The sequence below is a fragment of the Thalassospira profundimaris WP0211 genome, assembly GCF_000300275.1.
GTDB classification, from domain to species: Bacteria; Pseudomonadota; Alphaproteobacteria; order Rhodospirillales; family Thalassospiraceae; genus Thalassospira; species Thalassospira profundimaris.
This window is the reverse complement of record NZ_AMRN01000004.1, coordinates 115,343-230,685: the sequence shown is the minus strand read 5'-3', so window position 1 is coordinate 230,685 and position 115,343 is coordinate 115,343. Positions and strand designations below refer to the sequence as shown.

The 115,343-nt window shown below is 55.4% G+C and carries 109 protein-coding genes (2 of these 109 running past the window's edge); 50 read left to right on the top strand and 59 right to left on the bottom strand.

The features are described from left to right. Positions 1–642, top strand: partial view of a methyltransferase family protein gene (locus TH2_RS09985; RefSeq protein WP_008890301.1) — the 3' portion only. The gene continues 30 nt to the left of window position 1, outside the view; 642 of the gene's 672 nt are visible here — the last part of the coding sequence; the start codon falls outside the window, past its left edge; it ends in the stop codon at positions 640–642. Between the two features lie 101 nt (positions 643–743). Here the strand turns inward: TH2_RS09985 and TH2_RS09980 are convergent, their stop codons facing one another. The 7 genes from TH2_RS09980 to TH2_RS09945 form a co-directional block, all read right to left on the bottom strand. After that, positions 744–1,076 (bottom strand): hypothetical protein, encoded by a 333-nt coding sequence (locus TH2_RS09980; RefSeq protein WP_008890300.1) that lies wholly within the window; start codon positions 1,074–1,076, stop codon positions 744–746. 331 nt (positions 1,077–1,407) lie between these two features. Continuing rightward, positions 1,408–1,674 (bottom strand): hypothetical protein, encoded by a 267-nt coding sequence (locus TH2_RS09975; protein WP_008890299.1) that lies wholly within the window; start codon positions 1,672–1,674, stop codon positions 1,408–1,410. Positions 1,675–2,138: 464 nt separating this feature from the next. Continuing rightward, positions 2,139–2,921 carry a 7-carboxy-7-deazaguanine synthase QueE gene (queE, locus tag TH2_RS09965; RefSeq protein WP_008890297.1) on the bottom strand — a complete coding sequence of 261 codons (783 nt, stop codon included), beginning with the start codon at positions 2,919–2,921 and terminating at the stop codon, positions 2,139–2,141. Then, entirely contained in the window at positions 2,918–3,274 is a 357-nt protein-coding gene (queD, locus tag TH2_RS09960) for a 6-carboxytetrahydropterin synthase QueD (protein WP_008890296.1), read from the bottom strand. The genes queE and queD overlap by 4 nt, the downstream gene beginning before the upstream one ends. A 159-nt stretch (positions 3,275–3,433) precedes the next feature. Next, positions 3,434–4,177 carry a 7-cyano-7-deazaguanine synthase QueC gene (gene queC / locus TH2_RS09955; RefSeq protein WP_008890295.1) on the bottom strand — a complete coding sequence of 248 codons (744 nt, stop codon included), beginning with the start codon at positions 4,175–4,177 and terminating at the stop codon, positions 3,434–3,436. A 183-nt stretch (positions 4,178–4,360) separates the two neighbouring features. Then, positions 4,361–5,275 (bottom strand): class I SAM-dependent methyltransferase, encoded by a 915-nt coding sequence (locus TH2_RS09950; protein ID WP_008890294.1) that lies wholly within the window; start codon positions 5,273–5,275, stop codon positions 4,361–4,363. A gap of 142 nt (positions 5,276–5,417) precedes the next feature. Continuing rightward, complete coding sequence (locus TH2_RS09945) at positions 5,418–6,755, bottom strand: flagellin N-terminal helical domain-containing protein (RefSeq protein ID WP_008890293.1); 1,338 nt, start codon at positions 6,753–6,755, stop codon at positions 5,418–5,420. Between the two features lie 303 nt (positions 6,756–7,058). On the opposite strand from TH2_RS09945, the gene TH2_RS09940 reads away from it, so the two are divergent. The 5 genes from TH2_RS09940 to TH2_RS09920 all read left to right on the top strand — a co-directional run bounded on the left by TH2_RS09940 (position 7,059) and on the right by TH2_RS09920 (position 11,924). After that, the gene (locus TH2_RS09940; protein WP_008890292.1) at positions 7,059–8,522 is read left to right on the top strand and encodes a hypothetical protein; all 1,464 of its coding nucleotides are present in this window, start codon (positions 7,059–7,061) and stop codon (positions 8,520–8,522) included. A gap of 372 nt (positions 8,523–8,894) precedes the next feature. Beyond that, positions 8,895–9,290 carry a hypothetical protein gene (locus TH2_RS09935; RefSeq protein ID WP_008890291.1) on the top strand — a complete coding sequence of 132 codons (396 nt, stop codon included), beginning with the start codon at positions 8,895–8,897 and terminating at the stop codon, positions 9,288–9,290. Between the two features lie 4 nt (positions 9,291–9,294). Beyond that, entirely contained in the window at positions 9,295–9,894 is a 600-nt protein-coding gene (locus TH2_RS09930) for an Nmad2 family putative nucleotide modification protein (RefSeq protein ID WP_040823370.1), read from the top strand. Between the two features lie 24 nt (positions 9,895–9,918). After that, a complete protein-coding gene (locus TH2_RS09925; protein WP_008890290.1) occupies positions 9,919–11,202 on the top strand; it encodes a hypothetical protein in 1,284 nt (427 codons plus the stop codon). Positions 11,203–11,213: 11 nt separating this feature from the next. Further along, a complete protein-coding gene (locus tag TH2_RS09920; RefSeq protein WP_008890289.1) occupies positions 11,214–11,924 on the top strand; it encodes a uracil-DNA glycosylase in 711 nt (236 codons plus the stop codon). 158 nt (positions 11,925–12,082) lie between these two features. Here the strand turns inward: TH2_RS09920 and TH2_RS09915 are convergent, their stop codons facing one another. Continuing rightward, the gene (locus TH2_RS09915; RefSeq protein ID WP_008890288.1) at positions 12,083–12,757 is read right to left on the bottom strand and encodes a DUF5610 domain-containing protein; all 675 of its coding nucleotides are present in this window, start codon (positions 12,755–12,757) and stop codon (positions 12,083–12,085) included. Between the two features lie 424 nt (positions 12,758–13,181). On the opposite strand from TH2_RS09915, the gene TH2_RS09910 reads away from it, so the two are divergent. From TH2_RS09910 to TH2_RS09900, 3 genes are all read left to right on the top strand, one after another. After that, positions 13,182–16,184, top strand: coding sequence for a leucine--tRNA ligase (locus tag TH2_RS09910; protein ID WP_008890287.1), 3,003 nt, complete (start codon positions 13,182–13,184; stop codon positions 16,182–16,184). 269 nt (positions 16,185–16,453) lie between these two features. Next, positions 16,454–18,316: a PHA/PHB synthase family protein gene (locus TH2_RS09905; RefSeq protein WP_008890286.1), complete on the top strand. Its 1,863-nt coding sequence runs from the start codon at positions 16,454–16,456 to the stop codon at positions 18,314–18,316. A gap of 354 nt (positions 18,317–18,670) precedes the next feature. Then, a complete protein-coding gene (locus TH2_RS09900; protein WP_008890285.1) occupies positions 18,671–19,960 on the top strand; it encodes a nucleotide sugar dehydrogenase in 1,290 nt (429 codons plus the stop codon). A 10-nt stretch (positions 19,961–19,970) separates the two neighbouring features. Here the strand turns inward: TH2_RS09900 and TH2_RS09895 are convergent, their stop codons facing one another. The 7 genes from TH2_RS09895 to TH2_RS09860 form a co-directional block, all read right to left on the bottom strand. Further along, a complete protein-coding gene (locus TH2_RS09895) occupies positions 19,971–20,339 on the bottom strand; it encodes an MmcQ/YjbR family DNA-binding protein (RefSeq protein WP_008890284.1) in 369 nt (122 codons plus the stop codon). Positions 20,340–20,401: 62 nt separating this feature from the next. Then, on the bottom strand, positions 20,402–21,502 hold the full coding sequence (locus TH2_RS09890; protein ID WP_008890283.1) for a glycosyltransferase family 4 protein: 1,101 nt from the start codon (positions 21,500–21,502) through the stop codon (positions 20,402–20,404). Then, positions 21,499–22,251 (bottom strand): glycosyltransferase family 2 protein, encoded by a 753-nt coding sequence (locus tag TH2_RS09885; protein WP_008890282.1) that lies wholly within the window; start codon positions 22,249–22,251, stop codon positions 21,499–21,501. Before TH2_RS09885 ends, TH2_RS09890 begins: the two co-directional genes overlap by 4 nt. 1,494 nt (positions 22,252–23,745) lie before the next feature. Further along, positions 23,746–24,489, bottom strand: coding sequence for a hypothetical protein (locus TH2_RS09875; RefSeq protein ID WP_008890280.1), 744 nt, complete (start codon positions 24,487–24,489; stop codon positions 23,746–23,748). Beyond that, positions 24,486–25,589: a hypothetical protein gene (locus tag TH2_RS09870; RefSeq protein WP_008890279.1), complete on the bottom strand. Its 1,104-nt coding sequence runs from the start codon at positions 25,587–25,589 to the stop codon at positions 24,486–24,488. Before TH2_RS09870 ends, TH2_RS09875 begins: the two co-directional genes overlap by 4 nt. 43 nt (positions 25,590–25,632) lie before the next feature. Then, the gene (locus TH2_RS09865; RefSeq protein WP_008890278.1) at positions 25,633–26,841 is read right to left on the bottom strand and encodes a glycosyltransferase family 4 protein; all 1,209 of its coding nucleotides are present in this window, start codon (positions 26,839–26,841) and stop codon (positions 25,633–25,635) included. Further along, a complete protein-coding gene (locus tag TH2_RS09860; RefSeq protein ID WP_157194004.1) occupies positions 26,838–27,962 on the bottom strand; it encodes a glycosyltransferase family 4 protein in 1,125 nt (374 codons plus the stop codon). The genes TH2_RS09865 and TH2_RS09860 overlap by 4 nt, the downstream gene beginning before the upstream one ends. 176 nt (positions 27,963–28,138) lie before the next feature. On the opposite strand from TH2_RS09860, the gene TH2_RS20545 reads away from it, so the two are divergent. After that, positions 28,139–29,602 carry a WecB/TagA/CpsF family glycosyltransferase gene (locus TH2_RS20545; RefSeq protein ID WP_008890276.1) on the top strand — a complete coding sequence of 488 codons (1,464 nt, stop codon included), beginning with the start codon at positions 28,139–28,141 and terminating at the stop codon, positions 29,600–29,602. Beyond that, positions 29,599–31,719: a GumC family protein gene (locus TH2_RS09850; protein WP_008890275.1), complete on the top strand. Its 2,121-nt coding sequence runs from the start codon at positions 29,599–29,601 to the stop codon at positions 31,717–31,719. Before TH2_RS20545 ends, TH2_RS09850 begins: the two co-directional genes overlap by 4 nt. 261 nt (positions 31,720–31,980) lie before the next feature. On the opposite strand, the gene TH2_RS09845 is transcribed toward TH2_RS09850, so the two are convergent. After that, on the bottom strand, positions 31,981–33,303 hold the full coding sequence (locus TH2_RS09845) for an O-antigen ligase family protein (RefSeq protein ID WP_008890274.1): 1,323 nt from the start codon (positions 33,301–33,303) through the stop codon (positions 31,981–31,983). An 89-nt stretch (positions 33,304–33,392) separates the two neighbouring features. On the opposite strand from TH2_RS09845, the gene TH2_RS09840 reads away from it, so the two are divergent. Both TH2_RS09840 and TH2_RS09835 read left to right on the top strand, forming a co-directional pair. Next, on the top strand, positions 33,393–34,478 hold the full coding sequence (locus tag TH2_RS09840; protein WP_008890273.1) for an O-antigen ligase family protein: 1,086 nt from the start codon (positions 33,393–33,395) through the stop codon (positions 34,476–34,478). Further along, on the top strand, positions 34,471–35,817 hold the full coding sequence (locus TH2_RS09835; RefSeq protein ID WP_008890272.1) for a prenyltransferase/squalene oxidase repeat-containing protein: 1,347 nt from the start codon (positions 34,471–34,473) through the stop codon (positions 35,815–35,817). The genes TH2_RS09840 and TH2_RS09835 overlap by 8 nt, the downstream gene beginning before the upstream one ends. Before the next feature lie 9 nt (positions 35,818–35,826). On the opposite strand, the gene TH2_RS21875 is transcribed toward TH2_RS09835, so the two are convergent. Then, the gene (locus TH2_RS21875) at positions 35,827–36,243 is read right to left on the bottom strand and encodes an EF-hand domain-containing protein (protein WP_008890271.1); all 417 of its coding nucleotides are present in this window, start codon (positions 36,241–36,243) and stop codon (positions 35,827–35,829) included. Positions 36,244–36,507: 264 nt separating this feature from the next. Between TH2_RS21875 and hrpB the strand changes: the two genes are divergently transcribed. Then, entirely contained in the window at positions 36,508–39,015 is a 2,508-nt protein-coding gene (gene hrpB / locus TH2_RS09825; RefSeq protein ID WP_008890270.1) for an ATP-dependent helicase HrpB, read from the top strand. Between the two features lie 11 nt (positions 39,016–39,026). Here hrpB and TH2_RS09820 read toward each other — a convergent pair whose 3' ends face one another. The 6 genes from TH2_RS09820 to TH2_RS09795 all read right to left on the bottom strand — a co-directional run bounded on the left by TH2_RS09820 (position 39,027) and on the right by TH2_RS09795 (position 44,165). Beyond that, the gene (locus TH2_RS09820) at positions 39,027–39,650 is read right to left on the bottom strand and encodes a class I SAM-dependent DNA methyltransferase (RefSeq protein WP_008890269.1); all 624 of its coding nucleotides are present in this window, start codon (positions 39,648–39,650) and stop codon (positions 39,027–39,029) included. 103 nt (positions 39,651–39,753) lie between these two features. Next, positions 39,754–40,233, bottom strand: a complete 480-nt coding sequence (gene greB, locus TH2_RS09815; protein ID WP_008890268.1) for a transcription elongation factor GreB — start codon at positions 40,231–40,233, stop codon at positions 39,754–39,756. Positions 40,234–40,336: 103 nt separating this feature from the next. Further along, a complete protein-coding gene (locus TH2_RS09810; RefSeq protein ID WP_238538683.1) occupies positions 40,337–41,599 on the bottom strand; it encodes an MFS transporter in 1,263 nt (420 codons plus the stop codon). A 76-nt stretch (positions 41,600–41,675) separates the two neighbouring features. Then, positions 41,676–42,623, bottom strand: a complete 948-nt coding sequence (locus TH2_RS09805; protein WP_008890266.1) for a LysR family transcriptional regulator — start codon at positions 42,621–42,623, stop codon at positions 41,676–41,678. 92 nt (positions 42,624–42,715) lie between these two features. Further along, a complete protein-coding gene (locus tag TH2_RS09800) occupies positions 42,716–43,891 on the bottom strand; it encodes a DUF3095 domain-containing protein (protein WP_008890265.1) in 1,176 nt (391 codons plus the stop codon). 55 nt (positions 43,892–43,946) lie between these two features. Beyond that, complete coding sequence (locus TH2_RS09795; protein ID WP_008890264.1) at positions 43,947–44,165, bottom strand: SlyX family protein; 219 nt, start codon at positions 44,163–44,165, stop codon at positions 43,947–43,949. A 111-nt stretch (positions 44,166–44,276) separates the two neighbouring features. Here TH2_RS09795 and TH2_RS09790 point away from each other — a divergent pair, with 111 nt between their 5' ends. Then, positions 44,277–44,822, top strand: a complete 546-nt coding sequence (locus TH2_RS09790; RefSeq protein ID WP_008890263.1) for a class I SAM-dependent methyltransferase — start codon at positions 44,277–44,279, stop codon at positions 44,820–44,822. Positions 44,823–44,851: 29 nt separating this feature from the next. On the opposite strand, the gene TH2_RS09785 is transcribed toward TH2_RS09790, so the two are convergent. From TH2_RS09785 to TH2_RS09775, 3 genes are all read right to left on the bottom strand, one after another. Further along, entirely contained in the window at positions 44,852–45,103 is a 252-nt protein-coding gene (locus TH2_RS09785; RefSeq protein ID WP_008890262.1) for a GDCCVxC domain-containing (seleno)protein, read from the bottom strand. After that, positions 45,090–45,974, bottom strand: a complete 885-nt coding sequence (locus TH2_RS09780) for an NAD(P)-dependent oxidoreductase (RefSeq protein ID WP_040823474.1) — start codon at positions 45,972–45,974, stop codon at positions 45,090–45,092. The genes TH2_RS09785 and TH2_RS09780 overlap by 14 nt, the downstream gene beginning before the upstream one ends. 274 nt (positions 45,975–46,248) lie before the next feature. After that, positions 46,249–46,662, bottom strand: coding sequence for a tellurite resistance TerB family protein (locus tag TH2_RS09775; protein ID WP_008890260.1), 414 nt, complete (start codon positions 46,660–46,662; stop codon positions 46,249–46,251). A gap of 483 nt (positions 46,663–47,145) precedes the next feature. On the opposite strand from TH2_RS09775, the gene TH2_RS09770 reads away from it, so the two are divergent. After that, entirely contained in the window at positions 47,146–50,157 is a 3,012-nt protein-coding gene (locus tag TH2_RS09770; protein ID WP_238538682.1) for a sensor domain-containing protein, read from the top strand. 81 nt (positions 50,158–50,238) lie between these two features. On the opposite strand, the gene TH2_RS09765 is transcribed toward TH2_RS09770, so the two are convergent. Together TH2_RS09765 and TH2_RS09760 are read right to left on the bottom strand one after the other, a co-directional pair. Further along, positions 50,239–50,883 (bottom strand): Crp/Fnr family transcriptional regulator, encoded by a 645-nt coding sequence (locus TH2_RS09765; protein ID WP_008890258.1) that lies wholly within the window; start codon positions 50,881–50,883, stop codon positions 50,239–50,241. 200 nt (positions 50,884–51,083) lie between these two features. After that, positions 51,084–51,530, bottom strand: coding sequence for a DUF2946 family protein (locus TH2_RS09760; RefSeq protein WP_008890257.1), 447 nt, complete (start codon positions 51,528–51,530; stop codon positions 51,084–51,086). 437 nt (positions 51,531–51,967) lie between these two features. Here TH2_RS09760 and TH2_RS09750 point away from each other — a divergent pair, with 437 nt between their 5' ends. Together TH2_RS09750 and TH2_RS09745 are read left to right on the top strand one after the other, a co-directional pair. Further along, complete coding sequence (locus TH2_RS09750; protein ID WP_040823471.1) at positions 51,968–52,537, top strand: HdeD family acid-resistance protein; 570 nt, start codon at positions 51,968–51,970, stop codon at positions 52,535–52,537. A gap of 27 nt (positions 52,538–52,564) precedes the next feature. Then, on the top strand, positions 52,565–54,490 hold the full coding sequence (locus TH2_RS09745; RefSeq protein ID WP_008890255.1) for a heavy metal translocating P-type ATPase: 1,926 nt from the start codon (positions 52,565–52,567) through the stop codon (positions 54,488–54,490). Positions 54,491–54,545: 55 nt separating this feature from the next. Here the strand turns inward: TH2_RS09745 and TH2_RS09740 are convergent, their stop codons facing one another. From TH2_RS09740 to TH2_RS09720, 5 genes are all read right to left on the bottom strand, one after another. After that, on the bottom strand, positions 54,546–55,922 hold the full coding sequence (locus TH2_RS09740) for a PepSY-associated TM helix domain-containing protein (RefSeq protein ID WP_008890254.1): 1,377 nt from the start codon (positions 55,920–55,922) through the stop codon (positions 54,546–54,548). 144 nt (positions 55,923–56,066) lie between these two features. After that, positions 56,067–56,510 (bottom strand): DUF2946 domain-containing protein, encoded by a 444-nt coding sequence (locus tag TH2_RS09735; RefSeq protein ID WP_008890253.1) that lies wholly within the window; start codon positions 56,508–56,510, stop codon positions 56,067–56,069. Between the two features lie 57 nt (positions 56,511–56,567). Next, positions 56,568–57,887, bottom strand: coding sequence for a glycosyltransferase (locus TH2_RS09730; RefSeq protein ID WP_008890252.1), 1,320 nt, complete (start codon positions 57,885–57,887; stop codon positions 56,568–56,570). Between the two features lie 43 nt (positions 57,888–57,930). Further along, positions 57,931–60,714 carry an ATP-dependent DNA helicase gene (locus TH2_RS09725; RefSeq protein WP_008890251.1) on the bottom strand — a complete coding sequence of 928 codons (2,784 nt, stop codon included), beginning with the start codon at positions 60,712–60,714 and terminating at the stop codon, positions 57,931–57,933. Between the two features lie 79 nt (positions 60,715–60,793). Then, entirely contained in the window at positions 60,794–63,079 is a 2,286-nt protein-coding gene (locus tag TH2_RS09720) for an AAA family ATPase (RefSeq protein ID WP_008890250.1), read from the bottom strand. Between the two features lie 111 nt (positions 63,080–63,190). On the opposite strand from TH2_RS09720, the gene TH2_RS09715 reads away from it, so the two are divergent. Beyond that, a complete protein-coding gene (locus TH2_RS09715; RefSeq protein WP_008890249.1) occupies positions 63,191–64,054 on the top strand; it encodes an AraC family transcriptional regulator in 864 nt (287 codons plus the stop codon). Positions 64,055–64,160: 106 nt separating this feature from the next. On the opposite strand, the gene TH2_RS09710 is transcribed toward TH2_RS09715, so the two are convergent. The 6 genes from TH2_RS09710 to TH2_RS09680 form a co-directional block, all read right to left on the bottom strand. After that, on the bottom strand, positions 64,161–64,769 hold the full coding sequence (locus tag TH2_RS09710) for a LysE family translocator (RefSeq protein WP_008890248.1): 609 nt from the start codon (positions 64,767–64,769) through the stop codon (positions 64,161–64,163). Positions 64,770–64,966: 197 nt separating this feature from the next. Then, a complete protein-coding gene (locus TH2_RS09700; protein ID WP_008890246.1) occupies positions 64,967–65,335 on the bottom strand; it encodes a hypothetical protein in 369 nt (122 codons plus the stop codon). Between the two features lie 178 nt (positions 65,336–65,513). Next, on the bottom strand, positions 65,514–65,951 hold the full coding sequence (locus TH2_RS09695; RefSeq protein ID WP_008890245.1) for a YqaA family protein: 438 nt from the start codon (positions 65,949–65,951) through the stop codon (positions 65,514–65,516). A gap of 30 nt (positions 65,952–65,981) precedes the next feature. Continuing rightward, positions 65,982–66,278: a putative quinol monooxygenase gene (locus TH2_RS09690; protein ID WP_008890244.1), complete on the bottom strand. Its 297-nt coding sequence runs from the start codon at positions 66,276–66,278 to the stop codon at positions 65,982–65,984. A gap of 447 nt (positions 66,279–66,725) precedes the next feature. Next, positions 66,726–67,151 carry an organic hydroperoxide resistance protein gene (locus TH2_RS09685; RefSeq protein ID WP_008890243.1) on the bottom strand — a complete coding sequence of 142 codons (426 nt, stop codon included), beginning with the start codon at positions 67,149–67,151 and terminating at the stop codon, positions 66,726–66,728. A 154-nt stretch (positions 67,152–67,305) separates the two neighbouring features. Beyond that, complete coding sequence (locus tag TH2_RS09680) at positions 67,306–68,364, bottom strand: alpha/beta hydrolase (protein ID WP_008890242.1); 1,059 nt, start codon at positions 68,362–68,364, stop codon at positions 67,306–67,308. Between the two features lie 283 nt (positions 68,365–68,647). On the opposite strand from TH2_RS09680, the gene TH2_RS09675 reads away from it, so the two are divergent. Further along, positions 68,648–69,106: a MarR family winged helix-turn-helix transcriptional regulator gene (locus tag TH2_RS09675; RefSeq protein ID WP_008890241.1), complete on the top strand. Its 459-nt coding sequence runs from the start codon at positions 68,648–68,650 to the stop codon at positions 69,104–69,106. Positions 69,107–69,112: 6 nt separating this feature from the next. Here TH2_RS09675 and TH2_RS09670 read toward each other — a convergent pair whose 3' ends face one another. The 4 genes from TH2_RS09670 to TH2_RS09655 form a co-directional block, all read right to left on the bottom strand. Next, entirely contained in the window at positions 69,113–69,550 is a 438-nt protein-coding gene (locus TH2_RS09670) for a DUF1801 domain-containing protein (protein ID WP_008890240.1), read from the bottom strand. Beyond that, positions 69,550–69,957, bottom strand: a complete 408-nt coding sequence (locus TH2_RS09665; RefSeq protein ID WP_008890239.1) for an MAPEG family protein — start codon at positions 69,955–69,957, stop codon at positions 69,550–69,552. Before TH2_RS09665 ends, TH2_RS09670 begins: the two co-directional genes overlap by 1 nt. Before the next feature lie 202 nt (positions 69,958–70,159). Continuing rightward, a complete protein-coding gene (locus tag TH2_RS09660; RefSeq protein WP_008890238.1) occupies positions 70,160–72,598 on the bottom strand; it encodes a two-component system response regulator in 2,439 nt (812 codons plus the stop codon). Positions 72,599–72,603: 5 nt separating this feature from the next. Then, positions 72,604–73,662: a sensor histidine kinase gene (locus TH2_RS09655; protein WP_008890237.1), complete on the bottom strand. Its 1,059-nt coding sequence runs from the start codon at positions 73,660–73,662 to the stop codon at positions 72,604–72,606. A 405-nt stretch (positions 73,663–74,067) separates the two neighbouring features. Here TH2_RS09655 and TH2_RS09650 point away from each other — a divergent pair, with 405 nt between their 5' ends. Beyond that, entirely contained in the window at positions 74,068–75,660 is a 1,593-nt protein-coding gene (locus tag TH2_RS09650; RefSeq protein ID WP_008890236.1) for a lysine--tRNA ligase, read from the top strand. A gap of 74 nt (positions 75,661–75,734) precedes the next feature. Here the strand turns inward: TH2_RS09650 and TH2_RS09645 are convergent, their stop codons facing one another. After that, positions 75,735–76,910, bottom strand: coding sequence for a toll/interleukin-1 receptor domain-containing protein (locus TH2_RS09645; protein ID WP_008890235.1), 1,176 nt, complete (start codon positions 76,908–76,910; stop codon positions 75,735–75,737). A gap of 274 nt (positions 76,911–77,184) precedes the next feature. On the opposite strand from TH2_RS09645, the gene TH2_RS09640 reads away from it, so the two are divergent. Then, a complete protein-coding gene (locus TH2_RS09640) occupies positions 77,185–78,141 on the top strand; it encodes a proline dehydrogenase family protein (RefSeq protein WP_008890234.1) in 957 nt (318 codons plus the stop codon). A gap of 50 nt (positions 78,142–78,191) precedes the next feature. On the opposite strand, the gene TH2_RS09635 is transcribed toward TH2_RS09640, so the two are convergent. Beyond that, positions 78,192–79,247, bottom strand: a complete 1,056-nt coding sequence (locus TH2_RS09635; protein ID WP_008890233.1) for a hypothetical protein — start codon at positions 79,245–79,247, stop codon at positions 78,192–78,194. A 207-nt stretch (positions 79,248–79,454) separates the two neighbouring features. Here TH2_RS09635 and TH2_RS09630 point away from each other — a divergent pair, with 207 nt between their 5' ends. Beyond that, on the top strand, positions 79,455–80,039 hold the full coding sequence (locus TH2_RS09630; RefSeq protein WP_008890232.1) for a TetR/AcrR family transcriptional regulator: 585 nt from the start codon (positions 79,455–79,457) through the stop codon (positions 80,037–80,039). Positions 80,040–80,175: 136 nt separating this feature from the next. Continuing rightward, entirely contained in the window at positions 80,176–80,763 is a 588-nt protein-coding gene (locus TH2_RS09625) for a DUF4136 domain-containing protein (RefSeq protein ID WP_040823457.1), read from the top strand. A gap of 104 nt (positions 80,764–80,867) precedes the next feature. Here TH2_RS09625 and TH2_RS09620 read toward each other — a convergent pair whose 3' ends face one another. Then, positions 80,868–81,743 carry a branched-chain amino acid aminotransferase gene (locus tag TH2_RS09620; RefSeq protein ID WP_008890230.1) on the bottom strand — a complete coding sequence of 292 codons (876 nt, stop codon included), beginning with the start codon at positions 81,741–81,743 and terminating at the stop codon, positions 80,868–80,870. Between the two features lie 186 nt (positions 81,744–81,929). On the opposite strand from TH2_RS09620, the gene TH2_RS09615 reads away from it, so the two are divergent. Beyond that, entirely contained in the window at positions 81,930–82,739 is an 810-nt protein-coding gene (locus TH2_RS09615; RefSeq protein WP_008890229.1) for an inositol monophosphatase family protein, read from the top strand. A gap of 12 nt (positions 82,740–82,751) precedes the next feature. Here the strand turns inward: TH2_RS09615 and TH2_RS09610 are convergent, their stop codons facing one another. Then, positions 82,752–85,997, bottom strand: coding sequence for a CHASE domain-containing protein (locus TH2_RS09610; protein ID WP_008890228.1), 3,246 nt, complete (start codon positions 85,995–85,997; stop codon positions 82,752–82,754). Between the two features lie 102 nt (positions 85,998–86,099). Continuing rightward, entirely contained in the window at positions 86,100–86,720 is a 621-nt protein-coding gene (locus tag TH2_RS09605; RefSeq protein WP_008890227.1) for a S24 family peptidase, read from the bottom strand. 557 nt (positions 86,721–87,277) lie between these two features. Between TH2_RS09605 and TH2_RS09600 the strand changes: the two genes are divergently transcribed. The 6 genes from TH2_RS09600 to TH2_RS20540 all read left to right on the top strand — a co-directional run bounded on the left by TH2_RS09600 (position 87,278) and on the right by TH2_RS20540 (position 90,961). Further along, positions 87,278–87,718, top strand: coding sequence for a hypothetical protein (locus tag TH2_RS09600; RefSeq protein WP_008890226.1), 441 nt, complete (start codon positions 87,278–87,280; stop codon positions 87,716–87,718). Next, positions 87,706–88,230 carry a hypothetical protein gene (locus TH2_RS09595; RefSeq protein WP_008890225.1) on the top strand — a complete coding sequence of 175 codons (525 nt, stop codon included), beginning with the start codon at positions 87,706–87,708 and terminating at the stop codon, positions 88,228–88,230. Before TH2_RS09600 ends, TH2_RS09595 begins: the two co-directional genes overlap by 13 nt. Before the next feature lie 110 nt (positions 88,231–88,340). Beyond that, a complete protein-coding gene (locus tag TH2_RS09590) occupies positions 88,341–88,577 on the top strand; it encodes a hypothetical protein (RefSeq protein ID WP_008890224.1) in 237 nt (78 codons plus the stop codon). Positions 88,578–88,579: 2 nt separating this feature from the next. After that, entirely contained in the window at positions 88,580–90,103 is a 1,524-nt protein-coding gene (locus TH2_RS09585) for a portal protein (protein ID WP_008890223.1), read from the top strand. After that, positions 90,103–90,348, top strand: a complete 246-nt coding sequence (locus TH2_RS09580) for a Bbp19 family protein (RefSeq protein ID WP_008890222.1) — start codon at positions 90,103–90,105, stop codon at positions 90,346–90,348. Before TH2_RS09585 ends, TH2_RS09580 begins: the two co-directional genes overlap by 1 nt. Positions 90,349–90,475: 127 nt before the next feature. Further along, positions 90,476–90,961 (top strand): hypothetical protein, encoded by a 486-nt coding sequence (locus TH2_RS20540; protein ID WP_008890221.1) that lies wholly within the window; start codon positions 90,476–90,478, stop codon positions 90,959–90,961. Position 90,962: 1 nt separating this feature from the next. Here TH2_RS20540 and TH2_RS21870 read toward each other — a convergent pair whose 3' ends face one another. Next, positions 90,963–91,091: a hypothetical protein gene (locus TH2_RS21870; RefSeq protein WP_255356183.1), complete on the bottom strand. Its 129-nt coding sequence runs from the start codon at positions 91,089–91,091 to the stop codon at positions 90,963–90,965. Between the two features lie 279 nt (positions 91,092–91,370). On the opposite strand from TH2_RS21870, the gene TH2_RS09570 reads away from it, so the two are divergent. From TH2_RS09570 to TH2_RS09525, 10 genes are all read left to right on the top strand, one after another. Beyond that, positions 91,371–92,186 carry a phage capsid protein gene (locus TH2_RS09570; RefSeq protein WP_008890220.1) on the top strand — a complete coding sequence of 272 codons (816 nt, stop codon included), beginning with the start codon at positions 91,371–91,373 and terminating at the stop codon, positions 92,184–92,186. 38 nt (positions 92,187–92,224) lie between these two features. Next, a complete protein-coding gene (locus TH2_RS09565; RefSeq protein ID WP_008890219.1) occupies positions 92,225–92,500 on the top strand; it encodes a hypothetical protein in 276 nt (91 codons plus the stop codon). Between the two features lie 95 nt (positions 92,501–92,595). Continuing rightward, positions 92,596–93,108, top strand: coding sequence for a tail fiber protein (locus tag TH2_RS09560; protein WP_008890218.1), 513 nt, complete (start codon positions 92,596–92,598; stop codon positions 93,106–93,108). An 88-nt stretch (positions 93,109–93,196) separates the two neighbouring features. After that, positions 93,197–93,784, top strand: a complete 588-nt coding sequence (locus tag TH2_RS09555; protein ID WP_008890217.1) for a phage tail protein — start codon at positions 93,197–93,199, stop codon at positions 93,782–93,784. Between the two features lie 64 nt (positions 93,785–93,848). Further along, positions 93,849–94,433, top strand: coding sequence for a phage connector family protein (locus tag TH2_RS09550; RefSeq protein ID WP_008890216.1), 585 nt, complete (start codon positions 93,849–93,851; stop codon positions 94,431–94,433). A gap of 4 nt (positions 94,434–94,437) precedes the next feature. Continuing rightward, the gene (locus tag TH2_RS09545) at positions 94,438–96,360 is read left to right on the top strand and encodes a phage tail protein (protein WP_008890215.1); all 1,923 of its coding nucleotides are present in this window, start codon (positions 94,438–94,440) and stop codon (positions 96,358–96,360) included. Further along, on the top strand, positions 96,360–96,806 hold the full coding sequence (locus TH2_RS09540; RefSeq protein ID WP_008890214.1) for a hypothetical protein: 447 nt from the start codon (positions 96,360–96,362) through the stop codon (positions 96,804–96,806). Before TH2_RS09545 ends, TH2_RS09540 begins: the two co-directional genes overlap by 1 nt. 36 nt (positions 96,807–96,842) lie before the next feature. Beyond that, a complete protein-coding gene (locus TH2_RS09535; protein WP_008890213.1) occupies positions 96,843–98,246 on the top strand; it encodes a hypothetical protein in 1,404 nt (467 codons plus the stop codon). Between the two features lie 47 nt (positions 98,247–98,293). Beyond that, positions 98,294–99,400: a phage head spike fiber domain-containing protein gene (locus TH2_RS09530; RefSeq protein WP_008890212.1), complete on the top strand. Its 1,107-nt coding sequence runs from the start codon at positions 98,294–98,296 to the stop codon at positions 99,398–99,400. Between the two features lie 5 nt (positions 99,401–99,405). Next, positions 99,406–99,717: a hypothetical protein gene (locus TH2_RS09525; RefSeq protein ID WP_008890211.1), complete on the top strand. Its 312-nt coding sequence runs from the start codon at positions 99,406–99,408 to the stop codon at positions 99,715–99,717. Positions 99,718–99,762: 45 nt separating this feature from the next. Here TH2_RS09525 and TH2_RS09520 read toward each other — a convergent pair whose 3' ends face one another. Next, positions 99,763–100,209 (bottom strand): hypothetical protein, encoded by a 447-nt coding sequence (locus TH2_RS09520; RefSeq protein WP_008890210.1) that lies wholly within the window; start codon positions 100,207–100,209, stop codon positions 99,763–99,765. Between the two features lie 108 nt (positions 100,210–100,317). Here TH2_RS09520 and terL point away from each other — a divergent pair, with 108 nt between their 5' ends. The 5 genes from terL to TH2_RS09495 all read left to right on the top strand — a co-directional run bounded on the left by terL (position 100,318) and on the right by TH2_RS09495 (position 103,873). Beyond that, entirely contained in the window at positions 100,318–101,832 is a 1,515-nt protein-coding gene (gene terL, locus TH2_RS09515; protein WP_008890209.1) for a phage terminase large subunit, read from the top strand. Positions 101,833–102,139: 307 nt separating this feature from the next. Then, positions 102,140–102,445, top strand: coding sequence for a hypothetical protein (locus TH2_RS09510; RefSeq protein WP_008890208.1), 306 nt, complete (start codon positions 102,140–102,142; stop codon positions 102,443–102,445). 137 nt (positions 102,446–102,582) lie between these two features. Further along, a complete protein-coding gene (locus TH2_RS09505; protein ID WP_040823358.1) occupies positions 102,583–102,906 on the top strand; it encodes a hypothetical protein in 324 nt (107 codons plus the stop codon). After that, positions 102,903–103,373, top strand: coding sequence for a cell wall hydrolase (locus tag TH2_RS09500; RefSeq protein ID WP_008890206.1), 471 nt, complete (start codon positions 102,903–102,905; stop codon positions 103,371–103,373). The genes TH2_RS09505 and TH2_RS09500 overlap by 4 nt, the downstream gene beginning before the upstream one ends. Before the next feature lie 11 nt (positions 103,374–103,384). Further along, a complete protein-coding gene (locus TH2_RS09495; RefSeq protein ID WP_008890205.1) occupies positions 103,385–103,873 on the top strand; it encodes a 3TM-type holin in 489 nt (162 codons plus the stop codon). Between the two features lie 129 nt (positions 103,874–104,002). Here TH2_RS09495 and TH2_RS20535 read toward each other — a convergent pair whose 3' ends face one another. From TH2_RS20535 to TH2_RS09470, 5 genes are all read right to left on the bottom strand, one after another. Beyond that, on the bottom strand, positions 104,003–106,714 hold the full coding sequence (locus tag TH2_RS20535; protein WP_008890204.1) for a tetratricopeptide repeat protein: 2,712 nt from the start codon (positions 106,712–106,714) through the stop codon (positions 104,003–104,005). 90 nt (positions 106,715–106,804) lie between these two features. Continuing rightward, positions 106,805–107,221 carry a hypothetical protein gene (locus TH2_RS09485; RefSeq protein ID WP_008890203.1) on the bottom strand — a complete coding sequence of 139 codons (417 nt, stop codon included), beginning with the start codon at positions 107,219–107,221 and terminating at the stop codon, positions 106,805–106,807. A gap of 4 nt (positions 107,222–107,225) precedes the next feature. After that, a complete protein-coding gene (locus tag TH2_RS09480; RefSeq protein WP_008890202.1) occupies positions 107,226–108,542 on the bottom strand; it encodes a type II toxin-antitoxin system HipA family toxin in 1,317 nt (438 codons plus the stop codon). Further along, on the bottom strand, positions 108,539–108,799 hold the full coding sequence (locus TH2_RS09475; RefSeq protein ID WP_198155623.1) for a helix-turn-helix domain-containing protein: 261 nt from the start codon (positions 108,797–108,799) through the stop codon (positions 108,539–108,541). Before TH2_RS09475 ends, TH2_RS09480 begins: the two co-directional genes overlap by 4 nt. Positions 108,800–108,986: 187 nt before the next feature. Next, the gene (locus TH2_RS09470; protein WP_008890200.1) at positions 108,987–109,907 is read right to left on the bottom strand and encodes a PhzF family phenazine biosynthesis protein; all 921 of its coding nucleotides are present in this window, start codon (positions 109,905–109,907) and stop codon (positions 108,987–108,989) included. Positions 109,908–109,980: 73 nt separating this feature from the next. Between TH2_RS09470 and TH2_RS09465 the strand changes: the two genes are divergently transcribed. Together TH2_RS09465 and TH2_RS09460 are read left to right on the top strand one after the other, a co-directional pair. Further along, a complete protein-coding gene (locus TH2_RS09465; RefSeq protein WP_202949003.1) occupies positions 109,981–110,898 on the top strand; it encodes a LysR family transcriptional regulator in 918 nt (305 codons plus the stop codon). 37 nt (positions 110,899–110,935) lie between these two features. Further along, positions 110,936–111,295, top strand: coding sequence for a DUF952 domain-containing protein (locus TH2_RS09460; RefSeq protein WP_008890198.1), 360 nt, complete (start codon positions 110,936–110,938; stop codon positions 111,293–111,295). 15 nt (positions 111,296–111,310) lie between these two features. Here TH2_RS09460 and TH2_RS09455 read toward each other — a convergent pair whose 3' ends face one another. The 3 genes from TH2_RS09455 to TH2_RS21260 form a co-directional block, all read right to left on the bottom strand. Next, positions 111,311–111,634: a type II toxin-antitoxin system RelE/ParE family toxin gene (locus TH2_RS09455; protein WP_040823356.1), complete on the bottom strand. Its 324-nt coding sequence runs from the start codon at positions 111,632–111,634 to the stop codon at positions 111,311–111,313. A 6-nt stretch (positions 111,635–111,640) separates the two neighbouring features. Beyond that, on the bottom strand, positions 111,641–111,919 hold the full coding sequence (locus TH2_RS09450) for a type II toxin-antitoxin system Phd/YefM family antitoxin (protein ID WP_008890196.1): 279 nt from the start codon (positions 111,917–111,919) through the stop codon (positions 111,641–111,643). Between the two features lie 407 nt (positions 111,920–112,326). Next, positions 112,327–112,494 carry a hypothetical protein gene (locus TH2_RS21260; RefSeq protein ID WP_157193999.1) on the bottom strand — a complete coding sequence of 56 codons (168 nt, stop codon included), beginning with the start codon at positions 112,492–112,494 and terminating at the stop codon, positions 112,327–112,329. Between the two features lie 127 nt (positions 112,495–112,621). Here TH2_RS21260 and TH2_RS09440 point away from each other — a divergent pair, with 127 nt between their 5' ends. Continuing rightward, entirely contained in the window at positions 112,622–113,206 is a 585-nt protein-coding gene (locus TH2_RS09440; protein WP_008890194.1) for an exopolysaccharide biosynthesis protein, read from the top strand. 21 nt (positions 113,207–113,227) lie between these two features. Then, positions 113,228–114,274: a UDP-glucose 4-epimerase family protein gene (locus TH2_RS09435; RefSeq protein WP_238538681.1), complete on the top strand. Its 1,047-nt coding sequence runs from the start codon at positions 113,228–113,230 to the stop codon at positions 114,272–114,274. 62 nt (positions 114,275–114,336) lie between these two features. On the opposite strand, the gene TH2_RS09430 is transcribed toward TH2_RS09435, so the two are convergent. Beyond that, positions 114,337–115,343: the 3' portion of an NADH:flavin oxidoreductase gene (locus tag TH2_RS09430; RefSeq protein WP_008890192.1), read on the bottom strand. It continues 106 nt past the right edge of the window; 1,007 of the gene's 1,113 nt are visible here — the last part of the coding sequence; its start codon lies off the right edge, out of view — the gene reads right to left on this strand; its stop codon occupies positions 114,337–114,339.

The following is a 115,343-nucleotide window of genomic DNA, read 5'->3' as shown; positions in this document are numbered from 1 at the left end:
AGTTTAAATTCTGCAACAGACGCGCACGCGGCGAAAGATTTACAGCGCATTCAGCGCTATCGAAAATGGACGCTTCGCGTCGGTGTTGTGCTGCTTTTGGCACTGGTTTGTTTTACCCGCGCAGGATTTGATCGTAGCAGTGTATCGCACCACACCATCCAGGTTATCGGGATGATGGCGATCATGGTCTGCATCGTGGGGCGGGGTTGGTGTTCGCTTTATATTGGCGGGCGCAAAAAGACCGAACTGGTGACGTCCGGTCCTTATTCGATGTGTCGAAACCCGCTTTATGTTTTCAGCTTCATCGGTGCATTTGGTGCCGGTGCCCAGACCGGCAGTATTGCCATCGGGCTGGTCTCGGCTGTTTTGTGCTGGGCGGTGTTCCGGCATGTGGTGCTGCGTGAAGAAGCCATGCTGGCGGAGCGGTTTGGCCGGGCATTCAAACGCTATGTGAATACGGTTCCGCGTTTTCGCCCGACATGGTTCCGCTGGCGTGACGAGAAAGAGATTTTGTGCCGACCGGCCCTGTTTTTGGCGACCACCCGCGATGCGATGTGGTTCTGGATGGCCATTCCTGTGTTGGAAGGTGTCAAAATTTTGCAAGATCACGGGTGGCTGAAACCAGTATTCTGGTTGCTATAAATCCATGATCATATGCAGGGCGGAGATGTTGGGACGCGATCAGTTGATAACGTTCTCTGCCCGGGGTGCTTTATGCTGCGCCCTTTCGGCTTGGCATGCCGTCAGGCGGCGGCGTTATCCGTTGGCCTGCCGCCAAAGGATTTGATCATCTGATTGCGTTCATCTTCACGCAACGGATCGGAATCAAGGGCAAGGGCAGCTTCAAGCACCTGCGGTTCGACCATCAGGACGTCGATGCCGTCCTTCATGTCCTCCTTCGCCCAGAGATGGACATGACATTCCAGCTTGATGTAGCTGCGCATTGCTGCATCGGGATCAAGCTTTTCAATGGTGTCGACTTCATACTCGCCAGGCGAAAGCAGCCCGGGATGACCGGGCAAGTGGAACGGATGAAAGAACGTCACCGTACGATGGGTTGTGCGGGTTATGCTCATGATCATGGCTCCTTCGAGCATCCGGAAGATGACCTTGAAGGTGCGGATCTGATTTTGTTTTGAGTGTTCACCCCTTTGGGGCGGCTTAAAATCCGCAATCCCCGATCTCTTCGGGTCATTCGGTAAGGCGCCGATACCTGTGTCATATGCTCGGGACGCACAGGCATCATTGGTCAGGCGCCAAGTGTGTCACCCTGCCTGCGAACAGGCACGGTGTATACATTATATATGGGGGGGGTCGGCCAAAACACAACGTTTCGCACAAATACGTGCGCCATCCACGTTTGAAAAACGCGGGATAAAATGCGGCGGATTTCAAAGGATGGCTGGCTCAATGATGTTCAGGGCGGTCCGGATCTGCATCGCGTGTCAGGGCGATATCAAGATCAACCGGTTTGATGGAAAGAATTCGATCAACCATCATGCCGTTATGTTTGTATTTCAGATGCAAATCGGTCGACACCCTGCGATAGGCCGTAATCGAAACACCTTCGATCAGTTCTTCGGTGGTATCGACGACATAGCTTCCCGGTGGAAACAGATCGCTATGTCCGCGCAAGTGAAACGGATGAGCAAAGGTCACGGTTTTGTGCGTCATCCTGCTGTGCTGCATGGCACCAGCCCTTTATGAAGCGGGAAACGGGCGTTTCCTGCTTGTTCATGATTTTTGGAAAAGTTCGGCCAGAAAAGGCGATGGCGGAGGATAACCTCCGCCAGCACGGTATCAGTCATTCGCGCCTTGATGCGCGGTCGGTTTGGTTTCGGCAGGGGAATTTTCGGGCTTTGGCTTTGCGGCAGGGGCCGACGCGCTATCTGACGATTTTGCATCCGGCTTCGAGCCCGCTTTTCCCTGGCTTGTCGAAAAACTGCGAAATGACATGATGTGATCTTTCTATTTGCCGGCGCAAAGCGCGCCCGCTAATGGGGAAGTGGTGCGCGTGCGGGCAAATAGCAAACATGCCAAACGGCCTGTAACGGGTCATCTGTCGCAATCGTGCGGGAAAGGCTCGCTTATTTCGGATAAAATATATTTTGTCATCACTGGCAAAGTGGGAAGCGGGTTCAAACCCCGCGCAGATTGCCCCACACATGCACATGCCACTGCGGCAGCACGCGCACATCAAACCATTTGCGCTTTGCCACTTCATCGACCAGCCAGCGATACCGTTCGGTCAGGCCATCAATATCAACACCGTCTGCACCATCCGGATGGGGTTCGGCGGGCGTTGTGTTGACCGGCTGCAAACAGACCGGAATGCCAATGTGAAGGTTCCTCACATAATCGGCAAACATCAGGTCGGCGGCATCGCGCACCGGGAATTTCAAGGTAATGGCCGGACCATTCAGAATGCCATCGGATTGCGCTGCTTCGATACAGGCCTGCAATGCATCCTTATCAAAACTGGTTGAAGAGCTTGGCGGCTTTGGGCTGATCGTCAGGAAATTGAGGTCGGCAAACCAGTCCTTGGCGATGCTGCCCTGGGTTTCAATCGCAAAGGTAAAACCTTCGTCCTTGCCCATGGCGATCAGCTCCCCCAACGGCTGGATGGCCGGGTTGCCACCCGACAGCGTAATCAGGATCGGCTTGCCACCGGAAAACTTTTTGACCGCATCCAGAACCTCGGCAGCCGACATCGGTTTCCAGTCCGCCCGAAACGCCGGATCAACCGCATAAAGCGTGTCGCACCACGAACAGCGGAAATCACAGCCGCCCGTTCGGACAAACACCGTCGGCATGCCAATCAGGGCACCTTCGCCCTGCACGGTCGGGCCAAAGATTTCCGAAATGCGGATTTTACCACGTCCCTCGGAAATATCGGCAAGGTTGGGATCGTGCACCGTCATGGACGATATTCCGCCCAGGTTTTCGGCGTTTCGGAGACGCGCACCGCCGAAACTTCCGGCCAGCGACCCTGCGCCCATTCGTAAAAGAACAGCGCAAGCCGTTCGGCGGTCGGATGATCGTGACCAAGAACCTCGTTGAGGTGACGGTGATCAAACTCGTCATCAATCAGCCGTTTGAGCGGCCCCAGTTCGCGGTAATCACGCACAAAGCCGCGCTCATCAAGGTCGGCACCCTTAAGCTCCACCTCGACGATATAGTTGTGGCCATGCAGGCGGGCACACGGGTGATCTTCTTCAAGGCCGCTGAGTTGGTGGCTTGCGGAAAAGGCGAATTGTTTTGTGATGGTGAACATCGGTTTTCTTTCGGTGTCGTCCATTTCTGCCACCATGAGCATGCGGATCGAGGTCCCCGCCTTCGCGGGGATGACGGTGCCAAATCAAGCAGGTCTGCGGTCGATCCGTCATGCCCGCGCAGGCGGGCATCCATGGTGCAAATTTTAATTGTATGAGGATTAATTTGCTGCGCTATCGGGGGTGGGCAAGGGGCCGAATTTGCGCGCCATATGATCGGCACGGGCCTGTTTCCAGTAATCGCGATCGACATAAACGGTCGGATCCTTGACGCGCGCCAGTTCAAGCGCCTCGCGCCGCTCGACACAGGTGCCGCACCGTCCGCAATGGGTTTCCCCGCCCTTGTAACATGACCATGTCAGATCGACCGGCACACCCAGACGCCCTGCCTCAAGCGCGATGTCGGCCTTGGAGACATTGACGAACGGGGTATAAAGCTTGACGTCCTTGACCCCTTCAAGGGCTTGGTCCTGCATGGTCTGGAACGATTTGATGAAATCGGGACGGCAATCGGGATAGATGAAATGATCCCCGCCATGTACGGCCGCGGCAACCGCATCGGCCCCGGCACTGGCCGCCGCACCAAAGGCCACAGCCAGCATGATCGCATTGCGGTTCGGGACCACGGTGATGCGCATGGTTTCTTCGGCGTAATGGCCATCGGGCACGTCGATATCATCACTGGTCAGCGACGATCCGGTCAAAAGGGCACCGACCGGGGTCAGGTCAACGATGTGATGTTTGACGCCAAGATTACGCGCCGCACGGGCGGCGAAATCGAGTTCCTTTTTATGGCGCTGGCCATAATCAAACGAAATCAGGGAATGGAGCTTGTGCTCGGTCGCGACCTTATAGGCCAGCGTGACGGAATCCAGCCCGCCAGAGCAGACGACAATCGTCTTCATAATGATCAGTCTTTCGTGTTTTTAACCTGGTGCTACGACAGGGGAAGGATCATCCTTCCAAGGGGGCGGGGTTTGCCATGCCGGTTGCCAAAACGCAAGCACAAATCCACGCATGCGGCCATGCGTGATGCGCGGGAATGCTTGGGTTTTACACGAAATCAGCGATCAGACAGGGTGGCCCGATCAGGCGCGCTTTGCGCTAAGTACATGAAAACAAATCGGGACCTGAAAATGGCCGTCTTCGATATAGGGGGCCAATGTTTCAAACATTGCGGCATTGATCGCGCCGACTTCCATATCCGATGATTTGCGCAAGACATTGCCAAACAGCATGTCCATTTGCGGTTTCCAGAACGGGGCATTTTCGGGAATACGGCCAGCCGGGCTGTGGGTTGTCGCTTCAATCCCGGTAAAGCCTGCTTTCTCAAAGCGCATCATGGATTGATCGGCATCGCCAAAGCAGAACGGGTCCAGCCCGGCGGCATCAAACCCGATGCCAAGGATGTTGCCAAGAACCGCGTCCATTGCGGCAAACAAGGGATTATCGACCAATGGCGCCCAGACCATAAACACCGCCTTGCCACCGGGGCGTAGAACGCGGAATGCCTCACGCAGTGCCTTGTCCGGATCTTCGCAAAACATCACGCCGAAACGGCATGACACCACGTCAAAGCTCTGATCCTCGAATGGCAGTTTTTCCATACTGGCCGGAACGGCCTTGATGTTGGAAATTTCTTCCTCGGCGGCGCGTTCCATCAGGGCATCGCACATATCAGAAACGATATCGGAGGCGGTCACGTGCCCCGCAATTCCAGGGATGTTAGCGCTATCATCTGTGCCGCCGCCCAAGGCACGGGCAAAGGAAAAGGCAGGTTCACCCACCCCGGATGCCAGATCAAGCACATCAAGCGGCGCGCCATCGCGCAAAGCTGCAAGCCCCGGAAGGTCAGCCGCCTCGATCATGTGGCGATTGATCTTTTCGGCCGCCGGTGCCAGGCGTTCGGCCCAGGTGATCCAGTCGGTCGAAAGGTTTTGCCAGGTTTGGGATGATTTGTCGGCGGCGGTGTCGGATGTGTTGTCGGATGTCGGGGTGGTCATGGCCGATCTGTCTTTCTTTGGGTGTTTAGACGACCATAGACGTAAAAGCCCCACCGGTTAAAGGATGTTTTGCAGCGCAATGAGGGTCAGAAGCCCCGCGCCGGGCGCGCGGGGCTTCCTACACTCGCTGAGAGGTGGCTCTTCAACCTGCCAGCAAGCGTATCAGGTTCTGGCGCATTTCACTGACGCGGGCCAACATCGCGACACTTGATTTGATCAGGATTTGTTTCGACGCGTAGTTGGTCAGTTCCATCGCAACGTCGAGATCAAGCAGGCTTGAGCGCGCTTCTTTGACGTTTTCAAGCGTCGAGGCAAGGCTTTCGCTGGCAGCATCCAGACGGTTCTGGTTGGTGCCGATATTGGCCCGTGCGCGTTGCAGATCATCAATCGCGCGCGTCACGGCCTCGATCGCACTTTGGGCCTTGGCGGATGTGGCAATCGCATTGCTGCCCAGCTCATCAAGGCTTGTCTCCGTGCCGTTTTTGCCCGAGCCAAGGGCGGCACCATCAACCGCGGTCGTCGGGATCGAAAGCTGCGCACCGCCGGTATTGCCGCCGCCAAGCTGGAAATAGATCTTATCAGGTAGTTTGTTGCCCTGATCCTCAAGAACCGAGAAAACCGGGCTGGCGCCAAAAATCTGCGCTGTGGTTGATCCATCGGCACCGGCACCATCGGAGCCTTGGGCCAGGGCGTTGGTGATGGTGGTTGCGATATTGAAGTTCAGGTTCACTTTTACACCGACATCCCCGAAATCGAGTGTCTGTGTTTGACCGGCATTAAGCGCCTTGCTGCCACCGGACGCATAATCGGTGACATCGATGCTGTGGGTCCGGTGCGGGCTGGTGCCATCAATTTCGGATATGGCACTCAGCAAAATGCGATCCCCGGTCTTGAGCACATCAAAGCGAAGCTGATTATCCGCCGATCCGTTTTCGTTGGTATCACGCGCCCAGTAATTGTCATCGGTGATGGTGAAATTTGAAAAGCCATTGGCAACCGAAAGAACCTCGGCGGAGCCACCAGCATTCAAATCACTGTAGTCAAGGGACACATCACTGCCATCGCCGAGCAACTGGATGCCGTTGAAATTGGTTGCGGCCGCAATGCGATTGATCTCGGTGCGCAGTGCGACGAATTCGTCATTGAGAAACCCGCGTTCCGTGTCCGACAGGTTTTCCGATGCGGCCTGAACGGCCAGTGTGTTCATGCGTACCAGCACATCGTCGATGGTGGCCATGGCCCCGTCGGCAATCTGCAGCATGGAATTGCCCTGACCGATATTGACAATCCCTGATGTCAAAGCAGAGGCCGTCGAGTTCAGCCGCGACCCGATGGCCATTGATGCGGCATCATCGCGGGCAGAGACGACACGCTTCCCCGATGACAGCTTGGCAAGCGATCTGTTCGCGGCCTCCTCGGCACGCGCCAGATTGCGGTGCGCCAGATTGGCCGCGTGGTCGGATATGATATTTAACGCCATAACGCAGTTCCTACCTGAACAAGCAAAGATAAAGGGTGGCGGCGTGGACGACCTCCTCCTGATATCGGCTGAAGGCAATGTTAATTAGATAAAACTTAAATGGCAATATCTAATATTAGAATCTTCTTAATAGTAACTATCTGAGAAATATAAGAAATATGCCATCCTACGCGAAAGAGGGGGGCTCTCATACGGATGGAAATCAGCCGTTTTGCGGCTGTTAACTTAAACCCGCGATATCACGCGCCCTCACAGGCATTTTCGCTCCACGTCGACAGGGGACGTAACCCATGAAGGTGCCCGATGGAGCAAGAAACACAAGAAGGCCTGAACATCTGGCGGTTGGCGGGGTCATCCATCTTGGCCGGATTGACCTGTGTGCTTTACTTCGGGTTTGTGATTACGCTGTTCGCCGGATTTACCGCCGATATTCAGCGCGATTCCCTGCTGCGCGAACTCGGTGTTTCATCGCCTGGCATGTTGGAACGACTGGTCCTGCAAGCCTTCCATGAGGCCGCCTTGCGCGAAGAAGCTGGCATTTTGCGCGATGATATGCGCGCGATTGATACCAGATCCCTCGAAGAGACCCGCAATGGATTGGCCTTGCGCAAGGATGCGATTGCCGCCTGGTGGGACGCGTTTGGCAGCTATTCACAACTTGGCGCAACCGTTGCCAGCAATCGCGATGCATTTGACCCCGAATTTGCAGGCGCGTTCTTAAGCGCCCTCAATGCGGCGCATCAATTCGTGACAAGCCAGCAAACCGCCATGCCGACCGACGGGCTGTTTGATCCGCCAACCGGCATGGTGGGCGGCGGTGGTACAACCCTTGGCCGCGCCGGATCGCCAATGCTTGATGTTCCGTTCGGGGAAAGCGATGCGGACAGGAAACGTCGCGCCGACGGCATCGAAATCATGACCCGGCTTCACGCCCTGCTTGATCACCCGAAATTCACCGACAAAGCCCCGGAAACCCTGATGGATCGCGCCGGCCAGCAAGTCGATGCCATCCGAAGTTCCATGATCCGGTTTGACGAGAAAAACGCCCGCGCCCAGATCGAATGGGCCAATATCCGCGCCGAAAACCAGCACGCCGCAAAGCTCAGAACGAGCTTGCAAAATGAGCTGGCCGAGATCGAGGCAGAGATCAGGCGTCAGGACGAAGAGTTTGGTCAGGACACGGTTTCGCTGGTTGCCCTGTTTCAACACCCCGTAGGCCATATGCTTTCCTATTTGATCCAGTTGCCCACCATCATGCTGACCTTGCTGGTCACAGTCGCCGCGGGCGGATTGGGCGCGGTGGTTGCCTTTACCAGACAGAATTTCGGTCAGCCGCCAACGCCCCAAACGCCGCCCCAAATGCCGCCAAAAACACCACCCGATGAAAATGCCACGGATCACAACGCCGCAGATCACAATGTCATGGATCAAAGTGCGCCGGAGGCTGTGCCAGCACCGCAGGCCGAAACACTGCCGCGGCTTCAGGGATGGGCACAGCTTGGTAAAAGCCTGAAGCCCGCCGCAAGACTGCTCGTCATGACGGGGGAGGGGATCGCCGCCGCCATGGCCATCTTCCTGTGTACAGAGGCAGGGGTACTGATGGTCAGCCAGGGCGGACCCGACGGATCAGGACAAATCGATATCAGCCCGTTTCTCGTGACCTTCATGGCTTTTGTCTCGGGCTTTATGGCGGAAGACGCCTTTGCCCGCATTCAAGCGGCCGGGCAAAGGCTGTTTCGGGTTACTGATCGTGATGAGGTCAGTTAGGGCATGGATGTTGTCAGAGCATTGCTTAAGAAGATGAAGGCTCAAGGCAGTATAAGGCGAAATACAATGCACAGCACGTAGTGTGAGCCTCAGTATGAGCACAAATAAAGCGAGATTTGCCGTCTCCGCCAGATGAATAGCAGCTTTTTCAAAAGTTGATCTCAACAGATAACCGTCGCTGCAAGCTCAAGGAAATCCGAACCTCAATCATTAGGGGTGAGGTTTTGGGGAAGGGTGGCTCTTCTCTCTGCGCCGGTGTGCAAGGGGGAGGGAGCAGAGTTGTAGTGGGATCATTCTTGATATCTTTAACTAAAGACAATTATAATTTATAATTCTACTGAGAGTTGATTTTTGATTGGTAAGGGTTGTTGGATGAAGGTCGATGTGTATACCGAAGGTTGCCAAAAAAACAGTGTCGAGGAGTTGTTTGAGGCGTTGGATGAGGCAGGTTGCGAGTTGGACGAGGGACAGGATGATGAGGATCTGCCTTTGATCGTGTTGATTTGTCCGGAGCTTGACCAAGATGAGGATTTGGAGGCTCTGCTTGTGCGCGCCGTCGCAATTGGCCGTACTGTCATTGCTGTTTGGCCAAAGACTTCAGAGAATGAAGGTGTACCAAAATCCATAGAAAAGTACAGTTCTCACCAAGTGGCCTGTGATCCTCTAGTGATCAAGCGTGTACTTACTTCTGATGACCAAGAGCCGATCTATCAAAATGCTGATGGGCAGACTCGTCCAGCGCCACACTTAGATAGAAATAAGTGCTAAGCCGGTGAAGGTTTTTTCTTATGTGGTTGAGCATGATTTGGGTTTTGCTCCAAATCCATTTTTTGGATTTTGCACACTTGCTGCTTGTAAGCCTCGTATCCGCAAACATGCAAGTGTAGGCGATTTGGTCGTCGGAACAGGTGCAACAAAACCTGGGCTGGTTGGTTCTTTGGTGTACTGGATGAGAGTTGAGGATATTATTTCATTTGATGAATATTGGATGGATCCGAGATTTATTTGTAAGAGGCCAAAGCTGATTGGAAGTTACGTTCAACGTTATGGCGATAATATTTATCATAGGGATTTTGTGAGTGGTGAATACTTGCAAGAGGACTCTTTCCACAGCGAGCCTAACGGGGTTCTAAGTAGAGGGAACTTAGAGCGGGATACAGGAGCAACTGATAATGTTTTGATATCAAAGGATTATGCTTACTGGGGGAAGTGCGGTCCTGTGGTGCCCGATAATCTCAAGGGCTTTGTGAAAAAGGGGGTCGGGCATAAATCAAAATTCACATCGAAAGATGTGGCGTTGTTTTGTGATTGGGTCTTTTCTCTCTCAGGAAGAGGCTATGTAGGTGAGCCATCTCATTGGCAATATTTGTAGTAATTTTTCTTGAAGGGGTGGGGGATGCTGGTTTCTGACTATAATAACTTCGTCCATTGTACTGAGGAGTATCAAAACAAAGACACTAAGTCCCGACGGGACATTGCACTATATGGATTGATTGGTGAAATTGGTTCGATCGTATCGGCGCTCAAAAAGAATATCTTGTCAGATCACGACAATCTAACTTCGATCAATGATGAAATAATTGAAGAGATTGGTGATGCTGTTTGGTATTGTTTTTCTTTGGTTTCAATTGAAAATCAGGGAAAATCAGTAAATATCCTTTCCAATAGCATACGAAAACTCCGTGTTGAGTTGATGTCAAAATCCGAGAGGTCTGAAAAGTTTCGAAAAAAAATAGGAGAAGAAAAGTACAAAGAATTTATGGATAATTCGAAGAAGATTCCTAGTACTTCGAATATGAAATTTTCTGACTACCAGAAATTGTCTATACTGACTGCCCGTGTTTCCGGTGACGAGCTTCTTAGGGTCTGTCTTGCTGTTTTATGGCAAAATGGAGCAGAACTTCTTAGAAAGGAGCTAAATAAAGATGAGTTATACTTCAATTCGTCAATTAATAAGCAGAAAATCAATGATATTCTAATGAGCGTTGCTTGGCATCTTTCAGCCATAGCCAGCGTTTTCAATGCGTCATTGGATGACATTGCAAAGTTCAATGTCGCAAAAATTTCGTCAAGGCGAGACGGTTTGTCGCCCACGTCTTTACATGACGAAGGCTTGCCCGATTTGGAGCAGTTTCCAAGGCAATTCAGCGTTGAATTTGTAGCTTCTGGCTGCGGTAGGTCGCAAATGTGGTTTGACGGTGAAAAACTGGGAGATGAACTCACTGATAATGCATATGAGGGAGACGGTTACCGTTTTCACGATGTTTTGCACTTAGCAAATGTTGCTCATCTCGGCTGGTCACCGGTAATGAGAGCGTTGATGGGGAGAAAGCGAAAAAGTTTACCTACTGTTGATGAGGTTGAGGACGGTGCGCGTGCAAGAATTGTTGAAGAGGCAATAGTCAAGTTCATTCACGCTGAGGGGGTCATGATCTCGGAGAGGCGAGGGCATTCTGATGAGTCGAAGCCAATGTTTTCGTCACGAGATGACATATCGTATGATTTTTTGAAAGTTATCAAGCGGTTGGTTAAGGGGCTTGAGGTGGAAAATAACTCTTATTGGGAGTGGGAGCGCGCAATTTTGAATGGATATAAAATTTTCCATGAGCTGAAAACGTTTAATCAAGGTGTAGTAAAGGTGGACTTGGATGAACGGACTATAAGTTTCTGCCAAAGCTAGATACCTTAGATATGTATTATCTAAAGGGAAATAAATCGTCTAATAGTTTAGAGGTTGAAATGGCACCTGGAATTGAAATGCAAAAATCGCCTTCAGTTGTCGTTGACGCCCTACGGTCCCTTCGATTTGATAATACTTTCAATCCATATATAGATATTTGTCCTTTGTATGATCAAGATGTGTCACCTGATGTGAGGAGCCAGATCCTGATTGATATGCTCAAGGCAGCGGAACGGGTGGAAGTGGATGCAATCTGGATTGGACGTGATTTAGGTTATAGGGGGGGGCGGCGAACCGGACTTGCATTGACTGATGATTTGCATTTTTCGGAACACTTGGCGAGGTGGCGTGTGCTGCGTCAACGACCTGCGTCAGGGCATCTCGTCGCAGAGCGGACGGCGGCTGTTATTTGGCAGATGTTGCGACAGATTGATAGCAACGTATTTCTGTGGAACGTGTTCCCTTTACATCCGTATCAGTCAGGTTCCGAGTTCTCTAATCGCGCCCATAATGCAAAGGAGCGCAAAGCTGGAGAAGCGATCCTTAAATTGATTTGCGAGCTAGTTCGACCAAAACGGCTAATAGGTGTGGGAAACGACGCTGCCCAAGCCGCTAAGAAGGTTGCTTGTGGCAAAGTTGAAGTATTTCACGTTCGACATCCAAGTTACGGTGGCCAAACAGCGTTTTGTAACCAAATCAAAGAGATTTACAGTTTAATCTAGCAGGTCGACTGAACTCGGTGCTTCTAGTCAATGTATTCAAGCTCAACTTAGCTTCTAACATGCTCAAAATTGCTTAGATGTATCTCGTTTATATTGGTACACAAAAACCGGCCCCAAGGGGGCCGGTTTTAATCTGTGTGAACGAGATGTTTGGGGCGTTAGCCGTTGGTGCCGTAGCGCGGCGCGTTGCGCTGGGCATTGCTGCCAGCTTCGGCGTAGGCTTGGCTTGCCTGTGCGGTCTGGGTAACCTGCGACTGCAGGACCTGTTCATCGCGTTCCGGCGTTGCGGCTTCGGCGGCTTCTTCTGACGCGCTGCTGTTAAACAGTTCGGTCAGGCGCTGCTCGATGCTTTGCAGGCCTTCATTGAGGCGTTCTTCGGTCTCGTTGATATTGCCGTTGATTTCGTCATTGAGCGCGCCCAATCCATCAAGGATGGCGCGGGCATCTTCAAGACCGGCTTGAATGCCTTCGCTTGCCTGATCGAAAATCTCGCGGGCTTCGGCCTCGGAACTTGCGTTCGATGCAATCAGATCGCCAACGCGGGCGAGAATGCGGTCAGCAACACCTTCCGGCGTGTAATCGTCGGGATTGACACCCTGGATCGACAGGCCGGTGGATTGCAGGCTTTCATTGATGGCGGCAACGATATTGTCCGCCGACAGGCGGGTGGCCGATTCAGAAGATAGCGAAACAGACGTCGCAGCGGCAAAGGCGGACGTGCCATTATTGTTGCCAGCTTTTTCAGTATCGCCTTGGCCCGGCAAATAGGATTGTGCCGAACGCGTAGACGCGCCGGATTGTTGGGATGACAGACCACCAATGGTGATATCCATAATCGTCCTCCCTGGACGGAGAGCTTTGAGAGCTGTGCTGACAATCAGCACTTTTCCAAGCAAGCTTGCGCGACAGTTTCGCGCGCGAACAAAGACTTGGCAAATTTCACCTTTTAATATGGCATGGATGGCCGGGAAAATCCAGTGTTGTTGTATCAGGGCTGATGTGCAAGTTCGGGTTGATGGGGTGGCGCGGGCGTATGCATTCTGCCCGGTTGGCGCGGGCGGTTGGTGGCGTGTGGCGAATGTTTGGCAAAATCGTCGGGTTTTCGCCAGAAATCTCGTTATCTGATGTTGCACGTCGATCAAAGCGCGCTTATGAACACTGCTTAAGAATATTTTGGAACCCGATCCGGGGGAGGCGCGCCATTTGGGCGGCGCCGGATGCCAGGGTCGGAGTTGGACAGGCAGGAGTTGATTGAGCGTGGCGAACTATCAGGAAAGTGCGCGGGAATTTGAAAAGCGCTGGCAGGAGTATTGGCGGGAAAACGATACCTATCGCACGCCAAATCCCGGCGATGCCGATTTCGACGCAAGCAAGAAGAAAAGCGTCATCCTGGACATGTTCCCCTATCCAAGCGGGGTTGGCCTGCATATCGGCCATCCGCTGGGCTATATCGCGACGGATGTAAAGGCGCGCTTTGAGCGCATGCGCGGCAAAAACGTTCTGCATTCCATGGGCTTTGATGCCTTTGGCCTGCCGGCAGAACAGTTCGCCATCCAGACGGGGCAGCATCCGCGCATTACGACCGAAGCCAATATCGAAAACATGTTGCGTCAATTGCAGGTGATTGGCCTTGGTCATGACCCGCATCGCCGTTTCGCCACGACCGATGTCGATTATTACAAATGGACGCAGTGGATCTTCCTGCAGCTGTTTAACAGCTTCTATGACCCGACCGTGGAATGGAAAGGCCCGCAGGGGCAGGTGATCAATGGTCGCGCGCGCCCGATTGCCGAGCTGCGCCCGCTGCTTGAGAGCGGTGATTGGTTGCTTGATGAAGATGGCGTGCCGCAGCCGAAATCCGTGATTGGCGAAGGCACCAAAGCCGAAGGCAAAGAGATTGATCGTGCAATTGATCGCGGGCGTCTGGCCTATGTCGATGAAGTGCCGGTCAACTGGTGCCCGATGCTGGGTACGGTTCTGTCGAACGAGGAAGTCACCAACGAAGGCAAGTCCGAACGTGGCGATTACCCGGTGTATAAACGTCCGCTGAAACAGTGGATGTTGCGCATTACCGATTATGCCGACCGTCTGGTGGCCGACCTTGAAGGGCTTGATTGGCCAAATGGCGTGGTCGAGATGCAGAAGGGCTGGATTGGCCGTTCTGTCGGGGCGCGGGTGAACTTCCCGGTCAAGACCGTCGATGGTTCGGATGAAAAAATCGCGGTTTACACCACCCGTCCCGACACGATCTTTGGTGCGACCTATATGGTTCTCGCACCTGAGCATCCGCTGGTGGATAAGCTTTGCGCAGCTGACAAGAAATCTGACGTTGCGGCATACCGCGCGCAGGCGTCCGAGCTTAAGGCCGTGTCGGCCAAGGATGATGCCGAGCGTGAAAAGACCGGCGTGTTTATTGGCGCGCATGCGACCAACCCGGTGACGGGTGAAGAAATCCCGGTCTGGATTGCCGACTATGTCCTTATGGGCTATGGCACGGGTGCCATCATGGCGGTTCCGGCCGGTGATCAGCGCGACTTTGAATTTGCCCATAAATTCGATCTGCCGATCAAGGCGACCACCAAGCCGTCCGAAGCTTGGCTTAAGGAAAACGCACCGGCGGATGCGGCGGAATCTGATGCCACAACGCTTCTGGCGCGCTATGAGGCAGAGCCAGGCGCATTCAAGGTCGCCCAGGCCGAAGTTGGCGAGACGATCAATTCCGCCAATGACGAGGTTTCAATCAACGGACTTTCGACCCCGGATGCCAAGTCCAAGATCATCGAATGGATGGAAGCCAAGGGCATTGGGCGCGGTCGCGTGCAGTATAAACTGCGTGACTGGCTGTTCTCGCGTCAGCGTTATTGGGGCGAGCCGTTCCCGGTTCTGTTCGATAAGGAAACCGATCAGGTTCACGGCATTGCCGAGGCGGCGCTTCCGGTCGTTTTGCCGGAAATGACCGATTTCAAACCGAAATCAAACGAAGACCCGAATTCCGAGCCGGAGCCGCCGTTGGCACGCGCCAAGGACTGGATGGAAGTCACAGGCATTGTCCTTTCCGATGGTTCGGTTCTGCCGGTTGATGCGGCGGTTGGGTCGAAACACACCCATGAGGGTGCGGAATATGAAGTGCGCGCGTTCAAACGCGATGCCAACTCCATGCCGAACTGGGCGGGGTCGTGCTGGTATTATCTGCGCTATTTCGATGCCAAGAATGATGCCAAGTTTGCATCTGATGATGCGGCGGCCTATTGGGCAAACAGCACGGACAAGGACGGCAATGCCCTTCCGGGGGCGGTTGACCTTTATGTTGGTGGTGCGGAGCATGCGGTGCTGCATTTGCTCTATTCGCGTTTCTGGCACAAGGTTCTGTTTGATCTTGGTTATGTCGCAACACCCGAGCCGTTCCAGAAGCTGTTTAACCAGGGCATGATTACGGCCGATGCCTATACCGATGCGCGCGGCGTTTATGTCGACATCCATGATGTTGAAATGCGCGATGTCGATGGCAAGAAGGTGCCGTTCAACGCTAAAACCGATGAACAGCTGATTACCGTTCCGGGCAAGATGGGCAAACGTTACAAAAACGGTATCCCGCCCGAGGAAATCTGCGATCAGTACACCATCGATACGTTCAGAACGTACGAGATGTATATGGGGCCGCTCGATAGCTCCAAACCTTGGCAGTCGGATGCGATTGTCGGCATGATGCGCTTCCTGTCCAACGTCTGGAAGGTCACGACCCAGATGGAGCGGACCGATAGTGTGGATGGCAAGATCGAAACGCTTCTGCACAAGACGATTGCCAAGGTAACCGGCGACATTGCCGATCTGCGCCTCAACACGGCGATTGCGGCCCTCATTGAGCTCACCAATGCGCTGACCAAGCAGAATGCCGTGCATGATGATCATGCCAAGGCCTTGGCATTGATGGTCGCCCCGTTTGCTCCGCATCTGGGTGAAGAGCTGATGAGCCGGATGGCTTCTGATGAATTCGGTGCCAAGAAATCAGTCATCAAGTTCGACTGGCCGGAGTTCGATGCCGAAAAGGCCAAGGATGACGAGTTCGAAGTGCCGGTTCAGGTCAATGGCAAGAAGCGTGGCTCTGTCATGGTGGCGGCCGATGCTGATCAGGCGACGGTCGAAGCACTTGCCAAGGCCGATGAAAACGTTGCCCGCCATCTTGAGGGCAAGGACATCGTCAAGGTGATCTATGTCGCCAAGCCGACGCCGAAACTGGTCAATATCGTGGTGAAGGGTTGATTGCCTCAACCCTCGTTTGACGACGGAAAAAGGGACACCTTATTGTTTTGGTGTTCCTTTTTTTTTTCGCACTTGCGAAAAGCAGGCGTATATTGTACATGTTAATTTTGGTAAATAAGCGGGATGGTTGCTGTCGCTGTGCAAGGACTTGCCCGAATTTGATTTCCTGTAATCGTTGCCGTGCCGAAATGTTGCTTGCGATTGTGGTGCGCCCTTGATCGTTCCGAATTTTGAATGTGATCGCCATTGGTGGCCAACAGGAGTGGATCATGGAAGAAACCGTCAAAAAGACCGACAAAAACGGGACCGTAAAATCGGCTGCTAAGACGACGAAACAGCGGGCGCAAGAACGGCCAAATACCAAGGTTTCCAGCAATGACAATGGCGGCAAAACAGTGTTTGATCCACCTGCGCCGGGGCAATATGTCGCCAAGGCGATTGACCGTGCTTTCAAGGCCTACATGGCACGCCTGACCTTTGGTCTCAGCCCGGCAGGGATGGCAAATATGACCAACCGTTGGCTTAGCCATCTTGCCATGTCACCGGGCAAACAGATGGAACTGGTTGAAAAAGCCCAGCGCAAAATGATGAAATTTGGCGTTCACGCGATGCATGGCGGGTTTTTCGGCGGGTGCTGTATTGAGCCTCTACCGATCGACAAGCGTCATAAAAGCGAAGGTTGGCAGCGTTGGCCGTTTAACATGATGTACCAGTCGTTTCTACTGACTCAGCAATGGTGGCACAATGCAACGACCGACATTGACGGTTTGTCGCAACTTGAGGAAGACCGCATATCCTTTACCGTTCGTCAGATCCTTGACCGGTTTGCCCCGGCTAACTTTATTCTGACCAATCCAGATGTCCTGAAAGTCACCCTCGAACAGGGGGGCACAAACCTGATTGCCGGGATGGAGCATTTCATTGAGGATATCCAGCGCACGCTTGCCGGACAAAAGCCGGCTGGAACCGAAGATTTTCAGGTTGGTCGTGACGTCGCAGTAACCAAAGGCAAGGTTATCTTCCGCAATCATCTGATTGAGCTGATTCAGTATAGCCCGACTACGCAAACCGTTGCGAGTGAACCGGTACTGATCATCCCGGCCTGGATCATGAAATATTATATCCTCGACCTGTCGCCGGAAAATTCACTGGTAAAATATCTGGTCGATCAGGGACATACCGTCTTCATGGTGTCCTGGCGCAATCCGACGTCTGAGGACCGTGACCTTGGGATGGAGGATTATCGAAAGGCTGGTGTCATGGCAGCGATTGATGCCGTATCAGACATTATCCCGGATCAGAAAATCCACGCTGTCGGCTATTGTCTGGGCGGGACGTTGCTATCGATTGCGGCAGCCGCGATGGCGCGTGACGCAGATGACCGTCTGGCCAGCATGACCAATTTCGCCACCCAGATTGATTTTACCGAAGCGGGCGAATTGATGCTGTTTATCCATGAAAGCGAGGTGGATTACCTTGAAAGCATGATGTGGGATCAGGGTTTTCTTGATGGTTATCAAATGGCGGGAGCATTTCAGATTTTACGATCCAGCGATTTGATATGGTCGCGGATGACTACGGAATATCTGATGGGGGAACGCCAGCCGATGAATGATCTTATGGCGTGGAACGCTGATCTGACGCGTATGCCCTATCGGATGCATTCAGAGTATTTGCGCGGTCTGTTTTTGAATAATGATTTGTCGGGTGGGCGCTATCTGGCGGATGGCTATCCGGTCAATATTGCGGATATCCGGGTGCCGATTTTCAGCGTTGGCACGGTGCGTGATCATGTTGCCCCTTGGCAGTCAGTCTACAAGATTTCCTTTAATCCGGCAACAGATGTGACCTTTGTACTGACCAGTGGCGGGCACAATGCCGGGATCGTCAGTGAACCCGGACATCCTCACCGTACCTACCAGATTGCAACAAAAATGGCAGGTGATCGCTATATTGATCCAGATACATGGCAGCAATCAACTCCATACCATGATGGGTCCTGGTGGCTTGCTTGGCTGAACTGGCTTACGGAACATTCTGGCGAGCAGGTATCCGCACGAACACCGGGGAACACCACGGCCAGATATCCGGCCTTGTGTGATGCGCCGGGAACTTACGTTTTGCAATGCTGATCCTGTCGCCTGAAGTATGAAATCTATGACGTTAGATTGATGCTATCGCTGTTGATTGCAGCGATGGCAGGTTAGGCTCGCGCAGGACACGGACCATTCTGCATCAAAAAGCATATTATTTCCTTGTCCAAGTCGGACGTAATCCTTGCTTTCGGCCTTCAAAGGGATAAAGAGGAAAACTACCCGTATTGGTGGCATTGCTGGTCTTGACTGGTGAATAGCAGCAAGACAGCCAAAGGCTAGGAAGACAAAGTGCACAAGGGCTGTCTCCTTCGCAATAAAGAGCTTAGCAATTGACGGGGCATGGTCGGCTGTCTACTAATCGGCAACCACGTTGTTTGCAAGGTTTTTCCAATGAGCCACGGGCGCAAGATTTCAGTTATCGGGTTGGGCTATGTCGGATTGCCGGTGGCGGTTGCATTTGGCGCATCGTGTGGTCGCACTGTTGCCTTTGATATCAATCAGGCGCGCATTGCCCAGCTTAAAGCGGGACATGACGCGACCGGCGAAGTCGATGACCATGAACTTGCCGCAGCCGATCTTTTGTTGACAGCTGACGCCGAGGATCTTGCGCAAGCCGATTTCCATATCGTAACCGTGCCGACACCGATCGACAGTTCCAACCGTCCGGATCTGTCGCCGCTGCGCTCCGCGTCGAAAACCGTTGGCGCCATCCTTAAAAAGGGCGACATCGTTGTTTACGAAAGCACGGTTTATCCGGGGGCGACCGAAGAGGAATGTGTTCCGATCCTAGAAGAACTTTCGGGTCTGAAATCGGGCAGTGATTTTACGGTGGGTTATTCTCCGGAACGTATTAACCCGGGTGATCGCGAACATCGCTTTACCACCATTACCAAGGTTGTTTCGGGTCAGGATCAAGCGACCTTGGATATTGTCGCTGATATCTACGGCAGTGTGGTGACCGCTGGCATTCACAAGGCGCCAACCATCAAGGCAGCCGAGGCGGCGAAAGTGATTGAAAACACCCAGCGCGATTTGAACATTGCACTGATGAACGAATTGTCGCTGATCTTTGACCGTGCAGGCATCGACACCCGTGACGTGCTTGAAGCTGCCGGAACCAAATGGAACTTCCTGAAATTCACGCCGGGCCTTGTCGGCGGTCATTGCATCGGTGTTGACCCCTATTACCTGACCCATAAGTCCGAAGAGCTTGGCTATTACCCGCAAGTGGTCCTGGCCGGTCGTCGGGTTAATGACGGCATGGGCGATGTGGTGGCCAACAAGGTCATCCGGGCATTGCTGCGTGAAGGCGCAACCAAGAACCCGACCGTGACGGTGCTAGGACTGACGTTTAAGGAAGACGTCCCTGATATTCGCAATACGCGTGTGATTGATATCGTTCGGTCGCTCGAAGAGGCCGGTGTCACTGTGCAGGTCCATGACGTGCACGCCGATGCGGGCGAAGTGGCACACGAATTTGATGGCTTGAAGCTTTGCTCGGACAGTTGCTTGGAACCCGCCGATGCGGTTGTTTTGGCCGTGTCGCACAAGGAATATGTTGCCAAGGGTTGGCCGCTCGTCAGCGGCTTGCTTAAGGATGGCAAGGGCTTTGTTGCCGATGTACGTGCGGTTTTGCCGCGTGATGCTGTGCCGACCGGTATTGACCTTTGGCGTCTTTAAGCCTGCAAAACTATTCGTCCTGATAAAGATCAAGCTCGCGTTGCCGCTTTTTCGTCAAACCCTTGGCGACAATGCGGTGCGAGCTTTTTAAGTGGTCCTTCAGGTCATCATCGCTCAAGCCCGGCGTATCGTAGTGCTGAATCCACTTCATGCCACGCGATGCCAGATAGGGCGCAGGACGCAGACCGGGCATGTCTTTCAAGACTTCATAGCCGATCTCGGATGTCTTGAATGTGACACCCAATGTCTCATTTGTGGCCCAGCCACCAATCGCGAACACCTTGCCGCCGACTTTCCAGACATCCGCGCCACCCCACTGAACAACGTGGGTTGTCTGCGGCAGGGACTTGCAAAAGGCGTTGAATTCGTCCCGATCCATTCTGGCCATCCTGTTCATGCGTTTGCCGTTGGTGTTGATGGTACGCAATCACCCACGGCACGTCAGTGATTTTCGACAATGCTGTGAACCCGTTGGCGCAGTTTTTCGGCAAACCTGTCTTGACGGAAGTTCTGTCGGCACATCTGATAGGCTGCATCGCGGATTGCGGTTGTTGTCTCCGGCGCACCGATCGCTTTGATAATCGCATTTGCCAATTGTTCCGGGGCTTTTGGCGGGCAAAGTCGCCCGGTTTCACCGTCCCGGACAAACTCGGGCAGGGTTGCGATGTTACTTGTGATCACCGGCACATTGGCCGCCATCGCTTCGAGTACGACAAGCGGTTGGGCTTCGTTGGGATAGTGGCTGGGAAAGATGAAGAGGTCGGAGTTTTCAAATGCATCGTGCCGTTCAGGATCGGAAACTGGTCCCAAATAAGTCGTTGCTGAGTGCATGTGATATTTTTCAAGTAATGTGGCGAGTTCGGCTTTGCCGATGTCGCCTTCGGCCCCGGCAATCGTCAAATCGCAAGCGACACCTTGCGCGCGCAGGATCTCACAGGCAGCAAGCAGGGTTTCGATGCCTTTGGCCCGAAACAGGTTGGACAGCCATAAAAGCCGGATCGGATCATGGGGCACCCATTGTTTGGTGGCTGGGCCGATGAAGGCACTATCATCGAGGCAGTTGGAGATGATGGCAGACTTGCAATCAAGGCCTTCGATTTCTGTGCGCAAGCTCTCGCCGAGCAGGATGACGGTCTGCCCTTTAAAAACCGTCTTCTGAAGCAATTCAGACCATTTTGATCTTCGCATTTCGGGAAGACCGCGACCATGCAGGTGCAGGATTGAATGCACATGAAAAAGCTTGGCCAGAAGCACATACAGGCAATCGCGGTAATAGGCGAAACCACTTGGCGCAAAGCAGATGTAAAGCGCCTTGACGCGTGGCAATGCCCGGATCAGGCGCAGCAACAAGCAAACCGCCAACCCGATCTTGCGCAGCGAAAATCGATTTACCTCGGACAATGTCCGGGCAAAGCGCATTTCAATGACATGCAAATCAAAGTCTTTTGCCAAGGCGTCGATGGCAATCCGGTTCATTTGGGCCGCCCCGTGCATGGGCGGCGGCAAGTGAACCATGGCGATGACTTTCGGGTGGCTGGTCATCGAACGTCCTTTGCCGAAAACAATTGCAACTCGCGGAGTTTGGCAGTTGCCAGCCAGATAGACCAAGGCAGGTCAGGTCGGTAACGCGCAAGAACGGAAACACGTGTTTTCTGATAAAGTGCGTTTGGTATCCTTGCGAAATGGCGGGTGCCCGGATCAAGGGTACGCTCGATCAGGGGCATGCTTAGCCGACTGATGCGAGCCTTGGCAACGCAGCAGGCGCGCAGATAAAAATCCAGATCAATGCAGCAGGGCAAATCCGTCGCATAACCACCAGCACGCGCCCAGACAGAGCGATGCATGGCAAGTGACGAATGATGCAGTGGATTGCTGAAATAAAGCCGTGCGGGTGAAAAATGCTTTAAGGCCGCCAAAGTCGGTCGCCAAGGGTCGGACATGGCGCGCGTGAAGACAAGTTGATTGTGGTCATTGGAAATCACGGCAACTTGCCGATCCAGCCGATCAGGCAGGGAAAGATCATCGATATCCTGAATGGCAATTAGATCGGCCGGGCTGTTTTCAATGGCGAGGTTAAGTGCAACGCCGCGTCCAATCTTGCCGGGATGAAGGACTGTCAGACGCGGATCGTTGTGCCAGTCCGATGGTGTTGTAAGGGGTGTGGTTGAACCATCATCGACGATGACCACATGATCACCGGGGCCGAGTATCTGTCGCAGATTGCCGAAATAGCGATCCAGATAGGCGTCGCCATCGCGCACGGTCGTGATGATGGTGATCGGATCACGCATCAGAATCTCTCCATGAAATGGTCAGAGTGGCGCTATGCCCTTGCCCTGTCTTCGCACTGATCCGTGTTGCCGGACCAGCAGCGCTGAATGTTGCTTGTGGGATCATTTGAAGCGGGGCGTTCGCAGTTAGCGTTATTCCGAGTTCGCGACAGATGATGGTGTCTTCCGCGATCTGAAACAGTTCAATTTTGCCATCAATCAAAATTCGGAAAAGATCAACTTTTCCCGGATCGTGACTGGGAATTTGATCTGAGATGATGACGCGGGCGTTTTGAAATTCGATTGCTCGATGACCAACAATATCGGCAAGCTCGAAGCTTACATCAATCTTGTTGTCAGATATCTGGCGGGTTTGAAGAAAGCGGGAGAATTCTGTCTCGCCAATGGCCGGAAGCGGGTTTGAGGCTTGATTATAAAGGCTTGCTGCATCCTGTTCGCCGCCGGTTGGTGGAAGGAAGATGCGGGCAGATTTTCCTTGGCCCGAAACAATGACGGGGGTACCGGAGACATCAAAATTCTGTCGGCCACAAAGCGTCATTTGCGCGTGATAGTACGAGGATGAAAACTGGGTGACTATGTCGTTCGAGGCGGTTTCCGATGCGGGTGAACGGATGTGTTTTGGTGCTGGCAGTTGCGAGGCCTTCAGCAGCCAATAGCCTGCAAAGGCGAGGTAATCATCGAGGCGGTTATAGCTGTACCACCCGGGTGTTTGTGGATTTTCGGGGCTGGGGTTTTCGGGCAAGGGCAGAGGGGCGAGCAGGTTGAGCGGCAGTTCCCCTGCCGTGAGAACAGCATCTTCCAGCCGATGCAGGATTGCATCAGCTTCGTTGGGGTAGCCGGTTTTAAGCAACACATAAAGCCCGCAGGTCGCGCCAAAACTTTGCCCAGCACCACGTCCGAGCAGATTGACAAATCCATGGGTGCCAGCAAGTTGTCCCAGCATTTCGGTGGCCCGGTTGGCAATGCGTTGATGCCGTTTATTGGGACTGTCAGACAGAAGTGCTGTGCAAAAGGCGTGGTATTGTGCGGAGAAGCAGTCTGGTCGATCCATGAAAACCGGTGCACGCCAATAGCGAAGCAAGATGAACCCGAAATGGGCGTGGTTGAGGAGCTTTGCGGTTAGTCCAGCATTTCGTTTCTGTCGCTTGATCAGCCCAAGTATCTGCCAGTTGGCGACATCGGGACGTTGCGGTTTCGTACCCCGAAGGATGTCGGTGATGGTATCCGATGACAGGCCCAGAGTATCCAGCAACGCATATTCGATGAATTCGCGGTGCCAGGTTTTATCGCGTGGCTCTGATTTTAAGGCAGGAAGGGCGCGGGCGATATTGGGGCCAAATTTAACAGGATCAATCCGCGTCCAGAGATTGACGGCAAAGGCCTTGGCGTAAAAGTCCGGCTGTTCAAACTGCCCAGTCGTCAGTTGACGTGTTGCAAGATCGTCTGCAATCCGCTTGGCCAGATTTTGGCAACGGTTGCGAAGCGCGTCCTGGCCTAATGAAGGTGACATGTCACCTCCATCGACAAGGACTGACCTGCTTTGAGGCAGTTCAAGGGGACGGCCTGAATTTCCGGACAGTGACGGCCCATGCGTTCGCGCAAACGCCAGATCAGCCTTTTGAGAGGTGGCATGCGCCAGAGCAAAGCTGAAAGCCAACCCGGTGCCGATAGCGTGAAGAAACGGTTTGCCCAGCGCAGCCAGACCTGATCAACCGGATCACTTGGCAGCAGGCGGGCATGAATGATCCAGTGATCGTCGCGATCGCGCAGATACATGTAGGGATCAAAGCGGCCCGCCCCATCGGCGTGATCCAAACTCACGGATATGGTTGTGCCATCTTGTCCGATCAGTGCGGCCTTATTGGTCGGATAAAGACGGTATTTGTCGCTGTTGGTGTGGTGAACTGTTTTGTTTGCGATGCGCCCGTGTTTGATGGCGGTTTTGTCGAAAGCCAGCCGGATGACGGCATCTTGCAGCAGGATATCGTCGAGTGCCCGAATGCGTAGCTTAAGCCCGATTGTGTTTGGCGTGGGCTTACGGGTTTCGTACGCGATACGTATTCGCCCCCCGGAAAGGTGCCAGACATCGCTGATCTGTTTGGCGTTTCGCGGTTGGTCGGTGAGTGTCACAAAGGAACGCTGGTCCGAACATTCCAGACCCCACGGGCCAAACGCGATGTCACCATATTGGCCTTTGATCAGCTTATTGTTGGTGATGGTGGTGGTCAGTTTCGTCATGCCATGACCTGCCGTCTTGTTGCGACTTTTTGGCAGGCCAGCAGGATCAGAACCAGACAGGCCAGGCGGACTTCGATCAGCATCATGATGTCGGGTGCGGGGTCGCGGGGCGGCATGGCGAATGCCGAGATGATCATCAGCGCAAGGCATCCCCAGCCCAGCCATTTTACCGCTGATATTTCCTGCAAGATCAGGATTTGTCGGGCGATGAACGCCATCAATACCGGCCAAGCTGCACCAACCTGAAGGACCGTGATCAGATCATCTGACGGGCTGGCAAAGAATAGATCGGCCAATTTGCCTGGCAGGAACAACAGCAGGCCTGCGATCAATACCATTGGTGCCAAAAGCCAGATGTCACGTATTTGGCCCACCTCGTTTTTGGCAAACAGGGTTGAGGTAATGGCCGCAATCAGGCCGGCGCAAAACAGGAAAACGCGTTGGGCCAGAAACAGCGGATCGCTGTCTGTGCCCAACAGGACAAAGTCGAGATTTGGCACGAACCCGGCGAGCAGGGTAAAGCCGACGAGACCAAATGCGCTGCCCCTATTCGTTGGTGCGGCGATGGTGGAATGACTTGGTGATTGTTCAAATGCAAATGCTGTTGCAAGCGCAAGGCTTGCCAGAGAAACCGCAGGCACAATGAGGTAAAGAGCCAAATCTGAAGGGCTAAGCCACGCCCAAACCGACACCATTATCCCGCATCCCTGACCAATAACCGCAATCATGCCAAGCCGTGAAAAGCGGGTTTTGGCCGTAATCATCCAGTCGGGCGAGAGGGCGGCGGCAAACGGGATCAGGATTAGTGGCCAATATTGTGCAACCGGAACGCTGGTTGTTCTGACGATCAGGGTCGAGGTCAATCCTGCAATCAGGAACCTTGTTCCGACAACATGCATGGCCTGTCCGAAGGCCTTATTTTGTGCCATTCGTACCAGAAGTGGACCACTGCCAGCCTGCGTCGCGGTCACCGCAAGACCGACCATGGCGAGCAATTGGAAGTAGGTGCCGAGATCGGCCTCTGAATAGGCATGACCGATCAGAACAAGGATTGCCATGCCGCCCAGCCGCGCGACCGTATTGGCGCCGATCATCCACATTGGATATAGGCGAGAGCACGCTGATTTTATGAGGGCTGACCATCTAACCATGGCGTGACAGGATGGTTTCATATGCATGATCAACCCGCGTGCCATAGGTGTCGCGAAGGTCGCTGGCGATTTGATCTCGCGCCTTTTGGGCGATGGTTCGGCGCATCTCCGGCTGTGTGATCAGTGTGGACGCGGCCGTTACAAGCGCATCCTGATCCCTTGGCGGGATGATAAGACCACTTTGATGATTGATGACCGGACTTCCGGCATCGAACGTGGCGATGACGGCACAGCCGGCTGCCATCGCCTCCATGGTGGCAAGGCTGCTGCCTTCTGTCAGGCTGGGAAAGACAAAGATATCAGCCGACAACATATGATTGGCAACCTGATCGTGCGGCAGGAGGCCAAACCACGTCACCCCGTCGGGCAGATTTGAAAGCAGGCCCTTGGCACAGGGTTGTGCTGCCCCGATCAGGGCAAGCTCGACCCGTAAGCGGAACTGGCGGCGAATTGTTGTCCAAGCCGCCAGAAGATGGGCGGTTCCCTTGGCGAGCGACAGATTGCCAACATAAAGAAGCCGGATGACCGTATCGTCGGGCGCGAAACGTTTCCGATCCAATAGCGCCTGACAATGGGGTGATGTGAAGGGGACGAGATATATCTTGTCAGGTGCTATGCCAGTTCTTTGCAGACCTTCCGCGACGGTATCCGAGGGTGCAAATACCGCATCGGCAAATCGGGCTTCTGCCGTGCGCCGAGCGGCAAGGAAGTTTGATATTTCGCGGTGGGTGCGACCGTGGGATGCATATTCGCCGACAAGCTGAACATGGCGTATTTCGGCCAGTTGGCCGGTGACATCGGAAATCGTGATCATATTGCGTGCCTTTGCGCGACGCATCGCAGGCAGGCTGTAATTGCCCTGCCCATGCAGGATGTCGGCGTTCGGCATTTGAAAGGCGGCCAGCAGCGACAGGGGAATATCAGAGTAAAGATTGCGCGCTGGTAACCGAAGCTTTTGGGCCGTTTGTCCAAGCAAGTCGGGCAGAAGGTGGCGACCCGGGATATTGCAAAGTGCAGTGCCGACATGGCGTGATGACGGGCGGATAAGACCCGTGCCGTCATGGCGCCAAAAACTGTCCCAACGTACCAGCCGATCCTGATCGGCGAGGTGCTTGGCAAGAATTCTGGCCTGATCGATACGGCTGATCATCCAGATGGATGGCTCGGATTTCAGGCTGCAATTGCGGTTTGGTGTGATCATCCCCACCGCCGCATGTCCGGGTTATGATTAATCGCCTGATGAACTGCCTGCCACATGATGTCGCTGTGATGGGCGGGGTTGTTATTGGCAATTGCCCTTGCTTGATGCAGGCGCGTATCCTCGAGAAGTTGCGGCACATCAAGCAGGCGTTTGCAGGTCGCGATCCAACCTTGCGGATCATCGATCGGCAGGATTTCGGGGCCGCGCAAAACATCTGGTGTGCAACCGGTGAGGGGGCTTGCAAGCGCAACCGCGCCACAGGCAATCGCATCAATTACACCAACGCCATAGGCATCATTTCGGCTGGGGAATAGGGCGATCTTGCTGTTGGTCAGAATGGGCGGCAGTTGATCGGGGGGAAGTTGTCCGAATATATCCACTTGATTACCAAGGCCGGAAGATTGCGTAAGCCTTGTGGTGTTTTTAATGTTGGTACTGCCAACGATGGCGATGCGTTTTGCAACGCCTGCTTGTGACAGTCCCGCTGCGATCCGCATGAAGAGATCAAAGCCCTTCGAAACCGTTGTGCGACCGCACCAGACGATGTCATATTGTCGTTCCGCCAAGTTTTGGTTGGCGGAAATATCGGGTAAGGGAAATGACGCAGGGATGGGTGCAATCCATATGTGATCTGGCGATGCGCCATGGCTTTCAAGCCACGCCGCCCCGCGCGAACTTGCAGCAATAAAGCCATCGGCACGGGCAATCATGATCCGGCGTAATCTGCGCCGAAGCGGATTGTCATAGGTGGCATCGGAGCCTGCCCAGCCATCGAATTGCAGCACGGTCGGAATGCGGTGTTTCCGTGCCCAGTTTTGCGCCTGCCATTGCGCGATGCCAAAACCGTTTATGATCAACGCATCACTTGGTTTGCGGCAAACAGCCCGTGTGACGCCAAACGGAAGTGATAGGGTTCGGTTTTCACCAAGGGGAATTTGAACGCCCGGCAAGGTCATATGGTCAAATGCGGGGGTTGTGATTGACCAGTTGCGTTGTGGTTCGCGATGCAGGGTACATAGTACACGCAAACATCCGCCTGCGGCCATCGCGCGATGATGAAGCGCGTTATAGGCATCAGATCGGTAGGGTGGCACAAGGTTGGTCAGCAAAGTCACCCTCACCGCGGCGATCACCTTGAGATGCTAATATTGCCTGCAACTCAATCATAAGTTACCATTCAATTCAACCAATTAGCCGTGACTTAAATCGTTAATGGCGGCGAAAGACGGACGCCAACAGCAGGAACTTTGTGTTTCTGCCATTTTTAAGTGTCCGGCCGGGGTGACAGGGGTGGCACATGCGTGACGAACTCAAAGGGCACAAAGCTGCCTTCTTCGGGTTGCCGCTCGATACGAGACGACGCCGTCTCGTCTGTGCTGATATCGCCTTGACGCTTCGCAAAGGTACGGCGACTGCCGGCCAAGCCTGTTTTCGTCATCAGTGCCTGAATGCGACCAAACTGCCCGCAGCCCTGCGCGATGACCGTTTGTTTGCAGCACTTTCGCGTGCAGATTGCCTGTCGGCTGATGGCATGGGGATTGTGTGGGCAGCCCGCCTGTTGGGAATCAAGGTTGCCGAGCGGGTGACGGGTATTGATCTGATGACCGATCTTCTGGCGCAGTTTGCACAGGATGGCACGCGGGTTTTCCTGTTGGGGGCACGTCAGGATGTGTTGGATCAGTTGCAGGGGACATTGCCTGCACGTTTTCCCGGTCTGATCATCGTGGGTACCCATCACGGTTATGAGCCCGATGATGAAAAGCTGGCCGATTGTGTTGCACAGGCCAAACCAGATGCCCTTTTTGTCGCCTTGCCATCCCCGCGCAAGGAGCTATTCGTTGATCAGTATTCGGCCAAGACCGGATGCCGTTTTGCCATGGGTGTTGGCGGGGCGTTTGATGTTCTGGCCGGGAATGTCCGACGGGCCCCGGTTATCTGGCAGCGGTGCGGGTTGGAGTTCCTCTGGCGCATCTTCTGTCAACCACGCTACATGATCCCGCGCTATGGGCGCGGGCTTTGGGCATTTGCCCGTCTTGTCGTGCCACGGATTGTGCGTTTTCAAATCCGGCGCATTTGGCGTGCATTGCAGAAAGCGGCAACCATTTCGGTCATCTTTATGATGCTGACAACGGCAGCCGATTTACAGGCGCAGCCAACAACCCCAGCGACGTTCGATTTGGAAAACCGGCAGGCGGCGATCAGCTGGATTGAAGCGGAAATCGCAAAGGTCGAAGCCACCGAAGACGTCGCCAAATTGATTGATGCACTTGTCGGAGCTTTGCTGTCAGAGGATGGCACCAACCAACAATCTGACATCGATTGGCAGGTGGCAGAGGACAGCCTTAAAGTATTGCTTGGTCTGTTTGATGTGGTTCTGGGCGGTGGTAGTAGCCGTTTTTTGCTAGAGACCGTGCTGGGTGGGGTGGTTCTGCGTCTGCTTGATCTTCATCCCGAGCCCGGGCGCCTTTCGGAAATCATCCGGGGTAATTCTTCGGATTTGGCAGAGCGCCTGTTTGAACGCAATGCCAATCAAGCAACGATATTCGTGGGCGAACAGCAATCATTTGCTGCAAGCATCGAGCCCGAAGTCGCACCGCGTGTTGTCGGTTCGGAGCGGCCACCTGAAACCGAACGGGTGCTGCGTTATTCGCTTCTTTTTGTGGGTGGTCCGCGAAACCCCGTCGTCGATAGCTATTGGGGTATTGAGGATTATCAGGAACCAATCGGAATTCCAGAACTTGAGGATGCAAGCCCCAGATGACAGAGCATCTCAACCATCCCGTCGCGAGTACCGGCGTCGCGCAAGAACGGTTTGATCCGTCCTTGCGCGATTTGCTGAGCATTCTTTGGCAGCGGCGCGGGGTTGTTGCACTGACCTTTGTTGTTGTCCTGATCGCGCTTCTGAGCGGCATCGCCAATTGGCAGGGGGATTATCGATCCGTCACCGAAATCGGGCTTTCTTCAAATGTGGAAATCGCGGAACGCCAGATGCCAGCGGCATTCAACAGTGATCGGCGCATTGTAACCGCCCAGGAAATCGAAACGGCAATTGCCGAGATCAAAGGGCAGGAAACGCTTTCCACCGCACTTTCGGTTTTGCGCGGAGAGGGTGTTTCGCTGACGGATACGCCAATATCCAGTGATCTCGAAACAGACGGGATCTCTCATCTTCGCAATGCTTTGGAGGCCACCCGGGTTGGCAATGCGGCGGTCATTGAAGTGTTGTTCACCGCAAGCCAGCCGGAAACCGCGCAAAAGGCGTTGATGGCCGTTGTTGAAAGTTATCTGTGGCAGCGCGAAGACCGGCAAAAAGCCGCCATTCGAAGACAACTTGAAGAGGCGGAGGCGCAATTTCAATCTGCGCAAACTGAATTGGATGGTCTGGAAGGGGATCTCACCAGCTTGCAAAACAGCGCCGGTATTCTGGACCCGGACGAGAATGCACGGATGCTGGACCGCATCTATGCACTGGATGAACAAGCTGAAAAACTGGGGCAGGAGGTTGTCAGCCTCAGGCTTGCGCGCCAAAGCCGTAATGACGCGGCAAACATTGATGATTTGCTGGCGATTGACGATGTGGCAAGCCATCCGATGGTGCGCCAAATCTCGGCCCAGTTCGAGACGACGAAACAGGAATTTGTCAGGCTTGATCAGCGTTACGGTCCCAAGCATCCGACCATGCAGGGCAAGCAGCAAGAACTGGATGATTTGCACAGCCAACTGGCTGCTGTCGCAAGCAATATCGCCGGTCAAATGGATATCGCCCTCGCCGGGGCGGAAGAAAAGCTGCGTCTGATTACGGCGCAACGGGATCGTTGGCAGGAACGTATGACGCTGCGTAATACAAGCGTTCAGGGGCAGGCGGCCCTGGTGCGATCTGTCGCCATGGCACGCGCGAATGTTCAGGAACTGGGCCAGCAGGTACAAGCCTTGCGCCGTGAAATGGCAGCCTTTCAGGGGGATGCTTCGATCCTGCGTGCACCTACCTTGCCCGCGGCAACCGAATTTCCGGTCAAGCGCGATCTTGCCGTGTTGGCGATCATGATGGCGTTGTTTGCCGCTGTTGTCGCCGCATTGCTGCGTCACTATTTCGATCAGAGTATTGATGACAACTTTGATCCGCAGACGACGTTGGGCATTCCGTTATTTGCCCGTATTCCGGAACGGTCGCAGGCGAACAAGATCGCCAGCACTGCCGCCCATGATGAGGCCGCAGGACATCTGGCGGTTCTGATGCGGATCATGGTGCAGGGCAGGGACGTCGCAAACCAACGTCACAAGGACGGACAGGTGATTGCAGTTGGCTCAGCACTCTCGGGCGATGGCAAAAGCCACATCGTTCATGCGCTGGCCGAAAAGCTGGCCGGACTGGGGGCATCGGTGATGGTTATTGATGCCGATTTGCATGACCCGGCACCGCCGAACCGGGCGCGGTATGACGGTGAAATGACTGCCGATCTGACTGATGTCATGTCGGGGATTGTGGATCTGGAGGCCGCTCTTGCCAGGGCAGAGACCGGCGAGGGGTATCGATATCTTGGTGCGCGTATGCCGGTGCCGGGAAACATCGCAACAGGCATGATTGACGGACAATTGCCCGATTTGATCAAGCACCTGCGCACCCGGTTTGATCATGTGATTGTTGATACGCCGCCGATCCTGTCGGTTGCCGATGGTGTGATTGCGCTGGGACTGGCCGATGTCAGGCTGTTTGCCCTGCGCTGCGGACATAGCAAGCGCCGTGATATCACCCAGGCCCTGTCGCAACTGCGCGCGGCCAATCTAGTGCCAGAGGGTATTGTTTTGAACGGTGCCAAGCCGCGTGCTGCCTATGGCAAGCCACAGACGGCCATGGCAACCGAGGAGCCGACGTCATGAAGGCAGCCTTGATTGTGATTGCCCTGCTGTTGCTTGGCTCTGGCGGCATGGTCTTGGTTTCGGAAGGCAGGGCGCTATCGCAGCTTGAAAACAAACGTGCCGCCTTTGCCAACGGAGATGGCTCTGGTGCCGAGCGTGATGCGATGGTGGCCGATAGCTCGGAACTTGACGAACTGCTCAACCAGCGGCTGATCGAAAGGCCGTTTGATCCGGTTTTGCTGGGGCTGAAGGCGGGAATAGTAGCCGAAGATGATTTGGTGCTTAGCGCAAAGCTTCTGGATCAGGCACAGGCGATTGCCCCGCGTGATCCCCGCGTGCAGGCATTGCGCGATGGGTTGCAAGTGCGGCTTCAAAGCTTGTCATTCCCAGCATCACCATCGGCAGAATAAGGGCCGGCATGAGCATGACCCAGTCGCCAATGGTGCCGAGCATTGCCATCGCCAAAAGGGCGATCAAAAGCGCGCGCGTGTCGGGTTGCCGACACGTTGCAAGAACCGTTTTGATCGCGAGTGTAAGTGCTGTGGCCAAGATCAGCATGACCGGAACACCAAAGACGATTGCGCCATCAAGCCAGAGGTTGTGGCTGCTAAACCAGTGGGCATTGGCGTTCAGGTCCGGGGTGGCGAAATGAGCAATAACCAGTCCAATGCTGTCCGCGCCCCATCCGGTCAATGGCCGTTCTGCAATCGCCTGCAGGGCGGTGATCCACAAATCATCTCGCTGGATCAGATCATTGCGGGCAAGGTCGGTGAAGCGGTCGAAAAGTTCCGGGGATGCCATGATTGCGATGGTGATGGTCGCAATGATGCCAAGCGCGATTACAATCAGCCGCTTAGTGCTTTGCACGTTTTCGCGCGGGGTCAGAATGATAAACAATCCCCCGCCAACCAGCGCCATTATAAAGGCCAGCCGCGAGTGGCTTTGGACAACGGCAGTTGCGAACAGCGAGCCAATCGCCAGCCAGCCTCCGGCCTGATCAAGGCGCTTGGCCGTATTCAGCGCCCGGCTTTGATCATACAAAAACAGGCAGGCGAGAATGCCAAATGCCATCAGGTTTCCGAACGCTGTGCGATTGGCGAAGCTGCCGGTCCAGTCGCCAAGATGAGCTTGTTTGGCAAACCAGAATGTGGTTTGCCAGCCCATCACATCTGCACCTGCGGCAAGCGCCACTTGAACGGCGCAGGTGATGGCAATTGTGCGGGCGATGGTGATGTTCAGATGGTTGTTGAGGTGCGCCAAAAGTGCGGTCAGGCTCGCAACGCCGCCCAGCCAGACCAGATAGGTCACCATGTTCAGCCAACAATACGGGGCGAGTGCAATGTGCGGCGCATTGAATGGATAGGCCTGCAGGGGCCAGACGGCCAAGCTTTGCAGGATCGCCCAACCAATCAGCGCAGCGATTCCGATCCAAAGAAAAAGCAGGTGCTTGCCGATTTGCACAGGACCGGGGCGCAGGCAAATTGCAAGCACGCCAATACCGGTCAGGATCGCCAGAAGGGCAAGCGCCCATGGCCGCAATCCGCCGAGCAACAGCGGGGCCAGAATGATCTGCACCATCAGACAGGTTTGCGCCAGCCAGAGCATCAAGGTCAGCCAATCTGCTTTGAAATCAAGAGCTTCAGCCTAGCCGAATTTTCGCACCCTGTCGCGCTGCTTGCGCAGGGGGCTCGGCGATGAAAGCTATTGAGGCCGGGGTTGTGCAATACGCCGGGCAGCGAGCAGAAACCGCCAACCAAGCAGTATCACTGCCGATCTGGCTGCTGCTTGTGGGCAATCTTTTAATGGGCACTTCTCTCTGGCTGATTGCAGCGGGCGGGATGGCCGCCAAGCTTATCCTGCTTGGTTTCTGGATTGCGATGCTGTGCGCTTACGCTCGACCGGTTCGAATTGCGCTAGGTTTGCTTGCAGGCAGTTTGGCTCTGGCTGGGCTGATTGGTGTTATCGCGACAGGGAATGGCGCAACTATCGAAAAACTTCGTCTGATTGGTAACCTTTTGATGCTGCCCGTCGGGCTGTTGGGCGGGCTTGTGATTGGCTGGGACAGCCTTCGGGTGATGATGCCGGTTCTGGCGGTTTATCTGCTGCTGTCGAGTTCGTTTCAGATGACCCATGAAGGCATGCGCCTTAATCAGCCGTTTCTGTTTCTGGGGCTTTTTGCGCTCTGTTCGGTGGCCCGCTGGCGGGGAAATGGGCTGCTTGCGGTGGGATCTGCCTTGGCGGTGTTGCTAAGCCAAACACGGATTGCGGTGTTGGCGATGTTGGTCAATCTGATCGGGATGATCCGGTTTTCGCGGGCGATGACGTGGCTTGTTGGTATGGCCGCGTTGGCCGTGGCTGGCTGGTTTGCGATGTCGCATCTGCCGCGCCTGTTTCTGACCCATGGCAGTGGCCGCTTGGCGTTCTGGCGGGACTTCTGGGGGATGTGGCAAGGTGGTTCCGTCGGCCAGCGATGGCTTGGTTTCGGGGCCGGGTCGGTGGAGGAAATCCTGTCTGGCTATCAATCCTTTGCATCGTTTGGTGCCCTGCATAACGATCATTTCCGCATGCTGTTTGAAACCGGAATCATCGGGGCGATGCTTTGGACGACGGGATGGATTGTGATGCTCTGGACCGTGCGCCATGCGCGTCTTGCCGTCTGTATCCTGCTTTCGGTGATGCTGACCATGGTGACGGATAATACGCTGAATTATGGGCATTATTTGATCTGTTGCGGAATTGCTGCCGGGATTGCCGCGCGCGAGGGGCCTCATCATGGATAGGGATCATCTGATCGATATACGGGATCGCGCGCTGGCAGGCATGGTTACGGATGACTTTGCCGGGGCCGATCCGTTTGACGGGCTTGAAAGTGCTGTCTTTCGCGCAACTGGACTTGGGCGGTTCCGACTGGCGCGGTTGGCATGGTTACAGGCAATCAAGCGTGGCCCGGAAGGTTTGCGCAAGGTTGTTCGCATTCCCAAGATGGTCAATCCGAAAACGCTGGCCTTGCTGTGTGGGGCCGCGCAGGGCGTGGTGCTTTGTGACGTTCGCGATCGCCTGTTGGAACTGCAAAACCCGGATGGCGGATGGGGATATCCGTTTGAATGGCAGGCGCGGGCCTTTTACGCCAAGCGCCATCAAAGCAATGCGATTGTGACAAGCTTTGTCGTTGATGCGTTACTTCAAAGCGGGGTGCAAAAGGATCATCCGGCGTTGGTTCATGCAGCAGGGTTTGTTGAAAGAAAGCTCTGGCGCGATGGCTACTTCGCCTATTTCGATCACAGTAGCGTTGAAATACATAATGCCAGCCTCTGGGCGGCCTTTGCGCTGCATCGGATCATCGGGCCAAATGATAAAACCGCACTGGCGGTGGAGCGCGTTATCCATTCGCAAAAGGCTGATGGCAGTTGGGCCTATGGCACGCGGTCCCATCATCGCTTCGTGGACGGGTTTCACACGGGTTATGTTCTTGATCTTCTCGACCGCTTGCGGACGTCGGGGATGGAGGGGCTGGACAATGCCATTGCATGTGGGTGGCAATTTTATCGTGCGGAGTGCTTTTATGCCGATGGCCTGCCGCGCAGCTTTGCCGGGCGCGATAGCTACCTTGATGCCCATGCGGTTGCGCAGGCGATGGCAAGTCTTTGCCGGTTCGGGGATCGTGATGGGACGACCCGGGTGGCAGTATGGGCCGCAGAAAATCTTTTTGATCCGAGCCGCGATCTGTTCTTTGCCGGTATCAAGAAAGACGGTCGACCGGATCGGCGCAATTACATGCGCTGGACGCAGGCATGGATGGTCTGGGCACTGTCAATCGTGATAGAAAACACGGGCCCCAACCCGTCGAGCCCGCAAGATCAAACCATGTCGAATTTTGACCCGACCACACCACTCAGTTTTGCCCATCCCGATCCGAACCGGGCGGAGAAGGAGGCGGCTTTGCGCGCCTTGCCCGAATCTGTGTTTCGCACGTTATACGATATCACACGCGCGGCAGCATCGCGGGCCAAGGCTGAGGGCGCGATGGAAACGCTTTATGGCCTGACGCGCGGGATGAAGACCCTGCAGCGCATCGGGGCGGAGCAGGGCATCATCCTTGGTATCAGGCGCGGGGGCTAAACTCGGCGGTTAGCGTTGGTGCAGCTCGTCGACTGTCAGCTGCCCATCGCCGTTTTCATCAAGATAGTTGAACATCCGGTTATGGACTGCCTGGAATTCTTCAAGCGCCAATTGGCCATCGCCGTTGGTGTCCATCATGACGATCATCATTTCCGGGCCATGCATCTTGCCCATCATCATGCCGCCATTCATCATGGCACCATTCATCATACCGGAACCCATCGCGCCGTTATTGCACGGCATCGTGTTGCAGGGACCGTAACCTTCTCCGTTGCCCGGGCCATATCCCTGACCCATCATGCCCGGACCTTGCATCATGCCTTGGCCGTTGGGGTTCATCATTTGCGGGCCTTGTTGGGCCTGGGCGACGCCAAGGGCACCGGCAAGCATCAGTCCGATTGCGGTAATTGCGAGATATCTTTTCATCATAAGTCTCCTGTTCCAAAGGGATGAGACCATTATGTGCAGATGGCCCGTCGCATTTTGCAGGTCGAAGGCGGGAAACTGCCCAAAACAATAAAATCATCCTATCATCATCAGGCTCGCGCGCATTGAGGCCGATCAATCGATATCCCGTGTCAGAATAAATTCTGGCGTGATTTTCATTGCCCCGGCCAACCCCGCAGGGATATTGCTAGGCAATGCCCGCTAACAGGTATCTGCCGTGCCAAGCTGAGTATTGAAAAACATATGAGTTCCCGATTTCCCGCCCTGCCAATTGATGCCGTCCTGCCGGAGCTTGTCTCTGCGCTTGATCTGGGCACCAATGCCGTGCTGCAGGCGCCACCGGGTGCAGGCAAGACGACCAAGGTGCCGCTGGCGTTGCTTGATTGCGCGTGGCGCGGGGATCAGAAGATCATCATGTTGGAGCCCCGGCGTCTGGCCGCGCGTGCCAGTGCGCGGCGCATGGCGCAGTTACTCGGCGAGGCGGTTGGCGCGCGTGTGGGTTATCGCGTCCGGTTTGACAGCAAGATTTCCAAGGACACGAAGATCGAGGTCGTGACCGAGGGCATTCTGATCCGCATGATTCAGGATGACCCCGAACTTTCGGGTGTTGCCGCCGTCCTGTTTGATGAATTTCACGAACGATCATTGGATGCCGATCTGGGCCTCGCCCTTGCCCTTGAAACGCAGGGGGCGCTTCGTGATGACCTGCGCCTTGTGGTCATGTCGGCCACCCTTGATGGCGATCCGATTGCGCGACTGATGGGCGATTGCCCGGTGATCACATCCGAAGGCCGGGCCTATCCGGTTGAAACGAAATATTTGGCCCCCAAGCCCGATAAATGGGGCAATGTCCGCATTGATGTGGAAATGACCGGCGCGATCAAAACCGCCCTTCGCGAGGAAAGCGGATCGATCCTGGCCTTCCTGCCCGGGCAGGGCGAAATCACCCGGGTTGAAAGTGCGCTTAAGGATGAGGTGGGAAGTGATGTCATCATCGCCCCGCTTTATGGCGCTATGGATGCCAAGGCACAGGACATCGCGATCCAGCCAGCCCCGGACGGCAAGCGCAAAGTCGTTCTGGCCACCGCCATTGCCGAAACGTCGCTGACCATTGATGGCATCCGGGTGGTGATTGATAGTGGCCTGCAACGTTTGCCGCGCTTTGATCCGGCATCGGGCATGACGCGGTTGGTCACGGTCAAATCATCGCAAGCCAGTGCCGAGCAACGCCGTGGCCGCGCCGGGCGACTGGAACCGGGCGTTTGTTATCGCCTGTGGCCAGAAAATGAACACCGCGCGCGTGCGGCCTTTACCGCGCCCGAAATATCTGATGCCGATCTGGCACCGCTGACGCTTGAGTTGGCGCGCTGGGGTGTTACCGATCCCGAGACGCTGCTGTGGCTCGATGTGCCCGATCGCGCCAAGATCGATCAGGCGCGCGATGTCTTGCGCGGCCTTGAAGCACTTGATGGCGAAAACCGCATTACGCCGATGGGCACGGCCATGGCCGGATTGCCGGTCCATCCGCGGTTGGCGCACATGATGTTGCGTGGTGCGCAGCTTGGCCTCGATGATGTCGCCTGTGCGCTGGTGGCGTTGTTGTCTGATCGTGATTTCATGCGCGGGCGCGGGGCGGATTTACGCATTCGGGTGGAAGCGATCATCAAGGGCCGGGCGCCCAAAATGATATCGGAGGCCGCCAAGCAACTTGCCCGCCGTTTGCGCGATGCTGTCAAGCAGGGCGGGTTGGCAAAACCCTATACCGCGCGCGTGGATCGGGCCGATGAGGTTGGATTGTTGCTCGCCTTTGCCTATCCCGACCGGATCGGGGAGCGCCGCAAGGGGGCGGACGCGCGCTATCGCCTGTCGGGCGGGCGCGGCGGTGTTTTGCCCAATGAAGACAGTATCGCCAATGAGCCCTATATCGCGGTGGCCGAACTGGACGGGCAGGCGCGCGAGGCCAAGATTTACCTTGCAGCCCCGGTGGCGCGTGCAACCCTTGAAACCCATTTTGCCGATCAGATATCCGAGGGCACCGAAGTCTTCTGGGACGCGCAAAGCGATGCGGTTGCCGCCCGTTGGCAACGCCGGATCGGCGCGCTGGTGTTGGATGAAAAAGCCACCCATGACGAAGCCGATCCGGAGGCTATTGCAGCGGCCATGATCGAGGGCATCCGCAAGCTTGGTCTGCATTGCCTGCCATGGGACAAGGCATCAGAAGGCCTGCGCGCAAGGCTGGCGTTTCTTCATCGGGTGGAGGGCGATGCCTGGCCCGATGTTTCTGATGAAGGGCTTTTGGCATCGCTTGAAGACTGGTTGGCACCCTATCTCGGCGGCATTACCAAACGAGGCCAGCTTAAACAGATCAACCTGTCTGAAGCGTTGCTTGCCGGGATCGACTGGAACCAGCGACAGGAAATGGATCGTCTGGCACCTACCCATTGGCAGGTCCCCACGGGTTCAAACATCCGCATTGATTATAGTGGTGAAACACCCGCTTTGCCGGTGCGTATGCAGGAAATGTTTGGTGCCACCGAAACGCCAAAGGTGGTGAATGGCAAGGTCGCGGTGACCTTGCATCTGCTATCCCCCGCGCAACGCCCCATTCAGGTGACAAGTGATCTGATCGGGTTCTGGAACGGGTCCTATGCGCAGGTGAAGGCCGAGATGAAGGGGCGCTATCCCAAACATTACTGGCCCGACGACCCACAAGTCGCCGAACCAACACGGCGGGTTAAAAGCCGGATGTAGGGTGAGCGCGCTCAGGCCGCTTCAAGAATGCATAGCTTACAGGAATAGCCCTCTTTTTGGTGATAGGGGGCCTCTCGGATTTCGCGGATTTTGGCGATGCCGTCCTGTTCCATTTGCTCAAGATGGTCGGCGTAGCCGTCCTTGTCCCAGACCTTTTCATGAACCGTGATAACAGCCGGTGCGCCGGGCTTGATCACGCGCACGAGTTCATTCATTGCGCTTGGACCGACATGGCCGGATGTAAACACGCCGACACTGATGACACCGTCATAGGCATCATCTTTGATATCAAGTTTCTGGGTCAGGTCGGCCGTTTCAAGTGCGTCATAAACGCCCTTTTGGCGCGCCTTTTTCAGCATGTCAGCACTCAGGTCGACACCGTCAATCGTGGGTTCGCACTGTTCGTGCAGTTCCTTGCCAACCAGTCCGGTGCCACACCCGGCATCAAGCACTCGGTCCGATGAACTGATTTCGGATGCCAGTGTTTCCGCAGCAATCGCCGGGGCGACATAGCCCATGCCAATCAGCGTGTCATCATCATAGCTTTCCGCCCAATCGGCATATACCGCACGAATATCATCGCGGTCCCCAGCCAGGGCATAGGCGCGCGTCAAAAGTGGGTTTTCGGTCCCCATAAGCTTGCTCTCCATCTGTCCTGAATGGGGCAAGTGTACATGATATCAATATGTTATTCAAATCGACCACGATTTTGGCCGTTCTTCGCACGGTTTGCGATGATTAGCCGGGGTAGCTGATCTCGAGGATTTCAAGCTCATCCTCGCCCGAGGGTGTTCGAACGGTGACGACATCGCCGACACCTGATTTCATCAGGGCACGCGCCACCGGGGAGATCCAGCTGATCTTGCCATTGAGGCTGTCGGCCTCGTCCTCGCCAACGATACGGATGGTTTTTTCTTCGTCGCGGGCATTCACATAGGTGACCGTTGCGCCAAAGAAGATGTGGGCATGATCGGGTTGTTCATCAGAGCGGACAACGACGGCATCTTCGATCCGCTTGCGCAGATAACGCACACGGCGATCAATTTCGCGCAGGCGCTTTTTGCCATAGATGTAATCCCCGTTTTCCGAACGGTCGCCATTGCCCGCTGCCCAATGGACAACAGCCACGACTTCCGGCCGTTCCTTTTTCCAAAGGTGGTCGAGTTCGGATTTAAGGGCGTCTAGCCCTTCGGGGGTGATGTAAATCGGTCTGTCCATGGTCTGCGTTTTAACGCAAAGCCGATGCTTGGAAAAGAGGACAAAAAAAGCAGCGCCCGAATGGTGCCGGGCGCTGCTTTGAATTGTGAAATGCGCGGCAAGCCTATGCCTTGGCCGTGGCGCGCAGTTCCCTGTCATCAATGGGCATATGGACGATGGCGGCAAAGACGCCGAGTGCCACCGATGCCCACCAGACGGCATCGAAATTGCCGGTAAGGTCATAGACAATGCCACCCATCCAGGCGCCAAAGAACGCGCCGATCTGATGGGATAGCATCACAATGCCAAACAGCGTTGCCATGTAACGCGGCCCAAAGACCTGTGCGATCAGGCCACTGGTCAGCGGCACGGTCGAAAGCCAAAGTGCGCCCATCGATGCTGAAAACAGCAAGATGGTTTCAGATGTTTTGGGCGCAAAGATAAAGATCACGATGACCAGCGCACGCATGCCGTAAATAAACGACAGGCCATATTTCTTGCGCCATTTGCCACCGGCCCAACCGGCCGTAAGCGTGCCGACAATGTTAAACAGACCGATCAAGGCCAGACCTTCGGCGGCGACCGAACGGGGCAAGCCGCAAAGTTCGGTAAAGGTCGGAAGGTGGGTGGCGATCACCGCAATGTGGAAACCGCAGACAAAGAAACCGGCATTGAGCAATGCGAAGCCGCGATGTTTGCGGGCCTCGTGAAACGCGGCGGCCAAGCCCTGCGGACCCAGATCGGGGGTGGCGGTCGGGCTGTTGCCTTCGGCCTTGCCTGTCATGGCAAAGGCAGCCGGGATGATCAGCATCGAAATGGCTGCGAGGATAACAAGGGCCGAGACATAACCAAGCGAGCTGTTGAGCGCCTGGGTGGTCGGGGCCATCACCAACTGACCAACTGAACCACCGGCGGATGCCAGACCCAATGCGAAGCTTCGCTTTTCATTGCTGAAAACGCGGCTGATGGCGGCAAGCACCACCGGAAAACTCGTTATGCCAACACCGGTGCCAATCAGGAAACCTGCGGTGAGGTAAAGCTCGCCGGGGGAGGCGGATGTGCCCATCAGATAAAGCCCAAGCGCATAAACGATACCACCGCCAATCAGGGTGCGGGTCGTGCCAAAACGGTCCGCAATGGCACCGGCGATCGGGGCCGAGATACCCCACATCAGGTTTTGAATGGCAAAGGCCAGACCAAAGGTGGCAGCGTTCCAGCCGGTGTCGTTGAGCATATCGGGGATAAACAGGCCAAGCGACTGACGCACACCAAGGTTCAGTGACAAAACAAGGCAGCCTGAAAGCAGAACCAGCCACGGGAACCATTTTTTCGCCCGCATGATGGTCATGCGTGTGGGGCTGTGGGGCGAGCTTTGAGTGGGGCTCATAGGCGTTCCTCCGAGAGGGATTATTGTTTGGTGGCGATATTGAACGCGGTGGCGCTATGCGTCCAATTCATTCGGATTATGATGCTGATAACATTTCTGCATGGGGGTTATCGGATGCTTTGCCCGCATTAATCACCAGTTCGCCAACCTTGTCGATAATATCGTCAAGATCAGAGCTTGATGCGCGCCGGATCAGGGTGATGGCCATGCCCCAGTTCATGCCGGGAATATCAAGTATCTTGATCCGGTTTGCAGCCGGGCTGTGCTGGCAAAACCGACGTGCCATGATCCCGTAACCGGCCCCGGCGGCGACCATTTCGATCTGCAATTCAAGGGCGGAGACCTCAAGCACCGAGGTGAACTCGACCCCATTTTTATGCGCCCATGCATTGCCAAGCGCGCGGAAGGTGCAGCCTTCGGGCATCAGGATCATCGGGTTTTTGGCAAGTTCGGCGATGGTTGTCGGATGGGAACGGGATGATTTCGGACCGATGGCAACGATTTCGTCATCGAGCAAGGTTTGCGGTGACAAGCTGGCGGGCAGATCGCGGCTTTGCACCCCGCCAACAATGCCGTTTGGCCCGTCAAGCGACAGCATGGCATCAATTTCACCCCGACGCAGAAGGGGAAGAAGTTCGGCTGACCAGCCGCTTTTGATCGAAAGCGACATATCCGGGAAGGCCTGATGCAGGGAACGGAGTTCTCGGGCGGCCAGAAGCGGGGCGGCCCCGTGGCTTACGCCGAGGCGAAACGGGCCGTGGCGTTTGGTGTTGCCAAGAACCGAGTCACTGAAACCTTCAAGGCGGCGCAACAGATCGCGTGCCTCGGTAAGCGCCCGGTGCCCGGCGATGGTTGGTTGCAGGGGTTTGGTGGCCCGGTCAAACAGGCTTTTGCCAATGCGTTCTTCAAGACGCTGAATACGGCGGGTGACGGCCGGTTGCGTCAGGCCAAGGCGATCTGCGGCACCGTGAAAGGATTGCGCGTCTGCAACGGCGATAAGGGTTTCAAGCTCGCGGGTGTCCATGGGGCTATCCTGATCCGTTCGGGATCAGGGAAGTGTCCGGGATAATCCATGGTCATGCAAGAAATCTATTGTAGCGTCACAATCGATGCGTTTCACGCATTTGCGGGGGATGTGCCACTGGCCTGATCGCGCTTTCTTTTTGCCTTGAACGCCGTGGCCGCCGCGGTATAGCCGCCTTCGCCGCCATCAAGAAAATGGAAATGCGCATCGCTTGTGATGGAGGGTACGATGCAGGTCATGATCGCGCTGCGTTGGCGATGGGTGCCAAAATGAATATCGCCTTGCAGTTCTGCCGCATGCAAAAGGGCTTCGACTTCCTCGGCACGGGTCAAACTGCAATTCACCGTCATCCAAAGCCCATCACCGAACTTGCGAAAGTCGGTGTTATAGCCGGTGTAATCGCGATAGCGCCTTGGATCAAACGCGCCCAGTTTCCAGCCGGTTTTCATCAGGATGGCCGCGATCAGCGCGATGTAAAGCGCCTTGAGCCATGCTTTGATATAACCGCCTTCCTTGTGTTTGGTGGCCTCTGCCTCAAGGTGCATGCCGGGCGGCGGGAAGGCGACGCCGGGCCCGTTTTCGGGGATCGGGCTGCTTTTGCGCGGGCTGTCATCAAGAATGGCAAACAGTTCATGAACGGTGGCATCAAACCGGGTGCGGTCGTCACGTCCCGCAACAATAATCGACAGAATAACGTCTGAACCCTCAGCCCGGATCGGGGACCAGCGGCATGAAAGCCCGGTCAGATCCGGTCGACTGCCGGGCGGAGCCGCCGGGATCATGTTGTTGCCCTGTTTCATCTGATCTTCGGCCCATTGCATGCCGCCGCCGGCAAACATGGCATAGGAAACCGGATTGGAAACGGCATAGCGCGCAATGCGGACATCGTGGCCAGCAGCCCGGATATCGCCGATCCGCACAAGACCGACACGCAATTCAAGATCCAGGGTTTCCGCCGCCCAGGTGGCCGTCGATGCCATGGTATCGCGCACCGCGTCAATCTGATCCGGGGGGCAGGCAAAACTTGCGCCATCGCCACCAAACAGGAACGGATAATCTGAATGGCCAAGCACATTGCTGACAGCACAGATCACTGACGCACCGACCATGTTGACGTCCTTGTATCGACCGGCTTCGACCGCCTTGGTCGATCCAATGACGTCGGATGTGCCCACCCACCAGTCATCTGGCAGGGCATGATACACCGTGCCGTCAAGGACCTTTCCGAAGTCGTCAAAGGTCGGTATGTCGAGATAAAGGTTGGTCAAATCGATCTTTCATTGGCAGGCGCGATTGCCAGAAAGCAGCAAACCCTGCGTGCCATCAATAGTGCGGCGGTGGTGCGTCGTCTTCGGGTGCTGTACGCAGGAAATCGATCATGCGTTTAACATCAGACGACATTAATTTGTTCTGACGTTCAAGCAGATCGATGCGATCCCACTGCTTTTTGATCATGTCAGACAGGTCGGTGACGACGGTTTCCATGTGGGCAAGCTGTATTTCAAGCTCGGTTATGCGGGTGTCGGTTTCTTCGTGGCTCATTCCGGTATCTTCTGCAAATGTGTTCAGTTGGCTGTGTATGCCGTGACTTGCGGTACGCGCATGCCTGTGGCACCACTGCGCGGCACGGACCCTAACATATCTGGATGGTTGATGACTGATTTATCCGTACTGGCCCTTGTCGGAATTATTTTGGCGCTGATTGCGGGTTATGCAATCCGTCTAAAGGCCGTTCCGATGCCGACATCGGCCAAGGCAGCCGACGAAATCATCGCCTATATCCCGGGCGATACCAAGGCGGTGACGGATTTCGGATCTGGCTGGGGGGATCTGGCGCTGGCGATTGCGCGGGCAAGGCCGGACGTCAAAGTAACCGGTATCGAGCTTTCGCCAATCCCCTATGCCATCAGCCGGATGCGGGCGGTTTTGGCCGCACGGCCCAACCTTGATTTCATCCGGGGTGATTTTAAAACCCTTGATCGCGATCCCGGCGACGTTGTGGTGTGTTTTCTTGACCCAAGGGTGATGGAAGATGTCGGTGATGTGCTCGATCAGCGCATGGCAAATGGCGGCATTTTGATATCCCGCGTCTTTGCCATTCCCGGTTGGCAGGCATTCGGCGAAGTGCCGATGAAAACCGGATCGGACCACCTTTATCTGTATCGGATCGGCAGTCACAAGCCGGGCATTGTTGCCTGATCTGTGTTGCCTAATCTGGCGTGCGCAGCTCAGTTGCCATGCCCGCAACAGCCACCGTCTTCACCAGGTCCGTGTAACTGGATCGGCGGACAGGGGACTGTGCCATACGAACAAAAAACGCAGCAATCACCAGCCTTGGGACGCAGAACTGCGCCGCATCCCTTGCAGTCATAAAAATACTGGCAGGCATCGGTCGGCATGGTTTCGGTTTCGACATGCCCGCATTCGGGGCAGGTCAGAACCGAGACCAGTTCGACATGATCGGCATCAGTCTTCTTCATAGACTTTGATCAATGCTGAATGATCGAGATCGCCATGACCCATGTCGATCAATTCGTCATAGAGTTCCATGGCAAGACGGGTGATGGGCAGTTCGACCCCCAGTTCGCCTTCGGAAAATTCAAGCGCCTGGAACAGGTCCTTGCGCTGGGTGACGACCTTGCCGCCCGGTTCGAAATTGCGTTCGATCATGCGTTCGCCGTGCTTTTGCAAGATCGCAGAATCGGCAAAACCACCGGTCAGTGCAGATCGCAGTTTATCAAGATCGACATCGGCTTCATCGGCCATGGAAAAGGCTTCGGCAACCGCACCAATGGTGATGCCGACAATCATCTGATTGGCCGCCTTGGCAATCTGGCCGGAACTGACATCGCCGACATGGGTGACGCGCGACCCAAGGACGTCAAACACCCGATGGGCGCGTTCGAAATCTTCGGGCGATGCACCAACCATGATGGAAAGGGTGCCGTTCTCAGCCCCGTGGGTGCCGCCGGAAACCGGGGCATCAATCCACGTGCCGCCGGCTTCTTCGACCACATCGGCAAAGCGCCGTGTGGCTTCGACCGATGTTGTGCCCATGTCGATGACGATGGTGCCTTCTTCGAGGCCATCAATAATGCCTTCTTCGCCCAGAAGCACATTTTCAAGTGCGGGCGTGTTGGCCACACAGATGATGACGATATCGGCCTCGGCCGCGGCATCGGCCGGGGTGCCGGCCGTTGCAATGCCAAGATCTTCGAAGGCATTGAGTGTTTCGGGATTACGGGTATTAACGGTCAGGACTGCACCGGCCTTTTCAAGATTGAGCGCCATCGGACGCCCCATCAATCCAAGTCCGATAAAGGCGATGTTTTCCCCGGAAAGAGCGGTCATGACGGCGATCCCTTTGTGTGACGGTAGCGATATCTGAATTGGCGACGCAAAAACGGTCCGCGCCCATTGGCCCGAAACCGGAAAGTTTTGTTGGCTGGTCCATGTCCCATTATGGATGACCAAGAGCAGCAATTTCAGGGCGTAACGCCCAAAATGCGCTTTGGGTTCCACAAATTCGATCAGACAGGCCCAACACAAAGTTGGAATGCTGAATTAACCGTTTTTCACTCAACGAGGCCGTGCTGGCAAGGTGCCGCGGCCATCGTTGCAAACATCAAAAATCACCGGGCCGGACATAGCGCGCTGCCATGGCGCGTTCGATGGCCGATCCGACCAAACGGTCAATATCAAGCCGGTGGCGAAGCAATTCAAGAATGCGGAGTTCTTCCTGGCTGATTTCGCTGTCGGACAGGACGATTTCACAGGCGAAGACATACGCGGTTTCGCGCAGTTTGCGCGGCAGGGCATCGCGGATCATATCCAGCGTGCGGTCCATGCCGTCTTCTTCGCCCAGCAGCTTGGCGCAATCGCGCGCAACACTGGTGACGCCATCATTGTCAAATCCGGCAAAAATCGGAAGATAACGGACCCGGCGGCCCATCGCGGAAAGTTCGGCGTCGGTGATATCGTTATCGGCGGCCGATACCATAACCATTGTGTAGATCAAGGCGTCCTGATGCGAAATCACGTTGGTTACTCCTTATCGAGGATGGTTCCCTGAAACGCTTTTATCCGGACTTTGACGTTGGGATCCGGACAGTGTGAAAACCACCGAGCCGAGCGATGGTATGCCGATAAACTTCCTCGGGCAACAGTTAACCGATGAATTTTCAAGGATTTTAAGGATTACGTAGTGAAATCGCGTTCATTCTGTCGGCACCGGTCGCGCGGGCGTTGAAAGCCGTGAAAAAGGCGGCATGCGCGACCAAAAGAACACAAAATGAAGCCGCTATAAAAATACAAGCAAAATGATTGGGGTTGGTGGCTCTCGTCGGGGAAAATTTGGCTTTGCACTGCATGGGGTAGCAGTTATGGTCGCGCAGCGACAACAAACATGACGAATAAAGCCGCTATGGGAGACATCAACGCAATCGATTCCGTCGGTATGTTGACGGCGTTGATCAGCCACCTGTGTTTGCCGTCTGGAGCATATGATCCAGACGAAGGACGATTGCTCGTAAATTCAGCATGGCGCGAAGCCTATGACGAGAGTGTACAGGTCGGCGCATGGGTTTCTCCGGACGCAGTTGAAGGCCTTTCAAAACCGCTGGCCGAACTTTCGGGGCGGCTTCTTGATATTGGCGGCTACCATTATATCGAATGCGGGTTCCGGGACTCTGCATGTGTGTTGTTCGGCTGGAAGCTGAGCATCGGTCGGCGCACCTATATCCGCTTTACAACCATTGAAGCCACCGTTTCATCGGGCATCGGATCGCTGATTTCACCGCAACCGGTTTTGCTGGTGGAAACCAACGGTCGTCTGCGCAGCACCAATTGCGCAGCAGAGCAGCTTGCCCTTGAAATGGGCATGGCATCGCCGCTTGATCTGATGCATCCAGGCGACCAGCGCCCGCTGGTCAGTGACGAAGGTCCGCAATTTGACACCGACAGCCCGCGCACCGTCCATTACGGGCAGCGGTTCTTCCAGTGGCAGTATATCACGCTGGAAAATTCGGGTTGTCTGGTGCTGTTTGGTCAGGAACGCACGCGCGAGGAAAGCTATCGCCGTGCGCTTGAACACGCGGTGCACGGTATTATCGAGCTGAATGCCGAAGGCACGATCACGAATGTGAACGAAGAAACCGCGTCACTGTTCAATTATGATTCCGTGCGCGAAGTAACCCAGGCCTATTTTCGCCATCCCGAAACCTTTTATGCCAGCGACAGCGACCGCATTCAGCTGCGTCGCGATCTTGCATCCGGCAAGGGTGTTCAGGCCCGCGATATTGAAATGCGCCGGGCCGATGGCAGCCAGATCTGGGTGCGGGTGAATGCCACCGAAATTCGTGGCGAAGGCGGTATGCTGCTAGGCTATAGCGTTACCATCACCGATATTACCAAGAACCGTCAGGCGGAATATGACCTGCGCCGGCGTCAGGAACGCTATCGCGCCTTGGTTCAGACGGCGGGTAGCGTCATCCTGTTCCTCGATGCCGAGGGGCGCATTCTGGAATATAACCGCGAATGCGAATGGACGTTCGGCTATTCCTGGATGGAGGCCGCGGGCCAGAATTTCTTTGACTTTTTGCTGGTTGAAGAGGACCGCGCGCGTGTTCGGACGGCAGTGCGCCGGTTGCTGTCGGGCGAAATCATCAAGGATGAGGTCCTGTCATTCAAGCGCCGCGACGGTGAAACCCGCCTGTTGCAGTGGAATGCGCGCGCGCATTTCGGCGAAGATGGCGATGTTGCCGGTGTGATCTGTATCGGTCAGGACGTGACAGAAAAACTGTCGGTCGAACGCGCACTCCGCCATGCCGAGGAAAAATTCCGCGGTATTTTCGAAAACTCGGCAGAAGGCCTGTTTCAAAGCATTCCGCTTGGCCCGATCCTGTCGGCCAACCCGGCCTTTGCGTCCATTCTGGGCTATGACGCGGTCGAAAGTCTGATTGCCAAGGAGCATGACTGGGCGTTTCATTATCTGAACCCGGTCAATCGTTTGCGGTTTATTGGCCGATTGCTGCGTGACGGGATTGTGCAGGGCTTTGAAACCGAGATGCGCCGCGAAGACGGCAAGATCATCTGGGTCGAGGAAAATGCCCGTCTTGTCCGCGATGAGAAGGGCCGTCCGACCCTGATTGACGGATCGATCACTGATATTACCGATCGCAAACGCAGCGAAGCGCGCATTCAGTTCCTTGCCCATCATGATGGGCTGACCGGGCTTCCGAACCGGACCCTGTTCCAGGAACGGCTGGCGGCGGCCGTTGCGCGCAGCAAACGCGAACGCTGCCACTTTGTCCTGATGATGTTTGATCTTGATAACTTCAAGGACATCAACGACACGCTTGGGCATCCGATTGGCGATCTGCTTTTGCAGGGGGTTGGCGAACGCATGCGGGTTTGCCTGCGCAACGAGGATGTGGTCGCGCGTCTTGGCGGTGATGAATTCGCGGTTCTGATCCACGAGCCGGGCTCGGTCGAGGAAGTGACCTTTGTCGCCCAGCGCCTGATCGAACGCATTTCCGAACGTTTCATGCTGGATGGCAATGAAGTGCAGGCCTCGACCTCGGTCGGGATTTGCATGTATCCGCAGGATGGTCGCGATGAAAAGGACCTGCTGCGTAATGCGGACTTGGCGCTTTATTGTTCCAAGGCAGAGGGACGCAATCGCTATCACTTCTTTGAACCGAAACTTCAGGTCGAGGTTCAGGAACGCAAGGCGATGGAACGCGATCTGAGCCACGCGATTGAAAATGACGAGCTGGAGCTGTTCTATCAGCCGATCATTGATATCGTCGGTCATCGTATCATCGGCATGGAAGCACTGGTCCGCTGGTTCAGCCCGTCACGTGGGCAGGTTAGCCCGGTTGACTTTATCCCGGTGGCCGAACGGATGGGCATCATTGCCGATATCGGCAAATGGGTGCTGAAACGTGCCTGTGAACAGACCAAGGCATGGCGCGATGCGGGCTATGGCCAATTGACCATATCGGTCAATCTTTCGCCGCTTGAACTGGCCCGCCACGAAGACCTGATTGAGAGTGTCGGTGAAGTGCTTTCGCGCACTCAACTTGATCCCCATCAGTTGCAGTTCGAGGTGACCGAAGGGGCGGTGATGGACAATCCGCGCGAAGCAGCGATCACGCTTGGTATCCTGCGAAATCAGGGCATTCGTATCGCGATTGATGATTTCGGCACCGGCTATTCGTCGCTGGCCTATCTCAAACGCTTCCCGGTGGACAAGATCAAGATCGACCGGTCCTTCATCATTGATATCGACAGTTCCGATGGCAATGCTGCGATTGTGCGCGCCGTTGTGTTCCTGGCGCGGTCCTTTGGCATGGCGGTCAATGTCGAAGGCATTGAAACCGAAATCCAGCTTGAACATATCGCGTCCGAAGGTGTCGATGAAGTTCAGGGCTTCTATTTCAGCAAGCCGATCAGTGCCAGCGATATGGAAAGCCTGCTTAAGGCCAACCTGACCTCGCCCGCCCGTTTCCCGGTTGCCCAGCCTGGTTCATAATCAGCATTAGTGTTAGTCCAAAAGAAAACGCACCGGAACGGCATCCCGGTGCGTTTGTTGGTTTGGCGTATTACAGGTTTCTTATGCCGCGGACTGTTGTTGCGGGTCGCCGGCGACCTTGCACAGCTTGTCGCGATCAATTCGCATGGTCGATGGCATGCGCGGGTTTCGGGTGATAGCGCCCTCACGCCTCAGATTGGCGATCATGCGACTGGCGGTTTCGGTCGTGGTCGCAACGATATTGCCAAGCTTTTCACGGTTGGGCAGGGATACCAGATCATTGTGGGCAGACCACAACAGGAACCGGCAAATTCGGCGCATGGCCGAACCGGTGCCAAAACTGATCTTAAGCTGCTGACCATCCATGACCTCGCTTGCCAGAAGCGATGTCACAGCCGATTGCGTGCGGGCGTCATTTTGCTGGGCAAGACGGATCCGCTGGATCGGGATGCGTTTGATTACCGAGGGTGCAATGGTTTCAATCACCAGCGACGGGTCGGTCACCGCCAGCATTTCAAGGCCGATCGGATCGCCGGGGCGATAAACCCGGCAGACCTGTCTCTCCCCTTGTTCGGTGTATTTGCAGCGCAGCGCCAGTCCGGACTGCACAATGTAAACATAAGTGTGGTCCTGGCTATGATGTCCGATGCTGGCATCGGATGGCAAAGTCAAAACGGCGGGTTCGGCAAGTTTTTCCAATACAAGCAAGGCGTCGTCTTTGTTCATGGGGTTCTCCCATTGGCAAACTTACAGATACGCGGCAATGCCGTCGCGTATCGACACCAGTCTGTGAACCGGGATGTCCCGGAAGTTGCCGGTTTTACCGGCTGGCATGGGATAATGATCGGATAGAACCACGTCCGTCAGATACAGTTGTGGCGTAAAATAGCCATCAAGGACCTGAGAGACAGTGCTTGGAAATCCGGTCAGATGGCGACCGGCGGTGCGCGCGGGGATGCGGCAATCGGGCAGAAATCGTGCAGACGTGCCGTAATGTGAAGGGCGGTGACCTGATTAGACAGCCGGATCCGATGGATCAGCGGCAATTCAGGTTCTACAGGCATGCCGACCACATGGTTGCCAAGGCCACAGCTTGCGCACTGAAAACCATCAAAGGCGTCGGAACTATGCGGATTGGCAGTGCGATCTGCGGCAAGGTCGGCAGGAACCGAAATGGTTTTGATGCCATTTGCGGTACAGATAATCAGCGGGACATAGGTCTGGGAAACTTCCGTGTTCGAAGTCGGCACGGTTTCAAGGGCGACAGGCGCGTGCATGAACCCGAAAAACAGCGCGTTGACCAGCAACAGCCACGCCACACAAAGTGACAGGGTGCGTCGTGCAACCAAGCTGTTGAGCGGTGTGAAATACACGGGTTTCCATCCAGATTGGATAAGGTCTGGAATTTGATAGACCCTTGAAACCCCCATGTCAAAGCATCGAATTGTGAACGAGTTATCAGTTTTTCTTTATAATCGTTCTGATGTGCCGGGCCAGGCCCGGCACACCCTTGGTTACGCTGTTGCCCTGCGGCCCGATCTTGCCATGGAAAAGCGCAACATAACCACACCGGTTATCGCGACCGCGCCGCCGATCAGGGTCAGGATATCGGGGGTAATGCCGTTTAGAGTCCATGCCAGCGCCCGGCTGTGCGTGCGGTGGCAGAACGCCTGATCACGGCGGCGAAGGCTTGCGGCTAAGATCAGCCCCTTGGGAACTTGTCCTATTCGACAGGCGTTAGATGGGCTATAATTTGCAGCAATTTCAGGTTGATATTGCCGCGATCCACAGCAGTCAGGAGCACCCTACCATGACCTTGATCGTTAATGACGGAACGCCGGAAATGCGTGGCCTTTTGGAAAAGGGGCGCAAACGGCTGCGCAACGTCGGCGTGGTGATGCTGATCCTGGGCGTGCTGGCGGTGGCCTTTCCTTTTGTCACGACAATTGCCTTTAAAACCGTGATTGGCTGGCTGTTCCTGTTTGGGGCACTGGGCCATTTTTACGGGGCCTGGAATGCCGATACCCCGACACGGCGCAGCCTTGATGTTGTTCAGGGGATTGTCTTTGCCCTGATTGGTGGCTGGCTGGCCTTCATGCCAGAGGGCGGCATCGTGACATTGACCGTGTTGCTGGCGATTGCCTTTTTGCTGCACGGGATTTTTGAAACCCTGATGGCGTTGTGGCTCAAACAGTTTCCCGGTTGGAAATGGATGCTGGTTTCTGGCGGGATATCGGTTCTGGCCGGTGTCCTGATCTTTGCCGAACTGCCAAGCTCGGCCACGTGGGCGATTGGTTTGTTGATTGGCATCAATCTGTTGTCGTCGGGTTTCAGTTATCTGATGGTATCGATGGCGATGGGCAAGGTTTCGCAGGCCTGAAAACCATAAACATATAAGGGGTAAGGCATGGCAAACACGCCACCAGTTGGTGTTCTTGAACGGTGTGATGATGCCTTGTCCGCCCCGGCCCTTAACCGCGCCATTCTGATCATTACCCTGCTTGCCATGGCGGGGCATTTTATCCTGATGTTTCCTGGGGTGTTTGGTCTGCAAGACATCATGCTGGACCAACGCACCGCAGACCTGCCGCTTTTGGTTTTGTTCGTGACCGGTGGCATCCCCATTTTGGCGCAGCTTGCAATCAAGCTTTTGCGGCGTGAAATGGGCGCTGATTTTCTGGCCGCCATTGCCTTTGTTACCGGTGTGGTGTTGACGGAATATCTTGCCGCCAGCCTGATCATCTTGATGCTGACCGGCGGGCAGGTTCTTGAAGGCTTTGCCATGCGCAAGGCGTCCTCGGCCCTGAATGCCCTGGCCAAGCGCATGCCAAGTGTCGCGCATCGCAAATCCCCCGATGGCGAGATTTCCGACATTGCGATTGATGAGATCGACATTGGCGATCTGATCGCGGTCTTCCCGCATGAAACCGCGCCCGCCGATGGCATTGTGGTTGATGGGCATGGCAGCATGGATGAAAGCTACCTGACCGGGGAGCCCTATGTCGTTGCCAAGGCACCGGGCACCAATGTGCTGTCGGGCGCGATCAATGGCGAGGCGGTCCTGATCATCCGGGCGGAAAAGCGCGCGCGGGATTCCCGTTATGCCCAGATCATGGATGTCATGGCCGAGGCTGAACAAAAACGCCCGCGCATTCGCCGTCTTGGTGACCAGATCGGCGCGTGGTTCGCCCCGGCGGCCCTGTTGTTTGCGATATTGGTCGGGTATCTGAGTGACGACTCATCGCGCTTTCTGGCGGTGCTGGTGGTGGCGACACCCTGTCCGCTTTTGATTGCCATTCCGATCACGGTGATGAGTGCGATTTCAATTGCCGCCCGACGCGGCATCGTCATCCGGGATCCCACGGTGCTGGAACGCTTGCCAACCTGCCAAACGGCGATTTTCGATAAGACCGGCACGCTGACTTATGGCCGACCGGAACTGGTGGAAGTTTTGGCCGGGCCCAGCATGGATGGCAACCTTGTCTTGCGGTTGGCCGCCAGCCTTGAGCGTTATTCCAAGCATCCGCTGGCCTCGGCGGTTTTGAACGCCGCACGGGATCGCAAACTGCCGCTTGATGAGGTTAATCATGCCTCGGAAAAACCGGGGCAGGGCTTAAACGGGCAGGTCGATGGCCATGAAGTTGCGGTGACCCACCGCAACAAGCTGATGAAATCCGACCCCGAGATCGCCGGGCTCCTGCCCGATACCGCCGCCGGGCTTGAATGCGTGGTGCTGGTCGATGGCAAATATGGCGCGACCTTCCGCTTCCGCGATACCCCGCGCGCAGAGGGCGAAAGCTTTGTCGGCCATCTGGGCGATATCCATCATTTCAAAAAGGTGATGTTGCTGTCAGGCGACCGCGAAAGCGAGGTCAGCTACCTTTCCGAATTGCTGGGTATTTCCGAAAGCCTGGCATCGCAAAGCCCGGAACAGAAAGTCGCGATCGTCCGCGCAGAAACCGCCAAGGCCCCGACATTGTTCATGGGCGATGGCATCAACGACGCCCCGGCACTGGCGGTTGCCACCGTTGGTATCGCTTTTGGCAAGGAAAGTGCGGTCACGGCGGATGCCGCCGGTGCGGTGATCCCCGAGGCGTCGTTGGTGACAGTCGACGAGCTCCTGCACATCAGCATGGCGATGCGCCGCATCCTTTTGCAAAGCGTGATTGGCGGCATGGTGCTTTCCATCGTCGCCATGGGCTTTGCCGCGGCCGGCTATATCACGCCAGTTGCAGGTGCGCTTTTGCAGGAAGGCATTGATATCATCGCCATCCTCAATGCCCTTCGACTGGCGATCCGGCATAATATTGATGCGGATATCGTCGAGGACTAGAACGTTGGAAAGTCGCGGCCCGAACGTAATCCGGACCGCGACGAGATAGCAGGGGTTACGCCGTGCGCAATTTGCGTTGCGGGCGGGCGACCAGAAGGTAATCCAGAAGCCAGATGACGATCATCGATGCACCAACGGTCGGATAGATGATGCCGCCAATGGCAAGGATGGCGGTGACCATTTTGAGCTTGCTTGTGTCGCGCGGCATCGGCGGGACGCCAAGGGCACCGGCTGGGCGGCGTTTCCACCACATCACGCCAGCCGAGACCGACATGAAAATGATCAGGGCACAGATCACCAACAGCATGATCTGATTGGCGATGCCAAATTCCTGACCCATGTGAACATTGATGCCAAATTCCATGATCGTGCCAAACGGCCCGTAATCGGCAATGCCCATATCGATCAGGGGCCTTCCGGAATACTGATCAAGGTGAATGACCCGTTGCAGCGACAGGTCATCGGGATAGATCGACGCCGAATAAACCCCGGTCTCAGTGCGCGGCAGGGCAACCGCGTAGCCCGGTGTCAGACCCATATCGTTAAAGGTTGCGATGGCCTGATCAATCCCGATGGGGTTCGGCGTTGTCACCGGATTGGCTCCACCATCCACCGATTGCGGCAGCGGGATGTTTTCATTGGTCCAACTAACGTCGCCAAAGGCATCGATCATCGGAATGGTCGAAAGCGGCACCTCAACCCGAACGCCGGACGGATATCCGTTGGGCGTGCCATTGGCAAACTGGTTGGCATACTTGCCCCAGAACACCGACCAGAACATGCCGGTGCCCGCCATGAAGATAATGAAAACACCAATGAAGATGCCGGTGACTGCGTGGGCATCGCGCCACCAGATGCGGCGTTTGGGTGTTTCGCGCAGGCTGACAATTCCGTCTTTCTGACTGCCGCGCGGCCACCACAAATACATCCCGGTCAAAACCAGAAGGATCGCCCAGCCCGATGCAATTTCAATGATGTAATTCGGAATGGTGCCAAACTCGGCAAGGCTGTGAATACGCCGGACCACCCACATGATGGTAGTTCGATCTGGCATATGGCCCAGAACGTCACCGGTATAAGGATTGACGTAAACCGCCTCGCGCCCGCCGGCCTCAGTGGCGATGACGATTTCACTGCTGCGATCCGGACTTGCCGGGGGCATGACTTTGGCGGCAACGCCCGGAACCGCAAGGAGGGCGGCGTCAATCTGTTGGCTTATCGGAAGGGGTGTCTTGCCCGATGCCTCAACGAATTTAAGGTCGGCGTGATACCAGTCATCGATTTCATCGCGATAGATGTAAGCCGCCCCTGTGATCGCCATCAGGATCATGAAGGGCAGGATCAGAATGCCCGCATAAAAATGCCAGCGCCAGACAGCGCGATACAGGCTTGTATTGCCCTGTGATGCCGGGGTTTTGGAAGTTTCAGTCATGTTTCTTGTCCATGCATGTGCGCAAGGCGTGCGACGGTGTGTCGACACGTCAAGGGCACAGAAAATTTTGGGGAAAAGCAGACCTGAACACGCAATTATCCTGTCATGGAACTTGCGGGTTTTCAGGCGTGCTAAGGCAAATGGTCAAGAAACAGCAGGTGGCGCGCGCGGCGATGGCGCAAGCGCACAGAAAACATGCTTGCGCGCGGTAATGTGAAGGGCAGCAACTGCGTTGCTTAGTTCGATTGCTTCAAGTTTGGGGAGCTCTGGCGTAACCGGCATGCCAAAGGCATAATTGCCCAAACCGCACAGCGCACATTCAAAGCCATCCGGCGCGTCTGCGTTCTGGCCCGGTTCATCGGGCAACCCATCGGCGCGGACCAGAACGGTTTTGAAAGTGGATCCGGTGCAAATGACAATCGGAATGCGCACCACCCCATCCATCACAGAGGCCAGCGATGCCCCGTTGGCCTTTGCCATGGGAATATGCATGAAGCCGAACATGATGGTATTGGCGAGGAACACCACAGCCACCAGTGCCGAAAGGCCCTGTCTGAACATCAGACTGATCTGGTGTTTGCGTTGCACGTGTTGCGATCCATCAAGCTTTGTTTGGATCGTGTTTAGGCGCTTAGCCGGGATGTGTCAAAGGCTTCCAGTTTTGGGAAGGTCAGATTGCTCAGCGGCGCGCGTGATTTCGGCAATCGCATTGGTGATGCCGTCTTCATTGGCGATCTTGCTTGCGAGGCGTTCGGCGTTGTTGCGATAGGACGGCGTTTCAAGGACCGTTTTGATTTGCCGGGCCAGCATCGCGGCATCAAGTTTCGCGGGCTTGATCGGGCGTGGCGCAACGCCAAGCCTGTGTAGGCGCTTTGCCCAGAAAGGTTGATCACCGAAAAACGGGATGATGATGGATGGTCGACCGGCGCGCAGGGCTGCCGCACAGGTACCAGCCCCGCCATGGTGAATGACGATATCGACTTTCGGGAACAGCCAGTCATGCGGAACTTCGCGCACCGCAAGGATGTTGGCGGGCCAGTTAATGTTATCCATGCCGCCCCAGCCGGTTGCAACGATAGCGCTCACACCGGCCTGCGATACCGCCTCGGCAATCATTTCGGCCATCGCCGTCGGATCATTGCCGGGCATTGATCCGAAACCGATATAGATCAGGTTCTTTTGGCTTTCGACAAAGTTTTGTAATGCCGGATCGGGTGGGTTTGTTTGGGCGGCTCCGTCCAAAAACCAGTATCCGGAGACAGTTGCATTTGTCGGCCAGTCTTTGGGGCGACTGATCACAGCATTGCTAAAGGCGTGAATGATGCGAAGCGTTCCGGACTGGCAGGACTTCATAATGTCCAAAGACTTGGCATTGATCCCGTTTTGACGTCTTGCTGCCCACCGACAAACCTGTCGGCGCAGCGTTGCGTTCAAAACCCGGTAGACAAGCTTGCCGGTCACGCGGTTATACCAGCGACCTGAGGCTCCACGCAGACCAAGATCGGGAACTCCCACATGCGGATAATCACCGGTCGGGAGGAAGGACGGGATCAGTTGCGCCATCACAACCGGGATGCCGAAATGCCTGCCAATCGGCAGTGCGCCAAAGGCTTTCGGATGGAACACAATGACGTCGGGCTTGGCCTGATCAATGGCGCGGAATATATCATCAAACAGCGTGTTCTGAAGACCGCGCGCCTTTTTGCCGATGGACAATAATGATCTCAGCTTTTGAAAGGTCGATGCCTTCGGATCAGACGCACGGGCAAATTGCGGATCATCCATAAGCGCAATCATCGCATCGGTCAGGGGGGTGAATTCAAGGTCATGATCGGTGATAAAACCGGCAAAGCGTTCCGGGGCGGCGAGCGTTACCCGGTGCCCCTTTTGGATCAGTCCATGGCCAAGCGCGACAAAGGGCTGCACATCACCGCGCGTTCCATAGGTCATCAGCATGACATGCATGATGCGTCCTTTCCGCCGTCACAATTGAGGCCAAAGAAACCGATTAACCTTCTTCGCTATCCCGATCCTTGCCAAGGAAGTTTCGCGTTTGTTCAATCGCCTCGCGCAGGCCAACACGCTGGACCTCGACATCATCAGGGAAGGCACCCAGAAGCCGCGATGGCATGCGGTTATCAAGCAGGACAAACACACCGCGATCTTCGGCACGCCGGACAAGTCGGCCAAAGGCCTGTTTCATGCGCAACCTTGTCAGCATGTCGTCATAGCGGGCACCATGGAAGGCTGACTTGCGTGCACGGTGCAGAATGTCGGGCCGGGGCCATGGCACGCGGTCAAAGACGATCAGGCGCAAACTATCGCCCGGTACATCCACCCCGTCACGTACCGCATCGGTGCCGAGCAAGCAGGCATCGCGCTCCACCCGGAAAATGTCAATCAGGGTCGAGACATCCATGCCATCAATATGCTGGGCCAGAAGTTGCAGGCCCGCTTCGTCCATGGGGCCGGTCAGGCGCTCATACACCGCCCGCAGCCGGTTGATCGCGGTAAACAGGCCGAGCGCACCGCCGCCAGATGCCAAAAACAGCTCGCGATAGGCCGCGGCAACATGGTCCGGGTTATCCCGGCCAAGGTCATTGACGATGAAAACGCGGGTTTGTTCGCGGTAGTTATACGGGCTTTTCATTGCCGCCCGGATGGCCGGAAGCGGCATGTGCGCGGCCCCCGTACGATCCTCGGCCACGGCCCAGTCGAATTCTTCGTCGCCCGTGCCATCCCGAAGGGTCGCGGACGTCACCACCATGCCGTGCGCGGTAGGCGCAAGCGATGTCGTCAGCGGGATGGTTGGATCAAGGTAATGACGATGCATGCCGACATCAAAATCCCGGCCAAACTGGCGTTCAATTGCAAACCAGTCGACAAAGGTTTTGGGTGTTTCCTCAACCAGCGATGCCAGCATTTCACGCCATGCACCGACCTGCATGATCGCGCGGCGTTCAAGCGAGCGGATGGCGGCATCAAGGCGCTGACGTTCAGCGCTGTCGAGCTCATCGGCCTTTTCATCGAGCATATGGGCAATGATCTTGATCAGCGATTTGGCCGGTTTTTCCATGGCCTCCAGCGCGCGATCTAGATCCGCTGCACTGGCAAGAACTTCGTTGAGTGCTGGTTTGCAATCGGTCTCGATTGAATAGCCACGATCCCCCTCGGCGGAACGTGCCATCACCTGTGCCCGGACATGGGCCAAAAAGACCTCTGCCGGGCCCTTGGCATGTTGTGAGCCGTCATGAATGCGCGATAGCCAACCCTGTTCGGGCAGGCATTGGGCGGCGACAATCACCGCATTGACCGCATCGCGCAGCTCGTCACGATCCAGAATAAGCGTTTCAAGCCGCTGTTTCAGGCCACGTGCACGCGATGATCCTTTTTGCTCTGCCCCCAGAAGCCAACGACGGAGTTCCTGCCCCTCCATCCCGGTCAGGTGCGACGAGAATGCCTTGTCGGCGGCATCAAAAAGATGATGGCCTTCGTCAAACACGTAACGTGTCGGCATGGAGGCATCATCAAGCCCACCGAGTGCCGCCTGCACCATGACAAGTGCATGGTTGGCCACCACGATCTCGGCCGAGCGGGCCCGGCGTACGGTCTTTTCGACAAAGCACTTTGAATAATGCGGGCAGGCGGCATAGATACATTCGCCGCGCTGATCGGCAAGCGCCCCGGTAAAACGGTTGCCCAGCAATTCGGTCAGCCAGGCCGGGAAATCACCCCCAACCATATCGCCATCACGGGTATGCGACGCCCAGCGGGCAATCAGGCCAAGTGGCGTTGCCTGATGCGGTTGTTGATTAAGCGGCCTTTGCGCTTCTTCGAAATTGAGCAGGCAGAAATAGTTTTCCCGACCCTTGCGCACGACGGCCTTTAATCGCTTGTCCTTGGGATCGTCATACAGGCGATCAAGTTCCTGATCGATCTGGCGTTGCAGGTTACGGGTATAGGTCGAAATCCAGACTGCACCGTCATTCTTCTGGGCCCACAATGACGCCGGGGCGACATAACCCAATGTCTTGCCCGTCCCCGTTCCGGCCTCGGCCAGAACGATATTGGGCGCGCCATCATGCAGGCGCGGACCAAAGGCCGAACACACCGATGACGCATAATCGGCTTGTTGCGGGCGTTCTTCGGCCCCTTCACCCAGAAGTTCCTTGAGGCGTTTACGGGCATCCTTTGGGTCAACCGGATAGTTGGCGGGTGGCGGTGGCGGGGCATGTTCGGCCCATTCGCCAAGCTTTTTCCAGACTTTAAGGCCCTCATACACCGCATAACGATGCGGGCCATCGCCATCGGCCCCAAGGGCGGCCAGAACCGACACACCCCACGGCCAGTGGCCGCGCGCCATCGGCCATGCAACCGACAGGGCCGGACCGCGTTTGTTGCGATGGAGGGTGGCGAGTTCCTGCAAAAGCCGTTTCATGGCTTCTGCCAGTGCCTCTGCCTGACCGATCAGGTCATCGGCCGGTTTCTGGCCTGTCGCCAATGCAATGCCGCGCGGGGTCGGTACGCAAAACTGTGCCGGGCGGACAAAGGCAAACAGCTCCAGCAGGTCATGGGCCGGAAACGGATCGGATTTCAGCCGCCTTGCACAGGCCGGAGTATGAACCAGGATGGGGCGTGATGACCGCGCACGCTTGGCGGCGGCCCCGTGCGGGAGTTCCTCGATCTCGCCATCGGGCGACAAAAACACGGCATGACGCAATCCGACGACCATGACTGGTGCGTTGGGCGGCATGAAACGCGGTTGGGACTCTTCGGAACGATCATCGAACATTTGGGGCACTATAAGCAGACAGTGACAGTGGCGCCACTGCGCATTTGAGGGCATCGAGCATTGTTGAGCTAGCCAAGAGTTAATCTACTGATCCACACGCTCGACACATCTTTCTATAGTGGTCTTTTGCAACGCTTTCGATAAATCCAATAGCTGCCTTGGCCGCCCCAATGGCATCCCGCAACGTCAAATCTGGCAACGTGCCAAAGCCTTCTATAGTCCCATGAGATTCAATTTGAATGAGTCTTTCAAGTGCCTTTAGATCAATTTTACCATTAACGGTTTCGTGGTGTTCCATCAATGCGGCAGCGAAGTTGGGCTGCCCTGGAGAGCAAAAATTGGTGAAAATGTCGAGTAGCTTCCGCGTGGCATTTGGAAGAAGATAAAGGTAATCCGTTTCGTCTTTTACTGCGGCGGTTCGGACCAACTGGAACAAGTAATGGTACTCACTTTGGTGCTTTACCATTAAAGGATGCATTTTTGTAAGTGCGGTGCTTCTTAGGGATCCGTCTGGTGAGCTCCGACAATCAAGTGAGAGTAGGGATATCGTATTAGGCTCACGATGTTCTAGGTTCTGAAACTCACGTTTCACCATATTCATGAATGAAGTGTTATGAGTCAGAAGGACTAACTGTGCACATTTTTTTGTTTGTCTAAATAGTAGGCTGAATGCATGCGTTCTTGCAGAGGTGTCTAGGCTTGAAACTGGGTCATCAATGATGAGAGTCAAGTCTTGAAGCTTTTTATCTTCAGCCTCGAGAGTGGTGAGAAAGAAGCAGAAAGCAATAGCGGTTTTTTCTCCCTCGCTAAGATGTAATGCTGGTTCTCCTCCTGCCCGAGAAATTTTGTAACCACCTGCTTCTTCCGCCGTCAGATATATGTTGTTGTGCCCTAAGTAAGAAAAGAGAAGAGCGTTAAGTCGTTCTGCAGCAACACCATGATCTTGCAACTCATTCCTTAAACTCTCGAACTGTCTGTCGAGCTTTTGAATGTCTTCTTCAGTTTTGGCGAGATTGGCTTTTTGTTCGGATAAATCTGAATGCAATTTATCCCAAGTAGCTTGATTGGCTGATAGGACATGACCTTCCAAGATTCCAAGGGCAGACTTTTGTTCCTTTTCAAAATCTTCTGATTTTTTGTTGTGAGATTTTGCTAAGTTTTCCAGAGTTGAAGCTTGGTTCCCGAAGTCGCTAATAATGTCTTTTATGTCTTCTCCAAGAGTTGGAGAGCTATGTCCTAGCGTGTTTAATGTAGAGTCGATTTTTTCTTTGAGTTTAAAAATTAGATATTTTACTGCTTCACCAGTTTTCTCTGTTTGGGTGCGCAGATTTTTATATCCCGTTTCGTATTCTGTTCGAAATTCGGCGGAGAGTTTCTCTGGGTTTGGGATGTTTCCGTAAAACAATGTTAGACGCTCTAAATGAGCTTCTCCTGCCACAGCAGCATTTTTTAGATCGTCTGCTACTTTCTTCCACGCATCTGTGAAAATTGTTTTTAGAAAGTCCCGCCGTTGTTTGGGGAAAAGGTTATCGCATAGTAAGCATTTTTCTAGTTCGTGGTCCTCATGGTAATCAAGGCCATGTTTCATCCAAGGCAAGGCGTCTTGATAGTCTGCAAGAGCATCAACAGCTAAGTCAGAGGAACTACGCTCTAAAAGACGCTGGCTTTCCTTTAACCAAGACTCTAATCCGCTAGGTAAGTTGAATGAAAAATCAATTATATCTAGAGGCTTTCTGCGACTGAGGATTTCCTGATTGTGGGATAAAGCTTCGTTGCTAATGGATAGATTTTTGCCAAAGCTACTTTTCGTATAGTGCCCTTGTATTTTGCGGGCATCGTAGCTTTGAGTGTAGATGCTTGTGGGGGTCATCTCACGGATTTCTCTGGCAACGCGAGTTTTGAATTCCCGTATGCTCTTTTCCGTGGCCTTTATTCCAGTGTTTAGAGAAGGAAGTGTCTTCTTATTTTGCTTAAGTTTCTCACTACATTCATCAAAGGCCTTCTTTGCGCCTGCCTCCTTCTCGCTGATGTACACAATCCCACTTGACGAACTCTCATCCCAATTAAAGCTGCGCTCAACAAAATCCGTGTTAAAAACAAGCAAATTGGGCCCCAAAGGAGGTTGCTCCAATGTCTCAGTAACGGTTTTGCCATCAGACAGTTGTATCTTGAATTTAGTCGTACTCGGGAGCTTTGGGGAAATCTGACCCAGTTCAAGTGAAGCGAGTATACGAGAGAGAGTTGTCTTACCGGTGCCATTAAAGCCGAATACAAGTGTTCGCGAGGCTAGATGAACATCTGCAGGGGCTGTATAGTCATGCCAAATGCCCGCATTCTTGACTTCGTTGATCTTTGCGATAGTCAATTGATGTCACCTTTTGATTGCTTTTGCGTTTATTCCAGCAACTATAACTATCGATCATCGAGATGAGTAGCAAAATCCAAGCACTAAGTCTTCGTCGGGCTGGGGTATTTGATGTTTGATGTTTTAACAAAGAGAGCTGTTCAGCATTTCTGGCGCGACGATGCGATGCCGTTTGTCGAATTGCGGCGTGTGGCGGACGGGCATGCTGTTTGTTACGAACGCCACAGCCACGATACCTTTTCCATTGGCACGGTGAAGGGCGGTCACAGCACCTATTGGAACCGGGGCAAAACCCATGAAACGCAGGCAGGCTCAGTGGTGATCCTCAATCCGGAGGATGTGCATGGCTGCAACCCAGTCAAGGGCGCGGACTGGGTTTATGACATGCTGTTTGTCGATCCGGACTGGCTGCTGGATTTGCAGATTGAGCTTGATGCCGATGCAGCCGGCAAGTTTGCGATGTTTTCCGACACGCTCAGCCACGATCCGCATCTGTATGACGGCTTGATTGATCTTGCCGATATGCTGGCCAACCCGGATGTCGATATTCTTGGCAAGGAAACGGCATTGGTGTCGTTTTTTGGTGATCTGCATGTGCAGCTTGACCGGCGCGGTGTGTTGGGGGGCGAAGAGATGCGTTCCAACGGTGCGGTCCATGATCGCAAGATGGCCCGGGTGGGCGAGTATATCCGCGCCCATTATGCCGAAAATATCAGTCTGGATGACTTGGCCGCACTGGTTGGCTATTCCCGGTCCTATCTGGTGCGGGCGTTTAAAAAGAGTTTTGGCATGACGCCTTATGCCTATCTGATCAATTGCCGGGTGCAGCGCGCACGCCATGCGCTCCGGCGTGGGGAAAAGATCGTTGATGTCGCGCTTGAAACCGGCTTTGCTGATCAGGCGCATTTCCAGCGGATTTTCAAACGTCTGATGGCGGCAACCCCACGGCAATATGCCCGGGCCCAGGCCGCCTGATTTGGGGCTGTGGATGCCCGCCGTCGCGGGCTTGACGAGGAAGGCTCAGTTATGTCGTCATTCCCGCGCAGGCGGGAATCCCTTGCCGCAAGTTGTGCAGGCGCATTTATCCCAAAACCAGATAGGCGGCACTGGCGATCAGCAACACCGCCATCGCCCGGTTGAACGCGCGGATGCGGGATGGTTCGCCGAGGAAACGTGACAGGAATGCGCCGGCATAGGCCCAGCACGCGACCGAGGCAAAGCAGATGACAAAGTAGATGGCGGTGAATTCCCAGATCAGGGTTGGCGCGCCGGACGCGGCATAGGCGCCCATCCCGGCGATGGAGGCCAACCATGCCTTTGGGTTGAGCCATTGCATGACGGCCCCGGTGATGGCTTTGGGACCGGATGCGGCATTGCCTTTGCCAAGTTCGCCGTTTGACGTTGCCAGTTTCCAGGCCATAAACAGCAAAAACGCCACCCCGGCCCACTGAATGACAGTGGTCAGTTGCGGGAAGGCTTCAAGCATTTCATGCAGACCCAGCCCGATCAAAAGCAGCAAAAGGCAAAAGCCCGCGGTTGCGCCAAAGACAAGGCGAAGGGACGGGCGAAAGCCGTATTGCACGCCAGAACTCAGCACCAGAATATTGACCGGTCCCGGTGTGATGGAGGCCGCCAAGGCAAAGGCGGCCATGGAAAGATACAGGCTGAGTGTGGCGCTAAAGCCGGACATCTTGGTGTTCCTCGCACGGTGTGTTTTTTGTTGTTGATCAACATGCGCTGTCTGGCGGCGGGTTTATTGAACAAAATTGACCTGCGCGAAGTTGATTTCGGCTTTGGGCATAAAAAAACGCAACCGGATGTGGAGCCGGTTGCGTTGCGTGCTGTCGATATCCGTGTTCCGGTTGGTGTGCCGGAACCGGTGTCAGATCAGCTTGTCGTCAGATCCATCAGAAGCGATGCACAGTGCTGAGCGATCTCGTTGTTGGGTTCGTCACTGCCCGGCATGGTTGCCCAGCCTTTTGCAATCACGAAATCGTCGCGCTTGTAAGAGCTTTCAGCCTTAAGGGCCGTTAGTTCCGCCGTCTGATTGTTGGGCGAAAGCATTTTGAACTGGGCGACACATACCGGTGCCATTGCCGAGATCGTTGCTTCCTTGCCGCTTGCATCGGCCATTTCCTGCGCAGTGCCTCCAGATACCACCGAGCCGGTGCTAAAACCGACAATGGTGATCAGTGCGGCGCCGATAATGCCGCCCCAAATTCCGGGCTTTGTCCATGCAGGGATTTCGATAGCCATAAATAAAATTCCTTTTAATCAGGCCGTGAAAAGTATTTTTCGCGGCTCTGTTAGATCAAAGGAAAACATTGATGATGTAATATTACAATTGATTTATTTTTAAATATTTAAATCAAAGGTGGATTTTCTGAAGGGGAGTGGTTTTATTTTTCGATATTTCGAAGAATTATTTAGTGCTTCAACCGGAAAACATGTTCGACAAACCAGTTGCCCCACCGGCAATCATGGCATAGCGCGCCGCCTTGCCAATGGTCACCAGAATGATGAAGGGCAGAAGGCGCACCCGCATGACCCCGGCAAACAGCGTGAGCGGATCACCAATAATCGGAAGCCATGAAAGCAGTAATGACCATAGCCCGTATTTGCCAAACCAGCGCGATGCACGATCCAGTGCCTCGGCGGAGACAGGGAACCAGCGCTTGTGCTTGAAATGCTCGGCATAAAGGCCAAGCCACCAGTTGATGAGCGACCCCAGAACATTCCCGGCCGTGGCAACCAGCACCAACAACCAAACCGTATGATCGCCAGACGCAATGAGCGCGGCCAACGCCGCCTCGGACGTGCCGGGCAGGATGGTGGCCGATGTCAGGGCGGAAAGGAAAAGGGCGAAAAGCACGTTTGAAAGCCAGTCAGATCAAGTCAGGCGTTATGATTTGGGGCTGAATTTACGGACATCAAGCGGCTGTGCAAGCACTTCATCTTTGCTCTCGGCAAAGGCCTTTAGATAGGGCATCTCGAAATGCCGGGCGAGGTCTTCTTCCGAGCGCCAGTTTTCATAGGCCAACCAGAGGGCAGGATCGTCATTGGACTGGTGCATGTCATAGCTGATGCAGCCTTCCTCGGCGCGCGATGGTTCAACCAATGCCAAAAGCCGTTTGCCAAGTTCTTCTTCCATGCCGGGTTTGGCGCGTGCGGTGGCAACAACGGTAAGCTGCTTGGACATTTCGGTTTCCTGTCATTTTGATTGTTTGGCATTTGGCTAGGCTCAGGACCTATTAATTTGGTTCGAATGGTTAACCGGATTTGTGCGGATACGCGAAGTAAAGCCGCGGGAAGATATACATCTTTCAAGGTTTTACGACAAAGTAGCCCGTGCAAATCCGGTTAATCCGCAAGACAGAGGTTATATTTGCAAACTCCTGCGTCAAACCCCTTGGCCGGGATGCCAGCCCGACCTGCGGGCTTTTCCTTGGATTTCACAAATATAACCTCTGCCATTCAAATCAAATTAATAGGTCCTGAGCCTAGATCATCACCAACCACAGTGCAGGACAAATGTTTGTTTCACAAGCAGGCAGAGAACAGAAAAAGGCCCGGTGCGGGGGACACCGGGCCTGGAATTGCTGGTCAGCAGTTTGGGGGGAGCTGACCAGCAGGGGGGAGACGAAAATTAGGCGATGGTCGTGGTAACATCGACATTGCCGCGAATTGCGTTGGAATAGGGGCAAATGGTGTGCGCCGTTTCCACAAGCTTCTCGGCATCGGCCTTGTCGAGACCCGGCAGCGATACAGTGAGTTCAACCGCGATACCAAAGCCGCCTGCTTCGCGCGGACCGATGCCGACTTCAGCCGAAACCCCAACGTCATTTGGTACCTTGATCTTGGTCTGGCCGCTGGCTGCCTTCATGGCGCCGATAAAGCAGGCCGAGTAGCCCATGGCAAAAAGCTGTTCCGGGTTATGACCGTCACCGCCAGCACCGCCGAGTTCCTTTGGCGTGGACAGCTTGACATCAAGCGATCCATCGTCAGTCGAAGCGCGGCCATCGCGGCCACCGGTTGCAGAAGCGAGGGCGGTGTATTTGACATCAACAGACATGGTTTTCATCCTTTGTTTGAACATTGGTTCGGTTGGTGATTACCCGGCTGTTACGGACCAAGATCCTTCATATGTCGCCGGGGGCGGGCAGGTGCAACCGCACCTACCCGAAAGAGTGTTAAAGTTTGGGGACAATTCCCCTGTATTCGTCGTGTTATTCGCCGTGCAGGGCGGTATGGAGATACTGACCGGCCTGGGCAATTGCGCCTTTGGCAGCCGGGGTATCGGCAAGGGCATTGAGCATGACAAAGTCATGGATCGTGCCGTTGTAGCGTGTGACGGTGACATCAACGCCAGCCTGGCTCAGTTTGCGGGCATATGCTTCGCCTTCATCCCGCAGCACGTCGTTTTCCGCAGTAATCACAAGTGCCGGGGCCTGACCGGCAAGCTGATCGGCACTTGCATGGATTGGTGTGATTTTCGGGTCAGTACGATCAACGCCTTCAGGCAGGTACTGGTTCCAGAACCATTCCATCGCAGGCTCGGTCAACCACGGGCCGTTGGCAAATTCGGTATAGGATCCGTTGTCAAAATCGGCATCCGTCACCGGATAGAACAGAACCTGTGCGGTGATTTGCGGACCTTTGCGTTCCTGGGCCAGAAGCGAGACCACAGCGGTCATGTTGCCCCCGACACTGTCACCGGCAATTGCCAGACGGGTTGGATCGATATTGAGCTGTTCACCATGTTCAGCAACATATTTGGTAACAGCGTAATCCTGCTCAATCGCGATCGGATAGCGTGCCTCGGGGGAGCGTTCGTAATCCACAAACACCAGGGCGGCATTGGCACGAACGGCGAGTTCACGGACCAGACGATCATGGGTGCCGGTATCGCCCATCACCCAGCCTGCGCCATGGAAATACACGATCACAGGAAGGCGATCAGTATTGCCCGCCGGGCGGATGATACGGACCTTGGTGGCTCCCGTTGGGCCGACGCCAAAGACGGTATCCGTGATATCAACGGCCGGTTTGGCAACCTCGCCGGACTGTGCGCCAGCCAGAACGTTGCGGGCCTCAGCCGGGGTCAGGGTGTAGATGGCCGGGCCGCCGGACGCGGAAAGGACATCAATGAATTCCCTGGTGGTGTTTTCAAGAACCGGCTCTGCGAAGGCTGCGGTGCTGGTCAGGGAGGTCGACATTGCCAGTGCGCCAGTGAAGAGTGCGCCAGAGAAGACAGCAGCAGCAACTTTTGAATTGAATGGGTTCATGGGTCTGATCCTTTAAATGGGCCGTCCGTGATGTTTGACGGGCGGCGTTACGTTTTGTTGAATTATGTATCGCACACAATTAAATCGTGCACGATATAAAAATGAGAAACTCAGCCATGCAATAAAATCGCTTGTTATTTAATCGCGTGCGATTTAATGTACTTGGCTTCGAAAATTTCAGACCCAGGATGTTTTAGGAAGACGGACATCGTCGGCGGGTATGGAAGCCGCAGAATTCTGCGCAATGCGATGTCTTGTTGCCCTACATTAAAGGACCAGACCAATGGACAATTCATCCAAAGATGACCTGCTTCAGCTCGAAAAGTTTCTGTGCTTTTCGATCTATTCAGCCGGTCATGCCTTTAACCGGGTCTATAAGCCGCTTCTGGATAATCTGGGGCTAACCTATCCGCAATATCTGGTGATGGTGACCCTATGGCAGGAAGACAACCAGTCTGTACGGAGCATTGGCTCAAAGCTGTATCTTGAATCAAGTACGCTGACACCGTTGCTCAAACGTCTTGAAGCCAACGGGCTTGTCAGCCGCAAGCGCGATCCGGAGGACGAGCGATCCGTGCGCGTCAGCCTGACCGAGGCCGGAAAAAATCTGCGCAACAAGGCAGAAGAAGTTCCGCCCTGCATTCTTGACGCCACAGGACTTGATATCGAGACCGCCAAACGCCTGAACCGCGATTTGCGGACCATGCGCGATCAGATGGAGGCTGGCGGTCAGAAGATTTGATCGCTGTTATGTGGCCTGCTGTTTGCGATCCTGTTTTCGGTCCCGATGATAGGTCAGCGCCCAGCCAAGCGCGGTCTTGATCGCCGGTTCAGGCAGGGGCCGATCCAGCTGCAGGATAATGGCGCGATTGCCCTCGGTCGTCAGATCGGCCGAAAGCAGGCTGCGCGTGCGGTCAATCAGGTCGGTCTTGCAATCGAAAAAGATCATGACCTGATCGGGTGTTTTGGCTTTCCAGTCGGCACGAATGGTGATGCCCGATCCGGATTTGGGCCGCCAGGCCGGTTCGCCCCATTTCAGGCTTTCGGTGATCGGGCCAACCCCGTCAATTTCGCCCGCCAGTTCAAAGATCCAGCCCCGGATCGACATCAATGCCCGCCGGGCATGTGCCGGGCAGGCATTGAATTTTGCCGCAACATCCGGGCTTGCGAAATCCCCTGACCCCATCACATGCCCGCAGCGCTCAGATTGCCAAAGGACTGGATCAGAAGCCAGACACCGCAGATCGCAAGGGTGATGTGCTGCATGACCATGGCCGGGGCGATGATGCGTTTCGATCGGGTCAGGGTGCCAATGGCATGCAAAACCCGGCTTGCAATCAGAATGGCAGCCACCACCCAGATGATGGTCGATGTTGCCAGGATCGCCTCGATGGCAAGGATCAGCAGAATGCAAAGCGGGGCGTTTTCAACGAAATTGCCATGCGCGCGAATGCGCCGGCGCAGGGTATTATCATCGCCATCCCCGCTTAGCACATTAAGCTGGGCGCGCCGGATCGAAACCATCAGGCTGAGCACGGTCAGCATCAAAACAAAAACAGCGGTGATAAAGATGGTTATGGGCAGCGGCAGCATGTCAATATTCCCGGCTTGTGAAGGGTATTTTTAAAATTTCATGCGGTCATCCGTCGGACGGATTTTCGTTTGAAAGACCGCAGTTGAGTAATAGGCCAGCCAAGTCAATGGCTTGGCGCTGCAAAGAAGCACGATCTGCTTTAAGTTGACTGTAAGATATAATCTTGGGAAAGGGAAGCTGCGCGACGGCTTTCCGTTATCTTTAGAATTGTTGGGTTTTTCCGATTGTCGGCGCAAACACTTCTTCGGCGGGGACAGGTTTTCCGAAAAGGAATCCTTGCAGTTTGATGCCCGGCACGTCTCGCAGGAAGTCATATTGCGCCTTGGTTTCAACGCCTTCTGCGGTGACCGACAGGCCAAGCGCACCCGCCATTGCCAGCATTGCGTTGATCAGGGCCACGTCATCACTGTTGCCCGGTACTCCGCTTACAAAGGCACGGTCGATCTTGATGCGGCTGATCGGCAGGCTTTTGATCGACCGCAGGCATGAATAGCCGGTGCCGAAATCGTCAATCGCCAGTGAAACGCCCACTTCCCGCAGGTCGTGCAGGGTCTGGATCATGCTGACTTCGTCCTGGATCATGCTTTCGGTGACTTCGATTTCAAGATCTTCGGCCGGGAGGCCGGAAATCGCCAGTTCATGGGCGATGCTGTCGGCGAAACCGGGCTGTTGCATCTGGCGGACCGACACATTGACGGCCATGCGAAGTTTCTGGCCATATTCATCCTGCCAGCGACGGGCCTGATGGCACGCTTTGCGGATCACCCAGCTGCCAATTTCAAGGATAAGCCCGCTTTTCTCGGCAATCGGGATGATTTCATGTGGCCCGACAAGCCCGTGGACCGGGTGTTTCCAGCGCAGCAACGCTTCGACACCGACCATGTTACCGGTTTTACCATCAATCTGTGGCTGGTAATGCAGAACCAGTTCTTCGTTTTCAAGCCCGCGGCGCAATTCAAGGGAGCGCGTCATGTAATGGGCGGCATTGGCCGTCATTTCCGGCTCATAGAGGGCAAAGGTTCTGCGTCCGCGATCCTTGGCGGCATACATCGCGGTATCGGCAAGGCGGATCAGGTCGTGTGATGAGCGGCCATGCACCGGATAGAGTGAAATGCCCAAACTCGCCCCGATATTCATTTCGTGGCCACGGATATAGAACGGGCGTTGCAGTTCCTGAATGATCTTTTGCGCCAGATTGGCGGCGGCTGTTTCGTTGGGGATGTTTTCGCGAATGATCAGGAATTCATCACCGCCCAGCCGGGATATGGTGTCGGTGCGTTCGGTAATGCCCTTGATCCGGGTTGCGGCAATCAGAATGACCTGATCGCCGGCGGCATGGCCAAGTGTGTCATTGATCGTCTTGAAATCATCGATATCAAGAAACAGGCAGGCGACCATCATGCCGCTGGGTTCGCAACGTTCAATCGCGCGGTTCAGGCGGTCAGTTGCAAGCAGCCGGTTGGGCAGGCTGGTTAATCCGTCATATTGGGCAAGGTAATGCAATTCCTGTTCGGCCTGCCGGATTGCAGTCCGGTCAGAGACGATCATCACATAGTGGGTCAGTTCGTGTTCTTCGTTTTCGACGGCAATAACCTGCAGGGACAGCGATATCGGGCCACGACTGGCGTTGTGGGTATCAAGATCGCGATGCCATTGCCTGCGGGCACCCGGCCCGGAAAACAGTTCCTGAAAGAATTCGGCAGGATGTTCATTGGCAGAAAGGAAATAGGGCGGCTTTTGCAGCGTGTTTTCTTCGGTCTCGCCCGTGATCCGGTAATAGGCGTTGTTGGCGTTGGTAACATTGAGGTCCGGATCAAGAATAAGAATGCCGTCCTGGGTGGTTTCAAAAACCGTCATGGCTTCGCGCAGCTTGTCCTGGGTCAGGCGCTGATCGGTGATGTCCTGCATCATGCCGATGATGCGTTGTGACCCTTTGCGATCATCGCCAAAGGATTTTCCGCGGGCCCGCAGCCAGCGATAGTTCTGATCCTTGTCCAGACTGCGAAAGACAACGTCATAGAAATCGCCATGGGCAACCGCATAGGCAAACGCCTTGCGCACCATGTCACGGTCTTCTGTTGCAACCCGTTCAAGAAAGGCATCCCAGCTTTCCGTGACGATTTCGGCATTCTGATTAAGGTCGGCATTGCCAAGCCCGGTGGAGTGCATTTGCCGGGTCAGGACATCAATTTCCCAGCAACTCATCTGTGCCGCCGTCATGGCAAGAGACAGCCGGTGCTGGCTTTCCGACAGGGCCAGTTCGGCTGTGCGGCGTTCCAGCGCCATCTGGATCGTGGCATGCAGTTCACGGTCCGAAAACGGTTTGATCAGATAGCCATAGGGACGGGTTTTTTGCGCGCGCGCCAGTGTCGCGTCTTCGGAGTGGGCCGAAAGATAGATGACCGGGATCATCAGGTGCGGCGGGATGCCGGCCGCCGTTTCAATGCCGTCAATATCGCCTTCGATACGGATATCCATCAGAATGATGTCAGGCGGATCCTCATTGATGGCGGCAAGGGCGTCACTGCCACGGGTATGTGCGCTGGTGCGCTGGTAGCCCAGCTTTTCAAGCTGCTTGCGCAAATGAAGGGCGATAACACGTTCGTCCTCGACAATCATGACATGGACTGAATGTGGCATCCCGATCACTTCCCTATTTTGAAGTTGATGACAAAGGTGGTTTCGCCATTGGTCGTGATATCAAGCGTGCCACCAATCTGGTCGGCCAGCAGTTCAATCAGTTGCAGGCCAAGCCCGTCACTCGTGCCCGGGGTAAAGTCATCGGGCATGCCACGCCCGTTATCGGATACTCGCAAGGTCACAACATCTTCGTCATTCATCTGGGTCGATACCGTGATCTGACCTTTTGCGCCGTCGGGGAAACCGTGTTTCAGCGCATTGGTGATCAGTTCGTTGGCAATCAGTCCGCAGGGCACGGCCTGATCGATGGTGAGTTCGACATGGGCCAGATTGCTTTTGACCTGCACCCGGCTGATATCGACATTGAATGTCGCCAGAAGCGACGAAATAAGGCTTTCGCAGAAATCGGCGAAATTCACCTTGGCGATGTCTTCGCTTTGATACAGCGACTGGTGAATTTGCGCCATCGACCGGACGCGATTACAACTGTCGATCAGCGCTTCGCGTGCCTGTATGTCAATGACCGAGGATGTCTGCATATCGAGCAAACTATGAATGATCTGCAGATTGTTTTTCACCCGGTGATGGACTTCGGAAAGCAGGGTTTCCTTTTCACGAAGCGATCGTGCGATCTGTTCTTCGCGATGTTTGCGTTCGGAAATGTCGGAAATGGCGGCAAGGATCTGATGCTTTTCGCCATCAGAGATCGGGTTCAGGCCGATTTCAACCGGGAACTCGCTGCCATCCTTGCGCAAGGCATAAAGATCGCGGCCAGCCCCCATCGGGCGGGGATTTGGCCGCTCGGAATAGGATCGCCGCAAACGCGGGTGTCCGGTACGGAAACGTTCGGGGACCAGCATTTCAATCGGCTGGCCCAACAGTTCATCTCGCGCATAGCCGAAAATGATTTCGGTCTGGGCGTTCACCATTTCCATGGTGCCATCCGCACTGATCAGGATCATGGCATTTGGCGCGTATTCAACAACGCGTTCAAATCTTTGATCCGGACTTTTCGTCGGAAAGGCGTTTTCGGTGATGTGCCCACCGGTCTCTCCAAACGACATCAACACACTCCAATCATCGTGTTTTTTTCGTCGATCGGGTTTGCCTTCGCTTGCGGATGATCAATAGTATTAAATTAAACTGATAGTGTATCGCAGCATAAGCATATGGATTTGCAATGAAAGATCATCGCAAGTTAAGCGTGCTTCCCCTCTGTCGGATATTTGTCGGCAGGTGGTTAAAGTCAACTACACTTAGGTGTAGCTGCTAAGGTGGCTTTACAAGCAACCGCCTGCAGATAAATATCGGCGATTGGCCCGGTAATTCCGCGATTATTTGGCAGCCATGCGCAACAGGTGCTTGATCTTGGCCCGAAGTGGGGTATAGCTTCGCGCAAACATGCGATCAGCGTGATACGTATATTTCCCGAGAATTTAACGATCCAACTGACAAACAAGGTTTCAAAAATGACAGCCGATCTTCGAGATGCCGCACTTAACAGCAACGTCTGGGCTTTTCAGGAAGCCAGCAAGCTGGTCAAGCGGTATAAACAGAAGGCGCCTGAAAAGGGCTATGTCCTTTTTGAAACCGGTTATGGTCCGTCGGGTCTGCCGCATATCGGCACCTTTGGCGAAGTCGCGCGCACGACCTATGTCCGCCGTGCGTTTGAAACCATGTGCGATATCCCGACCAAGCTGTTCTGCTTCTCTGATGACATGGATGGCCTGCGCAAGGTGCCCGACAACATCCCGAACAAGGATATGGTTGCCCAGCATCTTGGCAAGGCGTTGACCAGCGTTCCGGATCCGTTTGGCACGCATGAAAGCTTTGCCCATCACAACAATGCCAAGCTGCGTGAATTCCTTGATGGTTTCGGGTTCGAGTATGAATTCAAATCATCGACCGAATGTTATCGTTCCGGCATGTTTGACGAGGCCCTTCTGCGTCTTCTGGAACGCTATGACGCGATCCAGAAAATCATGCTGCCGACCCTTGGTGAAGAACGCCGTGCGACCTATAGCCCGTTCATGCCAGTCGAGCCGGGCACCAACAAAGTCCTGATGGCCAAGGTGACCGAGCTTAAGCCCGAGAGCGGCAGCATTGTTTACGAACATCCGGAAACCGGTGATCTGGTCGAAACGCTGGTGACGGGTGGCAATTGCAAACTGCAATGGAAGCCGGATTGGGCGATGCGCTGGTATGCGCTGGGCGTTGATTATGAAATGGCCGGCAAAGACCTTATTCCGTCGGTCGAGCTTGGCAACAAGATCGTCAAGGCGCTTGGCGGCACCCCGCCGGAAGGCTTCAACTACGAGCTGTTCCTCGATGAGAACGCCCAGAAGATTTCCAAATCCAAGGGTAATGGTCTTTCGATGGAAGACTGGCTGAAATATGCGCCGGAAGACAGCCTGTCGCTGTTCATGTTCCAGAAGCCGAAAACCGCAAAGCGTCTGTATTTCGATGTCATCCCGAAAACCGTGGATGAGTACCTGACCTTTGCTGAAAAGCTTAAAACCGAAACCGATCCGGAAAAAATCCTGCAAAACCCGGCCTGGCACATTCATGCCGGGACCGCACCGGATCGCGAAATTCCGCTGTCGTTCGGCATTCTTCTGAACCTTGTTTCGGTCTGCAATACCGATGATCGCGACCTGCTTTGGAAGTTCATTTCGCGTTACGCCACCGGCGCAACCCCGGAAACCTCGCCGTATCTTGATAAGCTGGTCGGCTATGCGATCAACTATTACAGCGACTTCGTCAAACCGACCAAGTCCTACCGCGCCCCGACCGAGGCAGAAAAAGCAGCCCTTCAGGATCTGCGCGATACACTGGCGAAAATTGCACCGGGCACCGATCCGTCCGACATCCAGACCGAAGTTTTCACCGTGGGCAAAAACCACAATTACGAAAACCTGCGTGACTGGTTCAAGACGCTTTATGAAGTGCTGCTCGGTCAGGAACAGGGCCCGCGTATGGGTTCCTTCATCGCCCTTTACGGCCTTGATGAAAGTGTTGCCCTGATCGACCGTGCCTTGGCCGGCGAAGATCTGTCTGCTTAATTGCTTGTTGTTGGATTACAGATAAGGCAGCCATCCTAAAATCCTGTGCTGCCTTATCTTTATTTGAACGCGGTTTAGTATGTCTGTCTTTTAGGTAGTTTCAGGAATTCCTCTGTAAATTTCTCCAGTCGAGCGTTTCCCTTCAGTATCTCATTTAGTAACTCATCTCTCCTTAAGTAAAATTCGGCATTATTTATTGGCGAGTTGTGCGGGGCGATAACGAGATTATATGGAGTTAAATAGCGTATCCTTATCTCCGCCTGTCCTTCTAGCGCAACTGGTTTGCCGTCGATTACTGCCGCACCATCATCGAGCTCAGCTCTGGTGATATTCATTCCCTTAAACACAGCAAATTCTTCTCTAGCGTAACCGTTAAGCTTAGTGTCTTCTTCTATTTTATTTAGGGGGTATAGGCCGCTAGGAGATGATGGTTTTGTTTTAACATAAACAAAGCACTGATAGTAGTTGCGGGGGTTAACTGCTGCAATCTCATCGATTATTAGTTCTTCCTCATCAATGAGAACCGTAGTTGCGTCCAACACTTCGAATTTTTCTATGTGCAAGTCTCCTGAGCGCCACCACCAAAATGGTGTGCCGTCTTCAAACACTAGTGGCTCATGCAGCAGGAGTGCCAATCTCTGAACGGCATCTTCGTTCTGAAACCATTCAGTTCCTCGCACGCCTGGAAAAGCCTTTCCGAATCTCTGATGAAATAAGACAGTGCTATCTAAGCCGTTTAGTTTAGGTTTTGTAATGTCTGAGGCTTTAAAGGGGTTGCGGCCCAGCGCAGGTTTTGGCCTTAGAGGTACGCCGTACAGTTCGTGCAGGAGCTTTTTGAACGATTGTTCGAATTCGGTATCGTTTGAAAAGTCAATGTAGGTACGAGCAGCAAGGCCAATCGGTGCCTTTCGCTCTGTAGATACATTTCTAACCACAGGGATGAATTTTGTGGTTTCCTGATCATAAAGCAGTTCCTCTGTGAGTATAGTGTTCTCGTAGCCAACGCCACCACGACCATTGTTCGCTTTTTCGATGTAATTGTCAGTGCATACTACCAAAACTCTGTCTGAGTTACTCAGTCCGTGCGCCATAAATTTCGGAAGGTTTGCTCCTAAGTTGAGGTCCCATTGATCCAAAATCGTTTCAATACCGTTTTCAACTAATTTTGATGCAAGCTTATATACCCAGTCTGAATGTTCAGCGTCATCATGCGAATAAGATATGAAGACCTTTATGTTTTCTGCGCTCATTGCGGGGCTCGCTATTTTGATTTTGTCTAATTGATTACGCGTTAAATAAAACCGTTCCTATGCAGTATGAGTTCTTACACGCAAAATGCACGTTCGAATTGAGTTAATGTCAAATTGCTGATGTTCTAAGGGTAGCTAAATTGCTAGAGCTGCTTCCTCAAGGCTAAGTTGATGCTTCTTCACTGTTGGCGCTTCATGGGGCATATCGTTCAATAATTTACCGGTCTGATCGGCTATGGCGGTGCTTTGCGTCACCAGCAAGGAATTGAATGATATGGGATTTTGGCAGAAATCAATGATCGCGGTTGCATGTTCCAAACCGCTTCGCACCCTTGGCGAGGCCATTGGACGCAAGACCGGACTTGCCGCGCAGTTTGTCAGTGCGAACGATGGCATCGGCCATGTGTCGCGGGCAAATGCGCTGGCGGCACAAGGTATCCGGATTTCAAGCTTTTATCTTGGTGAATATGTCAAAGGTATCACCCAGGTCCGCGAAACGGTCGATCAGCTTGGCTTTGTGATGCCAAGCCTCGATATGTCTGGACTGGATGTGCATGTGTCGATTGATCCGTCGCAGCTGGGTTACATGCAGGGCGAGGCGATCCTGACCAAACATGTCGATGAGATCGCAAACAAGATCCGCGATATTGCAGCACAGGCAAACTCATCGCAGACCATCCGGCTTATGATCGACATGGAAGATTTCGACATGGTCGATGATACGCTGGCGCTGCATCATCGGTTGGCGACTGCCGGTGTGCCGGTTGCCCAAACCCTTCAGGCCCGTTTGCACCGGACGGAGTCTGATCTGAACGAGATGATTGTACGTGGGGCGATGGTGCGGCTGGTCAAGGGGGCAATGGCCCCACCGGCAAGCGTATCTTTTACCGACCGTGATCAGATTGACGCCAATTATCTGAAACTGGCCGGGATGATGTTGTCAGATGCCGCCAAGCAAAGCGGTTTTTTCCCGGTCTTTGGCAGTCACCATCGCGACTTGGTGCTCAAGATCGCGAAGCTTGCTGATGACAATGGCTGGGCGCGCGATCAGTTCGAGTTCGAGATGCTTTATGGCGTTAATCAGCCTTTGCAACGTGAACTGGTTGCGGCGGGATATCGCCTGCGGCTGTATGCGCCGTTTGGCAAGGACTGGTGGGCCTATGCCTGGCGCCGGGTGGGAGAGAACCCGCGCAACCTGTCGCTTTTGATGAAGTCGGGACTTCATCGATAACAAAAACGAATGAGGCCAGCATGAATGTGTGCTGGCCTCAAAGTTTCAAATCAGCTTGGTGGCAGGTAACGCCGCAGCGGATGATCTTCAAACGGTGCCAGAAGCACGTGGCGGGCACGCTGCCAACCCACACCAAACGCCATCACCAGTCCGCCAACGATGAAGCAGACCAGAACAATGGTCATGGACGGATCAATCGCCGCCCCCTCGAACCCGGATTGCAGCAGATAACCGACATAGATCAGGCCACTGATGATCGGCGACCGGCGATCCAGGATCAGGGACAGCACCATGGCAATGATGATCACCGGTATCATTGCAAGGGCGGCGGCCTCAAACGTGGCGGCAATCGAATGGATGGTCAGCGGCGCGCCAAAGACATAAAGCCAGAACGCACATTCTGCCCAACCATTGATCCGTTTGGGATCGCGGCTGTCGATAAAGATCGCAAGGGCCAGCAACAAGATGCCCGTCGCCGTGATCAGATAGGGGATATAGGGTTCTGCCGCCGGGCCGAATGTCGCCATCAAAGCAGACCAGAAAACGCCAACGAGGCCAGCAGCAATCAGCGCAAAGGATACCGGCAGGCGATAGCGCAGGAAGAAGCCCAGCTGGAAGGCAAAGCCGATGATGGCGACAAACACCAGCACATTCATCGACCGCTGCCCGAAATCAATCACCGTATCAAGATCGGACAACTGCCCGGCAGGCCCGGCAAGCGACATGTAAATCGCCACCGCATAGATCATCAATGTCGCGCCAAGGGCGGCCATAATCGCGATGGAGGGCAGGGATGCCTTGAGCTTGCCGGCGATATATTCCGCCAGCGCGACATAGGCGATCATGGCAAGCGGTGGCGCGATCCAAAACGCCGGGCCATTGGCAAGCAGGCCCCACAGAACGAACCAGCCGATGGTCAGTGCGCATATGCCAAGGGCGATGAAGATGTCATTCATGCCGCGAAACAGCGTGAATTTCTCGGTTTCAGGCGACTCTTGTGCTTGTTCGGCAAGGTAGCCTTCGAGCCGTGCAAAGGCCTCTTCGCTGAGCACGCCGGCCGATACCGCATTTCGGATATCGGCAAGGGTGAAATGATTGTTTTTCACGGTGGCTCCGGAGTGTGTTGTTGCTCTTGTGCCGTTTTGGCGTGTGTCCGATGGATCAGTGATACACGCCCTGTGCAATGCTTTCAAATTTCTTGGTATGCCTAAAGGCGGACTAAGGCATCGAAAGGGCACCTAAACTACGCAGTTAACAGGAAGATAATATTTGACATATAAGTTAGTGAACTGACTTATATTTTTGAGGTATCCATGGCCACCAAGCTGAGTTCCGAGCAAAAGCGTCAAAAGCTTGCCCGTGCGGCGATGAATGTGATCTGGCGCGATGGCTATCACGCTGCCACCATTCAGGCAGTCGCGACCGAGGCCGGATTACCTGCCGGTGGCGTGTTTTACCGCTTTCCCAAGAAACATGACCTTGCCCTGGCGGCACTCGAAACCATGGAAGGGGAGTTTGTCCCGCTTCTGGAAAGTCTTTCTTCATCGCGTTCGGTGGCGGACCGATTGGCAAAGTTCTTTGATTATCTTGATGCCATGACGCCGCGTCGGGTCAGTCACGGCTGCCCGTTGGCAAGACTGATGCTTGATATGCCTGGCGATGATGATTTCACCCCGTCGCGCAAAACCGGGCAGGCGGTATTTGACGCCCTGATCAACTGGGTTGCCGGTCAGCTTGAAGAAGGTGGGGTAGATCGCAAAACAGCCGCAAAGACCGGGCGTCAGATCATCATGCGCTGGCAGGGCGCGATTATTCTTGCCCATAGCATGGGGGACCGGGCCATCCTTGATGATGAAATCAATGAATTGCGCGCACTGGCCAAAGATTTGACTGGCTAAACCCCGGTTGTTTTTCCCCAAAAAGTTGATTGCCATTATTTACGCATTTTCTGATGATGCATTAGGGGTTTGGCGCATTCACCCGATGCGTGTCGCAGTTGGTCCGGCAAACATTTCAAACCAAAGGACACGGGCAATGACGAACATGAAACTTGTGCTGGTGGCGATGATGGCAACGGTCTTGGCGGCCTGTGCCACAGGTCCGCGCATCTATACCGATGCCGATCCGGCGGCCGATTTTGGACAGTATCAGACATTCGCCTTTGTCGAAGGGGCCGGCAAGAATGCCGAGGCGCAATATCAGACCTTGTCTGGCCAGCGGATCGAGGATGCGATCAACACCGCAATGGTGTCGCGCGGATATCAGCTTGATATCCATAACCCGGATCTTTTGATCAATTTCCATCTGAAGACCGAGGAAAAGACCCGGTCGTCCCCGCCGGTCTATATGGGCGGCTATTATGGCTATCGCAGCGGCATGTATGTCGGCTGGCCGGGCTATGTCGAACCGGGCTATGTCGATAGCTATACCGAAGGCACGCTAAGCATTGATCTTGTCGACCGCCAGACCCGCCAAATGGTCTGGGAAGGTACAGCTGTTTCGCGGGTGACCAGTTCGCTGCGCGAAGCCCCCAATGAAACGGTGCGGGCGGCGGTGGCGTCGATCTTTGCGCAATATCCGTATGTGGCGGGCAATAGCGCGCCCCGAGCCTTGGCGCAGTAAGAACGAGGGCCTTGACGCAGTAAGAAGGCGTTCTGACGGAACAAAAAACGGCCCGGATATCCGGGCCGTTTGGCTGTCGAGCATCTGCTAAATGCTGACTGCGCTCAGTCTTCGCTGGCGGCGACAAAGGCGGTGTAAAGGTCCTGCGCACGCCGTGTGATCGGGCCGGGCTGCAGGTTGCGGTCGTCCAGTTTGACGCAAGGGGCGACCTTGTAATAGTTGCCGGTGCCAAAGATTTCGTCGGCCGCTTCGAGTTCTTCGTATTTGCAGGTCTTTTCCACGACATCAACGCCATCTTCACGCAGAAGCTTGATCACGCGCTGGCGGGTCAGGCCATTCAGAAACGTGCCATTGATCGCCGGGGTAAATACCGTGCCATCCTTGGCAAAGAACAGGTTGGCATAGGAAAACTCGGCAACATTGCCAATCGGATCAAGCATCACGCCGGTGTCAAAGCCCGAACTGGTGGCCTCGGTCACCGCGCGGCCGACATTGGGATACAGGCAGGATGCCTTGGCCTCGGTCGGCGCACTTTCCGGTGACGGGCGGCGGAAGCTTGATTTGCGGGCACTAAAGCCGGTCTGGATGGCTTCTGGCATTTCACTGACAGAAATGCACAGCACGAACTGCGCACTTTCGGGCGTGGGCGCGATAAAGCCTTCGCCGCCAAACACCAGCGGTTTGATGTAAAGGGCCAGTTCCGGGTCGAACTTTTGAACGCCTTCCTTGACCAGTGCGACGATTTCCTCGGTGGTGATCGTCGGTTTGAGGCCCATCAGCTCGGCCGAGCGGATCACACGCGCACAATGCGGATAAAGGTCCGGCATCTTGCCGTTCATGCGGCGTGCACCATCAAACACGGTCGAGGCCATCCAGAAACCATGGGTTTGAGGCCCCATGATGTTGGGGTTGCCTTCGTGCCATTGGCCCTGATACCAGGTCCAGTTTGTGACAGTGCTATCGGTGGCGGCGTGACCCATTTTTGTACTCCTGTGGGGCGGTTCATTAGCGCTGCCTAGCATAGGATTTTTGCAAGCAAATGGTCAAAGAAAACATCACCGCTATAGTGCCTTTGAAATGTCATGAAACCTTGCAAGCAGTTATGCGATAGGTTTTTCTATAGACAGTTGATTTTGAGACGCTTTCCGCTTTGAAAGGAAGACAAGATGGGTGATGACGTCAAACTTGATCTCGACGCGCGGTTCGAACATGCCCGCGACGTCATCCGCACTGCCGGAAAGCGCGCGATGGAGTATTTCGACGGCAGTGCCGGCGATCTTGAGGTCGAGGCCAAGGAAAACCCGCTCGATATGGTCAGTATCGCCGACAAGAATGTCGAGGCGATCATTCGTGATCAGATCGCCGACACCTTTCCCGAGGACGGCTTCCTGGGCGAGGAAATGGGCATCGAGAAGGGCGACAATGATTGCCTGTGGGTGATTGACCCGATTGATGGCACGGCGTGCTTTGTCAATCAGATGCCAAGCTGGTGCATTTCCATCGCCCTTGTCGTCAAGGGGAAGATCGAGATCGCCCTGATCTATCAGCCATGTGGCAAGGAGTTGTTCAGTGCCCGTCGCGGTCAGGGTGCGCTTGCCAATGGCGAGCCGATCAAGGCGAGTGGAGCCAAAACCGTCGGTGATGGCGTGATGGGGCTTGGCATGTCCCATCGCACGACAAGTGACGCGATTATGCCCTTTATCAAGGACTTGCTGGATCGCAAGGGCATCTTTATGCGGAACGGATCGGGCGCACTTTCAATGGCCTATGCCGCGGCCGGGCGGATGATCGGCTATTACGAACCGCATATCAATCCGTGGGATTGTCTGGCCGGGATCCTGTTGATGCAGGAAGCCGGCGGTTGGGCCAATGATTATCTCGGTGCCCCCAATGCGCTTGAAAATGGCGCACCGATCCTGACTGCGGGTCCCAATGTCGCTGAAGAACTTAAATCCATGACCGGTATCACCCGTTAGGCTGCCCGCGCATCAGGTTGCTGGCGTGTCATTTCGCGCCAGACGAGCGTCAAATTTGCGGTGAATAAGGCGGGCCAGTTCAGCGTCAATCATCGCGATATCAAGCGGCTTGGTGCAATAGGCATCAAAGCCGGTCTCGTGAAAGTTTTCGAGATTGTCGTTTGATATGTCCGCGGTCAGGGCAAGCACCGGAATGGTCGCCTTGACTGGATCGTCAAAAGCGCGGATACGCCGGGTGGCCTCGATACCATCAAGAACCGGCATGTGAAGATCCATCAGAACCGCATCGAAATCGGCCCCGGCAAGAATATCAAGCGCGATCTGCCCATCAGCAGCCGTGGTAATCGTATGACCCTGCGCTTCCAGAAGCTTCTGGGCCAGGATACGGTTGATTTCGATGTCCTCGACCAAAAGCAGGTTCCATGCGCCCGGATCAGCTGCCTCGGCCTTTTCAGACCCGTCGTCGCCCGGGTTTGCGGTTTGTCCTTCCTGCCGGGCAACGTCGGTTTCGCAGCTGCGTGGCAGTGTCAGGTCAAACCAGAAACGGCTGCCTTTGCCTTCCTGGCTTTCGACCTGCACCCGGCCGCCCATCGCCTGAACCATGCGTTGACAAATGGTCAGGCCAAGTCCGGTGCCGCCATAACGGCGGGTCGTGGTGGTATCGGCCTGCGTGAAGGCATCAAAGATGGCTTCGAGCTTGTTTTGCGCAATGCCGATACCCTCATCGCGCACCGAAATGCGGAATGAAACGGCGTCTTCGGTGATGTCGAGTGCCTGCACCACAACCAGAACCTTGCCCTGTTTGGTAAACTTGATGGCGTTGGAAACAAGGTTGGTCAGCACCTGTTTGAGGCGTACAGGGTCGCCGGTGACATAGCGCGGCAGTTTCGGATCGATATCAAGTTCAAGCGTGCTTTCCTGCGCGCGTGCCGGGACCAGCATCATCGAAACAACTTCTTCGCAGATGTGATGAAGGTCAAACGGGTTTTCTTCCAGCACAAGCTTGCCAGCTTCGATCTTTGAGATATCAAGAATATCGCCAATCAGCGACAAGACGTGGCGACCGGCCCCGCGAATGGTCGACAGGTAACTGCGCAGTGTTTCGGTATTGGCATCTTTGTCCAGACTGTCACTGGCAAGCTGGGCATAGCCCAAGATGGATGTCATCGGGGAGCGGAACTCGTGACTCATATGGGCGATGAATTCCGATTTGGCCCGATCAGCCTGCTGGGCCCGGTTCATGGCGTTTTCGGCAGATGCGCGGGCGTCTTCAAGTTCGCGGGTCCGGGTCTCGACCAGATTGACGATGTATTTTTCGGTGCGGTTAAGTGATCGCAGATAGATCAAAAGCAGAATGCTGACCGTGCTGCCAAACACAAAGATCGCCCATGGCTGCCAATAAAGCAGCGTGCCAAAGCCGCGTTCCGAGGGATGCAGGACAATCGTCCAGTCGCGATAGCCAAACGTGAAATTCGAAACATTCGGGTTGAACGGCTTTTCCAGTTCCTCTCGAATGTGTTCTATCGCATAGTTGGCTAACCGATTGGAATAGATCAGTTTTTTTTCAGACTCGGATTTCAGGTCGGCAAGATGGATTTCAAAATCCAGCGGAATGCGCGCCACCCGTGCCGCCCGGCTGATCATGTCGGTCAGGCGCAACACCCCGATGGCAACGCCCAGTGGCGGTCCGGTGCGGTCCCGACGATTTTCAACCGCCAGAAACGCAAGCGAGGTCACGACCGCCGAATTCGCCTGCACCAGTTCGAGCGGCTCGGTCAGGGTGACATTGCCGGTCTGAAGGGCGGTTTCGAGCGCGCGTCGGCGCGAAGGTTCGCTCATCATGTCAAAGCCGATGACTTTCTCATTCCCTGACCGCGGGAAGACAAAGAAGACCGGATAATAGGTATCCTGTTCGCTTGACGTTTGCAGTTCGCCATCGACAAGGGCGCGGATGGAGAAATTGGTCACCCCGCGCAGCTCGGCATTTTCTTCAATCAGGCCGCGGGCCCGGCGTTCAACGTGCGGCGCCCATTCAAGGGCGGCAACACCGGGCCGACGGTTGACCCATGGGGCAATCATCGCATCAAAGGTATTGGCCGAAATGCTGCCATGCACGTCAAACAGGGTCCGGACGGCGATCAGCGCATCGGTGGCCCCGCCAAGTTCTTCGCGAAGGGACGCTTCAAACGCCAGGCGATACTGATCCGTTGATGATCGGTCGGCGGCAACAAGCTGGGTATAGGTGTACCAGGATGCCAGCCCCGAGACGCCAAACCCGATCACGCCGATGATGATCGACAGCGTCCGGCGCAAGCGATGGACATCTTCGGATTGCCGTCCATCAAGGGTTCGCGTCGTGATCGCGGCAATCCGTTCCATGCCCGCAGCCAGAAACAAGGTGCCGACCGAAATGGCAATGACATAGCCATAAAGGTTGCGAAGGCCTGTATTCAGCCCCACACCGACAAAGGTTTTATTGCCAAGGGCGGCAAAGACGATGATGTCGGCAACGATGACGGCGTTGATCAGAACCGCGCCCAGCAGCCCATAGCGCACCGCCCCCCAGATCACCAGCGGTACGGAGACAAAGATAAACAGATATTCGGGCTTTGAGATCAGCGGCGTTGTCTGAACGGCGGAGGCCAGAACGACAGCCGCGATGACGATGAAGGCAAGCTCGCCATAGTGTTGGAGCGAACGCGATACCGGCTGCCGGTTCATCAGGCGCAAGGTCAGTGGTCCGACCACAATCGCACCAACCAGATCGCCCAGGAACCAGCCCTGCCAGATTTCGCCGAACTGATCAAAGTTGCCGATAACAATCATGCTGAGTGTGGTGCTGCCCAAAAGGGCTGCGATGGCAGGGCTACATACCGCGCCCAATGCAAGGAAAACCAGCATGCTGCGGAATTGCGCCAGTGGGTAATTCCCGGCAAGGCGCGTGATCAAAAGGGCGGGCAACACGGCGGCAAGCGTATTGCCCGCCGCAATCATAAGGGCCGCAGGCACCGACGGCGACGTCGCCAGATTAACCAGAAGGGCACCGATGAACACTGCCGGGAAATACCGCCAGCCCCAAAACACCATCGCGGCAATGGCGATGCCCGATGGCGGCCAGACAAGGGTGACACTTGTGCCAAAGAACGGAAGTTGCAGTCCGGCATAGCCCGTTGCGAAATAGGCAAGGATAACCACCAGAGAACGCACAATGTGATGGCGTTGCAGCGTCAAACGATTGTTCCCCTTCCCCTCTGGCATCAGCCGGTTCTTTTGCTAAGACCAAATGTAATGTGTCGCAGGGCGGATTTGAATAGATCAATCATCGAATGTGCGCGAAAGGCCAAAGGCTTACTCGAATGCTTATTGGCTGCACCACAGAATACGGGCGACCCAGTCGATTTCCTCTGCCGGAATAAAGCGGTCTTCGAAATCGGGGTTAAGGGATTTTAACTCCACACCAAGCGCGCCGCGCCGGACCAGTTCCTTGGCCATGACTTCGCCCTCATGGGTTTTGACAACCACGCGGTCTTTGGGGCGGATGTTTGACGCCGGGCTGACAATAATCAGGTCACCATCGCGAAACACCGGCGCCATGGACTCCCCTGATATCCGCAATCCATAGGCGGTTGGATCGTGCAGGGCAGGAAAGGTAATGTCTTCCCATGATCCGCCAACCGGATATCCGGCATCATCAAAAAAGCCGCGATTGCCGGCTTGCGCAAAGCCGATCACAGGGATACGTCCGGCGCCATTGCCATCCACCAGTTCGGAAAATTCCCGGAAACTGACATCGGTGACGGAAAGCACCTTTGAAATGCTTTCGGTCGACGGCCAACGCGCCTTGCCCTGCGCGGTCGTGCGCTTGGACCGGTTGAACGTGGTCGGGTCAAGTTGTGCCAGGCGGGCCAGTCCCGAAGGGGTCAAACCGTGATCTTCGGCGATTTGATCGAGGGCGGCCCATATTTGTTGATGTCTGATCATGCCGCATTCTAGCAGCAGGCAAGATCAGAAAGAAGGAATTAATTCCTTCATTGAGGCTGGAATCGGCATGAGACAACAATCCTGCAGGGTTCAGGCGCCGAAAGTCCTGCAAACCGGGCCGTTCTGATCACCGTGGGCAAAACAAAAAGTATACCGCATTTCCATCGACCTTGATTGAAGCTTTACCCTGCCATTTCAGGGCCTTGATGACCAAGAGGCAGGGGCTTTGATCGGATTGAAGGCATGTTCCTCATCTTTGGAATAGGAAATTAATCCTTTACAAGGAGAACAAAAAGGGATTATAGCTTGCATATCAACACCGGAATTGCATCTGGAAATAAGTCGGGCCTTTTGAGGTTCGGCTGAAAAGGCGGCGAGAACCGTCGATATGCGCGGGCGGAACACCGCCCTTGGGGACATCACAAACCATTCATCAAATCAACGTGCATCGCAAGATGCGCGAACGGGAAAGTTTTATCTTTTTCAAAGGTTTGATGCGGTGAAGGTTGGTTGCAGGTCCGGTGGAATGAACAGGTTTTATCCAGCAGGAGGGCGACGTGACCGAACAACGACTTTTTCCCAAACCGCATTCTGCGCGCGACATCACCCCTTTTTCCAGTGCGAGGCAGGCGTGGTTCTGGTTCGTGCGCTGTCAAACCGCACGGATCGAGGGTGCTCGTGTGGTGGCCGACGCGGGCGAGGTGGTGCGACCCTGCGACCCTGATGATGTCTATAACGCGGTGATGCGCCTTAAAAAGGCGGGCATTCTGGGGGATCGACATTTGCAGGTGCTGGAATATTTTGGGCTGGTTGAACGCGAACCCGAATCCCGCGATCCGCGCGAAAGGGACAAGGGCGATTTATGGCAACAGGCCCTTGATGCGCTTGAAAATGTGCTGGTGACGCGCGGCATCGTCAAACGCGGGGAAGACGAAAGTTTCCATCACGAAGATGTCGCTGTTGAACTGGGTGGGGACCTGTCGCCATGCGGGATGTAACCAACGTTGTCACACAAGTTAAAACCGCTGAAACAGCACAGGAATCCGCTAGTCCATGGCTGAATCACTGGGCCGATCAATCTGCATCGGGGCGCGAGGTTTCAGTGCTTGTCGTCTTTGCCGATGCGCCGGAAAAGCGATTGTTGCGGGTTCTCAAACTGGGATTTCGCCATTGCTTTGTGCTGGTGTCTGGTGTCCGGGCAGGGGAGTGGATCTGCCTTGATCCGCAAAGCCATCGGGTGCGCTGTGAAAGCTGGTGCTATTCGCCGATCTTTGATCCGGCGGCCTATTATCGTGGCCTTGGCTATCACTGCATCTGGGCGCGGTATCCGGCCTCGATTGCGCGCAAGGTCCGCTTCGGCCCGATGAGTTGTGTGGAGCTGATCAAACGTCTTTTGGGCATTTCGGCCTTCTGGATCATCACCCCCTGGCAACTCTATCGCCACCTGCAACAGAGGTCTGAAAACCCCGATCAGATCAGTGAAGTGTTTTTTTCTGAAAAATGTTCTTGATTTGTTCTTTTTAATGTGACATAAGAGACAAATCAACGCCACAAATGCGCCCGCAGGGTTCCGACCCTTGCGGGCGTTTTTGCGTTTGGGGGGATCGGGAGGGAAAAGCGATGGGCAGTTTGTTTTCGACACCAAAACCGGCGGCGCAACATGCGCCGCTTCCAACTTCAACAGCTACCACAACCGAAGAAGACACCGGTGCCGAAGACGCCGCACGATCTGCCCGGACCGAGGCGCTTGAACGCCGCCGTTATGGCCGGGCCAGCCTGATCGGGACAAGTTATCGCGGGCTTTTGACGGACCGCATCGCCAAGGCGGGCGGTGGCAAGAACCTTTTGGGGGAATAGGCATGGCGAAATCGCAAAAGGCAGTGACTGAGGATAGGGCAACCGATGGTTCCGACATCACCCAGTTGCGCGCCCGTTTTCAAAAGGCGATGGAACGCCGGCGCAACTGGATTGCCCATTGGCAGGATTGCTATGAATTCGCCCTGCCACAGCGCAATGCGGCAGCCAGCAACCAGACCAATGGTGGCAAGCGCCTTGATCGGGTGTTTGACGCCACTGCATCGGACGCGGTCGAACAGCTTGCCGCCAGCCTGATGGCCGAAATCACCCCGCCCGGTGGCGGCTGGTTTGAGTTGGAACCCGGCGGCAATGTCGCCAACGCGGATCGACAGGCATTGACCGAGCAACTTGGCCGGGCCGTTCGGATTTTGCAGGGGCATTTTGATCGATCCAATTTTGCGGTCGAAATGCATCAGGCGTTTCTGGACCTGGTGACGGCCGGAACTGCGTGCTTGCGGCTGGAAAAGGCCGATTTGCACAGCCCGTCTGCTTTGCGCTTTACGGCCGTTCCCTTGCGTGATCTGGCATTTGAAGAACGATCGGATGGCAAGATGGATGCGGTCTTTCGCAAACTGGCACTCACCCGCGCGGAAATCCTTGCAACCTGGCCGGGGGCAAAGGGCTTGGCCGATGATGACGGCGATGACAAGGACGCGCCGAAACGCTTCACCGTGATCGAGGCCGTGCTTCCGGCAACCGACCGCAAAACCGGCTATGAGCTGTGTGTGTTTCGCGAAGACGGCGATGCCAATACCAATGATCTGATCTATCGCGACCGGTTTGATGTGTCGCCCTATATCGCCTTTCGCTGGATGAAAGCACCTGGTGAGATTTATGGCAGGTCCCCGGTGATGAAGGCACTGCCCGATATCAAGACCGCCAACAAGGTGGTGGAGCTGGTGCTTAAAAACGCCTCGATTGCCGTCACCGGCATCTGGCAGGCTGATGATGATGGCGTTCTCAACCCGGCAACCATCCGGCTTGTACCGGGCAGCATCATCCCCAAGGCCGTGGGGTCAGCGGGGCTCAAACCGCTTGAGGCCCCCGGTCGGTTTGATGTCTCTGATCTTGTGCTGTCCGATCTGCGTGATCGCATTCGGCGCTGCTTGCTGGCTGATCGTTTGGGCCAAACTGATCAACCCGGCATGACCGCGACCGAGGTGCTTGAACGCGCATCCGAGAACGCCCGACTTCTGGGCGCAACCTATGGCCGGTTGCAGGCGGAATTGCTTTATCCGCTGATTAGGCGGGCACTTTATATCCTGACCCAAACAGGCGAACTTCCCGACATCCCGCTGGACGGCGATGTTGTGGTGCTGCGTCATGCGGCCCCGCTCGCACAACTGCCAAAACGCGTACAGGCGGGCCAGGCGCTTGATTGGCTGTCGCGGATTGCCGCCCTCGGCCCGGAAGCCTTGGCAGAGGTCGATCTGCCCGTGATGGTCCGCTGGCTTGCCGATCAGTTTGGTGTGCCGGATCATCTTTTGCGGCCAAGCCTGCCGCCTGAAATCGCGGAGGCGGTGTGATGGTTGATACCGGATGGGACTGGTTCGAGGCGGAAAACGAAGCCCTGACCGAGGACGGCACTGATCACTGGCAGGCCTGTTTTGACAGCGACGCCGGGGCAAAGGTGCTGGCCGATCTTGAACGCCATTTCCTGCAAACGGCCCTTGGCCCGGATGCGAGCGATAAAGCGATCTGGATGCGCGAAGGGAAGCGCGCGCTGGTCCTGCAGATTAAGCGGCTGGCAGAGCGTTCAGCAGCAGATTGATCCCCGCCTTCGCGGGGATGACGTTCGTTCCTTGCACCTGTTCTGTCCACCGTCATCCCCGCGAAGGCGAGGATCCCGAGCCACATCTACCAATCCCAAGTTTGACGCCAATGAGCGGAGCATTCGCATGACAACCGAACCCGACCTTCTCGCACCGGAAACAGAAACGCCGGAAGCACCGGAAGCTCCAGAAACACCCGAGCGGACTGATATCGAAACGCCGGCGCCCGAACCCGAACTTGATGCCGCAGCCCTCGCCGATCTGGTGCCCGAAACACCGGACGCCTACGCAATCACGCTTGCTGAGGGCATGGAAGATATCGATGCCGATCTGAACCAGCGCCTGCATGCGGCAGGCTTCAGCAACGCACAGGCTCAGCTGGTTTATGATCTGGCGGGGGAGGTTCTTTCACCGCTTCTGGGTGATCTTGATCAGGCGGCACAGCGCGCGACCGACCGTGCGGCACTCGCCGCCGAGTTTGGCGGGGCGGGGGAGACAGGTCTTCGCTCCGAAATCCGGCGCAAGATGAATGATCCGCGCTATTGGCGGGATCGCGATCCAACGCTGGTCGCCGAGGTGCAGGCGGACTTTGCCCGGCTTTCCGGCGGATAGCCTAGAACAGCTTGTCGGCACGGTCGATGACCGCGTTGACATAGTCCGGGATCGGGGTCAGCGGCAAAAGGAAATAGCCCGCAATCCCCAGCCCGATCAGGCTGAACACAAGCAAAACCGACTTCTTCACGGCAGATACTCTTTTTCTTTGTTTTCTTGTTTGTCTTGGACCGGACCGCGCAGAAAAGCCCGTCGGGTGCAACAGGTCGGGGCAAATCAAGCGCGTGTCCTACGGAACCTCGATGGATGAGGTTTCCTGTAACAGCGCTCTTAAAACACCAAACCTTGGCCGGAAAATGACCGGTTTTGGGGCAATTGTGGCACCGGCCTTTTTGGGCAGCGCAATTGAACCCCGGCGGCTGCCTGCAATCACGACAAAACCATATCTGAAACAAGGGGATAAAAGGCGATGACAACCACGATTGATCAAAGCTTCATCGACCATTTTCAGGCCGATGTGCATCAGGCCTATCAACGCATGGGATCAAAACTGCGCAATACGGTGCGGGTCAAAAACGCCATCAAGGGCGCGACCACGGTTTTCCAGAAAGTCGGCAAGGGCACGGCCACCACCAAGGCCCGCCATGGCAAGGTGCCGGTGATGAATGTCGATCACGAGGCGGTCCGCTGCGACCTGCGTGATTACTATGCCGGCGACTGGGTTGACGCGCTTGACGAACTCAAGATCAACCATGACGAAAAAATGGTTCTTGCCAATGCCGGGGCCTATGCGCTGGGCCGCAAGACCGACGAGCTGATCATCAATGCGCTGGTTGGGACCGATGATGTCGTGCCCGATAATACAGAGGGCATGACGCTTGATAAGGTGATGATGGCGTTCGAAGGTCTTGGCGATCGCGATGTGCCCGATGACGGGCAGCGTTATGCGATTGTCGGCTGGAAACAGTGGTCGGAACTGCTCCTGATCGATGAGTTTTCACGATCTGATTATATCGGTGATGAAGACCTTCCGTGGAAGGGAACCCAGGCCAAACGCTGGCTCGGAACCCTCTGGATGCCTCATTCCGGCCTTCCGGTCGCAAGCGGCATTCGATCCTGCTTCTGGTATCACCGAACCGCCATTGGCCATGCCATCGGCTCGGACGTTCAGTCCGACATCACCTGGCATGGCGATCACGCTGCGCACTTTGTGAATAACTCCATGAGCCAGGGTGCCACGCTGATTGATGGCGATGGTGTCACCTGCATCAAGGCGCAGGAATAACTCCCACACCCGATTTTTCCCGAACCAAGGAGCCCAAAATGGCAGAAGGTTTCAAAGCCAGAAACCTCAGTGTTCTGGCATACGCCAACGGCTTTACGCTGTGGCACTACATCACCCCGGACGTCGCAGCCGACGTCGACACCGCCGATTACTTCCTTGAGGCCCGTGACATGCTGCGCGTCGGCGATTTCATCATCGCCAACACCAACCGCGACGCAACCATGTCCGGCGGCCTGTTCGTTGTCGCAAGTGCCGGTGCAAACGGCGTTGATGTCCGCGATATGACGGCAATCGGCACCTCAAACACCGACTGATTGCACACCCCCGATCCACCCTTTTCATCCTCCCTCAACCTCGCCCCGGTGACATGTGTTGCCGGGGTTTCTTTTGACCAGAACAAGGATTGCCCATGTGTAACTGCAACAAGATTACCATCTGCACCGAATTTGACGCCGCCCAGATCGCCGGCCTTCAGGTGCCGATTGCTTCCATCCATGCCTTTGCCACCCAGACCGTGCCGGACGGCTATCTGATCTGTGATGGTTCGGTTGTTTCCCGCGCAGAGTATGCCGACCTGTTTGCTGCACTGGGCACTGTTTGGGGCGAGGGTGATGGCAGCACGACCTTCAATATCCCCGATTTGCGCGGCGAGTTCCTGCGCGGCTTTGATGCTGGCCGTGGTGTCGATGAGGGGCGTGTGTTTGCATCTGAACAGAATGATGAGTTTAAAAGCCATACACACGGTTTTACCGAAACCAAGTCTGCTTTGTCAGGGTCGAGGGAGTACCCAGTCTACAGTTCGCAAGTTGTTGAGCCGAACGCTGTAGAGGAAGCTGTTACTCACACTGGTGGGGATGAAACCCGCCCGCGTAACGTGGCCGTGACTTACGCGATCAAGGCAATCCACCCTGCGAGCAACTGAGTAAGACCCGCAACCAATCCACATCTTTTCAAACGCCCTGGCAGCATCCGCTGCCGGGGTTTCTTTTTCTCAACCAAGGAGACTGCTCATGCAGGGTAATACCCCGGTCGAATGTGAAATCCTCAATGTCATTCAGGGTGCGGGCATCTGGCCCGATTGCGATGATAAAACGCAGCTTCTTCAAGCCATCGAAGCGCTGATTTCAGGCGGTGGTTCTGGTGGTGGCGGTGTCGTCGCTGGCAGTGAAATCGGTTCGGTTTCAGCTTTCGCCATGCCAACCCCACCAACTGGCTGGCTGGTGTGTGATGGCTCGGCCGTTTCTCGTACCGAATATGCTGATCTGTTTGCGACCATTGGCACGCTTTGGGGGCATGGTGATCAGGTTTCGACCTTCAATCTTCCGGACCTCCGCGGCGAATTCATCCGTGGTTTCGATGATGGTCGCGGCGTTGATGATGGGCGTGTGTTTGGGTCATGGCAGGAAGATGAATTCAAAAGTCACACGCACGAGTATCATGACTCTCGAGAAGGTGGAGAAGATGATGAGATTTCTCCAACGAACTACAATTTCGGTCCTCTGACTTTCCAAACAGAGCCTACCGGAGGAGACGAAACCCGCCCGCGCAACATCGCGATGACTTATGCGATCAAGGCGTTTTATCCGTCGGCGTCGTAAGGCTGGCGGCTGATTTTATTGCGGGGTCCGGTTTTCCGGGCCCCGTTTTTGTTTGGGGGATGTGATGGCGTTAAGTGATGTGGCGCTGTGTGCGCGGGCGTTGGTGATGATCGGGGCGGCGCCGATTTCATCGTTTGAAGAAGACGTTGCCGAGGCCGAGATTGCCCGGATGCTGTATGCGAGCGTGCGCGACGGGATGCTGGCGGGCTATCCGTGGCGGTTTGCCGGGCGGGGGTGCTGGCTCTCGCGGTTGGCGGACGGGGATGGCGCTGGGGCAGGTTCGGCCAAGGAGGACAGCAATCTGTTTGCCTTGCCACGGGACTTTATCCGCTTGCTGTCGCTGGAAAATGAGGGCGGCAAGATTGCCCGGTTTGAGTTGCGCGATCAGGCGGTTTTGGTCGCAAGTGACAGTGCGCATCTTTCTTATGTCGCACGCTTGCCCGAGGGCAGCTTTCCGGCCTGGTTTGATATGGCCTTGATGGCACGACTGGCGGCCGAGTTTTGTCTGCCGCTGACCGAAAGCAGCACGCGCGCAGAGTACCTTTTCAAGCGGGCCGAGGATCAGTTGCGTGAAGCCAGGCTTGCCGATGCGCAGCAATCGACCCCGCATGCGATTGATGATTTTTCCCTGATTTCTGCAAGGAATTGAGCTCATGGCACGCCGCGTTCTGGAGAAAAACACCTTTTCGACCGGCGAACTGGCCCCGGAATTGTGGGGGCGATCGGATCTGAGCGCCTATGCCAATGGGGCAGCACGCCTGCGCAACGTGTTTATCGAGCCATCGGGCGGGGTGCGTCGCCGTCCCGGCATTCGATTGATTGATGAATTGCCGGGCCCCGCGCGCCTGATCCAGTTCGAGTTCAATACCGAGCAGACCTATCTTCTGGCCTTTGGCGATAACCGCGCGCTGGTGTTTGAGGACGGGGTCGAGACGATCTGGTTTGAAACCACGTTTGGGGTTGAGCATCATGATCTTCTGAACTGGACGCAAAGTGCGGATACCCTTCTGGTGGTGCATCCCGATGCCAAACCTGTCCGGATCACACGCACGGCTGATGGCAGCTGGCAAACCAGCCTTTGGGCCTGGCGCGAAACCAATTTCAGAACCAGCCAGCCCTATTACAAGTTCGTTGAACCGGCTGCGACCCTGACGCCATCGAGCACCAGCGGCACAGTGACCCTGACCGCCAACATGGATGTGTTTGTGCCGGGCCACGTCGGGACCCTGTGGCGGATTCAGGGTATTGAGGGCGAGATTAAAAGCGTTGCCAGTGCTCGGTCCGCCACCATCGCGCTGAAGCAGGCATTGCCGAATGCCAATGCCACCGTTGATTTTGTCGAACAGGCCTTTTCCGAGGTGCGTGGTTGGCCGCGCAGCGTGACCTTTCATCAGGATCGATTGATCATCGGCGGATCGCGCGATCTGCCCAACCGGTTGTGGATGTCGAAATCGGGCGATTTGTTTAATTTCGAGCTCGGCGAAGGGCTTGATGACGAGGCGATTGAATTTGCCCTGCTGGCCGATCAGGTCAATGCGATCACCGGCATTTTCGCCGGGCGTCATTTGCAGGTCTTTACCAGCGGATCAGAATGGATGGTGACGGGTGATCCATTGACACCGGCCAATGTGCAGGTCACGCGCCAGACCCGGATCGGCAGCCAAAGTGATTGCACCGTGCCGCTGGTCAATGTTGATGGGGCAACGCTTTTTGCCGGGCGGAGCGGGCGCGAAATTCGCGAATTCCTGTTTACCGATGTCGAGCAGGCCTATGGATCGGCCGATCTGGCCTTGCTGTCACGGCATCTGATCAATCATCCCATCGATCAGGCCTTTGATCCGGATCGGCGGCTTTTGCATGTGGTGATGCGCGATGGTTCGCTTGCCACTCTGACGCTGTATCGCTCTGAGGCCATCACTGCCTGGTCGGCGCAATCGGTTGCGGGGTGTGCCTTTGCATCCGTTTCGGTCTCAGGCGGCGATGTCTATGTCGTGCTGGAGCGCGACGGACGTTATTTCCTGGGCGTGTTTGACCCGGCATGCGGCTTTGATCTTTATCGCCGCCAGACGGTGGCGACGGGTGAGGCGCCGCGCCGACATTGGGGCAATCTTGATCCGCTCGATGGCCTTGATGTCAGTGTCTGGCACGATGGCGTTGTTGCCCGTGACATCCCGGTTGCCGGGGGCACGATTACCTTACCTGAGAGTATTGGGGCGGTGCCGGAGATCGAGGTTGGTTTGCCCTTTACCCACGAAATTTATGCCCTGCCGCCGGCCGCATCGGATGGCAGTCGCCCGCATGGCGGCAATGCCGTGCGGCTGGTCTCGGTGACCTTGCGTTTGCAGGAAACCGGCCAGCTTCGCGTCGATACCGGTCGGGGGTTGCGCGATGTGGCACTTCCAGTTTCCGCCGATGACAAGGATGCGCTTTATAGCGGGGATATCACGCTGCGCGCGCTTGGCTGGCGGCGGGGCAGTGGGGGGACAGTTAAAAGCGGATTATGGCGCATCGCCGGGGCATTGCCCCGGCCTTTTTTATTGCTCGGTGCGGCCAGTGAAATGGGGGTGAATGACTGATGGGTGGATTTACATCAATCGTGCCGATGGCGGCATCGGTGCTGCAAACCGGACAACGGATTAGCGCCAACCAGACCAATGCACAAAGCCGGATTGATCAAACCGAAGCCGCCCGTCAGGCGGAGCTGGCCGAGATCGCAGCGCGCGAGCGTGAAGACGCCACCAATCGCGAGGAGGAGCTCCGGCGGCGTCAGGCAACCGCGCGCGCCCGGCAAGGGGCATCGGGCCTGATGGCCGGTGGATCCGGGTCGGCCAGTGCGGTTCTGGCAGGTTACGAAAAAGCCGCGCGGCAGGATACAGACCAGAGTGCCGATGCCGCCGCGAGAAACCGCAATCGCATCAACCAGCAGGCCGCTTGGCGTGAAAAGTCGCTGTTGCGATCTTCGCAGGATGACACGGTTGCGCGGCTAAATGCCTGGTTTTCCAAGCGTGATGGTTGGGGCTGAGGTTCTGGGGCTGAGGTTTATTAGGGGGAAGAAGCTATGGGCGCTGTTTTTGCCAATCAGATCCGTGCCGCCATCGCCTTTGTCGGCGATGGCGCGCGCGACACCTTTCCGTTTGACTTTGATGTGTTTGATGCGGGCGATGTGCGGGTGGCGATCAATGGCACGGAAACCGATACTGGCTTTCACATCGCACTCACGCCCACCGATCAGGGCGGGGGTGGCGTGGTGCGGTTTGAAACCCCGCCCAAAAATGGCAGCACGATCCATATTGCCCGGCAGTTGCATTTGCGCCGCCTGAGCAGTTTTGACGCCATGTCGATCCCGCGCGGTGATGCGCTGGAACGTGACCTTGATTTCATGACGGCCGCCCTTGGCGATGTTGATCGCGCGCTTTCCGGTGCTTTGCGCTTTGGCGCGGATCAGGGGGAGGGCGCGTCGGCGGAACTGCCGGTGATCAAGCCCGGTCGGGCCCTGATCTGGAATGCGGATGGCACGGGGCTTGCCAATGGTCCGACAGCCGATGATATCGCGGTCGCAAGCCATAAGGCCAGCCAGGCACAAGATGCCGCTAACCGGGCCGAGGCCGCCGAAAGCCGGTCTGAAACAGCACGTGCGTCCTTTGAACGATCCACAGCCTCGGCGATGCTTGACCTTGATTTTCGCAGTGGCGATGTCCTGGCGTGGGAGGATGAACGCCGCATGCCGGTGATTGACGCGCCGGTCAGCCGGATCATGGATATACGCGAAACCGGATCGCTGGTCCGGCTTTCCAGCGGGGCGCAATTGACCCTGCCGGTGGCGTCCGTTGCGCGCAATGGCGTGCGCTTTCGCGTTTTTAACGGTGATGGCACCATGGTCGATATTACAACGGCGGCGGGGAATGTCATTCGCCCGACCAACGGCGGGGAGGAGGCAGCTGTTTATCCGTTGCCGACAAGGGGTGACATGGTCGATCTGGTCTGTGATGGCACGCGCTGGTTTGCCGCGCCGATCCATGAAAGCGGCCCGGTGGTGAAGCTTTTGCGGGTGGCATCGCAATCGATCCCGGCGGGGGGCGCGTTTCTGGTTGAATGGGATCAGGTGATTGAAGACAGCCACGGGCTTTATGACAGCGGTGTGCATGGCATCACGGCGCTTCCGCCGGGCTTTTATCATGTCGATATCGGGGTGCGTTTCCCGATTACCGACCAGTCGGTCTTTACCACTTTGTCGCTCGAACGCTTTGACGGTACGGATTGGTCAAGCCACCTGCAGGCCAATGATATTACCGCCATGGGCAGCGGGGCGGCGCATAGTTTGCGCCTGAATGGCATTGCCCGGATTAATCCCACACCCGGCACCGGATTGCGCCTGCGTCTGTCGCATAGCGATGCGCAAACACGCGACATTGGCGCAAGCGGTCTTTTGACCTGGTGTCACATTCATCGCATTGGCGGCTAACGTAACGCCACCATCCATCACATGCCAATTAAACGGAGATGCATCCAATGGGATTGCGTTATCAACCGCTTGCGGCCTGCATGAATGTTTCGCGCGCCAGCACCAAGCTTGTTCGCGGCCCAAATGGCCTGCTTGAAACCCGCGCGATTGATGAACCGGCCTATGACCATGATCGGCTTGGTCGTCGCCTGGGCCTTCTGATCGAGGGGGCGGCGACCAATCTGCTGCGCTACTCAATGGCCTTTGACAATGCGCTTTGGGAAAAGAACAGCGGTGTGACCGTGACCAGCAGCACCATTGCCGCCCCGGATGGCAGCCAAACCGCGATGCAGCTTGATCTGCCGGGCACTTCCGGTGGTGCGGATGGACTTTATCAGAATGTTGGTGGTCTTGTGGCCAACGATACCTATAGCTTTGCCGTCTGGATGCGTGCGGTTTCGGGCACGGCTGACATCACGCTTGGCGGGATTGACGGGGCTTCCGCGCATGGCTTTACACTCGATGAAAACTGGCAGCGGCTATGGATCGCGGAACCGGCATCCGGTACGACCCGCTATCCGAAAATCAGCACCGCCATAACTGCCCTTCCGGCCTCCATCCTGATCTGGAATGCGCAGCTTGAAGCCGGACCGGCACCGACAAGTGATATCATCAGCAACGGCATCCCGGCCGCGCGGGCGTGCGATGATGTGCGCCTTGATCCCGGCGACTGGTTCGCGCAGGGGCGCGGCACCTTGGTGTTTGATCTCCATACCGCCAAGGATTGGGCGGGTATCTGGCGGATCGTGCAGCTTTACTCAGCCAGCCTTGATGATGATCACCTTGATCTTGGCTATGACAGTGCCGCCGATCAGTTGCGCATTTCGCTGCGTTCGGGTGGCGTGCCGCTCGTCACCCAGTCGCTTTATGGAGGCCTTGCCAAGGACACCCGTCATCGCATTGCGCTGGCGTGGGATGATGACGTGATTTCGGTCGGGCTGGATGGTGTGGTGCTGTCCTCGCCGGACGGTTTTGCCATGCCGCGCAATTTTTCCAACATCGTGCTGGGTTCCTTTGGCGGCACGGAGAAGGCACTGAACGGCCATCTGCGCAATCTGGCCTATTGGCCGGAAAAGCTTTCCATTGCGCGGCTTTCTGAACTTTCGGTGGGTTAAGCCTCATGAGCACGGATAAAACACCCGACCCGATCATGGCCCTGCAAACCCGGCTGCTGGGTGAATTGCCCGATGACATTGCCATGGCGCGCGATGCCTATCACCGTCTGGCCGGGGAGGCCGCCGGGATCATGGACGCCAGGGAATTCTCCGCCCATCAGGCGGCGTGCAAGGCAGCGCTTGGGCATCTTGAAAGCCTGATCAAGCTTTTACGCTGGGCGTGTGAGGGAGCGGGAGAAGTTGATGACGACGCACCTGAGAAAAGCAATGTCGATCAGCTGATTGCCGAGGCAAAACGCAGTCTTGCGGGCGCCTGAGGTGCTGCGCCCCACCATTCAATAAGCATGGTAGGGCGCATAAATTCAGTAGGACAATGTCACCAATTCGCATTTGGCGTTCTTGCCACCGGCATAGTCGTAAATCACTCTCAGGGAACGACCAGTGCTGCTTGTGACGGGAAGCGTGATTTGCCAGCGGTTAGGCGTGCCCTCGGCAGAAGGCGTGCCACGGCGGATTTCAGATTCAAGGTCTGAGGGGGTATTGATCCCAGCATCCGGGCCGCGTTCACGGACCCTTGCGTAAAAATGAAACCCGTTATCCTGCCAGATTATGGGCAACATTTTGCTCCACTGGTTGTTGGTAACCTGTTTCCAGAGATTATCAACATTGCTGCCGCTTAGCGAAAACGTTGTCGGGGCACAGGCCGATGGCGGCTTGGCGTGTGCAGGCAGCGCCAGCAAAAAACCAAGTGTCAGGAAAAGAAAGGCTGCCATCAGGCCGCCAAAACGCATGCTGCGATAGGTCTGCATTATCGGGTTGCTCCTTGTTGTTATGGTGTTCAGACACAGCTTTGACGTCGCCCGGACGCGAACGTGACAGACCGCAACAACCAAATTGATGGAGTGAGGAAAATGCCAATGGCACAGGCCCGCTTCGCCGAATTCGTCTGGATCTGGGATCAGATGTTGGGGCTCAGCCTTCCGGCCCATCATCGCAAGATGGCCGATTGGCTTGAAGGCTGCTGGCAGTCGGGCAAGCGGGAAATGCTTTTGATGGCGTTTCGCAATTCCGGCAAGTCGACACTGGTCGGGCTGTTTTGTGCCTGGGTGCTTTATCGTGATGCGGATATGCGCATTCTGGTTTTGGCCGCTGATCTTGATCTGGCGAAAAAGATGGTGCGCAACGTCAAGCGCGTGATTGAACACCATCCGTTGATGAGCGCCCTGTTGCCTGAAAAGCTGATCGATTGGGGGAGCGAGCGGTTTACCGTGGCGCGGACGGCTGTGTTGCGCGATCCGTCGATGCAGGCGGTCGGCATTGGCGGCAACATTACCGGGTCGCGCGCCGATCTGGTGATTTGCGATGATGTCGAGGTGCCGAAAAACAGCGACACCGCCCATAAACGAGCAGAACTGCGCGAAAAGCTTGGCGAGATTGCCTATGTGCTGGGGCCAAGCGGTGCGCAGCTTTATGTCGGTACCCCGCACAGCTATTACTCGATCTATGCCGGTGAAGCACGAACTGAAATCGGCGAAGTTGCCCCGTTCCTTGCCGGGTTTTCACGCTTTGAGCTTCCCATCGTCAATAAGGACGGGACATCAAGCTGGCCGGAACGGTTTGACGCAGCCGCGATTGATGCGATGCGGATCCGCACGCCAGAGCGAAAGTTTCAAAGCCAGATGATGCTTGAAATGATGGCCCCGGTGGCCGGGATGCTCGATCCGGCAAAATTGCGGTTCTACGACGACACGGCCGAGATCACCCATGGCAATGGCCGCATGAGCCTTCGGATTGGCGGGCGCACCATGGTCGCCAGTGCCTGCCATTTCGATCCGAGTTTCGGGTCGCTTCGGGGCGACGGGGCGGTGGTGGCCTGTGTTTATATCTGTGATCAGGGGGAATATTGGCTGCAGGATATCGCGTGGCTGCGGGCGGCCAACCCGGGCGATCCGGCCGAAAGCGGTGACAGGCCATGGCGCGATGAAGCCAGCCAGCTTTGTGCGCAGGTGGCGGAATTTATGGCGCGCCATCACTTGCCGTCGGTCCGGGTCGAGACCAATGGCATTGGCCGGTTCCTGCCCAATATTCTGCGGCGTGAACTGAAATCAATCGGATGGGCGGCAAGCGTCGTAGAACATCATGAGAGTACCAACAAGGCCACCAGGATCGAGGATGCCTTTGGCGCGGTGATGGGGGCAGGATTGCTGCATGTCCATCGCGCTGTTTGCCAGACACCGTTTCTGCGCCAGATGCGCGATTGGCATCCCGATAACAGCAATGCCAACAAGGGCGCCGATGACGGGCTTGATGCGGTGGCGGGCTGTATTTTGCATGATCCGGTGCGTTTGCCGCGGGTCGATATGCCGGTCAAACGAGCCGATTGGCGGGCACAAAGCGGGATTTTCCGGGCCGATAGCCATTTCAACCCGTGAGAGCGGGCTTTCAATTCGTGAGGGAGTGAAAAACTTTCTCACAATGCCAAATGGTTAGCGCGGGTCTGTATCACATTTGTGAAATATTCATGGAAAATTCAGCTTTGGTCCCTACGTTTATTATATGGAAGCATAGTAAGTAATTTTTCTTCCTATACTAAAGTGAGTTTTCGAAGCCAGAAAAAGACGGGTCCCGGCCCATGAAGCCGGCACAAGGAAACGGCCAAAGATCATTTGTTGATTGATTTTGCAGTACAGGAAAACAAGACGTCCATGTGGGCGCACCTGACTGCCAGGAGGCCTGACCATGTTGAAAACACTGAGCTTGATTGCTGTGGTGGCAGGTGCCGTTGCAGTAACACACACACCAGCCTCGGCATCCCCTGTCTGCGGGGATCGATCCAAGGTGATCGACAGCCTGAGCGCAAAATATTCCGAAGAACCGGTCGCGGTCGGCGTGACATCCAATGGTGGCGTGATCGAGGTGCTTAAAGCCCCCGATGGCCAGACCTGGACCATCCTGTTTACCTATCCGTCCGGCCCAAGCTGCCTTGTCGCCTCTGGCGAGGCCTGGCAGGACCTTGAAGAAAAGCTGAAAGGGCCGGCGGCGTAAGCTTCTCGCCACGTGCCTCCTGACTGCTTTGATCGCTTATCCAGCCCGAGGGATGTCGCCCCGGGTGGAGAAGAGGTCGACCTGACCCGCAAACCATCGGTTTGCGGGTTTTTCTTTGTCTGAAAATCGAGGCCCCCATGACCCTGCCTGTGACCCAGACGGTTGATGTGATCTGGTGGATCACGGCTGTTGAAATTCCCGCTGTTGCCAGCCTGTTCTGGCTGCATTGGCGGATGCGTTCCGAACTGCTTGGCCGGGTGGAGCAACTCCGTGCCCGCGAGGAATCAGATGCCAGCGACCTGCGCGATGCCTTGGCTGCCTTCAAGCTCGATGTCGCGCGCAACTATGTCTCCATCCCCTATCTCAAGGATGTCGAAAAACGCCTGACCGGCCATTTGCTCCGGATCGAGGCCAAGCTCGACATGCCCCCCATCCCGACCAAAAAGGATCTGAGCCTATGACCGACCCCCAAACCCTGACCAGATCGGTATCAACGCCGGTTACTGATCACGATGCGCTGACCGAGGTCGAAGTGCTTGCCCGCACCCTCTATGGCGAGGCGCGCGGCGAAGAACTTCGCGGGATTGAGGCCGTGGCATCGGTCATCCTCAACCGGGTGGCATTTGCGAAGCGGCGCGGGCGCTATTGGTGGGGCAATGACATCAAATCAGTGTGCCTGAAACCGGCACAGTTTTCCTGCTGGAACGAAGCGGACCCCAATCGCAAGAAACTGCTGGCACTCAGCCCGCGTGACCCGGCCTATCGTCTGTGCAAACGCATCGCCAAGCGCGCGGTGACGGGTGAGCTTCCCGATCAAACCGATGGTGCCACCCACTATCACACCCATGCGGTCGATCCGTTCTGGGCACGCGGCCATGTGCCGTGTGCGGAAATCGGTAACCACCTGTTTTACAAAAACATCAGTTAGGGAGGTACCCCATGATCCCGGCATTGCTCGCCCAGATCGGCCTGCCGCTTTTGATGAAGGCGGTGGGTGCGGGGCTTGATCATATCGACAACCCGATTGCCAAAACCGCGGCCGACGGGCTTAAACAGGTGGAGGCCGCCGTCACCAAGGGCGACGTCACGCCCGAACAAATCATGGCCGCCAATCGCCACACCGAACGCATGGCCGAAATCGAACTGGCGCGTGATACAGAAACCCTCAAATCCGTCAACCGCACCATCCGCGCCGAGGTCGCCAGCGAAGACGCGTTTGTGCGGCGCTGGCGCCCCAGCTTCGGCTACGCCGTTGCACTCACCTGGATCATGACCATGGGCGCCATCGCCTATGCCATCATCCTGACCCCACTCCAGGCCCCGGCCATCATCGCAGCGCTGGTCAATACCAGCCCGATCTGGGGCATTGCGCTCGGGGTTTTAGGGGTGAGTGTGGTGAAAAGGAGTGCGGATAAGAAGTTGGGGTAGCCGACATTTGGCAGTAAGGTTCTACTTCGCCGGAGAAAGGGTGTAAATTCCTCTCAAGCCGTTATTGCGCTAGCCAGATGCGATTTCAATCTCGATGAAGTTTTATTTTGATAGCGCAGATAGTCATTTTTAGCCCCTAAGGTGATCTAAAAGCGCACGAGCCTTCTTCAATTCGAATGTACACTTCTCAACATGGGGGATAATCCCGGCCATTTGAAATGTCTCTAGGGCTTCTTTAGTCTGAGCAACGGCGAGCTCTGCCATGGTGAGATCAGATTTACGTGCCGCGATCATACGAGTACATATGGCGTGGTTAGTCAATGTCATAGCCCATTGAATTGGTCCACGGTCTCGCAGGTGTTCCTCAAGGGCGGACTGGCAAGCTGCAATGGCCTGCTCAAGCCGTTCTGTTCCACCTTCTCGTTCACCGAGTGTGCGAAGTGCATTGCCTAGATTGTTTTGCGTCATCGCCCAAGCAAGGGGTACAAGGTCTCGCCGTCGTTCTTCGAGAGCAGACTGGTAAGCGGCAACGGCCTGTTCAAGCCGCTCTGTTCCGCTTTCGCGCGTGCCAAGCGCTGCCAGCGCGTTGCCTAGATTGTTTTGCGTAATTGCCCAGTCTAGCGGCACTCTATCCCGCCGGCGTTCCTCAAGGGCGGACTGGAAGGCGGCAATGGCCTGCTCAAGTCGTTCTGTTCCGCTTTCACGCTCCCCAAGTGCTTGAAGCGTGTTGCCAAGGTTGTTTTGTGTCGTCGCCCAGTCTAGCGGAACACGGTCTTGTAGTTGTTCCTCTAGCGCTGACTGGAAGGCTTCGACGGCTTGTTCAAGTCGTTCTGTCCCGTTTTCGCGCGTTCCTAGTACTGAGAGTGCCGTGCCGAGGTTGTTTTGCGCCATCGCCCAGAAGAGAGGAACACGGTCTTGCTTGATTTCTTTGAGTGCGGATTTATAGGCGACAACTGCCTGCTCCAGTCGTTCTGTTCCACTTGCTCGCTCTCCAAGTATTCGAAGCGAGTTCCCAAGGTTGTTTTGAGTCATGGCCCAGTCGAGCGGTGTGCGGTGTTCCTCAAGCGCAGATTTATAGGCGACAACTGCCTGCTCCAATCGTTCTGTTCCGCTTTCGCGAGTCCCAAGTGTTGAAAGTGCGTTGCCGAGATTGCTTTGCGTCGCAGCCCAGTCGAGCGGCACGCGGTGCCGCAGTCGTTCCTTGAGTGCGCACTGGTAGGCGGCAACTGCCTGCTCGAGCTGTGCCGTTCCGCTTTCGCGTTGACCAAGTGTCAGAAACGTGTTGCCAAGATTGTTTTGTGTCGTCGCCCAGTCAAGCGGCACGCGGTCCTGTGGTCTTTCCCTGAGTGCAGACCGGTAGGCGGCAACAGCCTGCCAAAGTCGCTCTGTTCCGCTCTCACGTTCTCCAAGGATTGAATATGCAGTTCCTAGGTTGTCGTTCCAATGTCCGATCTGCTCAAATCCAGATGCACGTTCCAGCGCTAGAACAGCTATTTCGATTGCAACTTCCAGATCAAAATTCAAGCCAGCATCACGACCGCTTTCAAACCATTTGCGGTACGCGCCATTAAGCGCAACTAACTGGTCGTGTTTTCTATTTGGATGCTTTAGTTCGGATATGTGCGCGATACGTCTGGCGGCGGAAATTGCATTTTGACGCAGAATGTCTTGCTTGAGGCCTGCTTCCAGAATTTTTAGGCCGACCTGTAATGCTTCGGTTTTACGTTCAGTCTCACGGCGCTCCCACTCTTTAAAGCCGTGATCCGCTTCGGCGGCGGCAGCATCAAAGTCATTCGCGTCATATTTCTCCCGCACTCGTGCAAGCACCGCCTCGACAAAAACACCAAGATTGCTGCGGCCGCGTCCTTGTTGCTCGACCTCGATCGCAATGTTTGCGTTACGTTCAAGTTGCTTAAACGCCTGATCAATGTCGTTTACGTTATTTATGTCAAGTGCGGTAATGCGTGCAATTGCCATGACTTTTTGTTGAGTAACATTTTCCGCTTCCAGCTTTCTGGATAGTTCTTCATTTTTGTTCAGTTGTTTAACCAGTTGCACTGCAAGTTCATTATTGTCGTCAACAGAGTTTTGAAGCTTGTCGAGCTTGTCCTCCATCCGGTCAAGCTGATGCCTTGCATCTGTTATAAAGCTGGAAAGGTCTGGGAACTCTGTGCACTTTTGGCGGGTGAGTTCACTGAGCATTCCGCGAATATCTGCTAGTTCAGTGGCAAAAAAGATCGAGCGGAAGCGTTCATTGGTTTTTAGTTCTTCAGTGACAAAAAGCGAGAAGGCCTCATACCAGCCTGCGCCCTCTTCTTCGCCCTTGAATAAGCGTACAAACAGTACTGAGGGTGCCCGACCTGCGTCGTGAGTGATTTCTTTGAGGGCTCGTGCTTCGCAATCTAACTGTGCTTTGCGGTTCAAGTCAGCATAGCTTTGATGTGTGGTGGCGGTCGCAAGATATTCCAGAACATCGTTAATATCATCCGTGCCGAGTACATCGTGATCGATGTTTTGGTCGCGAAGGATTGTGAGGCGGGCGTCGATGAAGGCACGTAGGTTGTTCGCAAACGCATGGTCATCAGAACCGATTTCATGGTCCGGGAATGTCGTCAGCAATTTGGTGTAGCGCCTTGCGATATGATCAAGCGCACAGATATGTGCGGTGCGCACGCCCTTGACCAGATCGTGATTGTGCGGTGTTGCCCGTCCTGCGAGTGCCCGCTTCTTACACCCGTGCAGCCAATCCTTGACCGGTCCGATTCCTGCAACTGTTCCTGCAGCTTTACCAACTACCCCAAGGATAGATGTCGCGGTCGCAGTGGCAATGAATTCTGGCAAATCTATCTCCGCAGGGTGAATGCAAAATGCACGACCATTTTGGCGGGAGTATTGCTACCTGACTACTTCTTTTTATTAGTGTTTTGAATTTTATTGCTCTGTTTTCAAGATGCACCGATGAACCCTGGACTGTTTTAGGAAAGTGGCAATGTCTTCGGGCGCGTATCCCAATAACTCCCCCATTCTCGCGGAATCCGCATCGTGATCTGTCACCGTTCCGACGCATAAATTGCGACACATCACCAAGGCTTCCTCGATCCGCCATTCTTCGCCGGGCAGGGCATAGAACAGGTAGCGCATCTCATAGGGTGGGCGGGGGATGATTTCCTCAATGCGGATGATCCGGCCTGCCTCAACGTATGGGGCAAAGTCGGCTTCGGGGAAATAGTCGCTGACATGAACCGCGTCCGAGAACATCGCCATCGGCTTTGTTCCGGCCAGCATCAGTTCCAGTTCGCGATCATTGTGCGGGCCGATGCCCGGCGGAAGTTCGAAATCATCATCCATGGGATCACCCGAGTTTTCTGATCCAGGCTTCACACCGGTTTGAGACATCGTCAACGATATGGTCAAGCCTTGGGCTATCGGCATCCGTGTCGCGTACTTCATCGCGCAGCGGGTTGATGGTTTCGCGCAGTTTCTTTGCCATGGTGAGCAACGCCTTGCGGAGCGCCGTGGGGGAGCTTCCGATCATACGGGCCTGAGATTCCCAGTGGGGCCAGTCCAGTTCGGTCGGGTCAAAGCATCCGCCGATGGATTGGGCGAGGCGGGGGCGCTGGCTTTTGAAGCAATCGCGAAATGCCGCACCATTGTTGACGTCATAGAGCGGACTGATCGCGGTGTGGACATTGGTCGCTTTGGCATTTGTCGGGCGCTGCCGATAGATCAGGGAATAGTTCTTGGCGTGTGCATCCGGGTTGCCGATCAGGAAATTGAAAATCACAAAGCCAAGCAGTTTGGGGATGTCGCGCGCCGGGATGGTGGATGCCTGTTTGGTGAGCGCAAACATCGCGGCAAGGTCCGGCCCGCCCTGACGTTCATATTTGACATCCGGATTGACCCCAAGTGCCTGACAGACATCTTCCTGATGCAGGCGGGTGACGCGGACGCCGTTTGATGTCTGGGCATAGGCGCGGTCAAAGCGGGTGACGAACAGGACAGGGCGATCATTGAACAGGCGGATTTTGGTGTGCGCGGCATCAAGGCCGACCTTGCGCGCAAGCTTCATGCAGAAATGCTCGGTCCGGGTAGAGTCCGGCAGTCGTTCGATATCAACTTTAAGGATATGGGTACTTGGATATCCGCCAAACGGCAGGGAGATTTCCTGTGTGGCTGGATCGATATAAACCGCGGCCTTGTCATTCACCCCGGCCAGTGACAGGACAACTTCATCCTCTTCTATGAAAAGCGGTCTTTGGGGCAGCTCGGCAATGCGTTTGGCAAGATCATCGGTCGAAATCGCCGAAAGATGGGCATCGGATTGCAGGGGGCTTTTTGCCTGATCGGGATGGATCAGCATCAAGGCCCCGGCGCAATCGCGCCCGATATGTTCCAGAATGCCAAACTCGTCCGTCGGGGCGACATCAAACAATGCCGCGATCTGGCGCCGGACATCCTTTTTATCGGGCAAAAGCCCGTCAAAGAATGGTTCAATGGCCTGATGGTCAAACGCACCATCCCGAAGCGGAATGCTTTGCGAAACCGGATAGGCAGCGGGGCTTGCAAGCCATTCCGGGTCATATTCAAATGACATATAGCCGCGCACATCGGCGCGTAAAACACCAACCCTGTCGCGGCCATTGGCAAGGACCAGAAGGGTTTTGGTCATGCCCGGTCTCCGTCCGTTTGGCCGGGATCGGGTTCTGATGACATATCCGACCAGTCCAGCATCACCTGACCGCCAAGGGCACGGGTGATGTCCAGGATATTGGCAAAGCCCGGATTGTCGGCCTTGCCGGTTTCAAGTTGGCTGAGGAACTTGACGCTCAAGCCCGTGGCAAGCGCCAGATCGGTTTGCGACAGACCAAGCGCCTTGCGGGCCTTGCGGATTTCCGGGCCAAGCTGGTCCATGCGGGTGATGTGCACGGCATCCTCCAAATTTACCTATGGGTAAATTTAGGGGGTTTTTCTGCGAATGTAAAGTGAAGTTTACCTATAAGTAAAATTCGGTGATTGTGGCCCGATTTTTAGTGATATTTTACTTATGGGTAAAATGTGGCGCTCCTGCGAATTTACAGAAGCGCCAAACTTTGGTCCTGACACCACTCCGTGCTTAAAGCGCAATCTCAAGGTTTTTCATCACCTTGCCCTGACCACCTGCCAGAAGGCCGGTGATGCGGCCATCTTTGAGCTCCAGCGTAACCTTGATCTGGCTGGGGGATGGTTCCGCCATGAATTCGCCCTGGGCGATCAGGAAGCTGTCCTTTTTGATGTCCAGCAGGTCATGAAGCACGCAGGCCAGCGGGCCGGCGGCCATGCCGGTGGCGGCTTCTTCGGTGATGCCATAGCGCGGGGCGAACATGCGGGTGGTGGCGTCAATGCCTGCGTCGTCTGCGCCACCGGTTTTGGTGGTGAAGATATAATAGCCAATCAGATCAAGCTTCTCGCTAATCGCGTTGATGGCATCCTGATCGGACGTGATGTTGGCGAGCGTCGCCTGATCTTTCACGGCAATGACGATGAAGTTGTTGCCGGTATTGACCAGCACCGGGCGAGCACGGTCATCGAGATCATCGGCGGTGATCGCAAGCGATTGCAGGACATCACAGAGCGTGACGCCGTGATCAGGCCAACTGGTGGCCGGGGTGTAGGTCGGGGCCAGTTGCTCCATATAGGCCATGCCGTGATCAAGGATGATCTTGCGCGGGCCATCGACAGTTTCCTTCGACGTCTCGCCATCGCCAAAACGTTCCAGTTCGGCGAGGTAGGAGAATGTCGCGATGGTCGCATGGCCGCAATGGGCGATGCGTTTGGTCGGCGTAAAGAAATCAAGCTTGATGCCGCAGGTCTCGGATTTCGAGACAAAGGCGGTTTCGGAAAGCCCGACTTTCTGGGCGATCAAAAGCTTTTGCGCGTCGCTGTATTGATCGGCATCCAGCACGACACCGGCCGGGTTGCCGCCCTGACCATTTTTCACAAACGCATTGACGATTTGCACCGGGACGGTGTGGGTATTTTCTTGAGATGTACTCATGACTCTATTCCTGCTAAAATCTCTGTTGAGGCTGTTTTAATAAATCTCACAGGGATTCTGGACTCATATATAGATGAAGAAATCTCATGAAATGTCGCGGAGCGATCTGATTGCGCGGGTGAGCCCCCTAGCCCCGGTGTTGGCCGCGATTGCGCGTGAAAACAGTTTCAGCAAGGCGGCCGAAAAGCTGGGTGTGCATCAATCGGCCGTCAGTCACCGGATTACCCAGCTTGAAGAGGCGCTTGGCTTTGCGCTGTTTGAACGTACCACACGCCAGATCACGCCGACCGAATATGGCCGGGTGCTGTGTGCGGCTGCGCTTGAAACGGTGGATGTCTGGGACGGGGCGTTTGACCGGCTGGACAAATTCCGGACAGAGGGCACGGTGAGCCTGTCAGTGGCATCCGCACTTGCGATGAAATGGGTGTTGCCAAACCTCACCAGTGCCCAGCAGGCGGGGCTTGAGATCGCCTTGGACGTCAATGACCGGCCGGTGGATTTCAGCGCTGGCACGATTGATGCTGCCATTCGCTTTGGCACCGGGCCGTATCCCGGTTTGCATTCCAGCTTGCTTAAAAAGGCAGCGATCGTGCCGGTCGCCCGTCCGGGCTATGTCGGCGGGGGCAGGGGGCTTGAAGGCATTCTTGGCGATCCTGACGTTACCTTGCTTAAGGATGCAGTGGGCGAACGCGATGGCACGGATTTCAGTTGGGGCTATTATTGTGCGCAGGCCGGGGTAAGCTTTGATACGGATCGCACGGCATTGGCCTTTGATCGCGCCGATCTGGTGTTGCAGGCCGCGATCAATGGCATGGGCATCGGGTTGGGTCGAACGCTTCTGATTGAAGGCGATATCGCGCAAGGATTCCTTGAGGCGGTTGGTCCGGCGGTTCCCATGAAATCGGCCTATTGGCTGGTCTGCCGTGCCGAGTTTGCCAAGACAGAGCGCCATGCGAAGCTTTTGGCCTGGCTGAAGGATCAGATGAAATAGGCTTGCCGTTTCGCACGTGTCTGCCTAAATTCCCGCCATGACAAATACAACTGATGACATGATCTATCGCGTATTGGGTTCGGATGAATGGGCAGAAGCGCTCAGTGCCGGACAATATGACGGTGCGCCGCACGATATCGCCGATGGCTTTATCCATTTCTCGACCCAGGATACGCTGGCCGCAACGCTTGCGCTGCATTATGCCGGGCGGGATCATTTGAAATTGCTGCGGGTGCCGGTCGCACCGATTGCGGCGAAAATCAAATGGGAACCGGCCCGTGGCGGCACGCTGTTCCCGCATCTTTACGATGTGCTGTCGGTAGAGCACGTGACCAAGGTCGATGAAATTCGCCTTGATGAAAACGGTGTTCACATCCTGCCGCAAGATTTGCGCTAAATATTTGTGCTGTGATCAGCTGTCCGTATCGGTTGGGTGCCAGTAATCCTGCCGACCGTGACGGACATGCAGGATCGAAACCTGTCGATCGTTGACGTAATAGAAAATCCGCCACGGCGTTCCGCGCCCGTATAAAAGCTGGCGGATTTCAACATCAAATTCCTTGCTTTCCGGGGCAATTGGATTTTTGAACGGCAAGGTTTCAAGGGCTGTGATCGCATCGCGTAGGCCGTCCCGCCAAGACAGGGCGTAAGCCGGGTTTTCGATCCGAAGCCATTCAAATGCTTTGCGGATATCCTGCGCCGCGTTGGGCGCGATGATCACCCTGTAATGCTTCATGCCAATTTATGCCGCCGGGTCGGAAAGCGTGGCAAAGAAGTCCTTGGCGTCTTCCCCTTCGCCCTGGTCAATCTGGGTCAATCCCTTGCGGATGCCAGCAACGCTATCGGCGTATTCAAGCCGGTTTTGCATTTCCTGCCACGCGCCCGCATCCATTACAACGAGGCTTGCCTTGCCATTGACGGTCAGAAAGGCGGGTTTACCCGTTTCCTTGAGCCGTTTGGTGAATTGCGCAGTTTCGCGTTTGAACTCGGTCAGTGGGCGAATGTCCTTGGTGATATCCATTTTCGCACCTTTAAAGCATCTTTTGAAATGCGAATTTAGCGCATTTTTGCTGTAAATGCGATCTTTATCTGGATTTAAATCCCGCGCGGTTTCCAAAGATATAATCGCCCGCCGCCCTTCTTGGTGCCGGTATCGATCACCCCGGGGAGCTTCCCGGCGCGCACGGCGTTAGGCTCAGGACCTATTGATTTGGTCTGAATGGCAGACGTTATATTTGTGAAATCCAAGGAAAATCCCGCCGGGCGGGCTGGTATCCCGGCCAAGGGGTTTGACGCAGGAAGTTGCAAATATAACGTCTGTCCTTCGGATTCTCCGGATTTGCACGGGCTACTTTGTCGCAAAACCTTGAAAGATTCATATCTTCCTGCGGCTTTGCTTCGCGTATCCGCACAAATCCGGAGAACCATTCAAACAAAATTAATAGGTCCTGAGCCTGGAAACGCGTGGCCGAGTTTGACCTTGTCGCCGATATAAAGCGCATCCCAGTCACAACCATAGATTTCATGGAAGTGAAACGGGCCGGGGCTTCGCGCGGCAAGGGTTGCTTTGAGTTTATCAAGATCAAGCTGTGTCATGGGGTGATCTCACCATAGTTGCGGCGGGTTGGCATTGTTCTGGCGCAAATTGGCCGGAAACAAGCGCGCCCGTCAGGCGTTGTGGTTTCATGCATACCATTCAGATCCATAGCCAAAAGGCCAGGCCATGACAGCGCCGAAAAATGCAAAGGTCGCGGATATCGTTGCCCGGATTGGTAAGCGTGCAGAAGGCGACCGCCATGTTTCGGTCGGCGATATCGTGGCCGAGCTGGGAGAACGCAGTCAGGGTCCGTTTCTTCTGGTGCCGGCCCTGATTGGGGTGTCGCCAATTGGAGGCATTCCCTTCGCGCCAACCTTTCTGGCCGCACTCGTTGCCGTGTTTTCGCTGCAAATCATCATCGGACGCACGCATTTATGGTTGCCGGACGTTTTGGCTACGCGGGAAATTGGGGGTGAGAAGGTCCGTGCCGGGCTGGAAAAGATTGATCCGGTGGCCAAGCGCATGGATCGCTGGTTCGGGGGTCGGTTCGAAAGCCTGATCAGTGGCGTTGCCGTGCGGATCGCGGCGCTGATGTGCCTGCTCCTGTCGCTGTCGATGCCGATGTTTGAGCTTGTCCCCTTTGCCGCCATAGCGCCGCTGAGCGCCATTGCCGCCTTTGGCTTGGCGATTTTGGTCAGTGACGGGCTTTTGATGCTGGCCGCCATTGCCATGACCCTCGGTACCGTGATTTTGATGTTTCAGATCATCTGAGGCATTTAGCCCGGCGATCACTTGAATTGCCGATCTTGGTGCGTAAAGAGAGCGGAAATAACTTTCGCGCCTGTTCTTTTGGCTTTAGCTTCCCTCAACGTCGTTTGGACCCTAAGAGAACAAGGTTTCATGAAAGTATTACTGACGGGGGCAACCGGTTTCCTCGGCTCGCGATTGGGTGAAATTTTAACGCAGCGTTCGGATGTCGAACTGACTGCAGCTGTCCGTCGTCCTGTTGAAGTGCCGGCCCGGCGCATTGTTCAAGTGCCTGAACTGGATGGCAATACCGATTGGTCTGAGGCTGTTCGCGGCCAAAACGTCGTTATTCATGCTGCCGCCCGCGCGCATGTGATGAAAGATACCGCGACTGATCCGTTGCGCGAATATCGGCGGGTAAATGTTGATGGGACACTTAGTCTTGCGCGGCAGGCTGCAGAGGCCGGTGTAGGGCGATTTGTCTTCATCAGTTCGATCAAGGTGAACGGTGAGGAAACATCAAAGGGTCAACCCTTTACAGCCGATGATGATCCAGCGCCCAAAGATGATTACGGTATCTCCAAGCGTGAAGCAGAACAGGGACTTTTCCAGCTTGCTTCCGATACCGGGATGGAGGTTGTGGTCATTCGCCCGCCACTGGTCTACGGGCCCGGGGTGAAAGGCAACTTCGCCAGTATGATCCGGCTTATTGACAAGGGCATACCGCTGCCTTTGGGGGCAATTCATAACCGGCGGTCGCTGGTAGCACTCGATAATCTGGTCAATCTGATCGTGACTTGCGTGGCCCACCCCGATGCCGCCAATCAGGTTTTTTTGGCGGGCGATGGGCAGGATGTTTCGACGACGCAGCTTTTGCGCGGGGTCGCGACAGCCATGCGCAAACCTGTTTGGTTGATACCCGTGCCGGAATTCTGTTTGATGTTCGGGGCCAAGATGCTGGGCAAAAAGGCAATGGCGCAGCGTCTTCTGGGGTCGCTGCAGGTTGATATCTCCAAAGCAGAAAGGCTTTTGGGCTGGAAGCCCCCGTTGTCGGTTGAAGACGGCTTTCGCCGTTGTTTCAAACAGGATTAAAAGAACAACAGCCCGCCGATGGTTCGGCGGGCTGCTTTTTTGTGTTTGTGGTCGGTGTTAACTTACGCGAGTTCCGCTAGGGCAGAGGCGTTGAAGTCTTCCAACTGATCATAGGCGCCGCTTTTGACCTTGTTGGCCCACTGCGCGTCGCTCAGAAGCGCGCGGCCAACCGCGATCAGGTCAAACTCGCCCTTTTCCATGCGATTGATCAGCTCATCAAGGCTGGCCTTTTCCGATGCTTCGCCGGAAAACGCGCCGATAAAGTCGGATGACAGGCCGACAGAGCCGACCGAAATCGTCGGCGCCCCGGTCAGTTTCTTCGCCCAACCGGCAAAGTTCAGACCCTTTTCGCCATCAATCTCGGGGAATTCCGGTTCCCAGAAACGGCGTTGCGATGCGTGAATAATGTCCACCCCGGCCTCGACCAGCGGGCCGAGCCAATCGGTCATTTCATCGGGCGTATAGGCAAGGCGGGCGGTAAAGTCCTGCTGTTTCCATTGGCTGACGCGCAGGATGATCGGGAAGTCCGGGCCCACGGCCGCGCGCATGGCGGTCACCACTTCGCGGGCAAAGGTCGAACGTTCCTTGATCGTCTTGCCGCCAAAGCGATCGGTGCGCAGGTTGGTGCCGGGCCAGAAGAACTGATCAATCAGATAGCCGTGCGCGCCATGAATTTCAAAGGTATCAAAGCCCGCATTCTTGGCATCCAGGGCGGCCTTGGCGAAGGCGGCAATCGTGTCGGCAATGTCAGATTCCGTCATCGCATTGCCGCGCGGATCCTCCGGGCCAACCAGACCCGACGGGCTTTCGACCGGTGCGTCCGGTTCCCAGGCGTCCGGTGTACGGGTTGATCCGGTATGCCAGATCTGCGGACCCATTTTGCCACCGGCCGCATGCACGGCATCGGCAACCGCTTTCCACCCGGCCATCGCAGCCTCGCCATGGAAAAGCGGAATGTGCGGAAGGTTACGCGATGCCGGGCGATCAACCACGGTCCCCTCGGACAGGATCAGACCAACACCGCCTGCGGCGCGCTTGCTGTAATAATCGGCATTGGCGGCACCGGGAA

Coding starts and splice junctions, on each gene's coding strand:
- TH2_RS09935 (WP_008890291.1), top strand. CDS start 8,895: ATGAAGGTCGATGTGTATACCGAAGGTTGCCAAAAAAACAGTGTCGAG.
- TH2_RS09530 (WP_008890212.1), top strand. CDS start 98,294: ATGGGATTGCGTTATCAACCGCTTGCGGCCTGCATGAATGTTTCGCGC.
- TH2_RS09730 (WP_008890252.1), bottom strand. CDS start 57,887: ATGCATGTCATGCTGATGACCTATGGAACGCGCGGTGATGTGCAGCCC.
- TH2_RS09835 (WP_008890272.1), top strand. CDS start 34,471: ATGGATAGGGATCATCTGATCGATATACGGGATCGCGCGCTGGCAGGC.
- TH2_RS09525 (WP_008890211.1), top strand. CDS start 99,406: ATGAGCACGGATAAAACACCCGACCCGATCATGGCCCTGCAAACCCGG.
- TH2_RS09675 (WP_008890241.1), top strand. CDS start 68,648: ATGGACAATTCATCCAAAGATGACCTGCTTCAGCTCGAAAAGTTTCTG.
- TH2_RS09670 (WP_008890240.1), bottom strand. CDS start 69,550: ATGGGGTCAGGGGATTTCGCAAGCCCGGATGTTGCGGCAAAATTCAAT.
- TH2_RS09560 (WP_008890218.1), top strand. CDS start 92,596: ATGTGTAACTGCAACAAGATTACCATCTGCACCGAATTTGACGCCGCC.
- hrpB (WP_008890270.1), top strand. CDS start 36,508: ATGAGTTCCCGATTTCCCGCCCTGCCAATTGATGCCGTCCTGCCGGAG.
- TH2_RS09810 (WP_238538683.1), bottom strand. CDS start 41,599: ATGAGCCCCACTCAAAGCTCGCCCCACAGCCCCACACGCATGACCATC.
- TH2_RS09555 (WP_008890217.1), top strand. CDS start 93,197: ATGCAGGGTAATACCCCGGTCGAATGTGAAATCCTCAATGTCATTCAG.
- terL (WP_008890209.1), top strand. CDS start 100,318: ATGGCACAGGCCCGCTTCGCCGAATTCGTCTGGATCTGGGATCAGATG.
- TH2_RS09625 (WP_040823457.1), top strand. CDS start 80,176: ATGACGAACATGAAACTTGTGCTGGTGGCGATGATGGCAACGGTCTTG.
- TH2_RS09665 (WP_008890239.1), bottom strand. CDS start 69,957: ATGCTGCCGCTGCCCATAACCATCTTTATCACCGCTGTTTTTGTTTTG.
- TH2_RS09805 (WP_008890266.1), bottom strand. CDS start 42,623: ATGGACACCCGCGAGCTTGAAACCCTTATCGCCGTTGCAGACGCGCAA.
- TH2_RS20545 (WP_008890276.1), top strand. CDS start 28,139: ATGCGTGACGAACTCAAAGGGCACAAAGCTGCCTTCTTCGGGTTGCCG.
- TH2_RS09570 (WP_008890220.1), top strand. CDS start 91,371: ATGACAACCACGATTGATCAAAGCTTCATCGACCATTTTCAGGCCGAT.
- TH2_RS09875 (WP_008890280.1), bottom strand. CDS start 24,489: ATGACGAAACTGACCACCACCATCACCAACAATAAGCTGATCAAAGGC.
- TH2_RS09535 (WP_008890213.1), top strand. CDS start 96,843: ATGGGCGCTGTTTTTGCCAATCAGATCCGTGCCGCCATCGCCTTTGTC.
- TH2_RS09980 (WP_008890300.1), bottom strand. CDS start 1,076: ATGAGCATAACCCGCACAACCCATCGTACGGTGACGTTCTTTCATCCG.
- TH2_RS09580 (WP_008890222.1), top strand. CDS start 90,103: ATGGTTGATACCGGATGGGACTGGTTCGAGGCGGAAAACGAAGCCCTG.
- TH2_RS09500 (WP_008890206.1), top strand. CDS start 102,903: ATGACCGACCCCCAAACCCTGACCAGATCGGTATCAACGCCGGTTACT.
- TH2_RS09895 (WP_008890284.1), bottom strand. CDS start 20,339: ATGGATCGGGACGAATTCAACGCCTTTTGCAAGTCCCTGCCGCAGACA.
- TH2_RS09605 (WP_008890227.1), bottom strand. CDS start 86,720: ATGATCAGACATCAACAAATATGGGCCGCCCTCGATCAAATCGCCGAA.
- TH2_RS09900 (WP_008890285.1), top strand. CDS start 18,671: ATGAGCCACGGGCGCAAGATTTCAGTTATCGGGTTGGGCTATGTCGGA.
- TH2_RS09885 (WP_008890282.1), bottom strand. CDS start 22,251: ATGCGTGATCCGATCACCATCATCACGACCGTGCGCGATGGCGACGCC.
- greB (WP_008890268.1), bottom strand. CDS start 40,233: ATGGACAGACCGATTTACATCACCCCCGAAGGGCTAGACGCCCTTAAA.
- TH2_RS09650 (WP_008890236.1), top strand. CDS start 74,068: ATGACAGCCGATCTTCGAGATGCCGCACTTAACAGCAACGTCTGGGCT.
- TH2_RS09595 (WP_008890225.1), top strand. CDS start 87,706: ATGCGGGATGTAACCAACGTTGTCACACAAGTTAAAACCGCTGAAACA.
- TH2_RS09690 (WP_008890244.1), bottom strand. CDS start 66,278: ATGTCCAAGCAGCTTACCGTTGTTGCCACCGCACGCGCCAAACCCGGC.
- TH2_RS09520 (WP_008890210.1), bottom strand. CDS start 100,209: ATGCAGACCTATCGCAGCATGCGTTTTGGCGGCCTGATGGCAGCCTTT.
- TH2_RS09615 (WP_008890229.1), top strand. CDS start 81,930: ATGGGTGATGACGTCAAACTTGATCTCGACGCGCGGTTCGAACATGCC.
- TH2_RS09540 (WP_008890214.1), top strand. CDS start 96,360: ATGGGTGGATTTACATCAATCGTGCCGATGGCGGCATCGGTGCTGCAA.
- TH2_RS09510 (WP_008890208.1), top strand. CDS start 102,140: ATGTTGAAAACACTGAGCTTGATTGCTGTGGTGGCAGGTGCCGTTGCA.
- TH2_RS09950 (WP_008890294.1), bottom strand. CDS start 5,275: ATGACCACCCCGACATCCGACAACACATCCGACACCGCCGCCGACAAA.
- TH2_RS09480 (WP_008890202.1), bottom strand. CDS start 108,542: ATGACCAAAACCCTTCTGGTCCTTGCCAATGGCCGCGACAGGGTTGGT.
- TH2_RS09945 (WP_008890293.1), bottom strand. CDS start 6,755: ATGGCGTTAAATATCATATCCGACCACGCGGCCAATCTGGCGCACCGC.
- TH2_RS09920 (WP_008890289.1), top strand. CDS start 11,214: ATGTATTATCTAAAGGGAAATAAATCGTCTAATAGTTTAGAGGTTGAA.
- TH2_RS09660 (WP_008890238.1), bottom strand. CDS start 72,598: ATGCCACATTCAGTCCATGTCATGATTGTCGAGGACGAACGTGTTATC.
- TH2_RS09840 (WP_008890273.1), top strand. CDS start 33,393: ATGAAAGCTATTGAGGCCGGGGTTGTGCAATACGCCGGGCAGCGAGCA.
- TH2_RS09460 (WP_008890198.1), top strand. CDS start 110,936: ATGACAAATACAACTGATGACATGATCTATCGCGTATTGGGTTCGGAT.
- TH2_RS09590 (WP_008890224.1), top strand. CDS start 88,341: ATGGGCAGTTTGTTTTCGACACCAAAACCGGCGGCGCAACATGCGCCG.
- TH2_RS09780 (WP_040823474.1), bottom strand. CDS start 45,974: ATGACCGCTCTTTCCGGGGAAAACATCGCCTTTATCGGACTTGGATTG.
- TH2_RS09620 (WP_008890230.1), bottom strand. CDS start 81,743: ATGGGTCACGCCGCCACCGATAGCACTGTCACAAACTGGACCTGGTAT.
- TH2_RS09940 (WP_008890292.1), top strand. CDS start 7,059: ATGGAGCAAGAAACACAAGAAGGCCTGAACATCTGGCGGTTGGCGGGG.
- TH2_RS09630 (WP_008890232.1), top strand. CDS start 79,455: ATGGCCACCAAGCTGAGTTCCGAGCAAAAGCGTCAAAAGCTTGCCCGT.
- TH2_RS09785 (WP_008890262.1), bottom strand. CDS start 45,103: ATGAAGAAGACTGATGCCGATCATGTCGAACTGGTCTCGGTTCTGACC.
- TH2_RS21260 (WP_157193999.1), bottom strand. CDS start 112,494: ATGACACAGCTTGATCTTGATAAACTCAAAGCAACCCTTGCCGCGCGA.
- TH2_RS09565 (WP_008890219.1), top strand. CDS start 92,225: ATGGCAGAAGGTTTCAAAGCCAGAAACCTCAGTGTTCTGGCATACGCC.
- TH2_RS09455 (WP_040823356.1), bottom strand. CDS start 111,634: ATGAAGCATTACAGGGTGATCATCGCGCCCAACGCGGCGCAGGATATC.
- TH2_RS09975 (WP_008890299.1), bottom strand. CDS start 1,674: ATGACGCACAAAACCGTGACCTTTGCTCATCCGTTTCACTTGCGCGGA.
- TH2_RS09870 (WP_008890279.1), bottom strand. CDS start 25,589: ATGTGGATGATCGGCGCCAATACGGTCGCGCGGCTGGGCGGCATGGCA.
- TH2_RS09715 (WP_008890249.1), top strand. CDS start 63,191: ATGTTTGATGTTTTAACAAAGAGAGCTGTTCAGCATTTCTGGCGCGAC.
- TH2_RS09465 (WP_202949003.1), top strand. CDS start 109,981: ATGAAGAAATCTCATGAAATGTCGCGGAGCGATCTGATTGCGCGGGTG.
- TH2_RS20540 (WP_008890221.1), top strand. CDS start 90,476: ATGACAACCGAACCCGACCTTCTCGCACCGGAAACAGAAACGCCGGAA.
- TH2_RS09505 (WP_040823358.1), top strand. CDS start 102,583: ATGACCCTGCCTGTGACCCAGACGGTTGATGTGATCTGGTGGATCACG.
- TH2_RS09550 (WP_008890216.1), top strand. CDS start 93,849: ATGGCGTTAAGTGATGTGGCGCTGTGTGCGCGGGCGTTGGTGATGATC.
- TH2_RS09795 (WP_008890264.1), bottom strand. CDS start 44,165: ATGAGCCACGAAGAAACCGACACCCGCATAACCGAGCTTGAAATACAG.
- TH2_RS09765 (WP_008890258.1), bottom strand. CDS start 50,883: ATGAACAAAGACGACGCCTTGCTTGTATTGGAAAAACTTGCCGAACCC.
- TH2_RS09685 (WP_008890243.1), bottom strand. CDS start 67,151: ATGTCTGTTGATGTCAAATACACCGCCCTCGCTTCTGCAACCGGTGGC.
- TH2_RS21875 (WP_008890271.1), bottom strand. CDS start 36,243: ATGAAAAGATATCTCGCAATTACCGCAATCGGACTGATGCTTGCCGGT.
- TH2_RS09865 (WP_008890278.1), bottom strand. CDS start 26,841: ATGATCACACCAAACCGCAATTGCAGCCTGAAATCCGAGCCATCCATC.
- TH2_RS09750 (WP_040823471.1), top strand. CDS start 51,968: ATGACCTTGATCGTTAATGACGGAACGCCGGAAATGCGTGGCCTTTTG.
- TH2_RS09545 (WP_008890215.1), top strand. CDS start 94,438: ATGGCACGCCGCGTTCTGGAGAAAAACACCTTTTCGACCGGCGAACTG.
- TH2_RS09450 (WP_008890196.1), bottom strand. CDS start 111,919: ATGGATATCACCAAGGACATTCGCCCACTGACCGAGTTCAAACGCGAA.
- TH2_RS09470 (WP_008890200.1), bottom strand. CDS start 109,907: ATGAGTACATCTCAAGAAAATACCCACACCGTCCCGGTGCAAATCGTC.
- TH2_RS09495 (WP_008890205.1), top strand. CDS start 103,385: ATGATCCCGGCATTGCTCGCCCAGATCGGCCTGCCGCTTTTGATGAAG.
- TH2_RS09925 (WP_008890290.1), top strand. CDS start 9,919: ATGCTGGTTTCTGACTATAATAACTTCGTCCATTGTACTGAGGAGTAT.
- TH2_RS09710 (WP_008890248.1), bottom strand. CDS start 64,769: ATGTCCGGCTTTAGCGCCACACTCAGCCTGTATCTTTCCATGGCCGCC.
- TH2_RS09740 (WP_008890254.1), bottom strand. CDS start 55,922: ATGACTGAAACTTCCAAAACCCCGGCATCACAGGGCAATACAAGCCTG.
- TH2_RS09850 (WP_008890275.1), top strand. CDS start 29,599: ATGACAGAGCATCTCAACCATCCCGTCGCGAGTACCGGCGTCGCGCAA.
- TH2_RS09790 (WP_008890263.1), top strand. CDS start 44,277: ATGACTGATTTATCCGTACTGGCCCTTGTCGGAATTATTTTGGCGCTG.
- TH2_RS09700 (WP_008890246.1), bottom strand. CDS start 65,335: ATGGCTATCGAAATCCCTGCATGGACAAAGCCCGGAATTTGGGGCGGC.
- TH2_RS09820 (WP_008890269.1), bottom strand. CDS start 39,650: ATGGGGACCGAAAACCCACTTTTGACGCGCGCCTATGCCCTGGCTGGG.
- TH2_RS09915 (WP_008890288.1), bottom strand. CDS start 12,757: ATGGATATCACCATTGGTGGTCTGTCATCCCAACAATCCGGCGCGTCT.
- TH2_RS09585 (WP_008890223.1), top strand. CDS start 88,580: ATGGCGAAATCGCAAAAGGCAGTGACTGAGGATAGGGCAACCGATGGT.
- TH2_RS09610 (WP_008890228.1), bottom strand. CDS start 85,997: ATGCCAGAGGGGAAGGGGAACAATCGTTTGACGCTGCAACGCCATCAC.
- TH2_RS09745 (WP_008890255.1), top strand. CDS start 52,565: ATGGCAAACACGCCACCAGTTGGTGTTCTTGAACGGTGTGATGATGCC.
- TH2_RS09725 (WP_008890251.1), bottom strand. CDS start 60,714: ATGTTCGATGATCGTTCCGAAGAGTCCCAACCGCGTTTCATGCCGCCC.
- TH2_RS09905 (WP_008890286.1), top strand. CDS start 16,454: ATGGAAGAAACCGTCAAAAAGACCGACAAAAACGGGACCGTAAAATCG.
- TH2_RS09680 (WP_008890242.1), bottom strand. CDS start 68,364: ATGAACCCATTCAATTCAAAAGTTGCTGCTGCTGTCTTCTCTGGCGCA.
- queD (WP_008890296.1), bottom strand. CDS start 3,274: ATGTTCACCATCACAAAACAATTCGCCTTTTCCGCAAGCCACCAACTC.
- TH2_RS09640 (WP_008890234.1), top strand. CDS start 77,185: ATGGGATTTTGGCAGAAATCAATGATCGCGGTTGCATGTTCCAAACCG.
- TH2_RS09485 (WP_008890203.1), bottom strand. CDS start 107,221: ATGGATGATGATTTCGAACTTCCGCCGGGCATCGGCCCGCACAATGAT.
- TH2_RS09655 (WP_008890237.1), bottom strand. CDS start 73,662: ATGTCGTTTGGAGAGACCGGTGGGCACATCACCGAAAACGCCTTTCCG.
- TH2_RS09645 (WP_008890235.1), bottom strand. CDS start 76,910: ATGAGCGCAGAAAACATAAAGGTCTTCATATCTTATTCGCATGATGAC.
- TH2_RS09440 (WP_008890194.1), top strand. CDS start 112,622: ATGACAGCGCCGAAAAATGCAAAGGTCGCGGATATCGTTGCCCGGATT.
- TH2_RS09890 (WP_008890283.1), bottom strand. CDS start 21,502: ATGACCAGCCACCCGAAAGTCATCGCCATGGTTCACTTGCCGCCGCCC.
- queC (WP_008890295.1), bottom strand. CDS start 4,177: ATGAAGACGATTGTCGTCTGCTCTGGCGGGCTGGATTCCGTCACGCTG.
- queE (WP_008890297.1), bottom strand. CDS start 2,921: ATGACGGTGCACGATCCCAACCTTGCCGATATTTCCGAGGGACGTGGT.
- TH2_RS09845 (WP_008890274.1), bottom strand. CDS start 33,303: ATGCTCTGGCTGGCGCAAACCTGTCTGATGGTGCAGATCATTCTGGCC.